Below are 115343 nucleotides of genomic sequence, written 5' to 3'. Positions count from 1 at the left end.
TTCTCCTTCTCGAGCGCGCACTGCCCGACGAGCCCCTCGCCGAGCTTGAACTGGTTGTCGACGTGCTTGCGCTCCTTGAACGCGTAGCTCGCGAGCAGCTTGAGGACGGGCTCCTCCCGGGAGGAGTCCATGATGTAGAAGACGCCCTGCTGCGCCGTGACCACCGGGGCGAGCTCGGACAGGATGAGGCGGCCGACGGTGAGGAGATCCTTCTGCCCCTGGAGCATGCGCGAGAACTTGGCGAGGTTGGTCTTGAGCCAGTCCTGCTCGCTGTTCTTCAGCGTCGTGTCCTTGAGGTTCCGGATCATCTCATTGATGTTGTCCTTCAGCGCCGCGACCTCGCCCTGCGCCTCGACCTTGATCGACCGGGTGAGGTCGCCCTTGGTGACGGCGGTGGCCACCTCGGCGATGGCGCGGACCTGCGTCGTGAGGTTCGCCGCGAGCTGGTTCACGTTGTCGGTGAGGTCCTTCCACGTGCCGGCCGCGCCGGGCACGCTCGCCTGGCCGCCGAGCTTGCCCTCGACCCCGACCTCGCGCGCCACCGTGGTCACCTGATCCGCGAACGTCGCGAGCGTCTCGATCATGCCGTTGATCGTGTCCGCGAGCGCGGCGATCTCCCCCTTCGCGTCGACGATCAGCTTGCGCTTGAGATCGCCGTTGGCGACCGCCGTCACGACCTTCGCGATGCCGCGCACCTGGTTCGTCAGGTTGCCGGCCATCGAGTTCACGTTGTCGGTGAGGTCCTTCCAGGTGCCCGCGACGCCGCGGACGTCGGCCTGTCCGCCGAGCTTGCCCTCGGTGCCGACCTCGCGGGCGACGCGCGTGACCTCGGAGGCGAAGGAGTTGAGCTGATCGACCATCGTGTTGATGGTGTTCTTGAGCTCGAGGATCTCGCCCTTGACGTCGACGGTGATCTTCTTCGAGAGATCGCCGTTGGCGACGGCGGTGGTGACGGCGGCGATGTTGCGCACCTGGGCGGTGAGGTTGCCGGCCATCGAGTTGACGGAGTCGGTGAGGTCCTTCCAGGTGCCCGCGACGCCGCGGACGTCGGCCTGGCCGCCGAGCTTTCCCTCGGTGCCGACCTCGCGGGCGACGCGCGTCACCTCGGACGCGAACGAGCGGAGCTGATCGACCATCGTGTTGATGGTGTCCTTGAGCTCGAGGATCTCGCCGCGGACGTCGACCGTGATCTTCTTCGAGAGATCGCCGTTGGCGACGGCGGTGGTGACGGCGGCGATGTTGCGCACCTGGGCGGTGAGGTTGCCAGCCATCGAGTTGACGGAGTCGGTGAGGTCCTTCCAGGTGCCCGCGACGCCGGTCACCTCGGCCTGCCCGCCGAGCTTTCCCTCGGTGCCGACCTCGCGCGCCACGCGCGTCACCTGCGCCGCGAACGCGCTCAGCTGGTCGACCATCGTGTTGATGGTGTTCTTGAGCTCGAGGATCTCGCCCTTGACGTCGACGGTGATCTTCTTCGAGAGATCGCCCGTGGCGACGGCGGTGGTGACGGCGGCGATGTTGCGCACCTGGGCGGTGAGGTTGCCGGCCATCGAGTTGACGGAGTCGGTGAGGTCCTTCCAGGTGCCCGCGACGCCGCGGACGTCGGCCTGGCCGCCGAGCTTGCCCTCGGTGCCGACCTCGCGCGCGACGCGCGTGACCTCGGAGGCGAAGGAGTTGAGCTGATCGACCATCGTGTTGATGGTGTTCTTGAGCTCGAGGATCTCGCCCTTGACGTCGACCGTGATCTTCTTCGAGAGATCGCCGTTGGCGACGGCGGTGGTGACGGTCGCGATGTTGCGCACCTGGGCGGTGAGGTTGCCGGCCATCGAGTTGACGGAGTCGGTGAGGTCCTTCCAGGTGCCCGCGACGCCGCGGACGTCGGCCTGGCCGCCGAGCTTGCCCTCGGTGCCGACCTCGCGGGCGACGCGCGTCACCTCGGCCGCGAGGGAGCTCAGCTGATCGACCATCGTGTTGATGGTGTCCTTGAGCTCGAGGATCTCGCCCTTGACGTCGACGGTGATCTTCTTCGAGAGATCCCCCTTCGCGACGGCGGTGGTGACGGCGGCGATGTTGCGCACCTGGGCGGTGAGGTTGCCGGCCATCGAGTTGACGGAGTCGGTGAGGTCCTTCCAGGTGCCCGCGACGCCGCGGACGTCGGCCTGGCCGCCGAGCTTGCCCTCGGTGCCGACCTCGCGGGCGACGCGCGTGACCTCGGAGGCGAAGGAGTTGAGCTGATCGACCATCGTGTTGATGGTGTTCTTGAGCTCGAGGATCTCGCCCTTGACGTCGACGGTGATCTTCTTCGAGAGATCGCCGTTGGCGACGGCGGTGGTGACGGCGGCGATGTTGCGCACCTGTGAGGTGAGGTTGCCGGCCATCGAGTTGACGGAGTCGGTGAGGTCCTTCCAGGTGCCTGCGACGCCGCGGACGTCGGCCTGGCCGCCGAGCTTTCCCTCGGTGCCGACCTCGCGGGCGACGCGCGTCACCTCGGACGCGAACGAGCGGAGCTGATCGACCATCGTGTTGATGGTGTCCTTGAGCTCGAGGATCTCGCCCTTGACGTCGACGGTGATCTTCTTGGACAGGTCGCCGTTGGCGACGGCGGTGGTGACGGTCGCGATGTTGCGCACCTGGGCCGTGAGGTTCGACGCCATCGAGTTGACGGAGTCGGTGAGGTCCTTCCAGGTGCCTGCGACGCCGCGGACGTCGGCCTGCCCGCCGAGCTTGCCCTCGGTGCCGACCTCGCGGGCGACGCGCGTGACCTCGGACGCGAAGGAGCCCAGCTGCTCGACCATGGTGTTGACGGTCTTGGCCGTCCGGAGGAACTCGCCGTCGAGCGGCCTGCCGTCGACCTCGAGGGCCATCGTCTGCGAGAGATCGCCCTTGGCGACGGCGCCGATGACGCGCGCCGTCTCGGCGGTGGGGTGGACGAGATCGCCGATCAGGGCGTTGATGCACGCGACCTCGTCGGCCCACGCGCCGTTCACCTCGCCGATGAAGGCGCGCTGCGAGAGCTGGCCTTCCTTGCCGACCACGCGGCTCAGGCGGTAGAGCTCCTTCGCCATCTTCTCGTTGAGCTCGACGACCTCGTTGAAGGTGTCCGCGATCTTCCCGTCGAGCCCCAGCCAGTCGACGGGCAGCCGCACCGAGAAATCGCCCTTCTTGAGGCTCAGAAGCGACGTCAGCAGCGTCCGCCGGTCGAGCCCGTCGCGCTCGATGGGCGCCGCGGCACGGGGGGGCTCCGCCGCGGGGGCCTTCCTCGCGCGCGCGGCGCCGTGCGACCCCCCGCCCGACGCGCCCTTCTTGCTCTTGCCATTGCCAGCCTTCGCTCTGCGGGCCTTGTCGAGGTCGCTACGCTGCTCCATGCCGCTGTTCTCCTGGCCCTGCATCGCAGTCAGGGCCGATCGGTGAAGGGAAACGAGGGCGCGCCCCGGGCGCGGAGGGAACCCGGGGCGCCGAGAGCGGTGGGATCAGGCGCCCCGGCGCGCCGCTCGGGCGCCGGGGCGCCGCCGCGAGGCGGCGAGAGGGCGAGAGGAGGACTGGCCCTCTCGTCCGAGGGGCGGGATCGTCGGCCGCCTCGGGTTTCCGCCGGACGCCGCGCGCCGCCCGGGGGCGGGGTTGTCGCTGCCCGACCGCGCAGATTCCGTCGGGTCCCATCGGGTTCAGGCTTCGAGGAACGATGGCCATGCGCGTCTGCGCCCACCGCGCAGGAGCATGGGTTCGTATACTACGCAGGCGCGCAGCCGGGCAAGCATCGCGCCGCGCTGGCCGCGCGCTTCTCGGGTCGCTTCTCGTGGGATTCCGTGGCAGGGCGCGCGGTCGGGCGCGGGCGATGTGGCCAGGGCGAGGAGCGAGGCGGTGAGGTGCGTTCGCGCCGGCGCGGGCGTTGCGCGCGGGCGCGGCTGTTGCGCGCGGGCGCGGCTGTTGCGCGCCGGCGCGGACCCTGTGGGCTGGTGCGGGCTGCGGGTGTTGCGCGGCTGGTACGGCCCGCGGGGGTCGCGCGCGGGTGCGGGGGTCGGTCGAGGGGCTGCCTCAGGCCACGTCGGCCTTGGGGGGCCGGCGTCTCGGCAGGAGAGCGCCGCCGGACTGCTTCCGTGGCGTGACGATGCAGTAGCGCCCTGCCTCTCCCACCCGCTCGTGGATGCCCGATTCCGTGATCTCTCGCGCCGGCCTCAGCGGCGGCAGCCATCGGGACACGTTCGCGAGGCACGACGTGCGCTCGGGGAACGGGGAGTGACGGGGCCGCGGCCGCTCCGTGGCGGCGCCGTGCGGCCGCTCCGTGGCGGCGTCGTGCGGCCGCTCCGTCGCGTCATAGGCGCGCTCCGTTGCGTCGTGGGCTCGCTCCGGGGTGTCGTGGGCCCGCTCGGCAGCGAGGTCGTAGGCCCGCTCCGCGGCAGCGTCGTGGGCCCGCTCGGCGGCGTCGTACGGCCGGTCCGAGATCGATCGGTACACCCGCTCCGACAGAGAGCCGTAGGGCGGCCGCTCCGAGGGCGAGCCGTGGGGCGGCCGCTCCGAGGGCGAGCCGTGAGGCCCCTCGATGGCGGCAGCGCTCTGCGCAGGGAGCGTGCCGGACGATGCGCGCCGCTTCGCGGTCGTCGCCGCGATCCGGAGCCGGAGATCCTCGACGTGCCTCGCGAGCCGCTCCGTCTCCTCGGTGAGCCGCGCGAAATCATCGACCTGGCTTCTGCGCTCTGACATAAACGAGTCCTTTGCCGCGATTCTTCAGCCGATCTCGATTCTCTGGCCAGTTCAGCTGCACACCGCATGCCGAGCGCGCGCGGGTCCCTTGAACGGACGTCGAAGGGCGACGTAGAGCTGCGGTGTAGCGATTTGTCGCAGCGTGGCAACGCTGCCTCCACCGTGCAATCGCGATCTCGGCGGCTCGCGCGGAGCGTGCCGGACATCCCGCGGGAAATGCGGGAGCGGACTCGGCGGCATGCCCTGTGCCGTGCGACGCCGCGCACAAGATGGATGAGCCCGTCGCGCCTCGCTGCGTCACGGCCTGATGCCGCCGCGCCCGCGGGGTGCGGCGGGTGTTCCGTGCCCCAGGGGGCCTGGCCTGACGGCGCGCGGCGCTGGTTGAAGGAGCAGACCCATGCAGAACTCGAACTTTGAATCGCTCGGCGCCCGGCTGGGGCTCCCGGCGGACGGCGTATGGCAGTGGGTGATCGTCGCGGCGAGCGTTCCGGTCGGCTTCGCGCTCGCTCGGCTGGCAGTGGGCCTGTTCCGGCGCGCCGGCTCGATCGTCGTGCGGCGGACGGCGACGCCATGGGACGAAAAAACACTCGACGCGGCAATTGGCCCCGTGACGCTTTGTCTCGGGATCATCCTGACGGCCGGCCTCGCGAAGATGACGCGGCTCGGGCAGGAGCTCGTGGCCGATCTGCGATCGCTGCTCTCGGCGCTGTTCATCGGCGGCGTGGCGTGGCTGCTCATGCGCCTCGTCGGGATCCTCACCGAGGTGCTGGACGCGCGCGCCCTGCGGCACCTCGAGGAGGGGAGCGAGTCGTCCCGCGGGCTGCGCACGCAGGCCCGCGTGCTCGAGCGGGTCGCGCGGGTGATCATCGTGATCGTGGCGGGCGCGCTCGTGCTCCTGAATTTCGAGACGGTGAGGAACGTCGGCGTGTCGCTCCTGGCCTCCGCCGGCATCGCGGGCGTCGTGCTCGGCCTGGCGGCGCAGAAGCCGGTGGGCGCGATCCTGTCGGGCCTCCACATCCTGTTCACCCGGCCGATCGATCTCGGCGACAAGGTCGTGGTGGACGGTGAGTTCGGGACGATCGAGGAGATCCGGCTGACCCACGTGGTCATGAAGATCTGGGACGAGCGGCGGCTCATCGTCCCCACCGCGCGGCTCCTCGACCAGTCGTTTCAGAACTGGACGAAGCACGGATCGGAGAAGCTGGGCACCGTCGAGATCTACGTGGATTACCGCACGCCGGTGGACGCCGTGCGGCGGCGCTTCGAGTCCATCCTCCCGAACAGCGAGCTCTGGGACAAGCGGGTAAAGGCCGTCCAGGTCACGAACGTGACAGAGCGCACGATCGAGGTGCGTTTTCTCGTCTCTGCCCGCGACTCTGGGCAGCTGTTCGATCTGCGGTGCTGGGTTCGCGAGGAGATGCTCCGGTGGGTCCAGGAGCTCGAGGAGGGGATGTACCTGCCGCAGGAGCGCTTCTCGCGGGCGGCTCCGGCCGTCGAGGCGATCGAGCGGCGTGGTCCGGCCTCGGGTCGGGCGCGGCGGGCTGGAGCGGTCGACGGGGTGGCCGATGTGAAGTCGTGACGGTGCGCGCCCGCTACGTAGCGGAACGCCACACCGCGACGCCCAGGCTGGGGCGATGGACGTCGGCGCGCTCTTCCGGCGCGTCACCGTCGCGTGCGCTTCCCGCCTCGTACCTGTCGACTCGGTGACACCTTCGACGCGCGGAACAGGCCTCCACGCCTGTCCGCGCGCTCCGTCGCGCGCCGGGGCCCAACCGCTGTGCCCGGGATCGTTCCGCTCGCCGGCAGGCGCAGGAAAGCGGCATGTGCTTTGCAGCGAAAACAGAAAGATCCGGCACTTGGCCCGTCAGCCGTCGACCGCGCGACGAGGTTTCGCCACGCCCCTGGGGGGGAATGGGGGCGTGGCAGGTCGTAACTGCCCCGCCCGCTCTGTGCAGCTGCCTGCGCGGGAGTCCAGGAGCAACGCGCCATGAAATGGGTCATCAGGATCACGCGGGTTGGCGGAATCGATGTTGTCGCGCACGCGGCGTTCGGCCTGCTCATCCCGATCGGGGCGCTCCAGTGGGGGGCGCGGCACGGCGGGAGCGGCGCGCTCTTCGGATGCGCGCTGGGGGCGGCGTTGCTCGGGTGCGTGGCGCTGCAGGCGCTCGTCCACGGGCTCGTGGCGCGGCAGCTCGGCCTGCGGGTGAGCGAGGTGCTGCTCTCGCCGATCGGGGCGATCGCGAGGCGCTCGCGGCCGGACGCGGGGTGGGCGCAGAGCGGGGCGCTCGGCCTGGCGGCGAACTTCGCGCTGGCGGTGATCGTCTTCCTGGCCGCGGGGGCCCAGCACGGGGCGGGGGAGCTCCGGTGGGCGTCGGTGCTTCAGGCCGTCGAGGCGCCGTCGCGCGAGACGGCGGTCGTGTGGATCGCCAGCGCGAACCTGGGGATCGCGATGCTCGGCCTGTTGCCCGCGCTGCCGCTCGAGGGGGGGCGGGTGCTGCGCGAGGCGCTGTCGCCGCTCACCGGCACCTGGCTCGCGACGTCGCTGGCGGCGACGCTCGGGCAGGCGATGGCGGCCGTGCTGTTCTTCATCGCCCTGATCGGCGGTCAGCTCTTCATCGCGCTGCTGTCGGCGCTGCTGTTCCTCGGGGCGCGGCGGGAGTGGAGCGCGGCGCAGGTGGTGAGGGCGCCTGTCGCGTCGTCCGAGGCGCGTCGGCTCGAGGGTCGGGCGGTCCAGCTGTGGCCCGGCGAGCTCGTGGGCGATGCCGCGCGGCGCATCCTGGCGAGCCATGAGCCCGATTTCCCGGTGGTGTACGAGGACCGCGTGATCGGGATCGTGACGCGCACGGACGTGATGCGCGCGCTGGCGGCTGGCGAGGAGGGGGCGTTCATCGCGTGGATCATGCGCTGCGACGTGCCGCGGGTGGCGGCGGACGTGTCGCTCGACGAGGTGGGGCGGAAGATGGTCGAGAAGAACACGCCGGTGGTCGCGGTGTTCGACGGGGAGAGCTACCTGGGGCTCGTGAAGCACTCGGATATCGCGGGGGCGCTCACGCGGGGGCGCGGGGGGAGGCTCGGGAGGATCCGGCTGGCGGCGGCGCAGGCGGGGTAGGTTAGAGGCTTTGCCGGGCTGAACGGCCCCCGGAGGGGTGATGGTGGGGCGGCCCGGCGCGGGGGCCCCGCCGAACTCGCCCTGGATGTTACCCCTCCGGCGCAAGCGCCGGAGAGGTAACATCCAGGGCTCAGACATCGGCCCATCCCCCGCGCCGGGCCGCCCCACCATCACCCCTCCGGGGGCCTGGGGGTGAGCCGCGGAGTCAATCGGGATAGGGGACTGGGGTTGAGCTGCTAGCTAGCCGCGTCCCGAGTCACGCGAACGAAAACGCCCCGCCCACCGGGGACGGGGGGCGGGGCGTCGGGGATTGTCCCTGAGAGGCGGAGCCTCAATCGTTTCGCACGAAATTGAGCTTGAAGGAGACCACGAGCACCAGCGCGTCCTGACTGATACGCCGCTTGCCCCAGGCGACCCCGATGTGCAGCCCCTCGATCGGCTCGAGGTTGGAGGGGAGACCTACGGTGTGCGTGAGCGTCTTCGTGAAATTCCACTCAGGCTTCTTGTTCGCAAGCGCTGAGTTGACGGCCCTCATGATGGTATGGTCGATGATCGAGGGGATGCCGCGGATGTCGGCCTCCTCGAGCTCGACGTTGAACGCGAGGACGTTACCCTTGTTCCTCTCGATGATCTCCGGGGTGATCATCACCCTGAGCTCGTCGAGCTTGATGGTGGGGTTCACGCCAACGATGGACCACTTCAGCTCCGCGGGACAGGTGACGCGCAAGCCCATGTCCTCGACCAAGGTGATCTCGGTCGCCTTGCCGAGGTAGAGCCAGCGGTCGGTCTTGTCATCGTCGTCCAGGTGAATTTTCACAGGGAGGAACTCGCCCAAGACCTGGGCGAGATCCTCCCGCGTGATGATGGCTTCGAGCCACACGGCTGGCGCCTCAGCTCAGGTGGTGACCGCTCTCGCCGCCCTGGGCTCGCCCGCCCTCGATGCCGTAATGCGAGTTCCCGGTCTCGGAGGAGACCGCGCCCTTCACCGCGTCGACCGCGCCGCCGACCTTGTCGTGGACCGTGCGCTCGGCCTGCTCGACCCCGCGCGTCGCCTGGCGCTTCAGGCCGTCGAGGCGGTTCAGGATGTCACGGCGCAGCGCCTCGCCGGACGTCGGCGAGAGCAGCATGGCCACGCCCGCGCCCACCGCGACGCCGGCGCCGAAGAACGCGAGCGTCGTGAGCGGGCTCCGCTTGCGCGCGAGGCCGACCCAGCCGAGCACGTCGTCGAAGCCGAGCGCCCCGATGGTCGCGGCGATCCCGGCGACCGCCTTCGCGACGTCGAACGCCGTCGTCTTGGCCGTCGTCGCCGCGACGCCCGCCCCGGCGGCCGCCGACTCGTACACACCCTTCGCAGTCCCCACCGCGTCATTCAGTCTCGTCATGGCTCTTGTCTCCTTGTGACGGACATGACGTCCGCCGGTTCGTGAGGGGATGCATTGCAGGCCCCGGACCAACCAGCAGACCGCGCTGTACGGCCCGCTTGTCCCCGCGGCCGCACCCACCTCACCGTGACGCCTCCGTGACGAAATGCCACATCTGTCGTGCCGCGCCTCGCGCGCACGCCCACCCCTGCCCGCGCGCCACCGGCGGGCCCCCAGGCCGCGCGCGCCACCCGCCGCGCCGCCGCGGCACCCCGCCGCGCCGTCGCAAACGGAAGATGGTCTATCGGGAAATAGGATGGGGAAGGTAGAAGCGCCCCCTGCTCCACGCCCGCCGAGCGGGGCGCGCCCGCACAGGAGACGGGCCCAGATCGGCGTTTTCGGCGCGCAGGCGCACTCCAGTGCGCTGAGCACCGAAAACGTCGAGATGGGCCCGTATCCGCAGCGGGCGAGCCCCGCTCAACGGGGGGAGTGGGTGAGGCCGGTGAGCACGACGTCGACCCGGCGGTCGTAGCCGTAGGAGTACATCGGCTGGTTGCCGACCGCCTCGGACGCGCCCGTCGCGCGCACCGAGACGCGGTCCGCAGGGATGCCCTCCTTCACGAGGATCTCCTTCACCCGCGTGGCGCGGCGAAGCGAGAGATCCTGATTGTAGGCCTGCGTACCTCGCGGATCGGCCCGGCCGACGAGCTCTATCCTGACGTCCTTGAGGTTGGAGGTGAGCAGGCAGTCGACGATCGCGCGGAGCTCCAGGTGGTCCTGGGGCAGCGGCTCGGACGAGTCGAAGGCGAAGTTCGTCTTGGGCAGCCGGCAGACATCGGCGATGTCGTCGCCGAGGGTGAGCCGGATGAACCGATCTTCGCCCTCCCGGAGATCGGGCCACTCGACCTTGTAGACCCCATCGGGGCCCGGGTTGGGCAACCTGGGTTCGGCCCGCGCCTGCTCCACGGGCGGGGCCGCTGCGCACGCGGAGAGCAGCGAGATCGCAAGCGCGCCCAGGCAGAGCCTGGGCAGATGGACTACCGACGGCATGGGGACCCTCCTTTCGAGGTCGCGGCCCGAGAGACACCGACACGACGCCGAAGAAGAAGCGGTGCCTTCCTCGTCCCGCCGTCCCCGGCGCGCATCGTCTCGAGCCGCCTGTTGTACCGCGGTGGGTAGTTCAAACTCCGTGCCGAGCCGGAAGCCGCGGCGCGCGCGTGACGCAGCGCCGCGCGCGGCGCTGCGTCACGCGCGCGCCGCGGGGCCCGGCCGGATCAGCCGGGCGAGGAGGGCTCCCTGGCCTCGAGCTTCGGCCAGGTGAACCGGAAGGTGGCGCCGGCGCCGACGGCGGACTCGACCCACGCGCGCGCGCCCTTGCTCTGGACGATCTTCTGCACGACCGACAGGCCGATGCCCGTGCCCTCGACCTTGTCGCGCGCCTTCAGCGTCTGGAAGATGCCCCAGATCCGGTCGTGGTACTCGGGCGCGATGCCCGACCCGTTGTCCGAGACCGAGAACTCCCAGAACGGGCCGGCGTCCCGCGCGCCGATCCGGACCTCCGGATCGGCGCGCCCCGCGTGCTTCAGCGCGTTGCTGATGAGGTTCAGGAACGTCTGCTGGAGCGGCGCGCGCTCGGTGACCAGGACGGGCATGTCGGGGGCGATCTCCACCCGCGTCTCGGGCGGGGGCGCGAGCAGCTCGACGATCTCCCGGAGGAGCTTGCCGACGTCGATCGCCTCGGGCTTCTCCCGGACGCGGCCCGCCCGCGAGTAGCTCAGGATGCCGTCGATGAGGTTCTCGAGCCGGTGGACGCGCCCGCGGAGCAGATCGAGCTGCTTCCGGCTCTCCGCCGTCATCTTGTCGTTCAGGTCCTCCTCGATCCACTGCGAGAGGTTGGCGATGCCGCGGAGCGGCGCCTTGAGGTCGTGGCTCGTGACGTACGCGAACTGATCGAGCTCCTTGTTGCTGCGCTCCAGCGCCTGCACGAGCCGCTGCCGCTCCTCCTCGGCGCGCTTCTGATCGTCGATGTCCGTGTACGTGCCGAACCACCGGACGATGCGGCCCGACCCGTCGCGCGCCGCGACCGCCCGGCCGATGAACCAGCGGTAGGCCCCGTCGGCGCGCCGGAGCCGGCACTGGCTCTCGTACGGCTCGCCCGTGCGCAGCACCTGCCGCCACGTCTCGATCGCCCGCTCGTGCTCCTCGGGGTGGATGATCCGGCTCCAGCCCTCGCCCCCCGTGTCCTCGGCGGTCAGCCCGGTGTAGTCGTACCAGCGCTGGTTGAAGTACTCGTGGTGGCCGTCCGGGCGGTTGGTCCACACGAGCTGCGGCATCGTCTCGGCGAGCAGCCGGAACTGCGCCTCGCTGTGCTTCAGCTCCTCCGCGAGCGTCTCGACCTCCTTGCGCACCGTGACCTCGCGCTCGAAGAGCAGCGCGTTGTCGACGCTGAGGGCGGCGCGCCGGGCGAGCTCCTCGGCGAACTGCACGTCGGCCTTCGTGTACCGCCGGCCCGACTCCGCGTGCGCGAGCGTGATCGCGCCGAGGACGCGCCCGCGCGCCGCGAGCGGCACGACCAGGTACGACCGGAGGCCGAGCTCGCGCGCCATCCGGAGGTGCTCCTCGTCCCGCGCGTTCTCGACGAGCAGCGAGTCCGGGATGTCGGACGACCACTCGGTCTCGCCGGTCCGGAGCACCCTCGGCACCCCGCGGCTCGCCGCGGGATCGACGGGGTACTTCTCCTCGATCTGCCGGACGAGCGTCACCTTCTCGGGGTCGGTGTGCTGGACGGCGACGCGCTGGATGGCCCCGTCCTGCGCCTGGATGTCCACCGCGCACCAGTCGGCGAGGAGCGGGACGACGAGCCGGGCGAGCTGCCCGAGCGTCTCGCGGAAATCGAGCGAGGACGAGAGGATCTCCCCCGCGCCCGCGAGGAGGCTGACGTTGGCCTCGGCGCGCTTGCGCTCGCTGATGTCGAGCACGTAGGTGAGGTTGCGCTTCTGCGTCTCGATGCGGGCGGAGCCGACGAGGACCGCCACGCGCTTGCCGTCCTTGCGGATGTACTCCTTCTCGAACTGCTTCGTGGCCCCACGGAGGCTCAGCTCGTTCACCGCGTCGTGGTGCACGTGCTCGTACTCCGGCGGGGAGAGCTGCTGCCAGGTGAGCAAGCCGGCCTTGATGTCCTCGCGGGTGTAGCCGACCATCGAGAGGAAGCAGTCGTTCGCCTCGAGCACGCGCCCTTCGTAGTCGCTGAAGAGCAGGCCCATCATGCTGGTGTCCATGATGCGCCGGAACACCTCGTCGCTCGCCTGGCGCTCGAGCTCGCGGAGCGCCGCCTCCTGCCGCTTGATCTGCTCGGCCCTGCGGTGCAGCTCGACGAAGACGGCCACCTTGGCGCGGAGGATGTCGGGATTGAACGGCTTGACGACATAATCGACCGCGCCCTCGCGGTAGCCGCGATACAGTCGATCCTCGTCCTCCGGCAGCCCCGAGATGAAGATAATCGGCGTGTGCCTCGCGCGATCGAGCCCCCTCACGCGCGCGGCCGTCTCGAAGCCGTCGATACCGCGCATCTTCACGTCCATGAGGATGAGCGCGAACTCCTCGCGGCTCAGGTGCTCGAGCGCCTCCTCGCCGGATTGCGCGGTGACGAGCCGCTGGCGCAGCGGATCGAGCACGGCCTCGAGGGCGAGGAGGTTGGGGCGGTGATCGTCGACGAGCAGAATGCTCGCGACGGGCTCGGACGGCGTCGTGGGAAGGGGGGCGCCAGGCTGGTGTGGGGCCTTCATCTCGTAAGGGCTCAGCCCTGGCCTTCGGTCGGGCATAACGATGACGGTTAACGGCGCGCGGACCGTCTGGCAAGCGAAAGCGGCGCTCGCACGGCCGCGGCGGACGGTCGAACGTTGGTTCACCGCCGCGCGCTCACTCGCCGCGGCGCTGCGCTGCACGGGACCGGGCGCCTCGGGGCCTCGTGCCTTGTTCCTTGGACCTTGTACGACTTGCACCACGCTGTGGCGATCCGTCACGCGCGGCGAGCGGAGCGGACAGCGCCGAGGGGCGTCGCGCCGCGGCGGCGGGCCGCGCGCGGCTGGCATGGGGCCTGCTGGATGCCTCGCCGAGGGAGCACCTATGCGATTCGGACTCAAGCTGGCTTCGTTCGCCTTCGCGCTCGCGGGCGCGCTCGCGAGCGCGCCGTCGCCGGCGAACGCGGCCGATGGGGCGGGGCTCTTCGCGCTCCCGCCGAGCCGGCCCGACGCGTCGGCGCGCGCCGCGATGCCGGCGCCGGAGCCGCCCGCGACGTCTCGAGGGACGTTCGTGGCGCTGCTCGAGCGAACGATGCTGGCCGCCTTCGCGCCGCCGCCGGCGGAGGTGCGCGTCGCGCCGCTCGTGAGCCAGGGCGGCGGCGGCGGGCTCCGCCTCGTGCTGCCCGTGTGCGAGGACGGCTGTTCGCGCTACGCGACCCGCGGGGTCCTCCTCGTCACCTCGAGGACGCCCGACTCGCCGATGGCCTGGCTCGCCGCGGTGAGCAACCGCAGCGCGCGCTCGCCCGAGGGGCCGCCCGGCCTCGCGGCCCTGCGGGAAGAGGCCCGCAGCGCCCGCGCGAAGGTGCCTCAGGAAGAGGAGAGCGCGCTGCCCGAGTAGGCGCGAATGCGCGCGAGGCGGCGAGCGCGCGCCGGCGGGAAGCCCGCCTGTCGCCCGCGAGCGCCGAGCTGGCCTGAGCGCGAGGGGCCGAGTCGGCCGAGCACGGATGTCGCGCGACGGCGGCAGACGGGGCACCACCTTTCGGGAGAACGGAGTCGGCGCGCGCGGCGGCTCACGGCGGGACGGGGGCAGACGTGACCGCGTCGTGCAAGGCGCGGAACATCGCTGCGAGCTTGTCCGGCTGATAGCTGGCGTTGAGCCCGCTCGGGTTCGGCAGCACCCAGATCCTCGTCGCGTCGAGCGTCTCCGGCTGCGGGCCGGGCGCGGCGTGGGGCCTGCCGAAGGCGCTCCGGTAGGCGCCGATCCCGAGCACGGCGAGGATGCGCGGGCGGTAGCGCCGCACCTTGGCCGCGAGCCGCTCTCCGCCGGCGGCGAGCTCGTCGACGGAGAGCTCATCGGCCGATGCGGTCGCTCGCTCGACCACGTTGGTGATCCCGTAACCGAGCTTCAGGAGCTCGCGCTCCTCGAACGGCGAGAGCACGCGATCGGTGAACCCGCCGGCGTGCAGCGCCGGCCAGAACCGGTTGCCCGGGCGGGCGAAGTTGTGCCCGACGGCGGCCGTGTAGAGGCCCGGGTTGATGCCGCAGAAGAGGACGCGGAGGTCGGGGGCGATGACGTCCGGCACCGTCTTGCCGGCGGCGGCGAGGATCTCTTCGCGGGTGGGCCTTCGGGGTCGGCGAGGGGTGGGCACGGGCTTTCGGGGGCGAGCGCGGGGCGCGGCGGGGCGCAGCTTACGACGGCGGCGCGAGGGGAGAGCGCGGCTGTCGGCGGAAGGAGGTGAATCGGCTCTGGACGGGGGCGGTACAGCGGATACCGTCGTGCGTTCCCCGATGCTGGCGCGCTCGCTCGGTCTGCTCACGGCGCTGCTCGCGGCCGCCTGCGCGCGCGCGCCCGAGCCGGCCCCCGCGCGCGGCGCCGCGGCGGCCGCTCGGTCGGCGCGCGGGGGGCGCGCCGCGGACGCGGGTGTGTCGCGCGTGCCGGGCACGCCGGGCGCGTGGGGCGCCTTGGTCGCGGCCGGCGCCGCGCCGGCGGGGGTCCGCTACGTCCACGGGCTCGCGGACGTGTTCCGCGTGACGCACGGCGGGCCGGACGAGGCCGTCGTGGATCGCGTCGTCGCGGCGGGCGCCCGGCTCGAGCTCGGCGGGGGCGGGCGCGTGGTCGCGGCGGCGTGGGAGCCCGATCTGTGGGCGTCCGGCGATCCGGTCGTCGGGTCGCTCGCGATCGCGCCCCACCTCGGCGGGGGCTTCCTCCACTGGACCCGGCGCAGGGCGTTCCGGTCGCGCGGCTTCACGGGGCCGCTCGCGGAGGTGGCGCTCGGCGGCGGCGCCCGCGCGGTGCGGGGCGCCAGGAATGGCCTGGGCGGCGTCGTGATCTTCACGGAGCAGGGGCCGCGCGCGCTCCCGCCGGGCGAGGACCGCGGCCGGGCGCTCGAGGCGCCGGCGATCCACGATCTCGCCGCGCTCGACGCGGAGCGCGCGGTGCGCCTCGACGTCTTCGGCCGCGCGGCGACGACCGCGGACGGCGGTCGGACGTGGATCGACGCGGGCCGGCGGATCGGGCTCGGCGCGCGCGGCCTCGGCGCCGCGCCGGACGCGCTCTGGCTCGCCACGCCGCTCGGGCGCGTCGCCGTGCTGCCGGACGGCTCGCTCGGCCGCCCCGACGGCGATCTCCGCGCGACGCCGGCGGCCGGCGCGTTCCAGCTGCTCTTCGCGGGCGGTCGGGCCGCCGAGCGCGAGGCGCTGGCCCTCGAGGAGCGCGCGCCGCTCGCGCCGCTCGAGGCGGCCGTCGCGGCCGGCGCGCTCCTGCCCGACGGGACCGCGCTCGGGGTGTTCGAGGGCGGGGTCGCGCGGATCGACGCGCGCACGGGCGCGACGCGCGAGCGGCTCGCCGGCTGGCTCCCGGACGGGCTGGACTGCGCGCCGATGCGCGCGGACGACGGGCTGCTCTTCCTGTGCGCGTGGGACGACTACGAGGGCCACGGCAGCTACGTGCTGCGCTCGGAGCGCGGCGAGGCGCCGCTGGTCGAGCGCGCCTTCAGCGACGAGGGGTTCTTCGTGGCCGACGACGGCGGCGCGGTCGGCTACGTCGGCGGCTGCGCGGCGTCGCCGCGGCTCGTGAGCGACGAGGAGCGCGATCGCCGCTACGGCGAGGTCGTGGTCCACCCGCGGATCTGCGTGCGGCGCGGCCCGGGCGCCTGGGTGGAGCGCGCGATCGAGCTCGGCGAGGCGGAGTCGCTGGTCGGCTGGGCGCCGCGCCGGGACGGGAGCGCGGTCGCGCTGCTGCAGGGCGAGGGCGGCGCGCTGCCGGCGCCGGTCGGCGCGCGGCTCTGGCGCGACGAGGGGGGCGCGCGGGTCGTGCAGCTCGGGGCGCGCCCGGCCGGCTGGTACTGGACGCCGCCCCCGCGCGACGGGGCGCGGGTGCTCGTCGACCGGCGCTTCCGCGCGCGCGAGGACGGCGGGGTCGACGGCTGGCTGTCGTCGATCGAGTGGCCCGATCCCGTGGGGCAGGCGAACCTCGGCGTCACGATCGCGGCGGACGGGGCGATCTCGCCGCACGCCTTGCCGCCGGAGCCGGCGGGGATGGTGGTGACCGGCGATCACGGCGTGCTCGTCACGCGCGGCGCGGAGCTCCACGAGACGCTCGATCACGGCCGGACGTGGCGCGCCGCGGGGCGCTCGCCGGTGACGCCGTCGTCGTTCCAGGGCGCCTGCTCCGCGCTCGGCTGCGCGCTGGTCGGCGTGGTGCGGCTCGGCTGGGGCGCGGGCGAGCCGTCGCCGGCCGTCGCCGCCGCGCCGGGGCCCGGATGCGGGGGAGCGGAGGCGGGCGGGGCGGGCGCGGCGGCGTGTCCGGGCGGCGGCCGATCGCAGGAGGCGGCGGGGCTGCCGGTGCTGTCGTGCGCGCCGGTCGGCCTGCCGGCGCCGCTGCCGGGCGCGGCGCCCGCGGCGGGGTCGGAGCGATGGACCGTGGCGACGCCGTACGGCGACACGCTGGAGATCGTCGCCGACGCGCCGGAGCCCGAGCGCGCCGCGCGGCCGGAAGACGGCGCGCCGCCGCCGCTGTCCGAGGAGGCGCCGCCGGAGGGCGCGGCGCCGGGGAAGGGCGGCGCCACGCCGGGGCGAGGCGGCCCGAGGGCCGCGGCGGTCCGGACGCACAGCGTGGTGGTTCGCCTGCCGTTCGATCTGCGCGGCGAGGCGCTGCGGCTGAACGCGACCGAGCTCGCGCCGAGCGGCAGGCGCGGCGCGCAGCGGGCCGCCGCGGTGCCGCTGCTCGCGCCGGGCGGCGAGGCCGCGCTGCTCGTCGTCGCCGAGGCGGGCGAGCTGCTGCTCGGCCCCGAGGGCGCGCGGGCGCTCCCCGCGCTCGAGCCGCGCCGGAGCCCCGTGGACGGGTCCGCGGGGCGGGCGCCCGGCCTCCTGCTCGGCCCGGGCCGCGCCCTCGTGCTCGGCGAGCACCGGCGCCGCGCGGCCCTCGAGGAGCACGGGCCGGAGCCCCGGCAGCCCGCGCGCGTCGTGGGGCTCGATCGCGAGGAGCTGCGGGGCCGGCCGATGGCGCTCGCCCGGCGCGACGACGGGGAGGCCGGCGTGCTGGTGCTGGACGGCCCCGCGGCCGAGACCGCGGGGGCCGCGGCGCTCGATCGCCTGGCCGGGACGGCGGGCGAGGTGGTCGCGCTGGCGCCCTGGTCGACGCTGACCGCCGCGAGCGACGCGCGCTGCCGCGCCATGCGGGGCGCGTGGCGCGCGCTCGTGGCGCTCGATCCGGAGCGCGCGCTGCGCCTCGACCGGCGGGCGCTGCCCGCGATCGCGCTCGGCGACCAGGGCATCGCGGCGGTGCGCTGGGGGCGCGAACGCGTGTGCCTGGAGGCGCTGCACCTCGCGGTCGCCGACTCGAGGCGGCGGGGCGAGGCGGCGGCGGACGCGGCGCTGATCGCGCGGTGGACGGCGCCGCGGGGGCAGGGGGGCGGGGCGGGGGGCGAAGGGGTGCTGCGGACCGCGTCGACGATGCAGCGGCTCTCGTGCGCCGCGGGCGCCAGGTCGGGCGACGAGTGACGCCGCGCGCCCTCGGCCGGCTCTCGCTCCTCGCCGCGCCGGCGCTCGCGGCCTGCGCGGCGGCCGAGCCGGCGCCCGCGCCGCCCGGCGCGCCGGAGCCGCCGCGCCGCGCCCCCGCCGTCGTGGCGCTCGGCCCTGCCCGGTACGTCGCGCAGGCGGCGCAGGGGCTCGTCGAGCGCGCGGTCGTCGACGGCGAGGAGATCGAGAGGGCCGTGGTGAGCGGCCTGCGCGTCGAGCTGCACGGCCTCGCGCGGCTCGAGCCGCTCGGCGCCGGCGGCCCGGAGCTCGCCGGCGGCGCGGCGTTCCCGGCCTGGGCGCAGGCCGGGCCGCGCTACGTGTTCTGGAGCGGCGGCGACGTCTACACGGCGACCACCTTCGCCGGGGAGCTCCAGAAGCGCGCGACCTTGCCGGGCAACGTCGCCGGCGTGTTCCCGTGGCTCGACGGCGTCGGCCTGATCACGTCGGCCGGGAGCTTCGCCGTCGAGGGCGCGACCGGCGCGCTGCGGCCGCTCGGCATGCCGTCCCTCGTCGCGGCCGTGGCGGCCAGCGACCGCCGCGCGCTCGGCCTGACCGTCTTCGGGCGCGCGCTCCTCACGGTGGACGCGGGCGCCTCCTACCGCGACGTCACCGCGGAGGTCGGCGGCGCGATCGCGCTCGAGGTCCGCGGCGAGGAGATCGTCGCCTCGCTCCGCGGCGGCCTCGAGCGCGCCGTCGACGCGGGCGGGCGCCTCGGCGCGCCCCGCGCCCCGCGGGCGCGGCCGCCGGCCGGCGCCGGCTCCTACGCCGCGTGGCTCCCCGGCGCCCCCTTCGAAAAGCTCGCGGACGCCGTCGCCTCGGGCCTGCCGCTCGACGACGGCGGCGCCGTGATCGCCGCGGACGGCGCCGCCGGCCGCATCGACCTCGCGACCGGCCGCGCCTCGTCGGTCGCGCCGCTCCCGCCCGGCAGCGGCGCGTGCGCGCCGTTCCGCGCGAGCGACGCGCTGCTCGCCGTCTGCGCCGGCCCGGATCGCGCGAGCGTCGTGGACCTCGCGAGCGACGCGCGCGGGCCGGGCGCGCTCCGGCTGGAGCGCGCGTTCGAGCTCCGGCCCGAGCCGGAGCGGGAGGGCGGCCGCTTCGTCGGCGTCGACGGCGAGGCGCTCGGTTACCTCGGGCCGTGCGAGGGGCTGCCGAGGCCGCGGTTCGATCTGAGCGCGATCGCGCGCGCGTCGTTCGCCGGCGGCGCGGCGCCCGAGAGCGCGGTGCTCTGCGTGCGGCGCGGGCCGGGCGTCTGGGTCGAGCACCGCCTCGACCCGGCGGACGCGACCGACGTGATCGCCTGGATCCCGCGCGCCGGCGGGGGCGCGGTCGCCCTGGTCGCGCGCCCCGGCGCGTTCCTGCCGGACCGCGAGCGCGTCGAGGTGCGCGGCGCGCTGCGCGTCGTGCGGCTCGCGCGCGGCGAGCCGCCGCTCCACCTGCCCTCGTACGGCGAAGGGCGGCCCGGGCTGCTCTCGCGCGCGCTCGCCGCGCACGCGGACGGCGCCGTCGAGGGCTGGCTCCCCGCGCAGGGCGCGGTCGGCCTCGCGCCGATCGCGATCGACGCCGCCGGCCGGCTGCGCCGCCTCCCGCTGCCGGCGCGCGCGCGCTCGCTCGAGCCGTCGGGCCCGTTCGCGCTCGTCGAGACGGAGGACGGCAGGCTCTTCGAGACGATCGATCGGGGGAGGCGGTGGACGCCGGTCGCGCCGCCGCCGGGCGGCGCGGCGGCGCGGCTCTCGGGCTGCTCCGCGGTGGGGTGCCGCCTCGGCCCGTTCCTCCGGATCGGGTGGGCGTCGGCCGCGCGCGGCGGCGGGGCGCGCGCGGCGTCGCCGCCCGACGCGGCCGCGGCCGAGCCGCCCCCGCGGCGCGAGCGCGATGGGCCGTTGCGGCCGCCGGCGCCGTCGCCCGTCGCGCGGCTCGCGTGCCGCTTCGCGGGGCCGATCGCGGCCGCGCGCGTGCCGGAGTCGCAGGGGTTCGGCGCGGTCGCCGCGCCGCCCCTGCGCACGGCGAGCCCGCTGCGGCTCGGCACCCTCGGGGTGCTGACGCTGCCGCCCGTCGGCGGCGCGCTGCCGGCGGCCCTCGCCGACGCGGAGCTCGCCTGGATCGCCCCGCTCGATCTGCGCGCCGAGATCCGCCGCGCGAGCGTGCCGGTCGCGGGCGCCGAGCTCTCTCGGCTCGCGTACCGGCCCTACGAGGCGCAGGTCGGGCTCGCGATCGATCGCGACGGCCGCGTGGCGCCGGTCGCGGTCGGCCCGAAGGAGGCGTGCCTCGCCGGCCTGCTGGACGCCGCGCGCGTGACGCGGCCGATCGGCGGCTGCGCCCCCCAGCCCTCGGTCGGCGTCGATCTCGGCGATCGCGCGGTGTTCCTGAGCCCCCGGTACGACGGCCTCGCGGTGAGCGCGGTCGACCTGCGCGGGGAGGCGGCGCGCGGCGCGCCGGCGAGCCCGCGGCCGTCCGGCGGCGGGGCGCTGCGGGAGCTTTACGTGCAGCGCGCCGCGCCGATGGCGGGGCCGCAGGCGCGCTTCGCCTTCGGCGCGGGCGCGCGCGGCGGCGCGCCGGTCGTGGTGGCGGTCGCCGGCGACGGCGGCGCGGTGCTCTCGCCGGTCGATCCCGAGCTCGGCGAGCTCGGCCCCGAGGAGGCGCTCGCGCCGCTCGGCGAGCTCGCCGCGGGCAGCGCGCCGTCGTGCGCCCCGCGCCGCGAGGACGCGCGCGTGGTCCTGCCGTTCGACACGGAGATCGGCCTCGCGCCCGGCGCGCTGCCGGGGATCGCCGAGGCCGGGACGGCCGGCGTCGCGGTGATCCGGTGGTCGCGCGATCGCGCGTGCCTCGACGCCGTGGAGCTCAACGTGCGGGACGAGCGCTACGAGGCCGACCTCGGCTTCTACGAGCCGCCCGGCGTCGTGAAGAAGCTCGTCGCGCGCTTCGCGGGGCCGCCGCCCGCGGCCCGCCTCGGCGGGCGCGGCGAGCCAGCGCGGGAAGCTGGCGGCGGCACGCTCGTGCTCGTCCAGCCCGGCCAGGAGGTGCGGCAGCCGGTGCGGTGCACGGCGGTCGTGAGGGGGCGCTGAGGCGGCCTCCGCGCGATCCGCTCGGTCGGGGCGCGCCGCAGCGGCGCGGGCCGCCTCGCGCCGGTCCAGGCGGCGTTCGCTGGCGCCCGGGCGGTCCGACCAGGAGAGTGCGCTGCGGTGCGCGCTCGGATCGTTTACAGTCGTCGCCGCCGCGATGCCCTCCCGCGCAGGCGTCCTCCTCGGGCTCGCCCTCGCCGCTGCCTGCAGCGCCGCCCCCGAGCGCCCTCCGCCGCCCGCCAAACCCCAGGCCGCCGCGCCCTCGGACGTGCCGCCGCTCTCTCCGGCGCGCTACGCGCTCACCGAGGGCGTCGGCGTCCTCTTCGACGCCGCCGCGCCCGGCGATGGCGCGCCGACGCCCGGCCCGCAGCCGGCGCTCCACGAAGGGATCCGCGTGCGCCTCGACGGCGGCGTCGTGCTCGCCGCCGCGCCCGCGTCCGAGCCGCTCCGCGGGTTCCGGTCGATCCCGGCGCGCCTCGGGGGCGGGTTCGTCCTGTGGTCCGAGGCCCGCGTCTACCGCGCCAGCGACTTCCTCGGCGCGCTCGCGCCCATCGCCGACGTCGGCGCCCCCGGCGGCGCGCGGCCGTACCTCGACGCCATCGTCCTGCGCAGCGACCGCGGCCTCCTCGAGGTCGACCCGTCCTCGCTCGCCGTCCGGCGCTTCGGCGCCGCGGGCGTGGTCGACGCGGTGGCCGTCGACGCGCGGCGCGCGGCGCGCCTCGACCTGTTCGGCCGCGCCTCGGTCACGCTCGACGGGGGCGCCACCTGGGTCGACGTGCTCGAGGCCCACGGGCTCGCCACGACGCTCCTCCAGGAGGGCGGCGGGGAGGTCGCGCTGCTCGGCCCCTCGGGCAGCCCCGCGCTCCGCGTGACCGCCGACGGCCTCGTTCGCGCCGCGCCCGCGCCGCCGCGCGACGGCCCGAGCCCCTCGCTCCACCTCCCGCCGGCGCGGGACCCGCTGCCCGGCGCGTCCTCGAGCCGCGGGCTCGCCCCGGAGGCGCTCGCGCTGGCCGCGGCGGCCGGCGCCCTCCTCCCCGGCGGCAGGCTGCTCGTCGCCCGCGACGGCGGCCTCGCCGTGCTCGCCGCGGCGACGGCCCAGCCCATCGCCGACGCGGAGATCGAGGGCCTCGACCCGCGCTACGCGCGCTGCCAGCCGTTCCGGGCGGGCGAGGACGTCCTGCTCGCGTGCGCGCACGACGCCGCCCACGTGCTCCGGCTCGAGACGACGCTGTCCGCGCCACGCCTGGAGGCCACGTTTCCGCCCCGCGGCCGCGACCCCGATCCGATCGCGACCTCGCGGGGGGCGTTCCTCGGCGACGATCGCGGCCGCCTCGCCTTCGCCGGCCGGTGCGGCAGCGCGCCTCCCGGGCTCCACGACTTCCAGGAGAGCCCGGACGGCGCCGCCTCGCCGGACGGCGAGCGGTCGCCCTGGCCTCCCGCGCTGTCGGGCGAGCCGCCCTCCGAGACGGCGCGCCCCTCGCGCGGCGCGCCCGCCGAGGACCGCGCCGCGCGCGTCTGCGTGCGCACCGGCGGCGGCCGCTGGGTCGAGCGCCGGATCGAGGGGGAGGACGCCGCGCGCCTCTACCGCTGGATCGCCGGCGAGCGCGGGACCGTGACCGCGCTCGTGCTGGAGGCGCCTCCCGTCGCGCGCGACCGCGCGCGACCGCCCGAGGGCGTCCGCGTGATCCGCGTGCGCGAGCGCGACCCGGCGCTCGCCGGCGGCGTCTTCCCGGCGCTCGCCGACCGCGCCTCGCCGCGCCTCGTCGACACCGACTTCTGGGAGGACGACGACGGCGCCGTGCGCGGCTGGCTCCACCTGGCCGACGCCACCTCGCCGGCCGACGGCGCCTCGCCGGACCGCGCGGCGCCGCCGGACGTGGACGCGCCCGCCGCGCGCCTGCTCTCGACCCGCCGCGGCGGACGCCTCGCCGGCCTGCGCATCGACGCGCGCGGCGGCATCACCGTCTACCCCCTCCCGGCCGCCGTCGCGCACGTCGTCGCCGGCGGCCGGTTCGCGCTCGCCGCCACGGGCGACGACCCGCCGGCCTACTTCGAGTCGACCGACGGCGGCCGCTCGTGGCGCCCCGTGGAGGGCCCGCCCGCTCGCCAGATCGAGCCTCCGCTCGACGAGGGCGCCCCCTTCGCCTGCTCGCCGATCGGCTGCGCCATGGGCGAGCACGGCCTCGTCCGTCTCGGCTGGGGCGGCCCCCCGCCGCCGCCGCGCGGCGCGCCGCCGCCCTACGCCCCCGCGGCGAGCCCCGCGCCGCGGACCGCGCCTCCGCCGCTCGTCTCCTGCCGCCTCGACGACGACCCCCCCACGCCCCCGCCCCCCGCCGCCCTCCCGGCGCCGCGCCCCCCTGCGGGCCGCGCCGGCCGGATCGCGCTCGCAGCGCCGGGCGCCCCCGCGGCGGCCCGGCTCCTCGGCGGCGCGCCCCCGGTCGTCTCGCTGTGGACCGCCGCGTCCTCCCCCCTGGGCGCGCTCCGCGACGGCGTCTTCATGGTCAGCGTGCTCCCGCCGTTCGCGGGCACGGCCGCGCCCCGCCGCGTCTCCCTCCGCGACCGCTCGCTCGCCATGGCGACCGGCGAGGCCGTCCCCGTGCTGCTCGCGCCGGGCGCCAAGGCGCCCGCGGATCTCTTGCTGCTCCTCGACGCGGACGAGCCGCACGGGCGGCGCGCCCTCCGCGTGCCCGCGGGCGCCGCGCCGCCCGCGCTGCTGCCGTTCGATCACGCCGGCGCGATCGCCGTCGCGGCCGAGCTGCCGGGCGGCGACCTGCTCGCCTTCGACGCCGGCAAGCGGAGCCTCGTCCTGGCCACGCGGCAGGCCACCCTCGCCGTCGCCGGGCTCGCGCCCGTCCCCGACGTCGCCGGCGCCCGGCTCACCCTCGGCCGGCGGCTCGACGCCCCGGGCTTCGCGCTCGTCGGCTACGCCGTCGCCTCGGGGGAGGTCGTCGCCGCGCCGCTCGACGCCGCCCGGGGTGAGGTCGGCCCCGTCGAGCCGCTCGGGTCCCTCGCGTCCCTCGCCGAGATCGGCGCCGGCGGCTGTGGCGGCGCTCGGCCGTCGCACCGGTTCATCGCCGAGCTGCCGGTCACCCTGCGGCTTTCGTCGAGGGGCGGCGCGCCGCTCCTCGACGAGGACGCCCCCGCGGCCGCGCTGCTCGCCGGCGGCCGCGGCGCGCTGTGCGTCGAGGCGATCGAGATCCGCGCCGCGGCCCGGGGCGCGCAGGATCTCGGCGCGGTCTTCGGCCCCGGCGGGGCCGCGGCGCTCCGCGGGGGCGCGCGGCTCCGCTGCGAGCTCCTGTCAAACCGGCCCTGACGACCGGCGCGTCCCGGAAACTGCGCCCCGCCGTGCCTACGTGCTAGGGTCGGCCCCATGCCCGCCCTTCGATCCTTGGCCCTGCCGATCGCGGTGGCTGCGTCGATGCTCGGCCAGCTGGCCTCTTGCTCCGAGCGGCCCACCAACTTCCCGGACCGCGACGGCGTCATCGCCGCCCAGGCCGAGTGGTGCGCCGCGCTCGCCAAGCTCCAGCGCGCCGGCGCGTCCTGGGAGCACCTCAACGCGTGCAAGGCCGCCTACCCGACCTCCTCGCCCACCTATCTCCGCGCCATGACGAGCTGCTTCTCGCGGCGCATGGAAGCCGCCACCGAGAGCTCGCCCGACCGGAGCCAGATCATCCTCGAGTGCAACGACGAGATCGCCGTCAAGATCAACCCGGACGAGCCCACGGCGAAGCCCGTCATCGACGCCCGCTGCGCGCGCATGTCCCGGTGCGAGAAGATCCCGGTCCCCGACTGCCAGGCCGCGTTCACCAAGCTCGAGGCGGCCCAGCGCGCGATGTTCACCACGATCTACAACGCCTCCGGCCGCTACGAGATCATCGACTGCCTCGAGAACGCGAGCTGCACCGACAACGAGGAGGCGGGCCGCCAGGCCTGTTACAAGCCCACCTCCGACGCGCTGCTCTGGTTCCCGGACTGAGCCCGCGCTCCCCGGCGGGCGCCGCGCCCCCTCGGACGCCGCGCGTCGGCGCGGCGCCTCGCCCGCCGTGAGGCCCCGCGCCGCCTGCCCCCTCGTCCGCGCCTCGTCTCCACGAAATCCCTGGTAGCGTGCTGCGCATGCGAACCGCCCGACCTCGAACCGGTCCCCTGTCTCAGCTCGGCGCGCGACGTCAGCGCGCCGAGCGTCCTCACGCTCGCCCTGCCCACGCGCGCCCCGGAGCGGCGTCCCGCCTCGCCGGAGGCGGCCGCCGGCTCCTGCTCGCGCGCGTCGTCGCCGCCGCGCTCGCCCTGATCGGCGCGTGGCTGCCCGCGACCGCGGCGCACGCGGCGGGCACCGTCACCATCGCCGATCGCTCGCCCAAGGAGGACGACGGCCGCTGGAAGCTCAAGATGACGATCAACTACGGAGGGACGCCGCACCTCTCGCACATCCCGATGCTGTTCTCGTTCACGCCGACGGTGCACTACGAGCGCGCGCTCACCGACCAGTCGCCCGAGAAGCCGATCCTGAACCGCATCCCGCTCCAGAACCAGCAGTCGATCAACGAGAGCATGGACGTCGGCTTCTCCGACGGCAGCGGCAAGGTCTTCTCCATCACCAAGTTCGACTTCGTCCTCCGGCGCGATCGCGGCTTCGAGGCCGGCGAGTACGAGCTCGTGATCAAGCGCGCGAGCGACGGCGTGCAGATGGGGCAGAAGCAGAAGATCACCCTGCAGGGCGAGAACGAGATCATCGATCGCCGCGCGATCGTCTTCACCGGCGAGAAGAAAAAGAAGGACAAGGCGGCGGACAAGCCCGACGCCGAGAAGAGCGGCGAGACCGAGAAGGCGCAGGGATCCGAGGGCGAGCCCGCGTCCGAGCCCACGGAGGCCGAGGCGCCCTCCGCCGCCGAGCTCCCGCCCGACGAGGCGCCGCCGCCGGTGGAGCCGAAGCAGGGCGGCTGCGGCTGCCGGCTGTCCCCCGAGGAGGCCGCGACGCCCCTCGCCTTGCCGCTCGTCGCCCTGGGCGCGGCGGCCGCCGTCGCTCGACGGAACCGCGCGCGCCGCGCGCGCCGCGGCTAGCGCCGCCCGCCGCGCCGGCGCACGCCGCAATCAGGCGTGGCGCGCGTGGCGCGCGCGCGTGCGCCGGTCGCTCGCGCCCGTGCCCGCAGCCAGGGCGGACGGGTCTTCTTCGACGCGACCTCTGTGCTGGACGGCGCGCGCAGCCTCGGCGCGGCGCCCGCCTCGCGTGATCGCGCTTGCAGGGACCACCCGAGCCCGCCGACAATCGCCCGCCGACGCCGACTGCCCGCGACTCCCTCGCGGGCCCGCCGTCCCCAACCCAATCGATGAGCTCCCTAGTCCCTGCCCACCAGCACCCTCTGCTGTACGCGATCTTCGTGCGCGTCTGGCTCCATGAGCTCTCGCGCGCCGCCAAGGCCAGGGTGACGCTCGCCAGCGTGCCCGACGCGGCGCTCGACCGGCTCGCCGCGCTCGGCGTCGACTACGTGTACCTGATGGGCGTCTGGACGCTCGGCCAGGAGGGCCAGCGCCTCTCGCTCGCGCACCCCGACCTGCGCGCCGAGTACGACCGCGTGCTGCCGGACTGGACCGACGCCGACGTGGTCGGCTCCCCGTTCGCCGTCGCGCGGTACGAGGTGAACCCCGCGTTCGGCGGCGACGCCGCGCTCGCGGATCTGCGCCGGCGCCTCGCGGCGCGCGGCATCGGGCTCATCCTCGACTACGTCCCGAACCACGTCGCGCGCGACCACCACTGGGTGAAGGAGAAGCCCGAGTGCTTCATCGTCGGCGACGACGGCGCCCCGCTCAGCGGGCGCGACCCCTACATCCCGCCGTGGCCCGACACGGCCCAGCTCGACTACCGCCTCGCGGCGACGCGCGCCGCGTCCACCGAGGCGCTCCGCAGCGTCGCGTCGCGCTGCGACGGCGTCCGCTGCGACATGGCCATGCTCGTGCTCGACGACGTCTTCCGGCACACGTGGTCCAAGCGGCCGCCCAAGGAGCGAAAGGCCGAGGCCACGGGCGAGTTCTGGGCCGAGGCCATCGACGCCGTGCGCCGCGACCACCCGAGCTTCGTCTTCATCGGCGAGGCGTTCTGGGACCTCGAGTGGCGCCTGCAGATGCTCGGGTTCGACTACACCTTCGACAAGAGCCTTTACGATCGGCTGAGCCACGCCTCGGCGTCCTCGGTCCGCGGCCACCTCGCGGCCACGTCCGACTACCAGCGCCGGAGCGTGCGCTTCATCGAGCACCACGACGAGCCGCGCATCGCGGCCGTGCTCCCGCCGGACCGGCGCCGGGCCGCGGAGTTCATCGCGGCGACGGTGCCCGGCATGCGGTTCATCCACCACGGCCAGCTCGAGGGGCGGACGGTGCGCGCCTCGCTGCACCTCGCCCGCGCCCCCGAGGAGCCGGTCGACCAGGCGTGCCTCGCCTTCCACGAGCGGCTGCTCGGCGCGGTGCGCCGCCCCATCCTGCGCACCGGCAGCTTCGCCACGCTCACCCCGCGCGGCCCGGGCGCCGACGCGTTCGTCGCCTACCGGTGGGAGCCGCTCCCGGCCTGCGGCGCGCCCCGCAGCGCGGCGCCGCTCGTGGCGGTGGTCAACTTCGCCCCGTCGCGCGGCGGCTGCCGCATCCCGCTCGACGTCGCGGGCGTCGCCGGCCGCAAGGTCCTGCTGGTCGACCTCATGACCGGCAACGAGCACCCGCGCGACGGCGACGAGCTCGTCGATCTGTCGCGCGGCCTCGGCGTCGAGCTCCCCGCCTACGGCGTCCACCTCTTCGAGATCCGGCGCTGATCGGCCGGCGCCCGGTCGTCCCGCGCCTGGAGGTCCCCATGTCGAACACCGGCGCCGGCGCGCCCTTCCGCCTCGTCACCATCCCCTTCAGCCACTACTGCGAGAAGGCGCGGTGGGCGCTCGACCGCGCCGGCGTCCCGTACCGCGAGGACCCCTACCTCCCGCTCGCCCACGCGCTCCCGTCGCTGCGCGCCGGCGGGCGCCGCACCGTGCCGGTGCTCGTCACGCGGGCGGGCGCGGTCTCCGACTCCACCGACATCCTGCGCTACGCCGACGCGTTCGTCCCGTCGGAGCACGCGCTGTTCTCCGGCGAGCCCGGCGCGCGCCGCGACGACATCGAGGCGCTCGAGGCGCGCTTCGATCGCGAGCTCGGCCCCGCCGTGCGCCGCGTCGCGTACTTTCACGCCCTGCCCGACGAGGAGGCGATGTTCTCCGTGATGAGCGGGGCGTTCCGCGCGCTCGAGGGGGCCGGCGCGGCGCCGCCCTCGTGGTTCGGGCGCGCCGCCTTCCGCGCCTACTTCCCGGTCGCGCGGGCGGTCATGAGGCGCGCGATGCGGATCGACGCCGCCGGCGCCGAGCGCTCGCGGGGCAAGCTCCGCGCGGTCTTCGACGCGGTGAACGAGCGCCTGCGCGACGGGCGCCCGTTCCTCGTCGGCGATCGGTTCTCGGCCGCCGATCTCACGTTCGCCGCGCTCGCCGCGCCGCTGATCGTGCCCGAGCGCCACCCGGTGCCCTTCCCGTTCGCCGGGCTGCCGGCCGTCCTCCGCGAGCTCATCGAGGCGCTCCGCGCCGAGCCGGCCGGCGCCTTCGTCCAGCGCCTCTACCGCGAGCAGCGGCACCGGAAGGCCGGCCTCCCCGCCGGCGGGTGACGCTCGGCGCGCGCTGACGGCCGCCGCGCGCTCAGCCGCGCGCCGGCACGCTCGCGAGCAGGTCCCGCACCGCCGGCCCTGCCTTCAGCGGCTCGCGGCGCGCGCCGAAGTGCCGCGCGTGATCCCGGATCGCCCCGATCGCCGCGTCCGGGGCGAGGCCGTGCCGGGCGCGCAGCCACGCCGCCAGCACGACGGCCGCGCGGCCCGCGCCGGACGCGCAGTGCACGACGATGGGCGCGCCGCCGGCCTCCGCGCGCCGCAGCGCGGCGAGCGCGCGCTCCAGGGCGTCGGGCGAGGGGATCGCCCCGCCCTCGAGCGGCACGTGCGTCACCCGGAGGAACTCGCGCTGGTAGCGGCCGAGGAGCGGGACCCGATGGAGCGCCAGCTCCCCCTCGTCGAGCAGGCAGAGCACCTCGCGCATGCCCTGCCGCGCCATGAAGCCGAGCCACGCCTCGACGGGGGCGTCGCTCGGATCGGGGTGCTGCGCGGCGCCCGGCGGCGCGACCACGGACGAGCGGATCCCGGAGGCCGACCAGAGCGCCATCCCGAAGCCGGGGCGCTCCGCGCCGTGCACGACCCGGTCGAGCGGCGACGCGGGCGCGAAGTTGAAGGGGGCCGACGTCGACGGCTCGCGCCCGCTCCGGTAGAAGAGCTCGAACTCCTCGACGGACGCCTCGAGCTCGGGGTCGTCGATCGAGCCGGGCCGCGCGCGCCGCACCTCGTGGATGGCCTCGGTCGACGACCGGCCCAGCGCCACGAGGCGGCAGGCGAGCACCACGCCGGTGCGCCCGATGCCGCCCTCGCCGTGCACGACGGCGGGCCGCGGCGCCCGTTCGAGGAACGCCACGGCGCGCAGGAGGTCGACGCTCGGGATGCGCGTGAAGTCCGCGAGCGGGCAGTGCAGGTGGACGAGCGAGCCGAGCGCGTGCGGCGAAGGCGCCCGCCGCGAGAGCGACACCATGCTGCGGAAGCCGAGCTCCACGAGCTCCTCGACCGCCCGCGGCGCGTGGGGGTACGCCATGCCGGCGAGCTCGCCGGGCAGGACGAACGAGAAATTCTCGAGCTCACTCATGGCCGCCGCCCGGTGCGCACACGGTCGTGAGCTGCGCCGCGCGGTGGGGCACCCGCCCGCACCGGCCCGGGAGGTCGCAGCGCGCCGCGCCCCCCGCCGCGTCGCGGATCGGCGCGGCGGGGCGCTGCGCCGGGCCGCCGCCCCTCGGTTGCGCGCCGGGTCCGCGGGCGGGCGGGGCGGCGGGGGCGGCGAGGCCGAGGACTGCCGGGAGCGGGGGCCTGGGCGCGAGCGCATTCCTCATGGTGGGTCCGCATTGTAACGGCAGTTCACGGCCGCTTGGCAGCCGTCACGGCGAGCGCGGTTCGTCCTGGTCGCGGGGGCCGAGCCGCGGGGCCGAGCCGCGACGATGGCACGTCGCTCCTGGTTCCCTCGGCACGGTTCGGCGTGTATGAAGGGCGCGTGGTCCGCTACGCCCTTGCCCGGACACCGATCCTGCGCCCCCTGATGCTCGTCGCGCTCGGGCTCGGGTCGGCCTGCAGCGGCGCCGCCTCGCCGGCGCCCGCGCCGCCGGCCCCCGGCGGGGAGGCGCCCGCGCCCCCGGCGGCGCCCGCGGCCCCCCGGCCCCAGGCCGCCCTCCCGGCGGAGGCGCCGCCCAGCGTGGCCGAGGCGCAGGCCTTCCTGGCCGGCGTCGACCGGGACCTGCGCCGGCTGCGGCTCCAGTCCGCGCGCGCGGGGTGGGTGAACCAGACCTTCCTCACGGACGACACCGACGCGCTCGCCGCCTCCGCCGACGAGGCGAGCATGGAGTACCTCAACCGCACGATGAAGGCGGCGAGGCGCTTCGACGGCCTCGCGCTGCCCGCGGATCTCGCCCGTCAGCTGACGCTCCTCAAGATCTCGACCACCCTGCCGGCCCCGAGCGACCCGGCGGAGCGCGCGGAGCTCGCCGCGCTCTCGGTCGAGATGACGAGCCTCTATGGCAAGGGCAAGTACTGCCCGAAGGGCAAGGCGGCGCGGCCTGCCCCGGCCGGCGCCGCTGCGGCGGCGGGGGCTCCGCCGGCGCAGAAATGTCTCGCGCTGGACGATCTCTCCGAGATCATGAAGACCAGCCGCAAATGGGATGAGCTGCTCGACGCGTGGACGGGCTGGCACGCGATCGCGCCGCCGCTCCGGCCGAAGTTCGAGCGGTTCGTCACCCTCGGCAACAAGGGGGCCGCGGAGGTCGGCTTCGCGGACCTCGGCGCGCTCTGGCGGGCCGGCTACGACATGCCGCCGGAGGCGTTCGAGGCCGACACCGAGCGGCTCTGGGGCCAGCTGAAGCCGCTCTACGACGAGCTGCACTGCTACGTGCGCGCCCGGCTGCGCGCGACGTACGGCAAGGACAGGATCGGCGACAAGGCCCCGATCCCTGCACACCTGCTCGGCAACATGTGGGCCCAGGCGTGGTCGAACGTCTACGGCCTCATGGAGCCGTACAAGGGCCAGCCGTCGCTCGACGTGACGCGCAAGATCAAGGCGAAGAAGCTCGACGAGAAGCAGATGGTCGCGCTCGGCGAGCGGTTCTTCACCTCGCTCGGGCTCGACCCGCTGCCGGCCACGTTCTGGGAGCGGTCGCTCTTCAAGAAGCCCACCGACCGCGAGGTCGTCTGCCACGCGAGCGCCTGGGACGTCGGCTACAGGAACGACCTCCGCATCAAGATGTGCATCCGGCCGAACGAGGAGGATCTCATCACGATCCACCACGAGCTCGGGCACATCTATTACTATAGCCAGTACTATAAGCTGCCGATCCTGTTCCAGGAGGGCGCCAACGACGGCTTCCACGAGGGGATCGGGGACACGCTGGCCCTCTCCGTGACGCCGACCTATCTGAAGACGCTGGGGCTCGTCGACAGGGTGCCGGAGGACGAGAAGGGGCTCATCAACTTCCTCTTGAAGACGGCGCTCGACAAGGTCGCGTTCCTCCCGTTCGGCAAGCTCATCGATCAGTGGCGGTGGGACGTCTTCTCGGGCAAGACGAAGCCAGCCGACTACAACAAGGCGTGGTGGGCGCTCCGGCTCAAGTACCAGGGCGTCGCGCCGCCCGTGCCGCGCAGCGAGGCCGACTTCGACCCGGGGGCGAAGTTCCACGTCCCGGCGAATGTCCCGTACACGCGGTATTTCCTCGCGCACATCTATCAGTTCCAGTTCCACCGCGCGCTCTGCAAGGCGGCCGGGCACACGGGGCCGCTCCACGCGTGCTCGATCTACGGCAGCGCGGCCGCGGGCGAGAAGCTGCGCGCCATGCTGTCGCTCGGCGCGAGCCGGCCGTGGCAGGAGGCGATGAAGGCGATGACGGGGGAGACCGAGGCCGATCCGAGCGCGATGCTCGAGTACTTCGAGCCGCTCCGGAGGTGGCTCAAGGAGCAGAACAAGGGTGAAGTCTGTGGGTGGTAATCGAGCGTAGGTGAGCTGTGCGCGTCTTCGTCGCTGTTGATCCGGGAGCCGAGCTCCTCGCCAAGGTCGGAGAGCTCCTCAGGGAGATCTCGCCCCGGGCTCCGTCCGCCAAGTGGGTGGAGCCTGCCGGGCTGCATATCACGCTCGCCTTCATGGGCGAGATCGGAGAGGAGCGCCTGCCGCTCGTCATCGCGGCGGCCGGGAGCGTCGCCGCCTTCCACAGGCCGCTGACGCTGCGGATCGAGAAGGGCGGCGCGTTCGGCACGCGGCGCCGCCCGCGCGTGCTCTGGCTCGGGGTGGGCGGCGCGGTCGGCGCCCTCACCGCGATCCACCGCGATCTCGAGCAGACGCTCTCGCTCTCGACGGGCTACGTGCCGGAGGATCGGCCGTTCGAGCCGCACCTCACCCTCGCCCGCTCGCGCGACCCGCGCGGCGATCCGGCGCTCGACGCCTGCGCTCAGGCGATCGGCAACGTCGACTTCGGCGAGACGCGCGTCGAGGAGATCGTCGTCTACCAGAGCGAGATGACCCCGAAGGGCGCGCGCTACACCGCGCTTGCGCGGGTGCCGCTCGAGGGGATCGGCGCCCCGGAGCAGGGGCGCTGAGCGCCGCCCGGGCGTCGGCGTCGCGTCGCGGCGCCCCGACGCCCGCGCGGCCCGGGATGGAGAACGGGCCAGCGGCGCGCTGCCCCCGCGAGCGCTTCAGCGCTTGCGCGGGACGGGCGCGGGGATGAGCCCGAGGCGCACCGCCTCCTTGTAGGCGAACGATCGGCTCAGCCCGAGCAGCCGGCCCGCCGTCGCCGCGTTGCCGCCCGCGGCCCGGAAGGCGCGCGCGAACGCCTCGCGGCGCGCGCGCTCCAGCGTCTCGGCCAGCGCCTCGACGGGCTCCTCGCCCGGCGCGCCTCCGAGCAGCAGCCGCTCTCCGGCGGCCTCGACCAGCGGCGCGCCGGAGCGCTCCAGCGCGCCGGAGGCGGTCGTCTCGGCGGGATCGACGTCCTCGCGCCGCAGCACGAGCCGCCGGCCTGTGGCGCCCTTGCCCTCCGCGAGCGTCCGGCGCAGCACGGCGCGCTCGACGGTGTTCTTCAGCTCGCGGACGTTGCCCGGAAAGGCGCCCTGCGCGAGCGCGCGCAGCGCCGACTCGGTGAAGTCCACGCGCTCGGCGCCGAGCTCGGCCGCGACCTCCGCGGCGAAGCGCTCGCAGAGCGCCGGGATGTCCTCGCGCCGCTCGCGCAGGGGCGGCACGCAGATCGGGTAGACCCAGAGCCGGTGGAACAGGTCGGCGCGGAAGCGCCCCTCCGCGACCTCGCGCCGGAGATCGCGGTTCGTGGCGGCGACGACCCGCGCCTCGACGCGGCGCGGCCGATCCTCGCCCACGGGCTGGATCTCCCCCTCCTGCAGCGCGCGCAGGAGCTGCGCCTGGGCCGAGAGCGGGAGCTCGCCGATCTCGTCGAGGAAGATCGTCCCGCCGCGCGCCGCCTCGAACCTGCCGGCGCGCGCCGCGGTGGCGCCGGTGAACGCGCCCTTCCTGTGGCCGAAGAGCTCCGACTCGACGAGCTGCGCCGGGATCGCCGCGCAGTTGACGATCACGAGCGGCCGGCTCGCCCGCGGCGACCGCTCGTGGAGCGCGCGGGCGACGCGCTCCTTGCCCACGCCCGTCTCGCCCGTGACGAGCACCGGCACGGACAGCGGGGCGAGCATCGCGATCTCGCGCTCGATCCGCTGCATCGCGGCCGACCGGTCGGGCAGCGCCGGGCCGCCGGGCGCCTCGCGCGCCCCGGGGGCGAGGGCCGGCGCGAGGCCGGCGTCGAGCCGCAGCGCGCCGGCGCAGAGCGCCGCGAACACGCGCGCGTCCTCGTCGCGCAGATCGCCGAGCCCGTGGGGATCGAGGGCGTCGAGCGTGAGCAGCCCGGCGAGGCGGCCCTGCACGCGGAGCGGGACGGCCATGCAGGCGTGGATCGGGTGGATCTCGCCGGCGTTGCCGAGCAGCCAGCCGCTGTAGGGGTCGGGCTCGCTCGGGTCGAGGAACCGGATCGGCCCGGCCGCGAGCGTCGCCCTGCGGAGCCGCGGGTGCTCCGCGGGCCGGAAGCTGAGCCCCATGGCGGCCGGCGACAGCCCGATCTGCGCGGCGACGCCGACCGACCCGTCCTCGGCGGCCGCGAGCACCGAGAGCGCGTCGGCCGCCGTCACCTGCGCCAGGGCGCGCAGGATCCGCTGCAGCGCCTCGCCGCTTTCGGGCGCTTCGGACAGGCTGAGCACGGCGTCGAGCAGCGTCACGCGGGTTCCTCGAGGAGACGGATGCGGCGGCGGTTTCCTTCCGGAAACCACCGCAGGAAACACCGAGGGGACCGGCGGGGCAAGCGGCGACGGGCCTCTCGCGGCCGGCGCCGCTGCGCGCGATCGGGGACCCGGGTTTCCTGGAGGAAACCGCCGCGGCTCGCGGCGCGCGCCGAGCCGGCGGGATCGGCGCGCTCGGCCGGAGAAACGCGCCTGGCACAGCCCGTGCGATTCCCTGGGCGCCGGCGGGGGAGCTCGACGGCGAAGGCGATGGGCGCGCGGGCACGGCGCGCGGGCACGGAGGTTTGTCATGGGATTGAACGTGGGTCTGCTGCGGGAGAGCTTCGAGCTGGTGATCGGGAGGGAGCCCAACCTCACTCACCGTTTCTACGGCATCCTGTTCTCGCGATATCCGCAGGTGAAGCCGCTCTTCGGCCGCAACAGCCGGGATCACCAGGAGAAGATGCTCGCCGAGGCGCTCGTCGCGGTCATCGACCGGCTGGAAGACGCGCCGTGGCTCGAGGAGAAGCTCATGGCGATGGGGGCCAAGCACGTCGACTACGGCGTCACGGACGCGATGTATCCCTGGGTCGCCGACGCCCTGATCACCGCGATGGCCGAGGTCGCCGCCGACGATTGGACCCCCGAGCACAAGCAGGCCTGGACGGACGCGCTCGGCGCCATCGCCTCGCTCATGCAGCGCGGAGCGCGGGCGTATTGCGCCGGCCGGCCCGAGGCGCTGGCGCCCGCGGCGCAGGCCGGCGGCTAGAGCGCCGGGCGCGTCACTCGCCCATCGCCTTGACGACGACGCGCTTGCGCCGCTTGCCGTCGAACTCGGCGTAGAAGATCTGCTGCCAGGGCCCGAGATCGAGCTTCCCCGCGGTGATGGGCACGATCACCTGGTGGTGCACGAGGATCGACTTGAGGTGGGCGTCGCCGTTGTCCTCGCCGGTCCGGTGGTGGTGGTAGTCGGGCCCGTCGGGGGCGAGCTGCTGGAGCCAGGCCCAGATGTCCTCCCAGAGGCCCGGCTCGTGGTCGTTCACGAACACGCCGGCGGTGATGTGCATGGCGCTCACGAGGACCATGCCCTCCCGGATGCCGCTCGCGGCGACGACGGCCGCGACGCGGTCGGTGACGTTGATGAGCTCGCGCTTGGCCTTCGTCTCGAAGTAGAAATACTCGGTCTTCGACTTCATGGCTCCTCCCGCGCGCGCGTCACGGGGCGTGACGGAGCGCGCAATCAACGACCCTACGACCGCGCGGCCGCGCCGCCTGTCGCCGCGGGCGCGCGCCGGCTCCGGCGCTCCATAGCCCACCTGCCGGCCCGGCGCGAACCGCGTGCGGGCCCCGCGCCGAGGGGCTACGCTCGAGCGCCGTGAAGGCCGCGCGGCGACGGTTGATCCTCGACATCGTGGCCACCGACGCCACGTTCGAGCGCACGGAGATCCGCGGTCAACCGGCGTGGGTGGGCAAGTGCATCCATTGCCTGTCGCACGTCGTCGTCGGCCTCGACGGCGAGCCGATCCAGCGCGCGACGATCGAGCACATCGTCCCGCGCACGCACGGCGGGACGGACGCGCTCGACAACCTGGCGCTCGCGTGCGGCCGGTGCAATGCGCTGAAGGGAATGCGGCTCGACGTGCGGCGCCGCGACGACCCGAAGCTCGTCGCGATCATCGAGCGGCTCCGGGAGCGCAAGGCGAGCCGCCTCCGCGGCGCCGGGACGTAGCGCCGCCATCCCGCGGCGGGGGGCAGGGCGCTCGGCGCGCTGCGCTCAGGGGTAGAGGCGCTCGACGCGCCAGCCGTCGCCGTCGCGGAGGTAGACCACGCGGTCGTGCAGGCGGCTCTCCTGGCCGCGCCAGAACTCGATCCGCTCCGGCACCACGCGGAAGCCGCCCCAGAACGGCGGCCGGGGCACGGGCCCTCCCTCGAAGCGGGCCTCGATCTCGCGCACCCGCTCGAGGAGCGCCTCGCGCGAGGGCAGCAGCGCGCTCTGCCGAGACGCCCAGGCGCCGATCTGGCTGCCCCGCGGGCGGGTCTCGAAGTAGGCGTCCGACTCCGCGTCGCTGACCCGCTCGATGCGGCCCTCGACGCGGACCTGCTCGGCCGCCTTGGCCCAGTGGATGCACAGCGCGGCGAACGGGTTCGCCGCGATCTCCATCGACTTGCGGCTCTCGTAGTTGGTGAAGAACACGAACCCGCGATCGTCGATGCCCTTCAGCAGCACCATCCGCGCCGACGGGCGCCCCGACGCGTCCGCCGTGGCCAGCGTCATGGCCGTCGCGTCGGTCGGTTCGGTGGTTTGCCGCTGCTCGAGGAGCTCGCGCGCGAGGACGAAGGGATCGGTCGGCTCGTTCGTCATGTGAAATTGCGGCATTCATATACAGGCAGCGAGCGCGCGTGGCGAACCCGAACGGCCAATATCGGCCGCGCCGCTTCGGGTTGAGCGCCGCGCGCGGCGGCGGCGCCGCTGCCGGCGCGGCGAGGCAACGAGCCGCGCGTGGGGTGAGGACGCGCGGGGGAGGGCGCGGCGGCTTTCCTTTCCGGGAAAGCCCGCGTTGTCGCGCACTCGTCGTTTTGATACTAGCGGAGATCCAGAGCGAGGGCGTGCATGGTCGCACCGGTCAACGTGGGGGACGTCCTCGCGGACAAATACGAGGTCGAGCGCGTCCTCGGCGAGGGCGGGATGGGCGTGGTGGTCGCCGCCCGCCATCGCCTGCTCGGCGAGCGGGTGGCCATCAAGTTCCTGCTGCCCCAGGCCCGCGAGCGCGCCGATCTGGTGGCCCGCTTCCTGCGCGAGGGGCAGGCCGCGGCGCGCATCCGGAGCGAGCACGTGACGCGCGTGTTCGACGTCGGCACGCTCGCGCGGGGCGAGCCCTACCTCGTGATGGAGTACCTCGAGGGGACCGACCTCAAGGCCCTCCTGCGCGATCGCGGCCCGCTCTCGGTCGAGCTCGCGTGCGATTACCTGCTGCAGGCGTGCGAGGCGCTCGCGGAGGCGCACGCGCTCGGCATCATCCATCGGGATCTGAAGCCGGGCAACCTGTTCCTCAGCCAGCGGGCCGACGGCAGCCCGCTCATCAAGGTCATCGACTTCGGCATCTCCAAGATGGCGCTCGCCTCCGAGCCCGCCGCGCCCAGGGCGCACGACATGACCGAGAGCTCGGCGATGCTGGGCTCGCCGCTCTACATGGCGCCCGAGCAGATGGTCTCCTCGAAGAGCGTCGACGCGCGCGCCGACGTCTGGTCGATGGGCGCGATCCTCTACCAGCTGCTCACGGGCGCCATCCCCTTCCAGGGCGACTCCGTGATGCAGATCTACGACCGCATCCTGGAGGGGCCGCCGCGGCTCCGCGGGCTGCGCGCCGACGTGCCCGAGCGCCTCGAGCGCGCGGCGCAGCGCTGCCTCCAGCGGAACCCCGCCGATCGGTTCGGCAACATCGCCGAGCTCGCCGCCGAGCTGGCCCCGTTCGCGCCGCCCCACGCGCAGCACCTCGCCGAGCGCGCCGCGCGCGTGCTGCGGGTCCGCCTCGACGCGATCGGGGAGGGGAGCGCCGAGGGGGGCCGCGAGCCCGGGCGGCGCCCGCTCTCCACGGCGCCCGGGCCCGGCAGCGCGCCGCCGCCGCCCGGCGGCAGCTCCGGCGGCCGGGGCGTGCCGGCCGGCTCGGCGTGGGGCGCGCCCACGGCGCTCCTGACGGACGGCGCGGCCACGGATCGCTCCTGGGGCGGTACGCGCGCCTCGTCGGGCAGCGGCCGCGCCGGGGCGCGCGCCCTCGGGATCGCGGCGGCCATCGCCGCGGCGCTCCTGGGCGGCGCGGGGCTCGCGTGGGTGTTCGCGCTCCGCGCTCCCGCGCCGGACGCCGCGCCCGGCGCGCCGACGGCCTCGTCGGCGCCGGAGGCATCGTCGCCGCGCGACACGGCGGAGCCCGCGACGGAGCCCGTGGCCGGCGGGCTCGCCGAGCTCCCCGACGGCGGCGCCACGCTGCAGCCGGGGGCGAGCGCGACCGTGACCGTCAGCGCCATCGGGACGGCGCGGCCGGCGGCGAGCGCGGCCGCTGCGCCGAAGCCGAGCGCATCGGCGAGGGCGGCGCGGCCGCCCGGGCGGCCTTCGCCGCCGCCTCGGCCGACGCCGTCCCGCCCGGACGATCTTTTTTCCGATCCGCGATGACATCGCGTGCGCCCAGGAGAGGTCCCGTCTTGCTCTGCCATCGTCGTCCCCCGAGCACCTGTCCCGAGGCCGGCTGCCGTGCGGCGGCCTCCAGCGCGCTGCGGACCGGGGGCGCGCGCCTCCGCGCGCTCGCGCTCCTGTCGGCGCTCTCTGCGCTCGCGGCGCTCGCGCCGGCCGCGCGCGCCGCGGAGCCCACCCGGGAGGAGCGCGCCGCCGCGGTCGCGCTGTTCGACGAGGGGCGCGCGCTGATGGCGGCGGGCAAGCACGCCGAGGCCTGTCCGAAGTTCGCCGAGAGCCACCAGATCGATCCGGGCATCGGCACCCTGTTCAACCTCTCCGATTGCTACGAGCGCATCGGCCGGATCGCGACGGCGTGGATCGGCTTCCGCGACGTCGCGGCCGCCGCGCTGTCGGCGGGCCAGACGGAGCGCGAGCGGGTGGCGCGCGGCCGGGCCGCCGCGCTCGAGCCGCGCCTCTCGCGCCTGCAGATCGTGGTCTCGAACGAGGCGGCGATCTCCGGGCTCTCGCTCACGCGGGACGGCATCGCCGTGGGGCGGGCGCTCTGGGGGACGGCGGTGCCGCTCGACCCTGGCGAGCATCGGGTCGCCGCCGCGGCGCCCGGGCACACGCCGTGGGAGACGAAGGTCGTGATCGACAAGCCGGGCGTGGTGAGCGTCGCCGTGCCCGCGCTCGAGCGCGCGCCGGAGCCGGAGCCCGCCGCGCGCTCGAGCGCCGCGCCCGGCGCGACCGTCGCGCCGCCGCCGGCCCGTCCGCCGGCGGACACGCCGCCTCCGCCGCAGGGCGGGAGCCTCCGCAGGCCGATCGGCATGGTGGGGGTCGGGCTCGGCGTGGTCGGGCTCGGCGTCGGCACGGCGCTCGGCTTCGTGGCCAAGTCGACCTTTGACGAGTCCATCGAGGGCGGCCACTGCGACGAGGAGGGCCGCTGCGTCGACCAGACGGGGCTCGATCTCCGCGACGATGCGGTCAGGATGGGCAACATCGGGACGGTGGTGTTCATCGCGGGGGCGGTGATCGCGGCCGGCGGGGCGGTCCTCTGGATCACCGCGCCCTCCGCGCCCGACGCCGCGACGGCGTCCGGCGGCGGGCGCGGGCGGGCGGGCGGCGCACCCCTTCGCGCGCGCGTCGGCCTGGGCCCGGGCAGCGCGTGGATCGCCGGATCGTTCTGAGCGGCGCGCGGGACGAGCAAAGATGGCAGATTCGTAATCGTCTGTCTCCACGCTGAGCTCCGACGTACGGAGAGCCGTAGTGGCCACGACGGCCGGTGAGCCCGGGCAGCGGCCCTCGCCGGCGGGATCCGTGCATGCGGTGATCAGAAGGGTGGTGGGCGGGAATATAGCCCTGGTTTCGACCAAAAACGGATTCACGCGTACCGCTCTGCTTCAAATGTCTGCCTCGGAGAGATGGCTGTCGCGCCGCGGAGCGCCGCGGCCTGTCAGGCGCGTTCCGCCTGAACGGCGGATTGACTTCATGAGCCGCGCCATGCCGTTCGATACCGATCGATCGGAGCGAGGCTCCTTCACTTCATCCCGGCGGCGACCGCCGAGCGGGCTTATCGGCGGTCCTCGGTCCTGCGGGCGATGACCGCTGGGACTCCATGCCACGCTCTTTCGCCCTGGCAGTAGATCATGAGTGCGCCACGGCGCCTCTCATGTAGAATGCGCCTCATGAAAAAACAGCGTACGACCTTGGCTTTGTGGATGGCTTTGACGCTGGGTGGCGGCGCGTGTCTCGCGCTGGGCACCGGCGCATGCAGCGATGACGGGGAGACGGGCTCCAGCGGCGCGACCTCCGGCCCGGGGGGGAGCCAGGGCTCCACCGGGACGACGGGAACGGGGGCTGGGAGCGGGACGGGGGCCGGAACGGCGACGGGGACGTCGAGCGGCTCCGGCGGCGCCGGAGGCGGCACATCGGCGAGCGGGGCCACCACCACGGGAACGGGCGGGTCGGGCGCCGGCGAGCCGACGGCGTGCGACGCCAGCGCGGCTCCCGATGTCGGGAAGCTGGCGCTCGCTCCCGTCGTCACCGGCGTGGACAAGCTGACGTATGCCGCGCAGCCGAAGGGCTCGGACGACTGGTATCTCGTGCAGCAGACCGGTCAGATCCGCGTGTTCTCGGGCGGCGCGCTGCGCCCGGGGGTCTTCCTCGACGTGAGCAGCGAGATCCGGCTCCAAAGCGGTGCCTTCGACGACGAGCGCGGGCTCATCAGCATCGCGTTCCCGCCCGACTACGAGGTGAGCGGCAAATTCTACATCATGCTGACGCCGACCACGGGCACGAACATGAACCGCGATACGGTGCTCGAGTTCAAGCGCTCCGCCAGCGATCCTTACGTGGCCGATCCGACGCCCACGAAGACGATCCTGCGGCTCGACAGCTCGCAGGTGAACCACAACGGCGGCCATGTCGTGTTCGGGCCTGACGGCATGCTCTACGTCGGCACGGGCGACGGAGGCGGGTCTTGCAACAACGACAAGCAAGGGGCACCGCAGGATCCGAGCTCGCCGTTCGGCAAGATCCTGCGCCTCGACCCGAACGCTCCCGAGCCGTACGCCGCGGCCGGCAATCCCTTCACGGGCGACGGCGCGCGGACCTGGCATTATGGCCTGCGCAATCCGTATCGCTTCGGCTTCGATCGCGCGACGGGCGACCTCTACATCGGCGACGTCGGCCAGGACTCGTACGAGGAGGTCGACTACGTCCCCGCGGGCGTGTCGGGGCTGAACTTCGGCTGGGCGAAGTTCGAGGGCGACCACGAGGATACCTGCCGCGGGCGCACCCTGCGCGAGGGCTCGACGCACACGCGGCCCATCGTCGACATGGACCGGAGGGCGAGCGCGACGGGGCCGTTCCGCGATTACAAGTCGGTCATCGGCGGCTTCGTGTACCGGGGCGCCGAGGTGCCTCAGCTCAAGGGCGTATACCTGTTCGGCGACTACACCGGAGGGCGCATGGGCGCGCTCGTCCAGTGCGGCGACAAGACGTCGCCCCTCACGCTGATCCTCAAGAACCCCGATCCGAACACGCCCAACGCTCCGGCGTTCACGCGTCAGGGCGGGCTGCCGACCTTCGAGGGGCTCACCGCGATCGTCGAGGACAACGCCGGCGAGCTCTACTTCGTGGCGAACCGCAACAGCCTGGTGAAGATCGTCCCCGGGACGTGAGCGAGCCCGAGCACGGCGCGGGCGCCGGATCACCGGCGCCTCGCGTCGTGCCCTGCCCCTGGCGCGCGCCCGCCTCCGGGCGCGCGTCCCCGCCTCCGCGCGCGCGCCCATGCGCGCCCGCTGCGCCACCCTCACGGCAATCCGCCATCGTTGCAGCCGTCGTGCCGCGTCCGATCGCTGCCGGCGGAGCGCCCCCTACCGAGCGCTCAGCGGATGTGCTTCGCTTGCGCCGCTCATTCAGGAGGCTCCCCATGAAGAATGTCTTGACCGTGCTTGTGGCGCTCGGCGCCGTGTGTCTCGTCGGCTGCGAGGACAAGCCCCAGCAGGTGACGCCCGAGCCGCCGAAGGGCGCGACCACGACCGAGGCGGCGAAGCCCGCGCCCAAGCCGGCCGAGCCCGCGAAGGCGGCGCCGGTCGAGAGCGCCAAGCCGGCGAGCACCGGCGGCTGGTGATCGGCGCGGGGGCTCGGCCCGCTGCCCCGTGGCGCCGACCCATGGCCGCGCGCCCCCTCGCGCTCGCGCTCTCGCTCGGCCTCGCCGTCGCGGCCTGCGACGGCCGCCCCGCGCCGCCGGCCCCCGGCGGCGGCCCCGATCCGCTCGAGCCGCTGCGGCGCTTCGAGGCGGCCCGTCGCGCCGCGACCGACTTCTCCCGCCTGCCCAGCTCCGACCGGCTGCTCGGGCCCGATCCGATCGCGCTCCGCCCCGTGGATCCGCTGGGCCGCCCCGCCGCGCCGGGCGCGCCCGCGCTGCTCTCGCCGCTCCGCGGCCGCGACGCGCTCGTCTTGCTCGACGCGTCGCTGCGCGAGCTCTCCCGCGCCCCCGCGCCGGCCTCGCCGACGGGGGTCGCGGTCATGCCCTCCGGCGAGGTCTTCGCGAGCGGCGAGGCGTCGCCCGCGCTCTTCCGCTACGTCGTGCGCGGCGCCTCGCTCGAGCCCGCGGGGCGCATCGAGCTCGCGGGCGTCCGCGGCGTCCGCGACGTCGCCGCCGGCCCCGAGGGGGTCCTCTACGCGCTCGACGAGCGCGCGGGCGCGCTCCTCACGCTGCGCCCCGGCCCTGTCCGCGCGGACGGGCGCCTCGAGGTCGAGCGCTGGGACGAGCCGATCGGCGCCGGCCCGTTCCGCGTCGTCCGGCTCGCGCGCCACCTCATCGTCGACTGCCTCCTCGACCACACGCTCGTCGTGCTCCCGGTCGGCGCGGACGGCCGCCCGCTCCCGGGCGGCGCGGCGCGCATCCGCCACGACGGCCCGATCTGGAGCTTCGACGCGATCGAGACGGACGACGCCGGAGGCGGGCTCCTGCTCGCCGCGGGCGGGGTCGAAGATCGCCCGCTCGACCGGACCGGCGGCTCGTTCGGCTACATCGACTCGTTCGTCTTCCTCTACCGCGTCGCCACCGGCGCCCGGCCCGAGGCGGCGCTGCTCTCGGCCGTGAACGTCTCGGAGCACGGCGTCCTCACCCCGAAGGCGATCGCGCTCTCGGCGCTCCCGTCCGGCGTGCGCGTGGTCGCGACCGGCTACGGCGGCGACCGCCGGGCCGAGCTCCTCTTCCGCGCCACGGACGCCGGCCTCTCGGCCGCGCCGGAGGTCTCCACGCGCCCGCTCGCCCCCGGCGTCGCCGCCATGGCCGCGCTCGACGGCGGCGCCTTCGCCTACGCGAACCCCCTGCTCGACGCGTGGCTGCTCGATGCGGGCGGCGAGGGCGCCGCGGTCGTGAAGCGGCCGGTCCAGGACGGCGGCGCGGACGCCCGCGCCGAGGAGCTCCGCCTCGGGGAGGCGCTCTTCTTCACGTCGCTGATGGCGCCGTGGAACAGGACCGACGGCCCGCTCAGCCGGTTCACCTGCGAGACGTGCCACTTCGAGGGCTACGTCGACGGCCGCACGCACCACACGGGCCGCGGCGACGTGCGCGCCACGACCAAGCCGCTGCTCGGCCTGTTCAACAACCGCCCCCACTTCTCCCGGGCCCTCGATCCGGACCTCACCACGATGGCGGACAACGAGTTCCGCGTCGCCGGCGCGCTGAGCGGCCACGACCCGTGGTTCTCCCTCTCCGCCGCCGACGCCCCGTGGCTCGCCGAGCTCGGGCTGTCCGACGCGGCGCGCGCCGGGTTGCCCCCCGAGGCGCTCCGCCGCGCGCTCATGAGCTTCCTCATGGCGTTCTCGCACCGCGCGAACCCCGCGGCCCTCGGCCGCTCGAGCTTCACCCCGCTCGAGCGCAACGGCGCCCGGGTGTTCCGGGACCGCTGCGCGCGCTGCCACGCGCCCGTGCTCCGCAGCGACGATCCCGGCTCCGCGGTGCCGTTCGAGCGCTGGGAGGAGCTCGTGCTCGCGCCCGAGGGAGCGATCGTGTGGGGCCGCGCCGGGTACGAGAGGACCGGCGTCGTGCCGTACGTGCACGAGGACGGCGCGCGGGTGCCGTCGCTGCGGCGGCTCTACAAGAAGCGGCCGTACTTCACGAACGGCTCCGCGAAGAGCCTGCGGCAGGTGCTCGAGCGGGCGCGCTTCCACGACGGGAGCGGCCGCGCCGACGCGCCGGTCGGCGCCGCGCCGGTGGGCGCCGCGCCGGGCGCCTTCTTCCACGACGGCGCCCCCGCGGGCGAGGGCCTCGCCGCGCTGGACGCCGGATCGATCGAGGCGCTGCTCGCCTTCCTCGATCTGCTCTGACCCGCGCGCGCTCGGCGCTGCGCAGAGGCGCGTCTGTCCCCCTTTTTCGCGGCCGGCCGAGCCCCGGGCCCGCCCGCGCGGATCCCGCAGCATCGCCGCGCGATCCGCGGTAAATAGGCGAGATGCGACTTCACCCCACGTTCCCCCGCCCGTCGGCGGCGGCCATCGACAAGGCGCGCCGGCTCCTCGAGCGCGCGCTCGGCCCCTCCAAGGTCATCACGTCGGCCGAGGGATGCGCCGCGTACGCGGGGGACGAGTCGGATCAGCCGCCGGTGAGCCCGGACGCGGTCGTGCTCGCCTCCTCGCCGGCCGACATCGAGAAGGCGGTGCGGGCGGCGAGCGAGGCCGAGGTGCCAGTCGTGCCGCGCGCCGCCGGCAGCGGCAAGTCGGGCGGCGCGGTCCCCGTGGCGGGCGGCATCGTCATCGCCACGATCGGCATGAGCTCCATCAAGGAGATCAGCCGGGAGGAGCAGGTCGCGGTCGTCGAGCCGGGCGTCATCCTCGCCGACCTGCACGCGGCCGTCGAGGCCGAGGGGCTCTTCTACCCGCCCGATCCGAACTCGCTCAAGATGTGCGCCCTCGGCGGCAACATCGCCGAGAACGCCGGCGGCCCGCGCGCCTTCAAGTACGGCGTCACGCGCGAGTACGTGCTCGGGCTCGAGGCGATCCTCGTCGACGGCACGCGCCTCCGCACCGGCCGGCGCACGGTGAAGGGCGTGACGGGCTACGACGTCACGGCGCTGCTCGTCGGCAGCGAGGGCACGCTGGCGATCACGACGGAGGCGACGCTCCGGCTCATCGCGAAGCCCCCGTCGGTCATGACCCTGCTCTGCCTGTTCCCGGACGTGCGCGCGAGCGGGCGCGCCGTGAGCGCCCTCGTCGCCGCCGGCGTCGTGCCGCGCTGCCTCGAGCTGCTCGACCGCCCGACGCTCGACGCGGTCCGGGCGCGCGGCGTCGGGGTCGACGAGCGCGCGGGCGCGATGCTGATCATCGAGGTCGACGGCGAGCCCGCGGACTGCGAGGTCCAGACCGAGCGGGTGGGGCAGGTCTGCATGGACGCCGGGGCGCTCGACGTGCTCGTCGCGCAGGACAAGGCGCAGCGCGACCGGCTCTGGGAGGCGCGCCGCCAGCTCTCGCCCACGACGCGCGCCATGGCGCGCCACAAGATCTCGGAGGACGTCGTGGTCCCGCGCGACAAGATCCCGGCGCTGCTCGACGAGGTCGCGGAGATCTCGGCGGCGACCGGCGTCCGCATGCTCACGTACGGCCACGCCGGCGACGGCAACCTCCACGTCAACCTGCTCTGGAACGAGCCGGAGCTCGTCCCCCAGGTCGAGGCGGCGCTGTCGCGCCTGTTCCGCGCGGTGATCGGCATGCGCGGCACGCTGAGCGGCGAGCACGGCATCGGGACCTCGAAGGCCGAGTTCCTCGCGCTCGAGCAGTCGCCGGAGCTCATCGCCATCGAGCGCAGGATCAAGGCGGTGTTCGACCCGAAGGGCCTGCTCAACCCGCACAAGATCTTCCCGCGGCGCGCGCTCACCGCCGCCGAGCGGGGCGAGCGCGACGGCGGGGCCGAGCGCCCCCCGGGCTTCCCGACCCACGTCGCGGCGCCGTCGCACGGGGCGTGCTGAGCCGTGCGGGTCCTCGGCATCGATCCCGGGTCGCGCCACCTCGGCTGGGGCCTGCTCGTCCGGCAGGGCACGCGCGTCGAGCACGTCGCGCACGGCGTCATCGACATCGACACGAGCGGGACGTTCGCCGGCCGGCTGGTGGAGATCGACGACGAGCTCGGGAAGGTGATCGCCGCGCACGCGCCCGACGCGGCGGCGGTGGAGAGCCTGTTCTTCGCGAAGGACGCGCAGAGCGCGGCGAAGCTCGGCCACGCGCGCGGGGTCGTGCTGCTCCGGCTGGCGCGCGCCGGCGTGCCGATCTCGGAGTACCCGCCGGCGCTGGTGAAGCGGACCATCGTCGGCCGCGGCGCGGCCGAGAAGGCGCAGGTGGCGCAGGTGATGACCGCGGTCCTGCGGCTCGCCGCGCCCCCGCGGCCGGACGCGGCCGACGCGCTCGCCATCGCGATGACCCACCTCAGCGCCGCGGGCTTCGCGGCCGCGCTGGCGGCGTCCGGCGCGCCCGCCCCGTCCCGGGCCCGGCCGCGGCGGGCGCGCCTCGGTTGAGCGCGGCCCGGCCGCGCGCGGCGGCTCGGCGCGACGTGGCCCCGCCAGGCGCGACCGAGGCGGTCCGGGCGCACACACCGTGTGCTATGGAGCCTGCATCGGACGCGCCCGCGCCGCGTCCAAAGTGAAAAGTTGCGGCGCGCCCCGGCTTCAGCGAGGGCGGCGGTCGCCGGGGGGACCGGCGGTGAACACCGGTGCCCCTGTCTCACGAAGCGCGGAGGCGACACGCCTCTGGACATCAAAGGAGATCGGGAAGGATGACGCGAACCTCACTTTACCGCCTGGTCGCCGCGTGCCTCATCGGGCTGGCGGCGCCTGTCACGGCCGTGCTCGCGACGCCCGGCGAGTCCCAGGCCGCGGGCCCCACCGCCGAAGAGCTCGGCAGGCGCGTCCAGCAGTTCTACGACTCCACGAAGACCTTCAAGGCGAGCTTCACGCAGACCTACACGATCAAGGTCCAGGACGTGAAGAAGGTCTCCACCGGCAAGGTGATCTTCGAGAAGCCCGGCAAGATGAGCTGGGTCTACGACGCGCCGAACGGCAACCGCGTCGTCTCCGACGGCGAGACGATCAAGGTCTACGAGAAGGACAACGAGCAGATGTTCGAGACGCCGGTGAAGGGCTCCCAGTACCCGGCGGCGCTCGCGTTCCTGATGGGCAAGGGCCAGCTCACGAAGGATTTCTCGCTCCGCCTGCTCGACCCGGCGCAGATGAAGTTCGAGGGCGGCTATGTCCTCGAGGGGACGCCGAAGGAGGCGACCCCGGCCTATCAGAAGATGCTCCTCTACGTGGACGGGCAGACCAACCAGGTGCGCCGCGTGCTGATCCTCGACGCGCAGGGCAACCGGAACCGGTTCGACTTCGCGTCGCCGGTCGTCAACCAGCCTGTCGCCAAGAACGAGTTCAATTTCACGCCGCCTCCTGGCACGCGCGTCGTCCGCCCCTGACGCCACCCCGGCGCGCGGCGGCCGCCGCGCGTCACCTCCGCCGACAGCTCGAGGAAGCGGAGCGTCACGGCGCCCGCGCTCCTCGCCGAGCGCGCCGCGCCGGATGCCGCAGGGAGGTATGCCCGGCGCGTCCCGGCGTGGTAGAAATATCGTGTGATGCTTCGATCCGGCGGGTGTGAACGACAGCTCCGAGACTGCCGTTGCCCGCCGCGGATCGTCGCCGCTTCTGGCGGCTCCATGCGTGCGGTGGGGGTCCGTCTCGGCTGAGCGGTCACCCGCTGTCACGAGGATTTCGCGAGAGCGCTCGAGCCATGGACAACGCCCACGGACACCGTCCCGATCTCCGCGGCCTGCCGCAGCAACCCCGGCCGTCGGAGCGCCCGAGCGAGCACGCCCAGCCCGGCGGCGGGCAGGCTCGCCCGGGGTATCCGGCGCACGGCGCGGGGCCGCACTCCCCGGGACAGCCGCCGCACTGGCCGCAGGGGCATGGGCAGGCGCCGCAGGGCTACGGACAGGCGCCGCAGGGCTACGGTCAGGCGCCGCAGGGCTACGGACAGGCGCCGCAGGGCTACGGTCAGGCGCCGCAGGGTTACGGACAGGCGCCGCAGGGCTACGGTCAGGCGCCGCAGGGCTACGGTCAGGCGCCGCAGGGCTACGGTCAGGCGCCGCAGGGGCACGGGGCGGCGCCGCAGGGGCACGGGGCGGCGCCGCAGGGCTACGGTCAGGCGTCGCAGGGCTACGGTCAGGCGTCGCAGGGCTACTGGCCCCCGGCCCGTGCGCCGATGCCCGCGCACGGCCCTGGCCCGCAGCACGGCGCTCCCTCGCCGCACGGCGCCGCGCAGCCTGCGCCCGCGCATCCCCACGCTGGCTACCCTGCGGTCATGCGGGCGGCGCGACGGCCCGACCCGGACCGGCGGCGGCGCATCGCCGGGCTGTGGCTGTGGGCCAACGGCATCGTCGCGGGCGCGGTCCTCAACGTGATCTTCACGCTCTTCGGCGTGATCGAGTCCGGGGGGAGCATGCTCGGCGCCATGGTCGTCGGCGCGCTCTTCGCGTTCCCGCCGCTCGCCCTCTACCTCTTCGTCCCGATGGTCATCGATCGGTACGATCCGGAGCCGTGGTGGTGCTTGCTGATGGCGTTCCTGTGGGGCGCGCTCGCGGCGACCGGCTTCTCGATCCTGATCAACACCGGCGTGCACGTCGGCGTCTCCAGCAGCTTCGGCGAGCCGATGGGCGAGCTCGTTAGCGCGTCGGTCAGCGCCCCGTTCGCGGAGGAGCTCTTCAAGGGGCTCGGCGTGTTCGGCTTCTTCTACTTCTTGCGCCGCGAGTTCGACGGCATCGTCGACGGCATCATCTACGCCACGTTCTGCGCGCTCGGCTTCGCCGCGGTGGAGAACGTGCTGTACTACGCGCGCGCCTCGATGCAGGGCAGCGACGTGCTCGCCGGCACCTTCGTCCTGCGCGGCGTGTTCACGCCCTGGCTCCACCCGCTGTTCACGTCGATGACCGGGATCGGCTTCGGCCTCGCCCGGGAATCGTCGAAGACCTGGGTGCGCGTCGCGGCCCCGATCGGCGGCTACCTGCTCGGCGTCGCGCTGCACGCGGTGTGGAACTTCCTCCCGACCGCGCTGGGCCGCGCGATGGGGGATCTCTTCATGCCGTGGCTGCTGCTCTGGCTGTGCTTCGTCGCGTCGTTCTTCGGGATCATCGTGGCGCTCGTCATCCGCAAGGGCTGGGTGATCCGGGATCATCTGCGCGACGAGGTCGCGCTCGGCATGCTCACCCAGGACGAGCTCGAGCTCGTCTGCTCGCCGATCGGGCGGCTCCGGTGCACCCTCGGCTGGCGCGGGGCCACCGGGCGGAGCTTCATCCGCGCCGGCGCGCGGCTCGCGCTCAGCAAGTGGCACACGGCGCGCGCGCTGGAGGGCCGCAACCGGACGCTCAGCGCCGACTTCATCGGCCCGCTCCGGCACGAGATCGCGCAGCTCCGGCAAGAGCTCCTAGCCCGCGCCCCCCGCTGAGCGGCGAGCGGCGGCCACCCGCTTCGGATACGGGCCCACCTCGACGTTTTCGGTGCTCAGCGCACTGGAGTGCGCCTCCGCGCCGAAAACGCCGATCTGGGCCCGTCTCCTGTGCGGGTGGCCGCCGCTCGGGAGCCCCGGCTTTGGAGTGCGCCTCCGCGCCGAAAACGCCGATCTGGGCCCGTCTCCTGTGCGGGGGACCGCCGCTCTGGATCGCCGGCTTGCGGTCAGCTCTGGGAGCCGTTGGTCTCGTCTGCGCTCGGCCGCGAGGCGGCCTGGGCGGCGCGGTCCTCGCGCCGCTGCACGGGCTTCGCGGGGATGCCGACGACCGTCGTGTTCGGCGCGACGTCGTGCACGACCACGGCGTTGGCGCCGATCCGGGCGCCGTCGCCCACCGTGACGCCGCCGACGATCTTCGCCCCGGCGCCGATGAAGAGATCGCTCCCGAGCACCGGCGTCTGCCGCCGATCGGCGCCGATCGTCACCTGGTGCTCGATGAGCACGTTCGAGCCGCCGCGGACGTTGCCGTTGATGACGACGCCGTTCGAGTGGATCAGCACGAACCCCGGCCCGAAGTCCGCGCCGCGTCCGATGACGCAGCCGCCAGCGAGGTTGGTCGCCTTGTTCAGCAGCATCTCGACCACGGGCATCCGGTGGGTCCGCGCGGCCTGCGTGAACCGGTAGAGGACCATCGCCGCCGTGCCGTCCGTCGCCAGCGTCTTCAGGATCGTCGGCCATGGATCGCTGCCGTAGCACCATGTCGCCTTCTTGCGCACGTCGGCAGCGATGAGTCGCAAAGTCCGCAGCATCCCCGCGAGACTAGCGCATCTCGCCCCGCCGGTGCGACCTTTCGCCGCGCGCCCGGCGCATGGCCGGCTGGCCCCTTCACGACGAACCGCGGCGCATTCTCTCCGGAGAAAGAGACGCACCGCGCTGTTGCCATCCGGTCATCTGCCCGTCACATCGCTCGGGTACACGCGCTCTTCAGCATGGCGCGTATTTTGGTCATCGAGGACGAGCCGGCGCTCCAGAAGGTGCTCGATTACAACCTCAGGCAAGCCGGGCATGAGGTGCTCCTCGCGGGACAGGGCGGTGAGGGGGTCCGGCTGGCCTTGGACCAGCGGCCCGATCTCGTCTTGCTCGATCTCATGTTGCCCGACCTCTCGGGCATCGAGGTGTGCCGCGCTCTCCAGCAGAGCGAGGCCACCCAGCGGATCCCCGTGATGATCGTCTCGGCGCGCGGAGACGAGGTCGACCGCATCGTCGGCTTCGAGCTCGGCGCCGTCGATTACGTCGTCAAGCCGTTCAGCGTGCGAGAGCTCGTGCTGCGCGTGCAAGCCGTGCTCCGCCGCGCGAAGTCCTCCGGGGACGGGGAGCGGAGCATCGAGTTCGGCTGCCTCCGCATCGACGAGGGCGCTCATCGCGTGTGGGTCGATCGCGAGGAGGTCGAGCTGACGCTCCTCGAGTTCAAGCTCCTCGTCGCGCTGTACGAGGCGCGCGAGCGCGTGCAGACGCGCACCGCGCTCCTCGACGGCGTCTGGGGCATCGACGTGAGCATCACGACGAGGACCGTGGACACCCACGTCAAGCGGCTGCGCGACAAGCTGCGCCGCGCCGGCGATTACATCCAGACCGTCCGCGGCATCGGCTATCGATTCGCTTCCTCGCCCGACGTGCCCGAGAGCCGCAGCGCCTGATCGCCAACTCGGGAAATTCCCGGCAATCGTTGCCACCACGTCATTCTGGCGTAACGAAAACTGCGTACCGTGTGCGTGTTGGTTCACAGCATGGGCCAACCTATTGAAGCCGGTGGCGCTCGCCTGAGCTCAGGTGGAGCTCTGGCTTTTTCGCCAGCTGGCACCTGGAGCCTCGATGCACCTGGAGACGTGGAATGCGGGGGAGGTCGATCCTGACCGAGCGAGGCGGCTCGCGATCGGGTATGCGGCTGGGCTCCTGCTCTTCGCGGGCATTGCGCTCCTCGCCGCCCGCCTGAGCGGCGCGATTCAACCTCCTCCGCCCGAGGAGGAGGTCGTCGACGTCAAGCTCGCCACCCGGGTCCCCGAGGCGCCGCCCCCCGCGCCGGCGCCGGCGCCCCCACCACCGGCTGCGGAGGCCCCGGCGCCTCGCCCCGCGGCGCCCCGGCGCCCGGCGCTCGTCGCGCCGACCGCGGTGCCGAAGGAGGCGCCGCCCGAGGCCGACCCGAGCGAGGCCAAGGCGAGCGACGAAGACGCCTACGGAGAGCCGGGCGGCGCGCCGGGCGGCGTGCCGGGCGGGGTCCCCGGTGGCACGGGGACGGCCGCCGTGACGGCAGCGCCGCCACCGCCGCCGCCGCCACCGCCGCCTCCGCCGCCGCAGAGGGGGCCGATTCACCTGCCCGAGAACGCGACGCCGCCGGTCGCGCTCTCCTGTCCGCCGCCCGTCCCCCCTGAAGCTGCGCTGAGCGCGGGGGTGGAGGCGACCGTGGCCGTCCGGTTCGTGGTCACCGAGACGGGCGAGGTCACGAATGTCTCCATCGTCCGCGGCCACCCCCTCTTCAATGACGCGGTCCTCGCGGCGATGAAGACGTGTCGCTACAAGCCGGCGATCTCCGAAGGGAAGCCGGTGTCCGTCTGGAGGACGATTCCATTCCGCTTCAAGGCGAAGCGGTGATTTCCAGCGTACGGCCGCGGAGGCGGCCTCTCGCGAGAGGAACGAAGGAGTAGAGTCATGATGCAGTTCGATCTCGGGCACATCTGGGCGAGCATGGGCCTCCTGAGCAAGCTCGTCGCGTTCGCCCTCGTGCTCATGGCGCTGGCGAGCGTCGCCGTCGTGGTCGAGCGGCTCATCGCCCTCGCCCGTCAGGCGTCCGAGACCCGACGCTTCGCGACCGAGGCGCGGCCGGTGATGGAGGCGTGGGACACCGCGCGGCTCGTGCAGATCGCCGGCCAGTACGAGCGATCGGCGCTCGCCCGGATCGTCGCGGCGGCGGTGCGCCGGTTCCAGCGCGCCCTCGACGCCGGGGAGGGCGGCGTGCCCCCGGTGGAGCTCGCGCGCCGCGAGGTGTCGCGGCGCCGCGAGGCGATCTCGGCCGATCTGCGCCGCGGCCTCTCGGTGCTCGCCACGGTCGGCTCGGTGGCCCCCTTCGTCGGGCTGCTCGGCACGGTCATCGGCATCATCACCGCCTTCCAGACCATCGCGTCGACCGGCTCGGGCGGCCTCGGCGCCGTGAGCGCCGGCATCGCCGAGGCGCTCATCGTCACCGCCCTCGGCCTCGGCGTCGCCATCCCGGCGGTGCTTTGCTTCAACTACCTCACCACCCGCATCGCCGCGGTGGAGCTCGCGCTCGAGCGCAGCGCGGGTGAGCTCATCGACGAGATGGAGAACGAGCATGGGCGTTCAAGCGGAGAGCAAGCGCTCCAGTCGGCAGCAGCCTGAGCCGGAGATCAACGTCACGCCGCTCGTCGACGTGGTGCTCGTGCTCCTCATCATCTTCATGGTCATCGCCCCCCAGATGGAGCACGGCGAGCGGGTCGAGCTCCCGGCGGTCTTCCAGCCGGATCCGAGGTCGAAATCGAAGCTCGACCCCATCTACGTGACGATCACCGGCGCCGGCACCGTGTTCCTGGAGAAGGAGGCCGTCGCCGATCTGCCTGCGCTCGGCGAGCGGCTGCGGGCCATCCGCGCCGCGGAGCCGGAGCGCCGGGTGGTCATCAAGGGCGACTCCTCGGCGAAGTACGGCCGCGTGCGGGAGACCTTCGCGCTGTGCCAGGAGGTCGGCTTCGCCGGCATCTCGCTGCAGGTGAGCCAGCGCGGCGGCGGGGCCTCCCCGGCGCCGGAGGAGGGATAGCGCCGTGGGGATGAGCGTTCCGCAGGGCGGCGCCAGGAAGGGCGGCGTTGCGCCGAGCATGAACGTGACGCCGCTCGTCGACGTGGTGCTCGTGCTCCTCATCATCTTCATGGTCGTCACGCCGCTGCTCGCGAAGCAGCTCTGGCTGAACCTGCCCAAGAAGGACGACACAGCGAAGCTCTCGCCGCCCCCCGACGACGCCACGAGGCCCGTGGTGCTCACGGTGGATGAGCGCGGCGTCATCCGCATCAACCAGGCCGAGGTGCAGCGCGACGAGCTGAAGGAGCGGCTCGCCCGCATCTTCGCGGCGCGCTCGGACGACGTGCTGTACTTCGACGCAGAGGACGAGGCCGCCTACGCGGTCGCGGTGGAGGCCATGGACGCCGCGCGCATGGGCGGGGCGAAGACGATCGCCGTCCTGACAGAGAAGACCGGGCGCTGAGCCAGCGCGGCGCGCGGCCCGGATGAAGCGCCGAGAGGGCGCGCGGGGGCAGACGCCCCACGGCGCGCTCGCGGCGCTGTGCACAGGAGAGGGTGGCGGGGAGCTGGCTCTCCGCCGTCCTCATCGGCGGGCGCAGGTGCGCCCAGACATCGGATCGGAAGGCGCGCCCGAGCTCGGGGCGCGAAGGGACAGGTGCATGATTCGCAGGAGGATCTCGGGGGTAGTCGCAGCGCTCGTGGCACCGCTTTGCTGGGGGGCAACGGCGCTCGCCCAAGGCGACCCCGGCGCCGCCGCGCCGCCGCCGGACGCCGCGCCGCCGCCGGCAGGCGCGGGGACCCCGGCCGGCGCCGCTCCGGCCGAGGACGCCGCAGGGCTCGACGAGCCGAGCCCGTCGCGCCCGCCGCCGGCAGGGAAGGGCGTCGTGTGGGGCGTCGTCACGGACGCCGCCACGAAGGAGCCGGTCTTCGACGCCCAGGTGTCGGTCGTCGGGACGAAGCTCAAGGTCATCGCGGATCTCGACGGCCGCTACCGCCTGGAGCTCCCGCCGGGGAGCTACCAGCTGCGGGTCTGGTACGAGGCGTACAAGCCCCAGCGCGTGCAGGACGTCCGCGTGGCCGCCGGGCAGGTGAGCCAGGTCGACGTCGGCCTGGAGCCGGATCAGCAGGTCGAGGACGTCGTCGAGGTCGAGTTCGAGCCGGAGCGGGCGAGCGTCGCGGCGCAGCTGCTCCTCCGGAAGAACGCGGCCCACGTGGGCGACGCCGTCGGCGCGAAGGAGATCGCGAAGACGCCCGATCGCAACGCCGCCGAGGCCGCGAAGCGCATCGTCGGCGCGACCGTGGTGGACGGCAGGTACGTGTACGTGCGCGGCCTGGGCGAGCGCTACACGAACGCGCTCTTGAACGGCGCCCCGCTGCCGAGCCCCGAGCCCGACCGGCAGGCCGTCCCGCTGGATCTCTTCCCGTCGCTGGTCCTCAGCGACATCACCGTCGTCAAGACGTTCACCCCCGACATCCCCGGCGATTTCGCGGGCGGCTCGGTCCAGATCAACACGCGGGAGCTCCCGACAAAGTTCCTCTTCCAGGCCTCGCTGTCGCTCGGGCTGAACTCCCGGGCGACGTTCCGGGATCGCCAGAGCTACGACGGATCCGGGACCGACTGGCTCGGGATCGACGGCGGCGCCCGCGCCCTGCCGGACGAGATCCCCGATTACAAGGTGGTGCGCCTCGGCCCCAAGCCGGGCGGCGGCACCATCTCCAGGGACGAGATGACGGCCTACGGCAGGGCGATCAACTCGTCCATGGCGACGACGCGGTCGTTCACCCCGCCGAACGGCAGCGGCAGCGTGGTCGTCGGCGACACCCTGAAGCTCGGCGGCGAGCGGCGCCTCGGCTACATCGCCACCCTGAGCTACGGCCGGAAGTTCTCTCCGCGCGCGAGCGAGGTCGGCGCCATCTTCGATCCCGACCCTCGAACCGGCGAGCCCGAGCGCATCGCCGGCATCGCGACGGGGAACATCCGTGATCAGGTGTCCTGGGGCAGCTTCGGCAGCGTCACCTACAACCCGGATCAGGACCACAAGGTGACGCTCACCGGGCTCCACAGCCGTTCATCGGATGACCAGGTCAGCGTGGCCGACGTGGACCCGAGCAACGGGGACAGCGCGATTCGCGACACGATGCTGCGGTTCATCTCGCGATCGCTCACCCTGGGCCAGCTCCAGGGCGAGCACCGCTTCGAGGCGCTCGACGGCGGGACCGTCGACTGGAAAGCGTCGCTCTCCCTCGCGACCTCGGACGAGCCCGACACCAGGGAGACCGTCTACGTCCGTGACGACGCGAGCGGCGCCTTCTCGTGGGACGAGGGCACGCTGAGCGGCGCGCACTTCTTCAGCGACATGAGCGACGTGAGCTACGGCGGGCAGCTCTCCTACACCCAGCCCCTCGTCCGCGGCGACACCCCGACCCGGCTGAAGGCGGGCGGTCTGCTCAACTTCCGAGCGCGCGAGTTCAACGCGCGCCGGTTCCGGTTCAAGCAGCGCCCGGGCGCGGATCCGGCGCTCCTGCGCCAGGGGCCCGGGCAGCTGTTCTCGGACGAGAACATCGGCTCGGTGCTCGAGCTCGAGGAGATCACGCGCGAGACCGACTCCTATACGGCGAACGACGATCTCTACGCGGGTTACGTGATGACCGACGCCGCCCTGACGCGATGGCTCCGCGCGGTGCTCGGCGCCCGGGTCGAGGCCTCCTCGCTGTCGCTGAGGGCGTTCGACCGGTACTCCGCGGCGAACCCCGAGATCGACGTCGAGAGCGACAAGGTCGATCTCCTGCCAGCCCTCAACGTCATCGTCAAGACGACCGCGAGCTCGAATGTCAGGCTCGGCGTGGCCAAGACGCTGGCGCGGCCCCAGCTCCGCGAGCTCAGCCCGACGCTGTATCAGGAAGGCTATAGCGGCAGGGAGGTGCAGGGCAATCCCGAGCTCCGGCGGACGAGCGTCGTGAGCGGCGATCTCCGCTTCGAGATCTTCCCGACGGCCGGAGAGGTGGCCGCGGTCAGCGTCTTTTACAAGCACTTCCAGGAGCCGATCGAGGAGGTCATCCTCCCGAACGGCGGCAGGGGCAGGCTCACCTACGTCAACGGAGACGCCGGCTACCTCGCCGGCGTCGAGCTCGAGCTGAGGAAGGGCCTCGGCTTCATCTCCCCGCTCCTGCGGGAGGTCACCGCGCTCGGCAACCTCACCTTCGTGACGTCGGAGGTGACGATCGATCCCGAGGTCAGCGCCGGCGGGATCACCATCACGAGCAGCCCGAAGCACCCTCTCCAGGGGCAATCCCCCTTCGTCGTGAACCTGGGGCTCGACTACGCCGGAGCGTCGACCGGCACGAGCGCTCGGCTCCTCTACAACCTGTTCGGCGTCCGGCTAAGGCGGGTGGGGAGCAGGCTGCCGGACGAGTACGAGCAGCCGCGGCACCAGCTCGATCTGACCGTCGCCCAGCGCCTCGGCGAGCACGTCGAGCTGAAGCTGGCCGGCGAGAACCTCATCGACGCTCCGGTGCGCATCACGCAGGGGAGGGAGAGCGACGAGGACAACATCGCCAGTCAATACAGCATCGGTACGACGGTGACATTGGGCGCCTCGTATACCTATTGAGCGTATGCCATTGAATCGTCACGCGTCGATCGTCGCGATTTCGCGCGCATGATTCATGGTGGCTCGCCAGGAGGTAAATAACATGCGTGCATTCGGAATTGCCTTGGCTTGCGTCTCGGCGCTCTCCGTCGCGGCGCTCGCCGCTTGCGGCGACGACGACTCGGTCTCCCCGGCCCCGACCCCGACCGGCACCTCGGCCACGAGCGGCTCCGGCGGCGGCGACGGCGGTGGCGGCGACGGCGGCCGCGGCGGCGACGATGAGGTCGGCGGCGCCGATTGCTCCGACCCGGTGGAGGTCTCCGAGGCGATCGACGCCGACGCGACGTGGACCGCCGACGAGTGCTACTTGATGAAGGGCATCGTCTTCGTCGAGCCGGGCGCCACCCTGACCATCGAGCCCGGCACGACGATCATGGGCGAGAAGGTCAGCCTCGCGACGCTCGTCGTGAAGCCCGGCGCGAAGATCAACGCCAAGGGCACCGCCGACGAGCCGATCGTGTTCACGAGCCAGGGCGAGAAGGGGGACCGCGCCGCGGGCGACTGGGGCGGCGTCATCCTGCTCGGCGAGGCGCCGATCAACGTCGAGGGCGGCAAGGCCACGGTCGAGGGCATCACCGGCGAAGGCACCGAGTACGGCGGCGACGAGCCGGAGGACGACAGCGGCGTCCTCGAGTACGTGCGCATCGAGTTCAGCGGGATCCTGCTCTCTCAGGACAACGAGGTGAACGGCCTCACCCTCGCCGGCGTGGGCTCCAAGACGACGATCGATCACGTGATGGTCCACCACACGCTCGACGACTGCTTCGAGTTCTTCGGCGGCACCGTCAACGCGAAGCACCTCATCTGCGCGCAGAACGGCGACGACGGCATCGACTGGGACCTCGGCTACGTCGGCAAGCTCCAGTTCATCGCCGTCCAGCAGGACCCCTCGGTGGCCGACGACACGAACGGCTTCGAGGGCGACAACGACGCCGACGCGTCGGCGAGCACGCCGGTCAGCGAGCCGACGATCTACAACGCGACCCTGTGCGGCAAGAACAAGGACGTCGACAAGCAGCAGTACGGCATGCTGCTCCGCCGCTCGACGAAGGCCCATATCTTCAACACGATCGTGACCGGCTTCGAGGCGGGGGTGGACCTCCGCGACGAGCTCACCGAGGTCGAGCTCGCGAGCTCGATCTTCTTCGGCAACGTCGCGGCGAACATCGCCTACGAGGAGACCGACGCGAACGAGACCACCGACTCGAAGCTGGACGACGACGACGACGACGGGGCGGACGAGATCGCGTGGTTCGAGGGCGAGGCGTCCAACAGCGCCGAGGATCCGGGGCTCGCCGGCTGCTTCGCCGCGAAGCCCGACTTCCGGCCGGCGGCCACGCTCGCCGAGGGCGCGGCCACGCCGCCCGACGACGGCTTCTTCGACGCCGAGGCGAAATACATCGGCGCCTTCAAGGCGGATGACACCTGGGCGACGGGCGCCTGGGTCTCGTTCGACGCGAACTGACGCCGCGCCGTCCGCGTCGGCTCCTCGTCGCGTGAGGGGCGGACCGGATCCGTGGCGAGAGAAATGACGAAGGCCGGCTCATCCGCCGGCCTTTATCGTCTCCAGCGTCGCGGCTCCGCCGCAGGCGCTCAGCGCACGCGCGGCGTGAACCCGGACACATGGCTCCGGTGCTCGCTGCATACGCCTCGCGCGTCCGGGTTGTCCTTGAATGACACCCTCCCGCACACCTCGCAGATGCAGAGGTGTGCGCGATAGAACTCGCGATCGAGCAGGATGTCGGCAGCGAGCAAACTGAGCACAATGTCGCCGAGGAAGTCGATCTCGCGCGGCGAGGCGACCCAGACGGGACGGCCGCCCACCGCGGCCCGGCGGACCCTGCCCCCGTAGATCGCCGCGTTCAGGAACCGATCGTCGGTGACGGGCGCGATGAGGCCCCGCAGCGCCGTGATGACGCGCCCGCGGGCCTTGTGGATCAGCTCCTCCAGGTTGCTGCCGCCGTCGGCGCGCGGGTCGAGCATGACGGGCGTCGCGCCGGGCTCGCGCACGATCTGGGGGCGCTTCATCAGGCCCGGGGCCACGAGGTGGTCCACGAACCAGTCCTGGAGGTCCTTGAGCGTCCACTCGGAGGCCGGCCACTCCAGGAACTCGAGCGCGCCGCGGAGGCCGCTGATGCTGTGGAGGCCGGGATGGGTCGGGAAGCTCGGCAGGGTGCGGGCGGTGTGCAGACGCCGGGGTGAGCGGCGGCCCGCTTCGTCGATGGTGCGGCCGGAACCCATGTTCACCTCGAGGGCGGTCCCCCGGTCCCGATGGATGCGAGCTCTTGCAGAGGCCACCATACCGACCAGACAAGCACAACTCGTGCCGAGCCTGGCGAACGGGACGACGTTGATTTCCCAGGAGTTCTGCCCAGCTAGCTCGAAGGCGATCGATGGGATGGCCGGCCACTGGCCGGCCAGGTTCTTGAACAGGTAAGATAGATCCTGATGGACCACTCCACCGTCCGCGTCTCGGTCCCGCCTGAGCCCTCGGTCGCCGAGCCCGTTCCCGGCATCGTCCTGATTTTCTCGGGGGATCAGCCGCGATGCGCGCCGATCCCGCTCGACCGCGGCGCCGTGGTGCTGGGTCGCGGGGGCGTGGCCGGCGTGCCCCTCGTGGACGACTCGCTCATGTCGCGGCGACACGCGCGCATCGCGTACGACGGGGCCGCGTGGACCGTGGAGGACCTCGGCAGCACCAACGGGACGTCGGTGAACGGCGAGCCCATCCGCGGCGAGGTGCGGAGGGACGCGATCCAGGTCGTCGGCGCGGGGACGTCGGTGTTCCTCGCGCTCGCGGACATCCGGAGCTTCGCGCGCGGCGCGGTGCGCATCGAGAAGGAGAGCGTCCTCGGGCCCAGGCTGCAGCTGGTCTACGACACCATCATCCGCGCCGCGGCCGCGGGCGACAGCCTGCTCGTGACGGGCGAGAGCGGCACCGGCAAGGAGCTCGCGGCGCGCGCCTACCACGAGGCGGGGCCGCAGGCGCGCGGCCCGTTCGTGGCCGTCAACTGCGCGGCCATCCCGGAGGGCCTGGCCGAGCGGCTCCTCTTCGGCGCCCGGCGCGGCGCCTACTCCGGCGCGACGCACGACACCGAGGGCTACGTGCAGGCCGCTCACGGGGGCACGCTCTTCCTCGATGAGGTCGCCGAGCTCGACGCGGCGGTCCAGGCGAAGCTGCTCCGGACGATCGACACCCGGCAGGTGCTCGAGCTCGGCGCGGTCGCGCCTCGGCCGGTGCAGATCCGCATCTGCGCCGCGACGCACGACCTGCGCGCGCGGGTCGCCCAGGGCCGCTTCCGGGACGATCTCTACTACCGCATCGGTCGGCCCGAGGTCCGGCTCCCGCCGCTGCGGGAGCGCCTCGAGGAGATTCCCTGGCTGCTCACGCAATGCATGAAGGCGGTCGGCGCGGCTTATGGCAAGGCGCCGCCGGCGATTCACCATTCGATGATCATCGCGTGCGCGATGCGCCGCTGGCCAGGGAACCTGCGCGAGTTCGTCGGGGAGGCGCGGCGCGCCGTGACGCGCGCGCTCGACGAGGGGCGGCGCACGGTCGAGGCCAAGGATCTCGATCCGCTCGCGGGCGTCGGCCTGGGCCCGGAGTCGACGGATTCGCATGCCCGTCAGACAGGGAGCGACGTCCGGCCGGGCCCCTCGCGCCCGAGCCAGGCGCCGCCCGAAGATGAGATCGCCGAGGCGCTTCGCCTCGAGCGAGGCAATGTGTCTCGCGCCGCCAACAGGCTCGGCGTGCACAGGAATCGAATTCGACGGTGGCTCGAGAAGAATGGCGTGGATCGCTCCCACTTCGCCGAGGGGAGCGAGCTGTCCGATAACGACTGATCCGCTCGCCGGGCGCTGTATGCACAAGTACAGGAGTACGTCAACGGCGGCATTTCATCGCGGGGGAGCGCTTGCCCGCCGCGCTCCCGCGTCGCTGCCGGCGTCGCTCCGGGCGTAGGCGGCTGAGGCCGATAGGGCGGTCGTTCCATACATTGCCTCCACCAAGCGCTCTGGCCTTCAGGGCGATTGCGGGCCGAAGCGCCGCTCTGCACCGGAAGCAGGCCCGGCCGGTCGCCGAGCACGGTCGTCGCAGGGTTGCCTCCATCCGGCGACGGAGCGCGGGCTCGATCGACCGAAGACCCATGTATAGGGACTTTACAGACCTGGTTATGCAGGTTGTAATGTAGTGTGTAAGCCCCGTCTCCCAGCGAGGTGCTGTCACGACCACGGTCAAGTCAACGAGTCCGGCGCGCGCGGCGCGCCAGGTCGGAGGGCGCGATGCGCTCTAAAGAGAGCAGCGGTGAGGTGCGCCGAGCCCTGCGCCCGCGCCCGGCGGCGACGCCGCGGCGCGCGCGCCGCGCGTCCTGCGCCGACGGCGCTGCGCGGCTCGCGGTCCGCTCGCGGCCTGCGGCGGGTGGGGACTCCCCCTGCGGGGCGGCGGCGGTCGCCTCGTACGGTGCCTACGAAAGCCTACGTCTGCCGCCGGAAGGTGGGTTCGGACGTCCCGAGGCGCGCGGGGGAGGGGGCGCGATGCACAATCATGATCTTGCACTTGACCGGACGAGCGGCTTCATCGATGTACAGAGAGTTGTCTGTCGGGCCCTCGTGCGAGCTCAGGTCCCGTCGCGTCATGGGCGGGCGCTGCGCTTCGCGGCGTCGCCGCGGGCGCGCGGCTGCCGAGCGCCTGTCCCCGGCTCGCCGTCGGGCCCTCCCGCAGCGACATCAGCAAACATTGAACCCCCCGGCTCCTGCGAGGTAGTCGACGTCATGCGTTCGCGCTTGAAATCGTCCCATCGTGGAGAGCCCAGCCAGGACGGCGGGCTGCCTGGTTGAACAGCCCAGGACACCATGAACGCGATCCGTAGACACGCATCGGCCGAAGAGGCGTCTGTCAGCCTACGAGCGCACGTCGAGGGGCCCACCAGCTCGGCCGCCTCAGGCCCGGGGCTCGGACAGCAGCCGAGCTCGGGCACCCGGCAGACCCACTCGCGCCGCCGCCCGTTCCTGAGCCGCCTCCTCTCGGCGGGCGAGGCGATCGACGCAGGGGACCTCGAGCGCGCGCGGGCCCTCGTGGAGGGCATCCTGCGGGCGGAGCCCGATACCGGTGACGCCTCGGAGCGCATTTCAGGCGTGTTCGGCCGGGCGTTGCTCGCCCGCCTGGACGGAGATCGCTCCGGCGACGGCAACCTCTACCTGCGCAGCGCTGGGCCGCGGGACATGCTCGCGGCGTTTCAGCTCCTCGTGCACGCGACGCCGCTCATCCGTTTCGGATACCTCAGCGCGAACGCGGCGATCGTCGAGGCGTTCCAGCACGAGGAGGAGATCCACGTCATCGACATCGGCGTCGGGGGCGGTACGCAGTGGCCGTTCCTGCTACACCGGCTCGCGACGCGGCCCGGCGGCCCGCCGCACGTCCGGCTGACCGGCATCGACCTGCCTTGTCGGGGCCCCGACCCCGAGCAGCGGCTGCGGTGGGCGGGCGCGTTCATCGGGGGATGGGCGGAGCGGCTGAAGGTGCCCTTCGAGTTCCACGGGGTCGCGTCCTCGGTGGAGCGCGTCGACTGGAGCCGTATTGCGTCCCGCTCGACGGCGCCCATCGCCGTCAATGCGGCGTTCGCATTGCACCACGTACCCGACGCCTCGGTGCACGCCACCGCGAACCGCGACACCATTCTCACGAGGATCCGCGCGCTGTCGCCGCGCGTGCTGACGCTCGTCGAGCCGGACGTGGAGCACAACGCGCTCCCGTTCCTCCCGCGCCTGTCCGAGGCGATCGGCCATTATTATGCGGTCTTCCAGGCGCTCGAGGCGCTGCTCCCGCCGCACATCGCCGCGCGCGAGACGATCGAACAGGTCTTCTTCGGGCAGGAGGTGATGAACGTGGTGGTGGGGGAGGGGGCCGCGCGGGTCGAGCGGCACGAGCGCCGCGGCGCCTGGCAGCGCCGACTCCGCATGAACGGCTTCGAGCCGCTGCGCGTCTCGCCGCACGAGTCGATGGTCCGCGGAGGGCTCCGCCTGAACACGGGGTTCGACGTGCGGGCGGACGAGCCGGCGCTCCTGCTCATGCGCAACGGGGTGTCGATCGTGGCCGCGTCGGCGTGGCGGCCGCGGCAGGTGCCGCCGCCGTCGCGGTTCATCTCCGGGCTGTTCCGCCGGACCGGCTGACCGCTGCCTCGCCAGGGACGCCCGCGACGCGGGCGGCCCGTCGCGTCAACGCCTCAGGCTGGCGAGCGCCGCCCAGAGCGCCAGCGCGCCGATCGCGAGGGTTGCGAGGACGAGCCACAGCGCGCGGCGGCCGCGCGGCGCGAGGGCCCGGAGCTCGCTCGCGAGCTCCGAGAAGAAGCCGAGGCAGCGCCAGGTCCTGGGCCGTACGCCGCGAGGGGGCAGGGGGCTCAGCCCATGACGTCGGACCATATCGAACAGCACGGAGCCGCGCTCCTGGGCGCGCGCGAGGCGCTCCAGCATCTCGCGACGGCAATGAGGGCAGAACGCCGACGCATCCTCCTCGATGCCGTCGAGGCCGAGCTCCCGCAGCTGCTGCTGCTCCCAGCTCTCCCTGGCTTGACGGGCCTCGTCCGAATCGTCCGTCGGGCGGTCGTGATGGTGTGGGCTGTCCTTGGCGCTCATCGATGCTCCTGATCCCTGCCGCAACCTGCGACTCCTACGAGGATCTATTCCAGTCAGCCGGGGGGATTTCTCACGCGTCGTGCTCGGGGGAGCATCCGCAGCCCGGCCGACGGCGCCGAGCTGGCGCCGTTCACGCGAGGGGCGCTCGCGCTCGCGTTCGCGATCCCCTCTTTACGGATGCTCTGAGAATTTCGTTTCGAAATATCGAGGATCTCCGAGCCTGATCCTGGGGTGTGCCGGGGCGCGTCGCTGCACAGCGATCTGCGGCCGCAGCCGCGCACCTCGGGCGTTGGGATGCCGTCGAATCGAAGCAGCGCCCGCCTGGACGCGCGCGGCGCACGGCGCGGTCGGGCCCGCGCTGGAGGCATTGACGCCGATCGAGCGGATCCCGAGTCGCCCGCGCTCGCAGACGAGCACCCCCGGCGCGGGCGCCCCCTGGGCGGACGGACCGCGGCTTCACGGGCAGGGGATGCAGGCGGACGTCGTACCGGTTGAAGGTGGGCGCCCTACCCGGTCGAGGTGGACCGAAGGAGGCCCTACGAGGTGTGTAAATGTTGCGCGATGTGTGTGTTGTCGGGCTCGGGACCGAGCTCAGCGGGTCACGAGCACCTTGAGGGCGCCTGGCGCGGCCGCGGCCCGCAGCGCCTCCTCGGCGCGCTCCAGCGGGAGGCGAGCCGACACGAGCGAGCGCACGTCGACGGTCCGGGCCGCCAGGGCGCGCAGCGCGGGCTCGAACAGCCCGCAGCGCGAGCCGACCACGGTGATCTCGTGGATGACGAGCTCCGCCAGGTGGACGCTGGAGAGCCCGGCGACGGTGCTCTTCAGCACGAGCGTTCCGCGCGGCCGGGTCGCGCGGACCGCCCTCATGAACCCCTCGGCGGTGCCCGTGGCCTCGACCACGAGCTCGGCCGGCTCGCCGGCCCAGGCGCCCTGAGGAGGCGCGGCGCCTCCGACGGCATCGGCGGAGGCCAGCGCGGCCGGGCGCACGAGCTCGGTCGCGATGCCCCGCGCGCGCAGCAGGGCGAGCTTCTCCTCGTGCTTGCCGACCGCGAGGACGCGGGCGCCGGCCTGGTGCAGCACCTGGGCGATGAGCAGGCCGAGCTTCCCGTCGCCGAACACGAGCGCCGAGGTGCCCGGCGCCACGCGCACCTGCTCCAGGATCTCGAACGCCGCCGCGAGCGGCTCGGTGAACACCGCCTCCTCGTCGTCCACCCGGTCGTCCACGGCGTGGAGGTTCGCCACCGGCACCGCGACGCGCTCCGCCAGCGCGCCGTCGGCGCCGGCGATGCCCATCACCGTGCGCGCCGGGCAGTGCCGCCCCAGCCCGCGCGCGCACGCGTCGCAGCGGCCGCACGCGAAGTTGATCTCCCCGACCACGCGACGGCCGCGCCATTCGGCGGGCCCCTCCGCGACCTCCCCGACGAACTCGTGGCCGAGCGTGCCGCGGAAGTCCATGTAACCTTTGGTAATTTCGAGATCCGTGTTGCAGATCCCCGCGCACCGCACCTCGACCACGGCCATGCCGGCCGCGATCGAGGGCGGGGCGCGGTCGGTGACGCGCGCCGCCGTGCCGTCCCAGACCAGCGCTCGCACGGACGAGCCTAGCCCGCCGCGAGCGCCAGCCGGCGCTTCGCCGGCTGCATCAGGTACGCGTCGACCGCCTCGGCGGCCTTGCGCCCCTCCGCGATCGCCCACACGACGAGGCTCTGGCCGCGCGACATGTCGCCGGCGGCGAAGACGCCCTCCACGCTCGTGCGCCCGCCCGGGGCCTTCACGTTGCCGCGCTGGTCCATCGCGACGCCGAGCTGCTCGAGCAACCCCTCGCGCTCGGAGCCGACGAAGCCCATCGCGAGCAGGACGAGCTCGCACTGGATCTCGAACTCGCTCCCGGGGACGGGCACGAACCTCCCGCCTTCCAGGCTCACCCGCGTCGCCTTGAGGGCGCGGACGTTCCCGTGCTCGTCCCCGGCGAACCCGGTGGTCGACACCGACCAGTCGCGCTCGCCGCCCTCCTCGTGCGAGGACGACGTGCGGAGGATGAGCGGCCACGCGGGCCACGGGTTCGTGAGCGAGCGCTGCTCGGGCGGGCGGGGGAGGAGCTCGAGCTGCGTCACGTGCGCCGCGCGGTGGCGGTGGCTCGTGCCGAGGCAGTCCGAGCCGGTGTCGCCGCCGCCGATGACGACCACGCGCTTGCCCGTCGCGAGGATCGCCTCGCTGTCGGGGACCACGTCGCCGGCGACCCGCTTGTTCTGCTGCGTCAGGAAATCCATGGCGAAGTGGATGCCCTTGAGCTCCCGGCCCGGGACCGGCAGGTCGCGCGGCCGGCGCGCCCCGCCGCAGAGCACGATGGCGTCGTACTGCTCGCGCAGCGCGTCGCCGGTGACGTCGACGCCGCAGTGGACGCCCGTGCGGAAGGTCACCCCCTCGGCCTGCATCTGCTCCATGCGGCGGTCGATGAGGTGCTTCTCCATCTTGAAGTCGGGGATGCCGTAACGGAGCAGGCCGCCGATGCGATCGTCGCGCTCGAAGACCGTCACGTCGTGCCCCTTGCGCGCGAGCTGCTGCGCGGCCGCGAGGCCGGCCGGGCCCGACCCGATCACCGCGACCTTCCTGCCCGTGCGCTGCTTCGCGATGACCGGCGCGACCAGACCCCGCTCGAAGGCGCGGTCGGCGACGCCGCGCTCGACGTTCTTGATCGTGACCGGCTTGCCCTCGATGTTCAGCACGCACGCCGCCTCGCAGGGCGCCGGGCACACGCGCCCGGTGAACTCGGGGAAATTGTTCGTCGCGTCGAGCGCCGCGATCGCCTCGGGGAGGCGCTCGCGGAACATGTGATCGTTCCAGTCGGGGATCAGGTTCCCGAGCGGACACCCGTCGTGGCAGAACGGGATGCCGCAGTCCATGCACCGCGCCGCCTGATCGCGCAGCTCGGCGTCGGGGATCGGGAGCTCGAACTCCTGCCAGTCGTTCAATCGCTCGGAGACGGGCCGCTTCTTGATGTCGACCCGCTGGATCTCGAGGAAGCCTCGTACCTTACCCATGGGCGGCCGACCTCTCTCCCGTGCTCGCGGGACCCGCGTTGGCGGGGATGTAACGTCCAGTGGAAACGTAGGGGGTGGAGGGTGAAAGGAGGGACACGATCCCGCTCGACGCGTCGGCCCCGTTCGTCGCGGGCGACGCCGCGGCCTCGAGGGCCCGCCGGTACTCGCTCGGGACGACCTTGACGAACTTCGGCAGGACCGCCTGCCAGGAGTCGAGCAGCTCGGTCGCCTTCCGGCTGCCCGTGCGCCGCACGTGCTCCTCGAGCAGCGCCCGCACCGACTCGGCGTCGGCCGCGGTCATCGTCTCGAGCTGCACCATCTCCTTGTTGCAGCGCGCCTCGAAGAGCGCGTCCTCGTCGAACACGTAGGCGAGCCCGCCGCTCATGCCGGCGCCGAAGTTACGGCCGGTCGTGCCGAGGATGATCACGGTGCCGCCCGTCATGTACTCGCAGCCGTGGTCGCCCACGCCCTCGACGACGGTGGTGGCCCCGCTGTTCCTGACCGCGAAGCGCTCGCCCGCGCGGCCGTTGAAGAACGCGCGGCCGCTCGTGGCGCCGTAGAGCACGACGTTGCCGACGATGACCTGATCGTCCGGCTTGAACGGCGCCACGCTCGGCGGGCGCACCGCCACGACGCCGCCCGACAGGCCCTTGCCGACGTAGTCGTTCGCGTCGCCCTCGAGCTCGAGCGTCATGCCTTGCGAGGCGAAGGCGCCGAAGCTCTGGCCGGCGCTGCCGGCGCACTTCACGACGATGCTGTCCTCGGGCAGCCCGGCGCTGCCGTGGCGGCGCGCGATCTCGCCGCTCAGCATGGCGCCGATCGTCCGGTCCGAGTTCCGCACGCGCGTCTCGATGACGACGGGCGGCCCGCCGTCGATCGCGGCGCGCGCCTGCTCGATGAGCTTGAGGTCGAGCACCCGGTCGAGCTTGTGGTCCTGCGGCTCGACGCAGTGGTTCGGGCTCGTGAGGGCCTCCTTCGGGCGGTAGAGCACCTCGGAGCAGTCGATCTTCCTCGCCTTCGCGTGGAGCCCGGTGCGCCGCTGCACGATGCAGTCCGAGCGCCCGACCATCTCGGTCAGGGTGCGGAAGCCCAGGCTCGCCATGATCTGCCGGAGCTCCTCCGCCACGTAGAAGAAGAAGTTGATGACGTGCTCCGGCGCGCCCGTGAACTTCTTCCGGAGCTCCGGGTCCTGCGTGGCGATGCCCACCGGGCAGGTGTTGAGGTGGCACTTGCGCATCATGATGCAGCCCGTCGCGACGAGCGGCGCCGTGGAGAAGCCGAACTCCTCGGCGCCGAGCAAGGCGGCGAACGCCACGTCCCGGCCGGTCATCAGCTTGCCGTCGGTCTGCACGATGGCGCGGCCGCGGAGCCCGTTCATCACGAGCACCTGGTGCGCCTCGGCGAGCCCGAGCTCCCACGGCACGCCCGCGTGGTGGATCGACGTGAGCGGGGAGGCGCCGGTGCCGCCCGAGTCGCCGCTGATCAGCACCACGTCGGCGTGCGCCTTCACCACGCCCGCGGCGATGGTGCCGACGCCCGCCTCGGCGACGAGCTTCACGCTGATGCGCGCCTTCGAGTTGATGTTCTTCAGGTCGAAGATGAGCTGCGCGAGATCCTCGATCGAGTAGATGTCGTGGTGCGGCGGCGGCGAGATCAGCGTCACGCCGGGCGTCGAGTGGCGCACCTTCGCGATCACCGCGTCGACCTTGTGGCCCGGGAGCTGGCCGCCCTCGCCGGGCTTGGCCCCCTGCGCCATCTTGATCTGCAGCTCGTCGGCGTTGACGAGGTACTCGGCCGTGACGCCGAACCGCCCCGACGCGACCTGCTTCACCGAGCTCCGCTTCGAGTCGCCGTTCGCCAGCCGGAGGAAGCGCGCCGGGTCCTCGCCGCCCTCGCCGGTGTTCGACCGCGCGCCGATGCGGTTCATCGCGACGGCGAGGGTCTCGTGCGCCTCCTTCGAGATGCTCCCGAAGGACATGGCGCCCGTGGCGAAGCGCTTGACGAGCGAGGCGGCGGGCTCGACCTCCTCGATCGGCACCGGCGGGCCCGCGGGCCTCAGGTCCCACAGCCCGCGGAGCGACATCGGGTGCTCCTGCTGCTCGTTGATGATCGCCGCGTACTCGGCGTAGCTCTTCGCGTCGTCGAGGCGGACCGCCCGCTGGAGCGATGAGATCGACTGCGGCGTCCAGAGGTGCCGCTCGCCGAACACGCGGAAGTGGTGGTGGCCGCCGACGTCGAGGTGCGCGCGCGCCCGCTCGCCGTACGCCGCCTGGTGGCGCGCCAGCGCCTCCTCCGCGATCTCGCGCAGCCCGACGCCGCGGACGCGCGACGCCGTGCCGGTGAAGTACGCGTCGATGACGATCTGGTCGATGCCGATCGCCTCGAAGATCTGCGCGCCCTGGTAGCTGGACAGCGCGCTGATCCCCATCTTCGACATGATCTTCAGGATGCCCTTCTTGAGCCCCTTCACGTACCGCGAGCTCGCCGCGGACGGCGACAGGTCGGGGCCGAGGGTCTTGTCGCGGCACATCGCCGCGATCGACTCGAACGCGAGGTACGGGTTCACCGCGCCGGCGCCGTAGCCGATGAGCAGCGCCATGTGGCCGACCTCGCGCGCCTCGCCGGTCTCCACGATGATGCCGGCGCGCGTGCGCGTCCCCTCGTTGATGAGGTGGTGGTGCACGGCGCCCACGGCGAGCAGGCTCGGGATGGGGGCGAGCGTCTCGTCGATGCCGCGGTCGCTGAGGATGAGGATGCTCGCGCCGTCGGCGATCGCGCGGCTCGCGTCCTTGCAGAGCTTCGCGAGCGCGCTGCGCAGGTTGTCCTCCGGGTCGCCGTCGACCGAGAAGTACATGGGCAGCGTGGCCGCGCGGAAGTCGGGGAAGACGTTCTTGCGCAGCTTCGAGAGGTCGTCCTGCGTGAGGATCGGGTGCGGCAGCTCGAGCATCCGACACTGGCGGGGCGTCTCCTCGAGGAGGTTGCCCTCGCCGCCGACGCAGCTCACGAGCGACATCACGATCTCCTCGCGGAGCGGGTCGACCGGCGGGTTCGTGACCTGCGCGAACAGCTGCTTGAAGTAGCGGAAGAGCAGCTGGGGCTTCTCGGAGAGGACGGCGAGCGGGATGTCGATGCCCATCGAGCCCACCGGCTCCTCGCCGAGGGTCGCCATCGAGGCGAGGATCATCCGCAGGTCCTCGTCGGTGTAGCCGAACGCCTGCTGCAGGGTCCGGAGATCCGAGTGCGGGATGGTGTAGAGGCTCGGCACGTCCTCGAGGGCGCGCAGGTCGATCTTGTTCTCGGCGACCCACGCCGCGTACGGCTTCTGGGTCGCGACGCGGCGCTTGATCTCGTCGTCGCTGACGACGCGGCCCTCGCTCGTGTCGACGAGGAACATCTTGCCCGGCTGGAGGCGCCCCTTCTGGATCACGCGCGCCGGCTCGATGTCGAGCACGCCGAACTCGCTCGCGAGCACGACGAGGCCGTCGCTCGTCACGACGTACTTCGCCGGGCGCAGCCCGTTGCGGTCGAGCGTCGCGCCGATCAGCCGTCCGTCCGTGAAGCACAGCGCCGCGGGGCCGTCCCAGGGCTCGATGAGGCAGCCGTGGTACTCGTAGAACGCCTTCTTCTCGGCCGACATGTCCGGGTCGAGCGCCCAGGCCTCGGGGACGAGCATCATCATCACGTGCGGCAGCGACCGGCCGCTCGCGAGCAGGAAGTCGACCACGTTGTCGAGCGCGGCCGAGTCGGACCCGCCCGCGCGGATGATCGGCTTGAAGTCCTCGATCGCGTTCGCGAACACATCGCTCTTGAGGAGCGCCTCGCGCGCCGACATCCACGCGGTGTTGCCGCGGAGCGTGTTGATCTCGCCGTTGTGCGCGATGACCCGGTACGGGTGCGCGCGCTCCCACGTGGGGAAGGTGTTCGTCGAGAAGCGCGAGTGCACCATCGCGAGCCGCGACACGGTGCGCTTGTCGGACAGATCGGGGTAGAACGCCGCGACCTGCTCCGCGAGCATCAGGCCCTTGTAGACGACCGTCCGCGACGAGCAGGAGGCGAGGTAGAAGTCGTCCGAGTGGGCGGTGCGGCCGGCGCGCTTGCGGATCGCATAGAGGACCTGCTCGAAGGACTGGCGGGGCGCGACCCTGCCGATGAACAGCTGGCGGATCGCCGGGCGCGAGTCGCGCGCGACCGGGCCGATCGCCCCGTCGTCGATGGGGACGTCGCGCCAGCCGAGGACGCGCTGGCCGTGGTGCACGACCGCCGCCTCGAGGATCGCCTCGCACTGGCGGCGCCGGGACGGGCTCTGCGAGAAGAACGCCGTCGCGACCGCGTAGTCGCCGGGAGGAGGCAGCGCGATGCCCAGGGAAGCTAGGGAGGCGGCGTACAGCTCGTGCGGGATCTGGAGGAGGATGCCCGCGCCGTCGCCGGTGCAGGGGTCGCAGCCCGCGGCGCCGCGATGGGTTAGATTTTCGAGGATCTCGAGCGCTTGGCAAACGACCTCGTGCGTCGCTTCACGGCGGAGCGTGGCGACGAATCCGAGACCGCATGCGTCGTGTTCGAAAGCCGGATCGTAAAGACCTTGTCGTTGGGGCAGAGGCATGGTGCTGACTTCACACGCGCGTAGCACATGTTGCACAAGGATTGGAGCCCTAGTTAATGCGGCGCGCCAGCTCACCCGGAACCGGGCGCAAAACCCGGGGGGAGCGGCCCCCCTCTCCCCGGGCCGGATGGGCCGCTCCCCGGGCCGGATGGGCCGCGGCGCGCGGGCGCGCGGCAGTGGACGCCCGTCGCCGCCCGTGGTGAAGGTGGGCATGGCCGGCCTGCTGGCCCGGCCGCCGGCGATGTGTCATTAGCATGAAGCTCTTCGCACTCAGTGATCTCCACGTCGGCTATGCGGAGAACCGCTGGGCCCTCGAGCGCGTGACGCCGCGCCCGAACGACTGGCTGATCCTCGCCGGCGACCTCGGGGAGACGGAGCAGCACCTGCTCTACGTGCTCGACACGCTGGGCCCCCGGTTCAAGCAGCTCGTGTGGGCGCCGGGCAACCACGAGCTCTATACGATGCCGAGTGAGCGGGGCGGGCCGCGCGGCCCGGCCCGCTACGATCGGCTGGTCGAGCTATGCCGGAGCCGCGGGGTGATTACGCCCGAGGACCCGTACGTGCTTTGGGAGGGTGAGGGCGGGCCCCACGTGCTGGCGCCGATGTTCCTGCTCTACGACTACAGCTTCCGGCCGGCCGGCGTGGCCGAGCTCGACGCGGTGGCGTGGGCGATGGAGAGCGGCGTCCTCTGCAGCGACGAGGAGCTGCTCGACCCGGCCCCGTACGCGAGCCGGCCTGAGTGGTGCCGGGCCCGCCTCGCCGAGACCGAGGCCCGACTCGCCGCGATCGAGGCGCACCCCACGGTGCTCATCAACCACTTCCCGCTGCGGGAAGAGCTCGTGCGCCTGCGGCACATCCCGCGCTTCTCGATCTGGTGCGGGACGCGGCGCACGCACGACTGGCACACGCGCTTCCGCGCGCGGGTGGTCGTCTCAGGCCACCTCCACATCCCCCGCACCGACTGGATCGATGGTGTTCGTTTCGAGGAGGTTTCGTTCGGCTACCCGCGCCAGCGGCCCATCGGCCTCACCGCCGACAGCTGCCTTCGGGAGATCCTGCCGGGGCCCGCGGCCGCGGCGCCGCTGCCGGGGACGACGTAGATGCTCGAGATCGACCCCGGCGCCGCGCACCTCTGGTACGTCTTCTGCGAGCCGGTCCGCGACCAGGCGCTGCTCGCGGCGTACCACCGGCTGATGGCGCCGGACGAGGCGGCGCAGCAGGCGCGCTTCCTGTTCGCCGAGAACCGGCACGAGTACCTGCTCACGCGCGCGCTCGTGCGCACGACCCTCTCGAAGTACGTGGACGTCGCGCCCGAGGCGTGGACGTTCGTCCGGAACGAATTTGGCCGGCCGCAGATCGCGGGGCCGCCGGGGGTGCCGCCGCTGCGGTTCAACCTGTCGAACACGCGGGGGCTCATCGCCTGCCTGGTCGCGCTGGACCGCGACGTGGGGGTCGACGTCGAGGACACCGAGCGCTCGAGCAGCGCGGTGGACATCGCCGACCGCTTCTTCTCGCCCGCCGAGGTGCGCGCGCTGCGCGCGCTGCCGCCCGAGAGGCAGCGCGCGCGCTTCTTCGAGTACTGGACGCTCAAGGAGTCGTACATCAAGGCGCGCGGGATGGGGCTCGCGATCCCGCTCGACCAGTTCTCGTTCCACCTCGACGACGGGCCGTCGATCGGCATCTCGTTCGATCCGCGGCTCGGCGACGATCGCTCGGCCTGGCAGTTCGCGCTCTACCAGCCCTCGGCGCGGCATACGATGGCCGCCGCCATCCGCACGGGCGGCGCGCCTCCGCTGACGATCGAGCTCCGGGAGACGGTGCCGCTCCGCGACGGATGAGCGGCGGCCGACGGATGAGCGGCGGCCGAGGCCGCCCGCGCGGTGCCGTCAGTCCGGCCGCGCGATCGAGAGCTCGACGTTGCGCCACGAGGGCTCGCCGCTGCCGTCGCTGCCGAAGCCGGAGGTGACGTCGACGACGGCGCGGCGGCGCCCCTCGGCGGCGACCGGATCGCCGTCGACGGCGTAGTCGAGGGCGACCCCGCGGATGGCGACGGCGCCGTTGTCCTCGTCCCAGATCTCGATGACGCGGACCTGGTGGGGGTAGTCGGCGAGCGCGGAGGTCTCGAGCTCCCAGTAGGCGTGCCCGCCGCTCGGCGTCACCGGGGTCACCCGGTGCACGTGCGTGTGGCCCGCGAGGTGGAGGAGCACGTTGTCGTAGCCGCCGACGAGCGACTGCCACGCCTCGACGGTGAGCGCGCCGGGCACGGCGGGGGTGCCCGTCGCGGCGAAGGAGCCGTCCCCGAGCAGGCGCGACGCGTGGTGGGACGCGAGGACGACCCACCTGCGATCGCGCCGCGCGCGGTCGAGGGCCGGGCGGATGAACCGGTCGACGTCGTCCTGGAGGATCACGCCGCCCGGGCCGCCGGTCTCGGCGGCGGTGTCGAGCACGATGACGCGCACGGGCGTGTCCTTCACGTCGAACTCGTAGAACGCCTTCCCGTACGCCTGCGCGTCGGGTCCGATCCCGTGCCCGTCGCCCGCCGCCGCCAGCTGATCGAGCAGCGCGGGGCGGCTCAGGAGCGCCCTCCGCGGATCGGGGACGACCTCGCCGGTGACCACCGGACCGCCGGGGAGCGCCCAGTTGCGCGTCCCGCCGTCCGCGATGTTCCCCGTCGCGATCGCGGCGCGGGTGTCCACCGGGAAGTTCCCCTGGTGCAGGACGTCGTGGTTGCCGGTCACCCAGCGCCACGGCACGAGCAGCCCCTCGGCGACGAACGGATCCTTGGGATCGTTGTCCGGCCCCTGGACGGGATCGTCGTCGTCGCCCGAGTCGCACTCGACGCGCTCGGCGCCGTCGAGGATGGCCGTGAACCACGCGATCTCGTTGGTCTGCGCGCTGTCGGCGTTGTCGCCGCCGAGCAGCACGAAGTCGAGCGGCGTGCTCCGGTGGAACGCGTTGATCGTGCGGACGGCGGCGTTCAGGATCCGGCACTCGTGCCCTTCCTGCGGGCGGAAGGCCGAGCCGATCGCGGGCGAGTCGAAGATCGCGAGCCGCGCGGGCGACTCGTCGTCGGCGAGCTGGGTGTCGGCGAGGTGCACGAACCGCGTGAGCAGCCTCGGCCGCGGGCCGCGCGGCGGCGGCGGCGCGCCGTCGAGCGTCGCCGGCGCGAGCGGCAGCCCCGGCCCGATCTCGAGCTCGCCGTAGCCCTCCGCGAGCATCTGCTCGATCTCCGCCGGCACCGCGGGGTTCCTGTCCGGCGGATCGACGACCGCGGCGCGCGGCACGAGGGTGCGCTCGGTCGTCAGCGGCGGCGCGTCGGCGAGCGCCGGCAGCGGCGTCGGCGCGGGCGCGACGGGCTCCTCCGCCGCGCAGGCCGCCACGAGCGCGAGGGACAGGACCGCCGCTGGGCCACCTCGGCGCGCGCGCGCGCCGAGCGATCGGACGAGCTCCACCGTTACCGTGCTCCCTGCTCGTGTCTGGCTCATCGCTTCCTTACATGACAAGACAGCAGCGCCTGATCAAGAAATGTTCATTCGAGCGGTAGCGCTCGTGATTTCGGTCGCCATCAGGCAATGAAAATAGACTTTCCGGAATGCGGGTTAACCAACCCACGTGACACGGCTGGCGCCGCGCGGCGTCACGTTGATGCGCACGGGCGGGCTGAACCATGGTAGGGCGGAGCCGCGGCCAGCGCGCCGGCGGCTGCTAGGATGCGGCGCGTCCGGGCGCCGGGCGCTCCTCTCGAGGTCATCACATGGTCCTTTCGCGATTTGTGGGCTTCGTGCTCGCGGCGGTGGCGCTGGCGGGCTGCGGCGAGCCCGATCCCATCATCGAGACCCATTACGGTGCTTACGAGGGGGACGCCTATCCGGATCGGCGCCCGAAGATCACGGTTCCGGAGGGGGGCATGGGCGTGGTGACCGATAGCCGCTCCGACACGCTCTCCCTCATCTCGCTCGCGACGGGGGAGCGGTTCGGCGTTTACCCGGTGGGCCGCGATCCGGTGACGGTCGACGGGCCTCACCATGTCGCCGTGGACGCCCCGGGAAACGCGGTCTATGTCGCGCTGTCGTACCCTGTCCTCGCCGGCACGATCGGCCCCCACGCGAGCCACGGATCGAGCGCGATGGCCGGCTATGTCCAGAAGCTCGCGCTCGACGACATGCGCGTCCTCGGGCAGGTGCGCATCGAGCCCAACCCGGGCGACATCGTGATCTCCGAGGATGGCGGCCGCGTGGTCGCCTCTCATTACGATCTCAAGCGCGCGATCGACAACCCCCAGGACATCGAGGCGGCGCGCTCGTCCCTCGCCGTGATCGATCCCGACGAGATCTCGCGCTCGGGCTCGGCCCAGCCGGTGCTCATCCCGACCTGCATCGCCGCCCACGGGATCGCCCTCTCGCGCCCGGACGGCGCCCGCGCCTACGTCGCCTGCGAGGGGGAGGACGCCCTCGCGGTCGTCGACCTGACCGACCCCGGCGCCGAGGTGAAGCGCGTGCCCGTGGGGCCGAGCCCGGCCGTGTGGGTCCCCTCCTACGGCCCGTATGCCGCGGTCATGTCCCCGGATCAGAAGACCATCGCGGTGAGCAACACCCGCAGCCGGGATGTGCGCTTCTTCGATGTCGCGTCGGAGTCGTTCAGGGAGCCCCAGTCCATCCTGACGCTGCAGGGCGCGCCGTACTTCGTCGCGTGGACCCCCGACGGGAGCCGCCTCTACGTGCCGACCCAGGCGCCCGACGCGATCGCGCTCATCGATGTGGCGAACGGCAACGCCGAGGTCGCCTACCGCGATCTCTCCGGGGACTGCGAGAAGCCGCACGTCGTCGATTACGACGGGGGAGACGGGCTCTTCCTCGTCTGCGAGGGCGATCAGACCGAGACCCCCGGCAAGGTGCTCCGGCTCGATCCCGAGACGCTGGAGACGCGCAGCGAAGCCGAGGTGGGCCTCTTTCCCGACGCGTTCGCGCGCGTCGCCGCGGAGGCGCCGTGAGGCCGCGCTCCCTCGCCCTCGCCGCGCTCGCCTGCGCGGCGCTCGCCTCTGGCTGCACGAGCGATCCGGAGACGAAGATCGTCGACGCGACGGCCGTGGACCACGGCGCGGCGCTCTTCCGGGACCCCTCGATCGCGGAGACGCGCTTCAATCGTTATTCATGCTCGACGTGCCATGAAGCGATCGCCGGGGAGGCGGGGGACGCCATGCTCCCCGGCGCCCCGCTCGCCGGCGCCGTGGATCGCCCGCATTACTGGGGTGGTCAGGAGGTCGATCTCCTCGGCGCGATCAACCATTGCCTCTATTACTTCATGACCAAGGACCTGCCCTGGGCCGCGGACGACCCCGCTGCCCAGGCCATGTACGCCTACCTGGAATCGCTGCCCAGCGACGGCGACGCGGCCGAGGCCGTCCCGTTCACGCCGGTCTACGGGCTGAGGGAGCCGCCGCCCGGCGATCCGGGGAAGGGCGCGCTTATCCACGATCGCGCCTGCGCCTCGTGCCACGGGCGCGCTCGTTCCGGGGAAGGGCGGCTCGTCGAGCGGGCGCCGGCGCTGCCCGATCAGACGCTCGAGGAGCACCCGCTCGGCGAGTACACCGAGCGCGAGCGGCGGCTGGTCTTCGTCGAGAAGGTCCGCCACGGCGGCTTCATCGGCTACGGCGGGCAGATGCCGCCCTTCTCCCTCGAGGTCCTCTCCGACGAGCAGTTCGGCGATCTCCTCTCGTTCTACGAGCTGCCCTGACACCGCCCGTGAAGCGCGCCGAGAAAGCCGCGAGGATCGCCGAGATCCTCGATCGATTGTACCCGCAGCCGGCCATTCCGCTGATCCACGAGGGCCCGTATTCGCTGCTCGTCGCGGTGATGCTCAGCGCGCAGACCACGGACAAGATGGTCAACGCGGTGATGCCGGCGCTCCTCGCGCGCGCCCGGACGCCCGCCGAGATGGCGGCCGTGCCGACCGAGGAGATCGCCGAGCTCATCCGGAGGATCGGGTTCGCGCCCACGAAGGCGAGGCACCTGAAGGCGCTGAGCGAGCGGCTCGCGGTCGAGCACGGCGGCGTCGTCCCCGCCTCGTTCGAGGCCCTGGAGGCCCTGCCGGGGGTCGGTCACAAGACCGCCTCGGTGGTCATGGCGCAGGCCTTCGGCCACCCCGCCTTCCCGGTCGACACCCACATTCACCGGCTCGCGTCGCGCTGGGGGCTGTCGTCCGGGAAGAACGTCGTCGAGACGGAGCGCGACCTGAAGCGCACGTTCCCGCCCGAGCAGTGGAACAAGCTCCACCTGCAGCTCATCTACTTCGGCCGCGAGCGCTGCCCGGCGCTGCGCCACGACACGGCCGGCTGCCCGATATGCAGCTGGGCCGCGCGCCGGCGTTGAGGCGCGGCGCTCGCCGGCTGGTGACCGGCGGCCGGCGACCGGCGCCGTCTGACCACCACCGCCGTCCGGCCCGGCTCGGCGGCGGCCCAGCGCCCCCAGGAAGGCGGCAGGCTATCCGGAGCGCCGGCGGCCGTCAAGCTGGGCGCACCGCTCCGGCGGCGGCCTGAATGCGGCGGCGGGGGCGTGCGGCTCGCCGCGTCGCGCCGCTCGGTTTCGGGCGCGGCCTCGTGCGGTTCCCGGTCGCCGCGGGCGTGCGGTTCGAGTAAGGCAGCTCTGTGGCAAAGATGGGATTTGAGATCATCGGGACCGGGCACTACGTGCCCGGCGAACCTGTCACCAACGACGACCTCGCGCGGGTGATCACGACCTCCGACGAGTGGGTTTACCAGCGCTCCGGCATCCACCAGCGACATTACGCGCCGGACGGAGTCGGCGTGAGCGATCTGGCGTGCGAGGCGGCGAAGCGCGCTATCGAGTCCGCGCGGATTTCACCGTCGGAAATCGATTACATCCTTTTTGCCACGATGACGCCGGACTACATCTTTCCCGGCTCCGGGGCGCTGCTCGGCGCGAAGCTGGGCATCCCGGGCGTCCCTGCGCTCGATATCCGGCAGCAGTGCGCCGCGATGCTGTTCGGCCTCCAGACGATCGATGGGCTCATCCAGACCGGGGCCGCCAAGACCATCCTGTTCGTGGGCGCCGAGGCGCACGCCGGCTTCATGCCCTGGGAGGACTGGGGAGCGCTCGACCCGAAGAACGGCCGGTCCGCCACGCCGGAGGCGCGGGCGCGCGCCGACCGCCACCGGAACCTCGCGGTCCTGTTCGGGGACGGATCGGGCGCGCTCGTCCTTCGCGCGACCGACCGCGACGCGGGCCTGCGCGGCAACAAGATCTGTTCTGACGGGCGCTTCGCCGAGCTCCTCTACGTGCCCGGGGGCGGCTTCCGCTCGCGGCCGTACTGGAAGCAGAGCTCGTTCGAGGACGACGCCCACATCCCCCGCATGGACGGCCGCGAGCTCTTCAAGTTCGCGGTGACCAAGCTCCCGGCGACCGCGCGGGAGCTCTGCGCCTCGCAGGGCGTCACGCTCGAGCAGATCGACGTGTTCCTGGCGCACCAGGCGAACGGCCGCATCAACGAGCACATCCGCAAGGACCTCGGCGTGCCGGTCGAGAAGCTCCCGAGCAACATCGACCGATTCGGCAACACGAGCGGGGCCACCGTGCCCATCCTCATCGACGAGGAGATGCGCGCCGGCAGGGTGAAGAAGGGCCAGCTCGCCATGGTGCTCGCGCTCGGGACCGGCGTCCACTGGGGCTGCGCGCTCTGGAAGCTCTGAGCTGAGCGGCTGTACATAAATCGCCGGCCCGGCGCCCTGCTGGGCCTGGCACCGTTCTCGCTTCGCCTCCGGGCCGGCGGAGGGGTGCGCCGGTCTGAACCGTCAGATCCCGCCGGATCCTCTGGATCCCGCGCGCCTCGGCCGCCTGAGCAGGGAAGGAGCGCGGCGGGGGTGCACAGCGCGAATCAGCTGGTGCGGTCCGTGTACGACCGGATCGCGGAGCGGTACGACGACCGATGGGGGCGCCACATGAGGGAGCCTCAGGATCGGCTCACGGCGGGGCTCGGGCTCGTCCCCGGCGCGCGGTGCGCCGACCTCGGGTGCGGCACGGGGATCGAGACCGTGGAGATGCTCCGGCGGGTCGCGCCCGGCGAGGTCGTGGGCGTCGACTGCTCCGAGGAGATGCTCCGGGCCGCCCGGGCCCGCGCCCGGGCCGCTGGGCTCGCGCTCTCGACGAGGCGCGCCGAGGCCGAGCTCTTCATCCGCCGCGCGGAGGCGTCGAGCTTCGATGTCGTCACGCTGCGCTTCTGCCTCGCCTACCTGGACTGGCGGTCGGCGCTGCCGTGCCTCGGGCGGATGGTCCGGCCCGGCGGTCGCGCGGGGGTCCTGACGAACCTCTCGAGCAGCACGCCGCAGGCCTACGCGGTCTATTGCCGGATGGTCGACGAGCTCAACCTGGGACGGGTGGAGCTGCCGGTCCCGGACAGCCCCGGGCAGGTCAGCGAGGCGCTCCAGCGCGGCGGGCTCCGCACCGTCGAGGCGTGGACCCACCGGTTCCGGCTGTGGTTCGGCGCCGGGGCGCAGGTGGCGAGCTGGCTGCAGGAGAGCGGGTTCGTGACCCACGCCGCGCTGCGGGAGTTCCCTCCGGAGGTGCTCCAGCCGCTCTGCGACGAGTTCGCGGCCCGGCTGGAGGCCTACCGGGAGCCCGACGGCATCCCGCTCGACTTCGAGCTCGCCGGCGTCGTCGCCGCCCGGCGATAGCGCCGCAGCGCGGCCAGCGCGCTGTCGCGCTCGGCAAGGAGCGCTGTCAAATTTTCGACCGAACGCGCCGTGGCGCGTTGCACGCGGCGTTGTCTTTGTTACGTTTGAATCACCGCCTGCGGCGAGCCCCGCGTCGGCAGTGCGGTCCACCTGGCGCCGTCGCCGGCAGGGGAGCCGCATCACGGCTCGGCTGCACCGGCTCCCCTCCGGCGAGCGTCCGTCGAAAGAAGCGCGAAGGGGTCGCACGAAAGCGACCCACGAGCAGCGATCAACGGGGAAAACGCGGCGGCCGCGCGGAATGCGCGACCATCGAGCAGCACAGGTGCGTGACACGCGCGACGCGCGCGACACGCGACACGCGCTGCTCGAGGGCCCCGCGCGCGTGAGCCCGCGCGCGTGAGTACGTGTGTTCGGATGTCGTTTTGCATCTCTCTCGACCACACGGTTCCAGGTTTTTCACTTCACCGGGCGCTGGTGCGCCTGTTGGCCCCGATGACGACAACGCAAACTCTTCGTATTGACTCGGACGCACAATTAATGAATTTTGCATACTGAGGTGGGTGTGATCGGAGAACACGGAGCGTCGATCCTCAGAGACACGCCGACCCAGCTTGGGCTCGGCCGATATCGTCCGATTGCGAAGCTCGGCCGCGGGGGGATGGCGGACGTCTTCCTCGCCATGGCTCACGGTCCGGCCTCCGTGAACAAGCTGGTCGTCGTCAAGCGCCTCCGCAGCTTCGCGGACGAGGAGGATCGTCAGGTCCTCATGTTCATGGACGAGGCCAAGCTCTCGGCGCGCATGAACCACCCGAACGTCGTCCAGACCTACGAGGTCGGCAGCGACCAGGAAGGGTACTTCATCATCATGGAGTACCTCGAGGGCCAGCCGCTGAAGCGGGTCATGAAGGCGGCCATGGATCGGGCGTCCGGCACCGGCGGGCTGGTGCGCGGCACGTGGATCCGGATCGTCGCCGAGGTGCTGCGCGGCCTTCATTACGCGCACGAGCTCTGCGATTTCGATGGCAAGCCGCTCGGGATCGTGCATCGCGACGTCTCCCCGCACAACATCTTCATCACGTACGACGGCGCGGTGAAGCTCGTCGATTTCGGCGTGGCCAAGGCCGCCGTCAACTCCTCCAACACGGAGAGCGGGACCTTCAAGGGCAAGCTCACCTATATGGCGCCCGAGCAGGTCACGGCGGGCAAGACGGTGGATCGCCGGGCGGACGTCTTCGCGGTGGGCGTCGTGTTCTGGGAGCTCCTCGCCGGGCGGCGGCTGTTCGAGGGCGACCAGATCACCGTGATGCATCAGCTCCTCTTGGGGAAGATTCCGCGCCTCTCGACCGTCGTGCCGGGGATCCCGATCGCGCTCGACCAGATCGCCGCGAAGGCCCTGGAGCGCGATCCGTCGAAGCGCTTCGCGACGGCGCAGGAGATGTGCGACGTGCTCGAGAGCTACCTGCAGTGGTCGGGCGAGGACGTGCGCGGGGAGTTCCTCGGCGCCTGCATGCGGGGCATCTTCGCGGAGAGCAGGGCCAGCATCCGCCAGCAGGTCAAGGCGCAGATCGAGCGGGTGACGAGCTCGATGATGATGAGCGAGGGCTCGGGCCAGGTGACGTTGAGCGGAATCGGCCTCTCGGCGGGTCCCACGAGCTCTCGCTCGGGCAGCAGGCTCCCCTACGTCGGCGAGCCCAGCAACTCGGGCGTCGAGCGGGGCTCGGGCGTCGAGCGGGGCTCGGGCATCGAGCGGGGCTCGGGCATCGAGCGGGGCTCGGGCGTCGAGCGGCCCAGGACGCCGGTGAGCGACTCGGTCAGCCTGCGCGCGACCACGTCGGTGCCCTCGACGCCCTCGAGGCGCGGCTACCTGCTCGGGGCCTCCGGGCTCGCCGTGCTGGCCGCGGTGGCCGGGGGCGCGTTGCTCGTCGCGAGCAAGCACGCGCCCGCGGTCGAGCCTCCGGTGGCCGCCGCCGCTGCGCGCGGCGCGGAGGCCGTGGAGGCCGTCGAGAAGAAGCCGCAGGAGGCCCCCAAGGTGAGCGTGGTGATCGCGAGCGACCCGCCCGACGCCACGGTGAGCTGGAAGGGGACGACGCTCGGCAAGACGCCGCTCAAGACCGAGCTGCCCGTGGGCACGCAGGTCGTGGTCGTGTCCCGGTCCGGCAGCTTCGATGAGACGATCATGCTGACGCTCACCCCGGACGAGTCGGTCGAGCGCTCCGTCAAGCTGCGGCCCACGAACTGAACGGCCGAGTCCAGGCGGCGCTCCACGGCCGAGAGCACCCCTGGGGGCGAAGGCGGGTAGGGCACCGCCGAGCCAAGGAGAAGAGAGAAGCGAAAGGGAACCACCGAGGCACAGAGGGCACAGAGGAAGGAGAGAGAAAGGCCAATTTCTCTCTCCTCTGTGCCTCTGCGACTCTGTGGTTCAAACTCTTCCCCTCTCGGCGTGCCCGGCGCTCACGGCAGCTGGAGAGGCGAGGTCACGGCGATGATCCGTAGCGGATCTGGGAGATCACCTTGGTGACGCCCTTGGCTTCCAGGGCCTCCTTCACCGCCTCGGTCGCCTCCTTCACGCTGGCGACGTTGCCTTGCAGCGTGACCACCCCGTTGTGCACCGTCACGCTCAGCTTCTTCACCGTTTCGTGGTCGCTGTCCGCGAGCTTGCCGCCCACCTCGTTGCGGAGCGCCTCGTCGGCCAGCCGCTCGCCCGAGCCCTTCGCCTCCTTGGTGGCGACGACCGAGCCGTCGCGGTTGAAGCTGACCTGGTAATCGTTGTCCTTCGCCTCCTGCGTCCACGCATCGCGCGTGCTCGCGGCGGCGCCTCCAGCCTGATCCTTGTCCCTGGCACCGCCGGTCTGTCCCTGCGCCTCGCGGCCTTGCGTGTGGCCCTGCGCCTCGCGGCCTTGCGCCTGCCCCTGCGCCGCTCGGCCTTGCGTCTGCCCCTGCGCCTCGCGGCCTTGCGTGTGGCCCTGCGCCTCGCGGCCTTGCGTCTGTCCCTGCGCCGCGCCCTGGTCCCTGGGGGTCGGCGTCGGCGCCGCCTGCTCGCGCGCGCCCGAGCCCCGATCGCCCTTGAGCGCGCCGGTCTGCTCGCCGACCCGGTTCATCTGCTCGTTCGCCTCGCGGCCCACCTCACGCCCTCGCTCGGCCAGCTGCTCGGCCTTCTCGCCCACGCGCTCGGCCTGCTCGCGCGCTTCCCGGCCGAGCTCCTGGCCCTCCCGGGCGAGCTGCTCGGCCTTGTCGCCCACGCGCTCGGCCTGCCCGCGCGGCTCCTGGCCGGGCTTCTGGTTCTGGCCTTCGGGCGGCGCGATCTTGTCGCCCGTGGCCCGGTCCCCCGGCTCGCGGACCGCTCCCTCCGCTCTCTCGCTCTCGCTCCTGCACGCGGTGCCGACGAGGGCGATCGCAAGGACGGTTGCGCCGGAGAACCAGCGTATTCTGCTCATCGTGCAGCGATAGCTCATGGTGCCTCTCCGGCCGCACACCCAGGCAGGCGCCGTGCCATGAGCGCGGTCGATCCCGGCCGCTCGGGAACAACCGCGCGGCGCGCGTGTCGGGACCGCCATGCCGAGACCTTCCCTGGCCACCGCAGAGCGGCGGCGCCGGACGCCGGACGAGCGCTCCGGCCCGACCCATCGTAGGCTCGAGATCGTGAGCGCGGCGCCGCCGGAACCCGTCCTGCAAGACGCCTCGCCCGGTCAGCGCGCCGCGCCCGACCTCCTCTGCCACCGGCCGGCGCTCCGGGTCGACGCGCGGGCCGTCAAGGAGTCGATGACGTTCGCCTTCGCGGGCGGCGCGCCCGCGGGGGCGCTCGACCGGCACGTCGAGTCGGCGTCGCTGCCCGCGTCGACCTGGGACCCTGCCCGCTTCGCGCAGCACGTCTTCCTCCAGGAGCTCATCGTGGGCTGCCTGCACTTCACGACCGAGGGGCGCACGCGCATCCCGAGCCCGGCGCTGCTCGGCCGCGCCCTCTCCCAGCCGCCGAGCGACCGCGACACGGTCGAGCTCCGGCGCGAGATCTTCCGGGAGCTCAGCGGCTCGGAGGCGCTGCGCCGCGATCTCGCGCGCGCCTACGCGGCGCTGCGCCGCTGGGTGGGCCAGCTGGAGACGATCTCCATCTCCCGCCGGGAGGGCAGCCGCCGCCGGCTGGACATCCTCGTCGCCGCGAAGGAGGCGTTCGACGCGCTCGCCGACGGGTTCGCGGGCGCCCGCTCCGGCCTCGCGCGGCTCCCCGCGTTCGGCGCGGCCGTGCGCGAGACCGAGGCGTACCACCGCCTCGCCGACCTGCTCGCGTACGACGAGGAGCTCGCGACGCTCGAGGTCCGGATCCGCGTCGGCTCCGACGGCCACGTCCGCGATCTCCGCGCCCTGTCGATCCGCGAGAACAGCGAGAACCGCTTCTACCAGTCGCCGATCGGGCGCGTGGTCACGAAGCTCGTGATGCTGTGGCGGGGATACCGGTTCAGCGACGAAGAGCTGCTCACCCGCTACGTCAACGGCGTGTTCGAGGGCATCGAGGACGATCTCGTCGCGCTCGTGCAGCTGCTCGGAGATCTCGAGTTCTACCTCGCCGGCCTCGCGCTGCGCGAGCGCGCCCGCGCGGCCGGGCTCGCCGTCTGCCTGCCCGAGCTCGCCTGGCCCGGCGCCGCGCGCGACGAGGCCCCCGGGCGCGCGCTCAAGGGGCTCTTCAACCCGCTCCTGCTCGCGACCTCGGCGAGCATCGTCGCGTGCGACATCGCGACCGAGCGCCACGACGCCACCGTCATCGTGACCGGGCCGAACTCGGGGGGAAAGACGCGGCTGCTCGAGGCGCTCTCGCTCGCCCAGATGCTCGGGCAGGCGGGCTTCTTCGTGCCGGCCGCGGAGGCCCGCCTGTCGTCGTGCCACGGGCTCTTCGTGTCGCTGATCGAGCAGGCGCAGGCCGACCAGAGCGAGGGCCGCCTCGGGATGGAGCTCCTGCGCATCCGGTCGCTCTTCGAGGCGATGCAGGTCGGCGACATGGTGGTGCTCGACGAGCTCTGCTCCGGCACGAACCCGTCGGAGGGCGAGGAGATCTTCCAGCTCGTGATCTCGCTGCTCGCGGAGCTCCGCCCCCAGGCCTTCATCACGACGCACTTCCTCGAGCTCGCGGCGCGGCTCGAGCGGGAGCGGCCCGTCGATCGGCTCGTGTTCCTGCAGGTCGAGCTCGACGCGCAGCAGTGGCCGACGTACCAGTTCGTGGACGGGGTCGCCCGGACGTCGCTCGCGCACCGGACCGCGGCGCGGCTCGGCGTCACGCGCGAGGAGCTCGTCGCGCTCGTCGAGCGGAGCAAGCGCGCGCACCGCCGCCGCGGGGTCGAGCCCGCCTGAGCGCGCGCGGGCCGGCGGAAAGGCGCGCTCGCCGGGGGCGGAAAAATCTGGTTGTATGCGCCGCCATGGAATATCGACCTCTTGGCAGAACGGGTCTCCGCGTCTCCTCGGTGAGCTTCGGCGCCTGGGCGATCGGGGGCACCTGGGGCGACGTCGATGACAAGGAGTCGCTCGCGGCGCTGCACCGGGCCGCCGATCGCGGCGTGAACTTCTTCGACACCGCGGACGTGTACGGCGACGGCCGGAGCGAGCGGCTGCTCGCGCGTCTGCGGCGGGAGCGGCGCGAGGAGATCGTCATCGCGACGAAGGCGGGCCGGCGGCTGAGCCCGCACACGGCGGACAGCTACAGCGAGGGGAACCTCACGGCGTTCATCGAGCGCAGCCTGAAGAACCTCGAGACGGACGCGCTCGACCTCGTCCAGCTGCACTGCCCGCCGACGGACGTCTACTATCGGCCCGAGGTGTTCGACACCCTCGATCGGCTGGTGAAGGCGGGCAAGGTCCGCTTCTACGGGGTCAGCGTCGAGCGGGTGGAAGAGGCGCTCAAGGCGATCGAGTATCCCGGCGTCCAGTCGGTGCAGATCATCTACAACGTGCTCCGGCAGCGCCCGGCCGATCTCTTCTTCCCCGAGGCGAAGCGCCGTCAGGTCGGGATCCTCGCGCGGCTGCCGCTCTCCTCGGGGCTGCTCACCGGCAAGATGAGCGCCGCGACGACGTTCGCGACCGACGATCACCGCAACTTCAACCGCGAGGGCGCCGCGTTCGACAAGGGCGAGACGTTCTCCGGGGTCGACTTCAACCTCGGCCTCGAGGTGGTCGAGGAGCTCCGCCCGCTCGTGCCCGCCGGCGTGAGCATGGCCGCGTGGACGATGCGCTGGATCCTCATGCAGGACGCGGTGACGTGCGTGATCCCCGGGGCGAAGCGGCCCGATCAGGTCGACCAGAACGCGAGCGCGGCGGACCTGCCGGCCCTGCCGCCGGAGACGATGGCGAAGATCCGCGCGATCTACGATCGCCGGCTGCGGGCGGCGGTTCACCACCGCTGGTAGGCCCTCGACGAGGAGCGCCGCGGCCGACCGGCGCCGCGGCTCCGCCCGCTGTCCTTGCGGTCCGTGTCGGCCGGGAGGTCGGGGCCGATCAGAGGATGCGCGGCAGGAGCCACCCGGCGAAGGAGACCAGGGCGGCCGTGCCGAAGAGCGAGCCGAAGCCCCGGATCTCGAAGTCGTCGATGAGCTTGTCCGTCGCCCAGAGCAGCACGGAGTTCACGACGAGGCCGAAGAAGAGGTAGGCCAGGCCGAGCGTGAGGATGGCGGCGGGCAGGAGCGCCACGGCGACCAGGAACTTCACGAGCCATCCGAGGAGGAGGTTCAGCAGCGTGAACACGGCGGCGACGACGAGCGCCGTCTGGGTCCTGCGAATCCGCACGCCGGGCATGAGCTTCGCGCCGATGAGGACCGCGATGCCCGCGGCGAGCGCCTGGATGATGAGCGTCTTCATGACCACCTCCCTGGGCCGGCACCGCTCGTGGCGGGCCGGTGTTCGCCCGTTCTTGGTGACCCAGGTGCGGGCCGAGCGCAACCCCGCGCGGCACGGGAGGGGATCGCCCGGACGCTTGTTCCGGTTCCGGTGAACAGCTTCAGGTGAACAGCTTCAGGTGAGCAGCTACGGGTGAGCAGCCGGGCAGCTCCGGTGGAGAGGCGGCGCGCGCGCTGGTGAACACGCACGCGCCCGGCGACGAGAGAGGCGGCGCGCCGCCTCGCCCGATCACTCTTTCGGCTTGTCGCCGCCGAGCAGCTCGCCGATGGCGGGGGCGCCGCCCGGGCCGAGGGCCTGGGTGCTCTCGATGAGGTGGATCAGGAGCTGACGGTTGTCCGTCACCGACAGGTTCTGGAGCTCGAGCGCGCCGATGCGGTCCTCCGGGGTGAAGTAGGCCTCTTCGACCTTCTCCATCGAGAGCTTGTGCGGCGCATAGGCCATGTAGTCGGCGCGCGTGTTCAGGATGCTGTAGTCGTCGCCGCGGCGCAGCTCGAGCGTCACCTCGCCGGTGACGCCGGGCGCGATCCAGCGCGAGAGCGCGTCCTTCAGCATCATGGCCTCGGGGTCGTACCACTTGCCCTCGTAGAGCAGGCGCCCGAGGCGACGGCCCTGGGTGAAGTACACGTCGAGGGTGTTCTCGTTGTGGATGGCGGACAGGAGCCGCTCGTAGACGGCGTGGAGCAGGGCCATGCCGGGCGCCTCGTAGATGCCGCGGCTCTTCGCGTCGATCACCCGGTTCTCGATCTGATCGCTCATGCCGAGCCCGTGGCGCCCGCCGATCCGGTTGCACTCGACGAACAGCTCGAACAGCGAGCCGTAGCGCTTGCCGTTGATCGTCGTCGGGACGCCGCGCTCGAACCCGAGGGTGACCGTCTCGGCCTCGATGGCGACCTCCGGCCGGAAGGAGGCGACGCCCATGATGGGCTGGACGATCTTGATCCCGGTGTTCAGGTGCTCGAGATCCTTCGCCTCGTGGGTCGCGCCGAGCACGTTGGCGTCGGTGCTGTACGCCTTCTCCGTCCCCATGCGGTAGGGCAGGCTGTGGCGCTCGAGGTACTCGCTCATCTCCTTGCGCCCGCCGAGCTCTCCCACGAACTTCGGGTCGAGCCAGGGCTTGTAGATCTTGAGCGAGGGGTCGACGAAGATGCCGTAGCGATAGAACCGCTGGATGTCGTTGCCCTTGTGCGTGCTGCCGTCGCCGAAGACGTGGACGTCGTCGTCGCGCATGGCGCGCACGATCGCGGTCGTGGTCACCGCGCGGCCGAGCGGCGTGGTGTTGAAGTATTTCTTGCCGCCCGTCGAGAGGTGGAAGGCGCCGCACTGGATGGCCAGGATGCCCTCGCGGACGAGCGCGTCGCGACAGTCCACCAGCTTGGCGGAGACGGCGCCGTGCTGCAGGGCGATCGGCGGGATGTCGCCGGGGGAGTCCTCGTCCGGCTGCGCCAGATCGGCGGTGTACGCGTGCACCTTGAGCCCGTTGCGCGAGAGCCACGCCACCGCGCACCGCGTGTCGAGCCCGCCCGAGAACGCGATGCCGAGGTGGGTGCCGGCCGGGGGAAGTGAACGGAAGATCCTACTCATGACGGCGCAGCATAGTCGCAACGCCCGCGGAGGCGCGAGCGGAGATCGCCGGGCGGCGGCGCGCTCGGCCGCTGCCGGGCGGCGCGCCGTCGGCGGCCGAGCGCGCGGCGCGGGAGGCCGCGCCGCGCGGCCCGGCGCGCTCCGGAGCCGGGGGAAACTCGGGCGGCGAGGTACTAGGATGGTGGGCGCCGTGTCACGCGAGCTCTTCTCTTCTCCTCTTCTCCTTCTCCGATTCCGATTCCGATTCCGATGAGGTACACGCCCATGCCGAAGCTTTCGTACGTCGAGATCGCGCGGATCGAGGAGCGCCGGCTGGCGCTCGGCACCTCCTCCGTGGTCGCCTGCGCCGAGCCCATCGCGGGCGGGTGGATGGCCTTCGATGGAGACGGCTCCTGGGGCAACTTCGCCGCGGGGCTCGGGCTCGATGGGCCCGTCTCCAACGAGGACCTCGATCGCCTCGTGGCGTTCTACGCGGCGCGGGACATGGAGCCGCAGATCCAGGTCTGTCCCTTCGCGCACGAGTCGCTGGTGCGCGGCCTCGCCGAGCGCGGGTTCGTGCTGCGCGAGTTCGAGAACGTGCTCGCGCGCGAGATCGCGCCGGACGAGGATCTCCGCGCGCTGGTGCCGCACGACGGCCCCGCGGGGCTCGAGATCGTGCGCGTCGATCCGGGCGACGAGGCGCAGGTCCGCGTGTTCATCGAGGTGTCGACGAGCGGCTTCCGGGCCGAGGACGAGCCGATCACGCCGGCGCTCTTCGAGATCACCCGCCGCGTGGTCGCGCAGCCCGGCTGCGACTCGTACCTGGCGCTCGTGAACGGCGAGCCCGCCGGCGGCGGCAGCGTGGAGATCGCCGGCGACGGCGCCGCGCTCTTCGGCGCCTCGGTGCTCCCCCGGTTCCGCGAGCGCGGCATTCAGCAGCTGCTCATCGTCCGCCGCCTCGAGCGGGTGCGCGAGCGGGGTCGCCGCCTGGCGTGCATCAGCGCGAGCCCGGGTATCCCCACGGAGCGCAACGCCCTGCGGCTCGGGTTCTTCATGGCCTACAGCAAGGGTGTCTTTGTACAGCGAAAGGGGAACCAGCGATTGCCGACCTGAGCTTTCCCCGGCGCCGCAAGGCGGTCCTCGCGGCGCCCCGTGTTTGCAGGCGTGCAGCGCTGCAATTGCAGAAGCGAAACGACCGCCCCGGACAACCCTGCGAAATGCCCGATTACGACGGAATCACGCCATGGCACGCTCGGTGCTCTAAGGCAGCCCAGCGTCGCTGGCGTGGCCTTTCCCCCCCCGAGGCCCCGGCGGCGCTTTTTCATTTTGTGGTTTGAATCGGTTCAGCCGACCCGCGAGAGGGGGTGCGCCGCGCGGCTCACTCCCTCTCGCGGTGCCGGGCGATCGAGGCGCCCGGCCCGGCGCCGCTTTACCGCTTCACCGCTTCACCGCGGCGCAGCTCGGCCACCGCGTTGCGCACGAGCCGCAGCCCCACGTCGTCGTCCTGCGAGAGGATCGACTCGGGGTGGAACTGCACCGCGGCCATCGGCAGCTCCGCGTGCTCGATCGCCATGACGACCCCGTCCTCGGTCTCCGCCGTGACCTTCAGGGACGCGGGGAGCGCGTCGCGCAGCGCGTAGAGCGAATGGTAGCGCCCCGCGTGGAACTCGCGCGGCAGCCCCTCGAAGATGCGCCCGCCCAGCACGCGCACCTTCGAGGCCTTGCCGTGCATCGGGTAGTCGAGCACGCCGAGCTTGCCGCCGAAGTGCTCGACCATCCCCTGCAGGCCCAGGCAGACGCCGAACACCGGCAGCCGCCGCTCGAGCAGCGCCGAGAGCGTCCCCGAGAGATCGAAATCGCTCGGCGTCCCAGGGCCCGGCGAGAGCACCACGAGATCGGGCGCGTAGGCGTCGAGCTCCGTGTGCGGGAAGCCGGCGCGCAGCGTCACCACCTCGGCGCCCGTCTGCCGGAGGTAGTTGGCCAGCGTGTGCACGAACGAGTCCTGGTGATCGACGAGCAGCACCTTGAGGCCGCCCCCCGGCACCGGGTTGATCGCCGCCGGCGCGGTCGTGGGCACCCCGCGCGGCCTCCGGATCGCGTCGATGAGCGCCGACGCCTTGACGTGGGTCTCGCGCTCCTCCTCGTCGGGATCCGAGTCGTAGAGCAGCGTCGCGCCCGCCCGGACCTGCGCCACGCCGTCCTTGATCCGGATCGTGCGCAGCGTCAGCCCCGTGTTCATGCCGCCGTCGAAGCCGATGAGCCCGACCGCGGCCCCGTACCACGCGCGCGGGGAGCGCTCGTGATCCTCGATGAACTGCATGGCCCAGGCCTTCGGCGCCCCCGTGACCGTGACCGCCCACGTGTGCGCCAGGAACGCGTCGAGCCCGTCGAACCCGTCGCGCAGCCGCCCCTCGACGTGATCGACCGTGTGGATCAGCCGCGAGTACATCTCGATCTGCCGGCGGCCGATCACGCGCACGCTCCCCGGCACGCAGATGCGGGACTTGTCGTTGCGATCGACGTCCGTGCACATCGTGAGCTCCGACTCGTCCTTCGCGGACGCGAGCAGGCGCGCGATCTGCGCCGCGTCGGCGATCGGGTCGCTGCCGCGCGGGATGGTGCCCGAGATGGGGCACGTCTCGATGCGGTTGCCCTCGACGCGGACGTACATCTCCGGCGAGGCGCCGACCAGGTACTCGGCCTCGCCGAGGTTCATCAGGAAGCCGTAAGGCGCCGGGTTGCGCTCGCGCAGGCGCTGGAACAGCTCGGTGGGCGCGACGGGACACGGCTCGTAGAACGTCTGGCCCGGGACCACCTCGAAGAGATCGCCCCGCTTGAACGACTCCCGCGCGACCCGCACCAGCGCGGCGTACTCGCCCGGCGCGTACTCGTTCGGCGGAGCGCTGTGGGCGCCCACGTAGGGCCGCGTCGCGCCGTCGCGCGGCAGCCCGTCGGTCGAGCGATCGCCGAACGTGAGCTCGTAGCGCGTGCGCGTCGCCCGCTCGCGGCGGTGGTCGACGGCGACGATCTCGTCGGGGAGGTAGAGGACGAGATCCCGCTGGTCCGCCGGGCGCTCGAGGCGCAGCCGGATGGGCTCGAACTGGAAGGCGAGATCGTACGCGAACGCGCCGTAGAGCCCGAAGAGCGGATCGCCCGGGACCCCGAAGAGCTCGATCATCCGCCGCAGCACCGAGAAGATGGACGGCTGCCGGCTCCGCAGCTCCTCCGGCACCCGCTCGCCCGCCGGCCGGACCGCGCCGACCACCTCGTCCGCGCGGCGCTCGACAGCCTCGATCGGCTCGTAGCCCCGGAGGGCCTCCTCGATGGCCGGCAGGAGCACGCGCCCGCGCTCGTTCAGCGCGGTGAACCGGAAGTCTCGGCCGCGCGAGACGAGCACGAGCGGAGGATCGACGAAGCCGATGTCCCAGCGCGTGTACCGGCCCGGAACCTCGTAGCTCGACGCCAGGACCACGCCGAGGTGGCTGTCGAGCGCCTCGACGATCGGCTGGATCGCGCCGTCGACGGCGAGGTCCTCGACCTCCCGCCGGACCGCGACGCCCCTCCGCGTAATGTTGCTCTCTCGTTTCACGACCACGTCTCCTTCTGCGCGGCGAGTATACGCGGCGCGGCATACGCGCCGCACCCGCTTCTTCGCCGCGCGCACGGGTTCGTCGGGCACGTCATCAGCGCGCCGCGCGCGCCACGCCCGTCGCGCGCGCGCACGGCCCGGGCGCTCGGCCAGCGTCCGCGACGCGCTCCGCGAGGTAGACGGCGCGGAGCAGAGGGAAGCTCTTGACGAGGACCTCCTCGTACTCGGCCTCCGGGCTCGACTCCGCGACCACCGCGCCGCCGCTGCCGAAGCTGACCCCCTCGCCGTCGGCGACGAGGGTGCGGATGGCGATGTTCATGTCCATCGGGCCCTCGTACGCGAGGTACCCGATCGAGCCCGTGTACACGCCGCGCGCGCGCCGCTCCAGGGCGTCGATGATCGCGATCGTCCGGTGCTTCGGCGCCCCGGTGATCGAGCCGCCCGGGAAGCACGCCTCGAGCGCGTCGAGGGCGCAGCGGCCCTCGCGCAGCGCGCCGGTGATCACCGAGGAGAGCTGGAGCAGGGTCGCGTGCTCCGTGATCCGCAGGAGCTCCTCGACCTCGATCGAGCCCATGGCGCAGACCCGACCGAGGTCGTTGCGGACCAGGTCGATGATCATGAGGAGCTCGGAGCGGTCCTTGTCGCTGGTCGCGAGATCGCGGCGCAGGGCCAGCGTCTCCTCCTCGGTGGCGCCCTTCGGCCGCGTCCCCTTGATCGGCTCGCTGCGCACGCGCCGCTCCCGGTCCACCGACAGGAACCGCTCCGGCGAGGACGACAGCACCGCGCCGTCCGGCAGCCGGAGGTAGGCCGAGAACGGCGCGGGGTTCGTGCGGCGCAAGACGCGGTAGAGGGCGAACGGGTCCACCGAGGTCCGCACGCGAAACTCGTTCGTGAGGCACACCTCGTACGTCTCGCCTTCCCGGATCTCGCCGAGGATCGCCTCGACGGCGTCGAGGTGCTCCCTGCGCGAGAGGCGCGGCGCGTGCGCGACGCGATCGGCGAAGCCCTCCGGCACGGGCGGGAGGGCGAGCTCCGGGAGGGCCGGGAGGCCCTGGAGGCGCGCCGCGATCTCGTCGAGCCATGCTTCCGGCGGGGGCGGCGAGGGCGGCGAGGGCGGCGGCGGCTCGTCCGCGACGAGCGCGCACGCGTACACCGCGCGCTCGACGTGGTCGAAGGCGAGGAGCCGCCGCGCGATCATCATCGCGCTGTCCGGGAGCGCGCGGCGCGGGTGGGCGGACGCGCCGAAGCCGAGGTGCTCCTTGAGCTCGTAGCCGAGGTAGCCCACGAGGCCGCCGGTGAAGTGGAAGGGCAGGCCGCTCGGCTCGAGCGACACGGACGCGAGCTCCCGCCGGAGCGCCGCGAACGGGCTCCCCTCGGACATGGCCGGGGTGAGGAGGCCCCCGGGGCCGCCGGCGCTCCAGCGCGTCGCGGCGGCGCCGCGGCTCTCGATGGCCTCGGTCGCGCTCCCCATGAACGAGAAGCGCCCGTCGCGGCCCGCCGCGCTCGAGTCGAGCCAGAACGCGTACGGCGCCGCGGCGAAGAGGCCGGCGAAGGCCCGCTCGGGGTCGACCCAGGGGAGCCGGACGTGCCGCACGCGGCCGCGCGGCTGCGCGCCCCCCAGCGCGGAAGGCGCGCGCGCGCCGGCGCGCGGAGCCCGCCGGCCGCGGGCTTCTTCCATGGCGATGTCACGGAAATTGGCGAGGATCTTCTTGCCGTGCTCCGTGCCGATCGACTCGGGGTGGAACTGCACGCCGTAGAGCGGCCGATCCTTGATCTTGAGGGCCATGATGAGCCCGTCGCCGCGCGTCCGGGCGGTCACCTCGATCTCGGGCGGGAGCGCGTCGTGGCCGACGATCAGCGAGTGGTAGCGCACCACCTGGAACGGGCTGGGCACGCCCTCAAACAGCCCGGTGCCGTCGTGCTCGACCTCCGAGATCTTGCCGTGCATCGCCCGCGGCGCGTGCTGGACGCGCCCGCCGAAGCGCGCCGCGAGCCCCTGGTGGCCGAGGCAGACGCCGAGGATCGGCGTGTCGGCGAGCGCCTCGATCACGTCCATGCAGACGCCGAAATCGGTGCGCCGCTCAGGGCGGCCGGGGCCGGGCGAGAGGACGATGCCGTCCACCTCCAGGTCCCTGATCTCGGCGAGCGAGAGGCTGTCGTTCCTGACGACGAGCGGCTCCTCGCCGTTCACCTCCCAGAGGTACTGCCCGAGGATGTGGGTGTACGAGTCGTAGTTGTCGATGAGGAGTGTCTTCACGGCGAAGCTCCCCTCCGGGCCCGCGCGGCGGCCGAAAGCGCGGCCCCGCCGGCGCGGCGCGGGGCGCGGGTGAGGCGCCCGGGCGGCGGCCTTGGGGTCACGGGCGGATGATGGCGGCGAGCATGGCCTGGAGCTTGAGCTGCGTCTCGACCAGCTCGGCCTCCGGGCTCGATCCGGCGACGACCCCGACGCCCGCGACCATGCGGGCGCGCGCGCCGTCGACGGTCGCGCTCCGGATGCCGATGAACCAGTCGCCGTCGCCGCGGGCGTCGACCCAGCCCACGAGCCCCGCGTAGAGCCCGCGGCGGATGCCCTCGTGCGCGCTGAGCCAGGCCTCCGCCGCGGCGCGCGGGGTGCCGCACACGGCGGGCGTCGGGTGCAGCCGCGCGGCGAGCGTGAGCGCGTCCGGCGCCGCCTCCTTGAGGTGGCCGTGGATCGAGGTGCCGAGGTGCATCACGTTGCGGAGGCTCAGGATCGACGGCTCGCTCGGGACGTCGAGCGACGCGCACTCCGGGGCGAGCGCCGCGGCGACGGCCTCCACCACGAAGCGGTGCTCGCGCTGGTCCTTGGCCGAGTTCCGGAGGACCTCGGAGAACCGGCGATCGGCGTCGACGTCGGCCGAGACGGCGTACGTGCCGGCGAGCGGGTGCGAGGAGACGGCGCGGCCGCGCCGCGAGAGCAGGAGCTCCGGGCTCGCGCCGAGGAAGCCGTCGACGTGGAAGATCGCGCACGAGGGGTAGAGCGCGGTGAGGCGGCGCAGGACCTCCTCGACGACGATGGGCCGGTTCGCCTCGACGTCGACCGCGCGCGCCACCACGACCTTGGAGAGGTCCCCGTGCTGGATGTCGGCCACCGCGCGCGCGATGCGCCCGCACCACTCTTCGTGCGGGAGCGCCGATTTGAGGGTGAAGCTGTCGGGCGAGCGCCGGTGGCTCTCGGCCCGCTCCAGGTGCGGCGCGGGGGCGGCGCCCTCGCCGACGGTGGTGACCCACGCGGTCCCGTCGGGCGCCACGCCGACGACCTGGGCCGGCACGACGAGCGCCGCCGGCTCGGTCCGGTCGAACGGCAGGGCGCCGAGCGCCACCGGGCCGCACCCCGGGCGGCCCACGGCGTCGGAGGCGGCGATCGACGAGAGCGCCTCCTGGATCCACGCGACGCCGCCCTCGATGCCGTGCGGCAGCTCCAGGCGGGCGGCGACCCCGTGGGCGATCAGCTGCGCGCTGGGGTGCATCCAGACGCGCGCGCCGTCCCCCGCGAGCGACGAGATGCCGCCGGGCATCCTCGCGAGCGTGTCAGCGTCGAGCCGGATGGTGCGGGCGACGAGCCGTGCCGCGAGGCGGGGGGCGTCGGCCGGAGAGGAGAGCGTGAGGGGGGTCATGCACAGCGGTGCGCAGGTCGGTTCGGGCTCGTCCTGCCCGGCAGGACCAGCCTGGGACCGGCAGGCCGAGAGCCCGCGGCTCCATGCCGGATCGCGAGCGCCGGCCGCGCAGCATCGGCTCTACCGCCTCCGGAAAGGCTCCGCAAGCGCAAAGCAGCCCGCGCCGAGGGCCCGAGGGCGCGGCGTTCGGCCGCTGAAATGGCGCTCTCGGACGCGCGTCCCGCTTCGCGCAAACGATGCGCGCTCGCCGCGCGAAGCCCTGCGCACCTCGCCCCGCGTCTCCTCTCCGACTGTCGCGCTCGCCAAACGCCTTGTCGCGGCCGCGCCACCCGCCGTCAGCACAGAGAGCGGTGCTCCGTCCTCTGTGTGATCCGAGGGCGCTCGCTCTCGGCGCCTGCGGAGCGACGCATGAGATCCCTTGCCCCGGAGCGCGCAATTGTTCGATGCTTCCGCGAGCTTCACCTTCGCGGCGCTCGGGAGCGGCGTGTCTCGATAGCTCCGAGGCCCCGGGCATGTCGAAATTCTTCAGGACTGAGCTCAGAAAGGATCCTGCGATGGACCCCACTCGGCAACATGACCCCCGCGCGTGGCGAGCCACAGCGCTCCTCCTCTTCGTCGTCGGGCTGTGCGCCTGTCGCGGCGACAAGAGCCCGCCTGCCGGCGAGAGCCGCCCTCCCGCCGCCGCCACGACCGCGGCCGCCACGACCGCGGTCGCCGAGGCGCCGGGCGACACGGCGATCAAGGCGCAGCCCCCCGCGGTGCCGAACGCCGCCGAGGCGAAGAAGCACGCCGGAAGCAAGCTCAAATATTACAGCGAGCCGCTGGGGGTGGGCGCCGAGCTCGACAAGGTGATGGTCAAGCAGTTCCAGCAGGACACCGGCATCGAGGTGACCATCATCCCGAGGCCCAAGGACGCGACGGAGACGTACGCTGTCTACCAGCGCCTCTTCCAGGCGCAGTCCGGCGACGTCGACGTCATGATGCTCGACGTCATCTGGCCCGGCGCCTTCGCGCAGAACCTCGTCGACCTGAACGAGAAGCTCGGCGAGGCCGCCAAGCAGCACATCGAGAGCATCGTGCGGAACAACACGGTGGGCGGCAAGCTCGTGGCGATGCCGTGGTTCACCGACTTCGGGCTGCTCTACTACCGCACCGATCTGCTGGAGAAATACGGCTACAAGAAGCCGCCGGAGACGTGGGACGAGCTCGAGCAGATGGCGAAGAAGATCCAGGACGGCGAGCGCGCGAGCAATCCGAACTTCCTCGGCTTCGTCTGGCAGGGCAAGGCCTACGAGGGGCTGACCTGCAACGCGCTGGAGTGGATCGCCTCGCACGGCGGCGGCGCGATCATCGAGGACGGCAAGATCACCGTGAACAACCCGGGCGCCCAGAAGGCGCTCGCGCGGGCCAAGGGCTGGGTGGGCTCGATCTCCTCCGCCGGCGTGACGAGCTACGAGGAGGAGGACGCCCGCAACACGTTCCAGGGCGGCCACGCCGCCTTCATGCGCAACTGGCCTTATGCCTACGCGGCCGGCAACGCCGACAAGTCGCCGATCAAGGGCAAGTTCGGGGCGGGCCCGCTGCCGCACGAGCCCGGCCAGAAGAGCTCGGGCACGGTCGGCGGGTGGCAGCTCGCCGTCTCGAAGTTCTCGCCGAACAAGGACGCGGCCATCGAGTTCGTCCGCTACATGACGAGCCCCGAGGCGCAGAAGTTCCGCGCGACCGCGGGCTCGTTCATCCCGACCATCCCGTCGGTGCAGCAGGACCCGGACGTGGTGAAGTCGCTGCCCTTCCTGGCGAACGCGAAGGACATCGCGCTCGTGCCGCGCCCCTCGAACAGCACCGGCGCCCGGTACAACGAGGCGTCGATCGCGTTCTTCCAGGGGGTGAGCCAGGTCCTCCAGGGCAAGGAGCCGAAGGCGGTGCTCGGGCAGGTGGAGCAGCGCCTCACGCGCGCGCTCCGCTGACCCGGCGCCGTCGCGTCGCCCGGGTTTCGACGCCGCACGCCGCACGCCGCACGCCGCACGCCGCGGCGACGGAGCCCGAGATCTCCCGGCCACACCACCTCGCGAGAACGGATCGTCCCATGAGCACGCCGGAGAACAGAGAGGCCACGAGCGCGGCGCCCCGCGCGGACAGCGCGTCGTTCGAGAGGCGGCGCCAGCGGCGCGCCTGGTTGTTCCTGCTGCCGACGCTCGTGGTCGTCGCCTTCGTCGCCCTCTACCCCCTGGCCCAGACGTTCTACCTGAGCTTCACGAACGCGCGCCTCGGCACGGGGGAGCCGGCGACGCTCGTCGGGGCGCAGAACTACGTCGACCTCGTGCAGGACAGCTACTTCCACGACGCGGTCCTGCTCACGGTCTTCTTCACGGTCGTCACCGTGCTGAGCGAGCTCGCCCTCGGGCTCGGCGTCGCGCTCCTCGTCAACTCCCAGTTCAAGGGGCGCTCGGCGGTGCGCGCGGCCATGCTCATCCCCTGGGCCATACCGACCGTCATCTCCGCCCAGATGTGGAAGTGGATGTACAACGACGTCTACGGCGTCTTCAACGATCTCCTCGTCAACCGGCTCGGCGTCCTGCCGCGCAACGTCGCCTTCGTCGCCGATCCCGACGTGTCCTTCTGGGCGGTCGCCATCATCGATATCTGGAAGACGACGCCGTTCATGGCGCTCCTCCTGCTCGCCGGGCTGCAGCTCATCCCGAGCGATCTCTACGAGGCCGCGCGGGTCGACGGCGCGACGCCGCTCCAGCAGTTCACCCGGATCACCCTGCCGCTCCTCAAGCCCTCGATGCTGGTCGCGCTCATCTTCCGCACGCTCGACGCGCTCCGGGTGTTCGACGTCTTCTTCGTCATGTTCGGCAACCGGCCGGACATGCAGACCATGGCGACGTACGCCCAGCAGACGCTGGTCAGCGTCTCGAACATCGGCTACGGCTCGGCGATCTCGGTCGCCCTCTTCCTGATCATCGCCGTGTTCATCCTGATCTATCTCGCGGTGTTCCGCACCGAGGAGGCGTGAGATGAACGGTCCTTCAGGTTCTTCGCCGGGCTCGGGGGTGCAGCGCTCGCCGGCGCAGCGCGTGTTGCGGGCGCTGTTCTACCTGCTCGTCGCCGCGGTCGTCGTGTTCACCGTCTTCCCGTTCGTCTGGGCGTTCGTCTCCTCCATCAAGCCCGACGACGAGCTCTTCACGACCCCGGTCCGCTACTGGCCCGGGCGCCCGACGCTCGAGAACTACCGCCTCGTGCTGGACAACGGCGAGTTCCAGACGGCGCTCTTGAACAGCGTGATCGTCGCCGTCTCGGTCACGGCCCTCTCGCTCGCCGTCGGCTCGCTGGCCGCCTACGCGCTCGGGAGGTTCCGGTTCCGCGGGCGCAGCGCCGTGCTCTACGTCGTCCTGGCGATGACCATCTTCCCGCAGATCGCCGTCCTCGGCGCCCTGTTCGAGATGATCAATTTCTTCAAGCTCTACAACCAGCTGCCGGCGCTGGTCCTGACGTACCTCATCTTCACGCTCCCCTTCACGGTCTGGGTGCTCACCGGCTTCCTGAAGGCGATCCCGCGCGAGATCGAGGAGGCCGCCTACGTCGACGGCGCGACGCCGTGGCAGGTGTTCACCAGGATCATGCTGCCGCTGTCGGTCCCCGGGATGGCGACGACCGGCATCCTCGCCTTCATCGCCGCCTGGAACGAGTTCCTGTTCGCGCTCTCGTTCACCCAGACGCCGGACAAGCGCACGGTGACCTACGCCATCCAGGCGTTCTCGACGACGACCAGCGGGCTCTACGAGATCCCCTGGGGGCAGACCATGGCGGCGTCGATCGTCGTGACCGTGCCGCTGGTCGTGCTGACGCTGGTCTTCCAGCGCCGGATCCTCGCGGGGCTCACGGCGGGCGCGGTGAAGGGCTGACGGGGCGGCGCGCGGCGCGGGCGCCGGATCACGCGCGCCCCCAGGGGAAGCGGAGCCAGCGAGGCCCGTAGACGGCGCCGAGGTCGCGCAGCCCCGAGAGCAGCACGCCGGCGGCCATGAGCGGCAGGATCACGCGGAGGGCGAGCGGCGCGTCCCAGCGGGAAAAGCCGGTGGGCGCGAGCGACCAGCGCCGGAGCTCGGGGAGCAGGTGCGCGAGGGCGGCGCCGTAGACGATGCCCATCACGGCGTGCATCGCCCGCTCGCCCGGGTAGACGCCGCCGAGCGGCCTCCGGACCTCGTCCTCGACGATGAAGTCGCGGAGCGTGATCGCGATCTCCGCGAGGAGGAGCGCCGCGAGCGCCCACGCGGCGAGCCCCTCCCAGCGCACGAAGGGCAGCGACGCGAAGAGCACCGCGTACACGAGATCGCGGGCGCCGTGCAGCACGAGCTCGGGCGCGGTGCCGGGCACGCCGCCGGGCAGGCGGGCGCGCCACTCGTGGTAGTAGAGCGTGTCGAACGCGCCGAGCGCGCCCTGCACGGCGAGGAGCACGAGCGCCGTGATCACGCGGCGCCCTCTGGCGGCGGCGGCGCGACGGCGCGCGCGGAGGGCGCCGCGCCTCGCTCCTCGCCCGCCACGCGGCCCTCGTACGCGACGAGCAGCCCGGCGATCGGCGCGGAGATCCGCACGTCGACGCGGACCTCGTCGCGCGAGGGCTCGGCCCGCCCCTCGACCCGCGGGGCGAGCCAGCGGGGCAGCGGCAGCCCGAAGCCGCGGAGCCCGAAGGTCGACCGCGCCTGCTCGAACACGAGCGCGCCGCCCTCGGCCCGGAGCCGGAACCAGCACTGGATCGGGCCGAGCGCCTCCACCAGCAGATCCCCCGAGCGCCACTGCGACGAGCAGAGCAGTCGGCCGCCGAAGGCGCGGATCCACCGCTCGCCGTCGCCCGAGGGCTCGACCGCGAGCGTCACGACGACGTCCTCCGCCGCCGCGGGCATGCGCAGCAGGGCGGCGAGCAGGCGCGCCGCGAGCCCGCGGCCGCGGCGCACGCGGAAGCGGCCGCGGGCGCGCGCGCCGCCCGCGTGGAGCGCCCGGACCGGCGGCGCGAGCGCGGCCCACGCGGAGCCGAGGAGGGCAGGGTAGAGGGCAGGCATCGGGGCACCGCGCGTCGCGATCGAGCAGGAGCGCGAGGGCGCCTCGCGCGAGCGATCGCCCGTCCGGTGGGACCTCTCGTCAGCCGTCCTCGGGGAGCATCTCGCGCGGCAGCGCCGGGCTCCTCGGGGCGACGACCGCGTCGGCCAGGTCGCGGATCTTGACGAGGATCGCGCTCTCCGCGTCGCCCTCCGTCTCCTCGCAGAGCGACCGGATCTGCCAGAGCAGCTTGCGCGTGCGCCGCAGCTCGAACACGAGCCACCGTGTCTCCGGCCGCGCCTCCAGCGGGTGGCGCTCCAGGTCGACCTCGATCTCGCGGATGCGCTCCTCGATCTGCTCGCCGGTCGGATAGATGCGGCCGTTCCCGTGACAGTCCTTGCACAGAAAGGGGCCGGCGTCGGTGTTGATCTCGCCTTCGCCGTAGCAGCTCGTGCACGTAACCAGATCGTAGGAGTTCATGGGGCGCCACTCTATCCGATCCTGCGCGCGCGGTGCTCGCGGCCCGCGTCGCCGGTCCCCGCGATCGCGCGGCGTGTCGTCGCGCGCGGGAGCGGCGGCGCCCTCCTCGGACGCGCGCGGCGCCGCGAGCGCCGCTGCATTCCTGCTTCGTCACGCCAGCCTGGCCGGGGCGGATCGGCGGCCGTGGCCGTTCGAGATCGCGATGCGTCGGCCCAAGGCCGTCGCGGCCGGCGCGTCCTAATTCCGCTTACGCCGTTCCTTGCGGTAATGGGAGCCCCCGTGACCTGCCCTCATCCCTCGCGCCGGGGTGCGCTGTGCGCCGTCCTGGCCCTGTGCGCCGTCTCCCTCGGCTCGTCGCGCGTCGCCCTGGGCGCCCCGCCGCTCCCTCGGCTCGCCGTCCACCGGGCGCCTTCGGCGGCCGACTGCCCCGATGCGGCGTCGCTCGCCGCCGCGATCGAGCGCGTGATGAACCGGCGCGCGGTCGAGCCGGCGAGCGCGGGCGGACCGGCAGGCTCGGGCGGCGCTCCCGCGGGGGTCGACGACGCCGCCGCAGGTCCGGGCAGCGCGCCGGCGGGCCCGGGCAGCGCGCCGGCAGGCCCGGGCAGCGCGCCGACAGGCCCGGGCAGCGCGCCGGCAGGCCCGGGCAGCGCGCCGGCAGCCGCCGGCGGCGCCCCCGCGGGCGCCGGAGTGCCCAGCAGCGCCGGCGCCGCCGCCGTTCCGGCGATCGCCGACGCTGCGCCCGAGTTCGAGGTGCACTTCCTCCGCACCGATGCCACCTACACCGCCGTCCTCCAGGCGGGGGGACGAGCCCGGCAGCTCTCGTCCGAGGCGGGCGCGACCTGCGACGAGCTCGTCGAGGCGGTGGCGCTGACCGTCGCCATCCTGCTCGACAGCCAGCCGGCGCCTCCTCCCGCCCCGCCCCCGGCCGCGCCCGCCCCCCCGCCAGCCCCCATCGCCGTCCCGCCGCCGCGCCCGCCGCCCCAGGCGCCGCGCGGGGACGTCGCGCTGGAGCTCGGCGCCGCGGGGACCGTCGGCATGCTCGATCTGTTCCGGCCGGCCGCGGTCGCCGACGTCTCCCTGCGGCGCAGCGCCTGGTCCGCCGGGCTCGGCGCGGTGTGGCTGCCGCGTCAGGACATCGAGATCGCCCCGGGCGCCGTCTCCGTCGGGCTCGTCGCCGCGACCGCGCGCGGCTGCGCGACGCTCCTCGGCGAGCTCGACGGTTTCCGGCTCTCCGCCTGCGCCGTGTCGCTGCTCGGCGCCGTCCACGGCGCAGGCAAGGGGTTCGACCCCGACCGCGAGGCCGCCGCACCCTGGTTCGCCGTCGGCGCCTCGGCCCTCGCGGAAGGCCCCCTCTTCGGCACGCGCGCGCTCGGGTGGGCCGCGCGCGCCACGCTCCTCGCGCCGGTCGTGCGGGCGCGCGTCACGATCGAGCGTCGCGCCGGCGCCGCCGTCACCGAGGACCCCGCGCTCGACCCGTCGCCGGTCGGGTTGCTCGTCGGCCTGAGCGCCCGCGTGTCGATTTTCTGATGGCGAGGCAGGAGACCCTCCACAGACGGGGTGAGCATGGCGAAGAGCGGCAGGACAGAATGACCTTCGGAGAGGTCTATGCGCAGCATTTCCGGTTCGTCTGGCGCTCGCTGCGACGCCTCGGCGTGCCCGAGAGCGACGCCGCCGACGCGGTTCAGGACGTCTTTCTGGTCGTCCATCGGCGGTTGCCGGAATTCGAGAACCGCTCAAAAGTTACAACTTGGCTTTACAGTATTTGCTTCCACGTCGCCCGTGACCGGCGGAAGCTGGCGCACATGAGGCGGCGCGCTCACGATGACGAGCCGTTGCTCGACTGCGCGGACGACCGGGCCGACGTGGGCGCCGAGGCCGAGCGGCGCCAGGCGATCGAGCTCCTGGAGGCCATCCTCGACGAGCTGCCCCTCGAGCAACGCGCCGTGTTCACGCTCTTCGAGCTCGACGGCATGGGCGGCGAAGAGGTCGCCGAGCTGCTCGACGTCCCGCTGGGGACCGTCTACTCGCGCCTGCGCCTCGCGCGCGACGCGTTCCGCCGCGCGGTCGTGCGCCTGAACGCGCGCGACCAATTCCGCGTGGGCGGGGCCACACCCACGAAATCGCAGCCTGTGCTGAAGGCGGCGGCCGTCGACGCCGGGCTCCCGGCCCTCGAGCGGGGCCCGGCGCCGCCAGGGCCTTCCTCGATCGTCCTCCCCCTGCCGGGGGTCGAACGGCGCTCCCTCTGGAAGCGCGCGGGAGGGGAGCGATGAGCGATCCCGTGCGCTGGCTCGATGCCGAGGTGAGCGCGCTCGACACGGAGCGCGATCTCCTCCGTGCAGCTCCGCCCGTGGACCCGCCCGACGGCGCGCAGGAGCGGGTGTGGGCCGCGATGGCCGCGCAGCTCGGCCTCGCCGGAGCCGCCTCGCTCGGCGGGATCCAGGGCGCCGGAGGAGGGGCGCTCTCCGCGAACGCGGGGGGCGCGGCGAGCGCTGCCGCGAACGCGGGGGGCGCGGCGAGCGCTGCGGCGAACGCGGGGGGCGCGGCGAGCGCTGCGGCGAACGCGGGGGGCGCGGCGAGCGCTGCGGCGAGCGGCGCGGGCAAGGTCGCCGCCGCCACGTCGGCGGGCAAGGTCGCCGCCGCGTCCGCGGGCAAGATCGCCGCCGCCGCGTCCGCGGGCAAGGTGGCGTCGGCCGCAGGGGTCGGCGCTGCGGGCGCGGTGGGCGCTGCGGGCGGCCTCGGCGCTGCCGGCACCGCCGGCGCGGCGGCAGCGGTCGCCGCCGCGGGCGCGGCGGGCGCTGCGGGCATCGTGAAGTCGATGCTCCTCGGCGCCGCCTGCGGGGGCCTGTTCCTCGCCGGCTATGCCGTCGTGGCCCCGCCGAGCGCGGCGCCGCCGGCTCAGGTCGTCGAGGTCGCGCCCCCGGCGGCGCAGCTGGCGCAAGAGCCGGCGGCGTACGCCGAGGCGGCGCGGCCGGCCGAAGCGCCTGCGCCGGCCGAGGCGGCGCGGCCGGCCGAAGCGCCTGCGCCGGCCGAGGCGGCGCGGCCGGTGGCGGACCGGTCGCTCGCGCCGGCCAGGCCCCGCACGGCCGCGGCTCCCGCGAGGCCGGACGCACCGCGGCGGGAGCGCGTCGCGAGCGCGCCGCCCGCGGACGGGGCCGAGGTCGCCGAGGCAGCGCCCGCGGAGGCGGAAGGGACGCCCGCGCCCGAGGCGGAAGCGACGCCCGCGCCGGAAGCCGCAGGCGCCGCCCTCGCGGACGGGGCCGCCAGCCCGGCGGCCTCGCGAGAGAGCCGGCTGCGCGAGGAGCTGACGCTCCTCGCCGACGCGCGCGCGGCGCTCCGGCGCGGCGACGCCGCCGGAGCGCTGGTCATCGCCGAGCAGGCGCGGCTCCGCTTCCCGGGCGGCGCGCTGGCCCAGGAGCGAGAGGCGCTCACCATCGAAGCGCTCTGGCACAGCGGCCAGCGCGCGGCCGCGGCGCAGCGCGCATCGGCGTTCCTCCGCGCCTACCCCTCCAGCCCCCACGTCTCCCGCCTCCACTCCTTCACCCACTAGAGGGGGGCGATTCCGCTTCGGATACGGGCCCATATCGACGTTTTCGGTGCTCGGCGTACAGGAGTACGCCTGCGCGCCGAAAACGCCGATATGGGCCCGTCTCCTGTGCGGAATCGCCCCCCTCTGGATGCGCTGGTTGGAAGGAGGGGAGGGGGGCGCGATGCGCGGCAGAGCGTTGGGGGGAGCAATGCGCAAAGGCATGGAGAGCGCGGGGGGCTGCGTGCTTAGTGTCTGCGCGATTTGAATCCTTGGATCGGGGGGCTCGATTTTTGCGGAGGGGGCGTCTTGGGTACGGGTGGGGGAGGGGAGGGCGTGGGACGTTTGTTGAGGGGGAGATGCTTTTTTGAAATGGGGAGCGGGGCGAGCGCCCCTTCACGCTCTGTCACAGCAGGCTTTCGGCGGCGGCGCTCGGGGCCGCTCATGGAGGAGCCATGTCATCGAGGCTTTTGAGGACCGTATCGCCCTTTGTCGTCGTGAGCGCCATGTCGCTCGCCGCATGTCAAGTGGAGATCTCGCTCGGAGGGGCGAACACCAGCTCGTCGTCGAGCTCGGGAGTCGGCGGGAGCGGCGGAGGCGGCGTCGGCGGGAGCGACGTCGCCACCAGCTCCAGCAGCGTCGTCACCAGCAGCGCCTCGGGGGTGGTGAACGTGGATTGGCCGGAGTTCACGCCGGACAAGGTCGACGTCCTCTTCGTGATCGACAACTCCGGATCGATGGCGGACAAACAGCAGATCTTGCGCCTGGCGACCGCCGACCTCGTGTCCAACATCGTCAACCCGATCTGCGTGAACCCGAGCGGCGTGCCGGTGAGCGACGCCGAGCAGCCCGCGACCGGGTTCGAGGCGTGCCCGGCGGGCACCGCGCGCGTGCGCAACCCGGTGCACGACATGCACATCGGCGTCATCAGCAGCAGCCTCGGCGGCCACGGGTCGGGCGCCTGCCCCGCGATGACGTCCCCCTCGAACGTCGACATGGCCCACCTCCTCGCGCGCTCCAACGAGTCGAGCTCAACGAACGATCTGCCGACCTACCAGGACAAGGGCTTCCTCGTGTGGGATCCGGCCGGAGCCCACGATCCGGCAGGGGACTCCGATGTCACGACGCTCCACAGCAAGCTCAGCGCCATCGTGGCCGGGGTCGGGCAGGCGGGGTGCGGCTTCGAGGCGCCGCTGGAGAGCATGTACCGCTTCCTCGCCGATCCCGAGCCCTACGAGCGGATCGAGCTCCGAGGCGACGTCGCCACGCCGATGGGGGTCGATGAGACGCTCCTGACCCAGCGGCGGAACTTCCTGCGGCCGGACTCGCTCCTGCTCATCGTGATGCTCTCCGACGAGAACGACTGCTCGATCCGGGACGAAGGCAGGAACTACCTCGTCGCCGAGACCAGAAATGGCTTCAGGCTCTGGCGGCCGCGGAGCGAGTGCTCCATCGACCCGAACCACGCGTGCTGCAGGTCCTGCAGCCAGAATCAGGACGGCTGCCCCGTGGACCCGGCCTGCACGGGCTCCGACGGCTTCCCCGCCAGGCTCTCCGTGGCCGAGGACCCGGTGAACTCCCGGTGCTGGGACCAGAAGCGCCGCTTCGGGTTCGACTTCCTCTACCCGCTCGAGCGGTACACCAACGCGCTCTCGTCGCCGTACGTGGCCACGCGGGCCGGAGACCTCGTGCCGAACCCGATCTTCACCCACCCCGACGACGGCAACACCCTGACCCGCGGGCCGCAGCACGTCATCTTCACCGGCATCGTCGGGGTGCCGTGGCAGGACCTCGCGCGCCAGAACGCCCTCGGCGTCCCCGACCTCGATGCGGGCCTCGACGAGCAAGGCAATCCGGTCGGCGGGCTCAAGAGCGCCGCCGAGCTCGGCGTCCCGTTGCCCGGCAGCTCCAACAACGTTTGGGACCTCGTCGTCGGCGACCCGACGAACAACGTCCCGCCCGCGGACCCGTTCATGATCGAGTCGATGGCGCCGCGCTCGGGCGCGAACCCGATCACCGGCGACGCGATGGTCCCGCCGAACGCCACGGGGTGGAACGCGATCAACGGCCGCGAGTACACGATCCCGGTGGGGAGCACCGGCGACCTCCAGTACGCTTGCATCTTCGACGTCGAGGAGCGCGAATGCGCCGGGAACAGTCAGAGCTGCGATTGCAGGGAGATAATCGTGGGCCAGGCCAACGACAACCCGCTGTGCGAGCCGCAGGAGGGGAACGACCCGGCGGAGGCCAGCGCGCGGACGACGACGCAGGTCAAGGCCAAGGCCTACCCCGGCATCCGCGAGCTGCGGGTGCTCAAGAGCCTCGGGGATCAGGCGATCGCGGGCTCGATCTGCCCGGCGCAGACGAACGATCCTGACAGCCAGCAGGGCGACTTCGGCTACACGCCGGTCATCCGGGCGGTGCTCGAGCGGCTCGACGCGTCGCTCTGACCGCGGCAGCGGCCGCGCCCCGCGACCGCGTCTCGTGACCCGCGCCCGGTCGGCGCGCCTCCTGCGCGCCGACCGGGCGCGCCCTCCACGCCCCCCATGGGAAGGGCCTCCGCCCTCGAGGCCCCGAGATCCTCCCGTCAAGCCGTTGGCACAACTGCCACACAGCAAGACATCCCGATCGCGGTGATCGCGCTCGACGTCGAGAGCTCCGCGCGAAATTCAGCGATTTCCAGTGGCACCGAAGCTGCCTCTGGGCGGGCGCATGGTGGGACGCGGCCCTCGAACGACGCGCTGCTCGAGGGCGCAGACCGCAGCAGCGCTGCAGGTGGCGCGGACGATCACACCGGGGGCGTCCTCGTCGGCAGCGCCCGCGCGATAGGCTCGCGGCGCGGCCGCCGCGCTGGTGGCCGCGCCGGATTTCGGACAAGCACAATGCGGAGGTTCTGATGCGCCACAAAGGACTAGGGCTCTTGCTGATCGTGATCGGGCTCGCGGGCTGCGACCCAGGGGGGGGCGGCGGCGACACCGGAGGAACGACGGACCCGCCCGGCGGTCAGGCGTGCGGCGGGTTCCTCGGGACGGGCTGTCCCGACGGGCTCGAGTGCGTCGACGACCCGGCCGACGACTGCGACCCGGAGCACGGCGGGGCGGACTGCCCCGGCGTGTGCGTCGAGCCGAAGCCGCCGTCGCCGGCGTGCGGCGGCTTCGCGGGCCTGCCGTGCCCCGACGGGCTCGAGTGCATCGACGACCCGAGCGACGACTGCGACCCGGAGCACGGCGGGGCCGACTGCGGCGGCATCTGCGTGGAGCCGAAGCCCGGGCCGGCGTGCGGCGGCATCGCGGGCCTACCGTGCCCCGAGGGGCTGGTGTGCATCGACGACCCGAGCGACGACTGCGACCCGGAGCGCGGCGGGGCCGACTGCGGCGGCATCTGCGTGGAGCCGAAGCCCGGGCCGGCGTGCGGCGGCTTCGCGGGGCTGGACTGCCCCGACGGGCAGCTGTGCATCGACGACCCGTCGGACGGCTGCGACCCGGAGCACGGCGGGGCGGACTGCGGCGGCATCTGCGTGACGCCCGAGCCCGCGCCGGTGGCGTGCGGCGGCATCACGGCGCGCCCGTGCCCCGAGGGGCTGGTGTGCATCGACGACCCGGGCGACGACTGCGATCCGGCGATCGGCGCGGACTGCGGCGGCATCTGCGTGAAGCGGTGAGCCGACCCGCGCGGGGCGCGCCGCCGTCGCGAGGCGCGCGCCTCGCGCCGGATCGCGCTCAGTACCGGTGCTTCCAGAGCAGGTCGAGCGTCGTCGCCGGGCTCTCGCCCGTCGCCATCCCGGCCCGCACCGACCAGTCCCGGCGGAAACGCCACTCGAGGCTCACCTCGGTGCGGGCTTGCGCGGCGGCGGGGCTGCTCGGGGCGCCGGCCCCCTGCCCCTCCCCCCCCGTGGGCCCCGCCTCGTAGCTCGCGCTCGCGGTCACCCGCTGCCCGAGCTGATAGCCCACCGTGGTCTTCAGCGCGCCCTGGTCCGTCGTGTCCAGCTGCGTCTCGAAATTCTGGAGCGGGCCGATGCTCCGCAGGATCATGTTGATCTGCGCCGACGCGAGCCCCGTGCCCACGCCGGCCGCGACCCCGCCGGCCGCGTTGCTGCCGCCGCCCGAGCCGGGCTCCTCGGTGGACGTGCCGCCCGCCAGCGTCCCTTCCGCATACTGCTTGCCGAGCAGGAGCTCCGCGATCACCTCGTTCTCCGGGCGCGCGGGCTCCGAACGGAAGGTGACCTTCTCCTCGGTGATCGGGTTCAGCTTCCCCTCGTAGTCGATGTAGATGCGGGTCCCCTCCGGCGTGTCGTGAAACGCCGTCACGTTCAGGTACGGGTTCGAGGGATCCCCCTGCAGCGCGACGACGCCGGGCTCGATCTCGAACTCCTTGCCGATCACCTCGAGCTTGCCCGAGAGGATCTTCACGTTGCCCTCGATCTGGGTCTCCCCCGCGACCTTGATCCGGATCGGGTGCTCCGGATCGCCGGACAGCGAGGCCTGCACCATGTCGCCCTCGACGCCGATCCTGCCGAGGCGCACGTCCATGAGCAGCGGCGTGCCGCCCTCGCGCTTCTTCGCCTCCTCGGTCGGCTCGGCCGGCGACCGCCGCGCTTCGTACTCTTCCCGGCTGAGCGGCGCCGACGTGACGATGTCCTCGTTCTCGTCGAGCGGCTGCACGCTCCGCCCGATCGTGGGCGGCAGCGTCAGGTTGAGCGTGGGCACGTCGACGCGGACGACGATCTGCTCGTCCCGGCTCTCCGCCGCGAGCACCACCCGGCCGCGCGCGTCGCCCATGGGGACGCCCTCCAGCGCGATCGGGAGATCCCGGCCCTCCGGGATCTCGAGCTCGGCGCGGGCGCTCCGGAACGCGAACCCCTCCATCTGGAGCGTCGCCTTGCCGCGGACCTGGCCGCTGCCGGCCTCGGCGCGGATGTCGTCGATGCGAAGCTCGCCGGAGGGGCTCGCCGTGACGCGGAACGAGGCGTTCTCGAACGGCTGGCCGATCGTCGCCACGTGAACCAGGCCGTCGGTGAGCCGCATCTGGCCGGAGAAGCCCGCCTGCGCGCCGAGCCCGAGCCGCACCTCGCCGTCGAGCGTGCCGTCGAGCCGGTTCACCGAGCCCTGGACGAACGGCTCCAGCGCCGCCAGGCGGAAGCGATCGACCGCGAGCGACACCTTGGCGTTCTCGTCGTCCGTGAGCGTCGGGATCGCGTTCGCCTCCCACCTCATGGGCGCCTCCGCCTTGGCCTCGAGCCGGCCGCCGTCGCGCCCCACGAGGCGCACGTTCGCCACCGCCGCGGTGCGCCCGGCGCCGCCCGGCGGCGCGATGTCGAGCGACACCTCGGCGGTCTCGTACCGCACGTCGGGGCCGAGCGAGAGACCCGGGAACTGGAGGCGCGCCTCGACCTCGGGGGCGGCCTCGAACAGGCCCCGCACGGCGACCTCGCCGCGCGCCTGACCGCCGATCTGCATGTCGGCGAGGACGGGGATCTCCGAGAGCGGCAGGTCCGCGATCTTCGCCTCGAGGCTGCCCTTGCTGAGGAGCGGACCGCCCCCCGCGCCGCCCAGGAAGGCGGCGGCGTTCGCGCCGACCTTCGCCTTCGCCGTCATGTACGTGCGCGAGCCGCGGAACGCGAACGCGTCGAGCGCGGCGTCGCGCCCGTCGTAGACGAGCAGCGTGTCGAGCCGGAGCTTGCCGAGCGGCGAGCGGCCCCCGTTGCCGCCCACGTTCGTCGCGGTCGCGCGGGCCACGAGCCGGGGATCGGCCATCGTCCCCGCGAAGTACACGTCGAGGCCCGCGGAGCCGGAGAGCACCGGGGTCCTCTTCCCGAGGGCGGCCAGCTCGGCGAGATCGTTGAGCCGGCGGCGCGGCACGCTGAGGTGCGCCGCGACCGGCATCCGCGGGAGCGCCGCGGCCGGATCCGCCATGAGCGCCGGGAGATCGGCGTCGACCGCGGCCGAGAGCTCCGCCACGAGCTGGCGGTCGAACACCGACAGCGTGACGTGCGCGTCGCCCGTCTTCGCGTCGAGATCGCCGGCGATCCGCGCGTCGAGCTTCCTCGACACCCACGCCGGCGCGCCCGTCGCCTCGTCGATGGGCCCCGCCGCGCGCAGGCCCTCGGTGCGGATCAAGAGGCTCCGCACCGACGGGAGCCGCTCTCCCGCCTCGCGCGCCACCGCGAGGCGCGCGGTGAGCCGGCCCGCGAGCTCGCTCAGGGCGAGCTGGACCGGCGACGCCTGGGCCAGGCACCCGAGCTGCCACGCGTCGGCGTCCATGCGCGCCGAGCCGGTGACCGTCTCCCAGGTGCGCCCCGAGAGCAGCGGCCCGCGCAGCGCCTTCGCGTCCCCGTCGATCAGCACCCGCGCGATCGCGCCCTGGCACACCGGGGGCGGCGGCGTCCTCGGCCGCCGCGCCAGGTCGCCGACCGTGGCCGACGGCTCGCCCGGCGTCGCGCCCTGGCGCAGGGCCTCCCGCGAGCGGGCCTGAGGGGGCTCGGGCGGCGCGATCAGCCGGACCAGCCCGTCGGCCTTCAGCGCCTCGCCCTCGACGCGCGCGGTCATGTTCATCGACAGCCGCGGCGCCACGCCCGGGAGGGAGCCGTCCTCGAGCTCGATGAGCGCGTGCCCCGCGCGGCGCTTGCCCCGGCCGTGCATCGACACGTCGATGTTGGCGAGGCCCCCGACCCCGAGCGGCACCCCGGCGATCTCGGCGATGCGCTCGAGGTGGATCGCGGTGCCGCGGAGGTCGCCCTCGACCTCGTCCCCGACGAGCGACAGGTTCCCCTCGAGCTCGCCCACGCCGTCGCCGCGCAGCTCGAGCCCGCGGAGGGCGATCCCGCGGTCCCACGCGACGCGCGCCGCCTGCGCGGTCATCTCGTCCTCGCCGCGCGCCACCTCCACGCGGATCCGCCGCGCCTCGCTCCGCTCGATGTCGAGATCGGCCGAGGCCGAGATCCGGCGCTCCGCGCTGGCCAGCGACGCGCGCACGCGCGGCGCGGTGACGGGCCCCGCGACGCTCGCCGCGACGCTGCTGAACGCGTACTGCTGCGCGCGGAGATCCGCGCCCCGGAACGTGCCCTCGACCGTGAGCTTGTCGAGGGGACCTCTGGCCTTGGCCCGGACCTCGCCGCGCCCGAGCCGCAGATCCGACCCGACGCGGAGCCCGGCGACGCGCACGGTCGCCTTGGCGTCGAGCTCGTCGTTCTTGAGCGCGCCCTCGACGTGCAGCGCGGCGCTGCCGTGGATGCCGCTCGGGACGTGCTGCACGGCGCCGAGGGACGGGATCTCGCTCTGCGCCTCGAACTGGATCTCCCCTTCCTTGGAGAGGGCGACGGTGGCCTCGATGGGCGCGCCGGGCTCGTGGATCGTCGCGGCGGCGCGCAGCGCGCCGCGCTCGAAGGTCGCGCGCGCCTCGGTCGCCGGCACGCGCTGCCCCACGACGAGGAACGGCTCCGTCTTCGCCTCGGCGACGACGCGCGGGCCGCCCTCGTCGTCGAGGTGGATCTCCCCGCGGGCCTCCGCGCTCACCCGCGCGGCAGGGGCCGCCCCGGCGAAGGCGCGCGGGTCGAGCTCGGCGATCCGGATCTCGGCCGTGATGCGCTTCGGATCGAGCGCGTCCAGCCGGGCGCGGGCGGTGATCTCGCCGGTCACCGCGTCGTCGGTGACGAGCGGATCGAGGACCGCGACGCGCGCCGTCACGGCGAGGTCCGAGAGCGCCCCGTCCGCCGTGACCAGGACCGAGATCGGCCGCGCGAGCGGCGCGCTCGGGTCGATCGCGAGGACCGCCTCGGGGGTCACGCGCGGCGACGCGACCCGCGCCGAGAGGCGCTCGTCCTTCAGCGTCCCCTCGGCCGTGAGCGGGATCGCGCCGACGCTCCCCTCGAGCTTCGCGGTGAGCGCCATGGGCGCGTCCGTGGGGACGTCGACGTCCCCGGAGACGCGGGTCACCTCGATGGGGACCGGCAGGAGGCGCCGCTCGGCGATGCGCACGCGCTCGAGCGCGTACCGGCTCCGGTCCGCGACGACGATGCCGCCGGCGAGGTCCTCGATCGTCGCGTCGATCGGGCTCCCGGGGGCGACCGTGCCGTGGACCGCGGCGCGATCGAGGACGACGCGCGAGAGCTCGAGGCGGAGCGGGCGCCCCTCCTCGGCGGGCGGCTCCTCGGACGGCTTCGGCGTGAACGCCTCGGCGAGGGTGAGCGCGCCCTGCTCGTCCTGCTCGAGCAGGACGTCCGCGTCGGCGACCCGGACGAGCGGGATCGTGATGGCGAGGTCGCCGTCGCCGAGCAGGAGCTCTCTCACGATCGAGAGCGCGTTGAACTCGGCGTGGACGCCGCTCACGCGCAGGAGCTCCGTCCCGCTGGGGTGGCGCACCGTCACCGTGGAGACATCGGTCGCGAAGATGCCGAGGCGGTCGATCCGCGCGATCTCGATCTGCCCTTCCAGGCTCGATCGCAGGACGTCGTTGACGAGCTGCCGTGTCAGGTTGCGGGTCGCGGCGGTGTTCAGGTGGACGACCGCGCCGACCCCGACCGCCGCGACGAAGACGCCCCCCAGGCCGATCACGCTGGCCGCCACGGAGGCCGCGCGGGCGAGCGCCCGGCGGAAGCGCCCCTGCCGGTGCGGGACGGCTGCGCTGGGCACGGGAGGATGGGTGGGCGGGTCGGGCATAGGGATCAGCTAGGGATGGCGCGCGGGACCGCAGCTCTGGGAGGCCGACGAACCGACAAATCCGGGGAGGCCCGACGGCCTCATGCAGATCTCCCCGAGAGCGCGACGGACGTCCAGCCGGCGGCGGGCGAGGCGCGTCCTCCGGCATGCGCGCGCGCCCGCCGTCGGCTGGACGGCGGGCGCTCGCGGCCTGCTGCGGCCCGGTCCTACGCGCGCGGGAAGTCGTGGCGCGGGACCTCGTAGGGGGACGGGTCGGGGACCTCGGGCGTGTGCGTGGGCGCCGGCACCTCGGGCTGGTGCGTCCTCGGCGCCGGATCCCCGCCGGGCCGCTCCGTCCCGGGGAGCTGGATCTCACGGTCCGGTGAGGTGCGGCCAGGCGAGCCTGGGTTCTCCGGCTTCTCGCCGGGAGGGCTCACCTGCGGCGCGCCGGGCCGGGCGGGCTCACCGCTTGATTGCTGCGAAGCGTTCTTCATGGCTCCACCTTTCCTTGGATCACGCCGGGGCGCGGCGGATCACGACGGGACGCGGCGCCCCAGCGCGAGCGAGATGACGGCGAGCACCAGGAACGCGACGAACAGGATCTTCGCGATGGACGCGGCGCTCGCGGCGATACCGCCGAACCCGAAGATGGCAGCGATGATCGCGATGATGAAGAAGGTGACAGTCCAGCCGAGCATGATGTCCTCCAAGGGGTCTCAGGGGTCGACCCGTTGTGTTCGTGGGGACGACCTCAACGTGATTCTGTTTGAGGTTGATTGCAGCCCCCGTGCCGATGGGCGGCAGCGACCGGTCCGAGGCGTGTTTCCCGGGGTTCTGTGCGGGCGCGGCGGCGCGGCGCCGAGCTCGGCGCCGCCGCTTCCGTCCTGGGGCCCGCGCGGCTGCCTCTGCCGTGGGGCATGATGCCCCGACCGTGACACCTGTGCGGGCGCAGATCCGGGGCGCGCGCCGCGCCGCGCCGCGCTGCTCGCGCCCCGCGCTGCTCGGCGCCGGCCGCGCTGCACGGAGGCTCCACGGGGACGCCCCACAACTTCCCGGATCGGGCGACTCGGGACGAGCTATAACGACCCGGCCATGCCGAAATCCAAGGTTGCTGTGATCCGCACGTCCCCTGCGACGGTGCTCTCGGACTACCACCGGCTGATGAACCTGGCCGGTTACCAGGATGTGGTCGCCAAGGACGCCGACACGGCGCTCAAGGTGAACATTTCCTGGCACTTCTTCTACCCGAGCTCGTCCACGACGCCCTGGCAGCTGGAGGGCGTCATCCGGGCGATGACGAAGGACGGGTACTCGAAGGACCTGATCCACGCGTGCCACAACCGCACGGTCGTGATCGACGCCCACCTCGGCGAGCGCGAGAACAAGCAGATCGACGTGGTGCAGGCGCAAGGCCTGCGCAACGTCCACCTCTACGAGGGGGAGGAGTGGATCCCGATCGGGGACGCGGTCGGGGATCTCCGGAAGAAGTTCCTCTGTCTGAACGACGTGTACCCGAAGGGGTTCTCGATCCCGAAGCGCTTCATCGGGGAGAACATCATCCACCTGCCCACGGTGAAGACGCACATCTTCACGACGACCACGGGCGCGATGAAGAACGCGTTCGGCGGCCTGCTGAACGAGCACCGGCACTGGACGCACCCGGTGATCCACGAGACGCTCGTGGACCTCCTGATGATCCAGAAGAAGATCCACCGCGGGGTCTTCGCGGTGATGGACGGCACCTTCGCGGGCGACGGCCCCGGGCCGCGCTGTATGGTGCCGCACGTGAAGAACGTGCTGCTCGCGTCGGCGGACCAGGTGGCGATCGACGCGGTGGCGGCGAAGCTGATGGGGTTCGACCCGATGCGCGACTGCAAGTTCGTGCGCCTCGCGCACGATCTCGGCCTCGGGACGGGCGACGTGCGCGACATCGAGCTCGTGGGCGACCTGGACGCGGCGAACGAGAACTGGAACTTCGACGGGCCGTTCAAGGAGATGACGTTCGCCTCGCGCAACCAGCACCGCATCTACTGGGGGCCGCTGAAGAAGCCGGTGGAGTGGTCGCTCAAGACCTGGCTCGCGC

The 115343-nt window shown here is 73.2% G+C and carries 83 protein-coding genes (2 of these 83 running past the window's edge); 52 read left to right on the top strand and 31 right to left on the bottom strand.

Features of this window, described 5'->3' with window-relative positions:
- Together WMF33_RS30935 and WMF33_RS30930 are read right to left on the bottom strand one after the other, a co-directional pair.
- A protein-coding gene (locus WMF33_RS30935; protein ID WP_437331987.1) for a HAMP domain-containing protein crosses the window boundary here: on the bottom strand, positions 1 to 3362 show its 5' portion. The gene continues 2491 nt to the left of window position 1, outside the view; 3362 of the gene's 5853 nt are visible here — the first part of the coding sequence; its start codon is at positions 3360 to 3362; the stop codon falls past the left edge of the window.
- Positions 3363 to 4029: 667 nt separating this feature from the next.
- Complete coding sequence (locus WMF33_RS30930; protein ID WP_437331986.1) at positions 4030 to 4695, bottom strand: hypothetical protein; 666 nt, start codon at positions 4693 to 4695, stop codon at positions 4030 to 4032.
- A gap of 397 nt (positions 4696 to 5092) precedes the next feature.
- Between WMF33_RS30930 and WMF33_RS30925 the strand changes: the two genes are divergently transcribed.
- Together WMF33_RS30925 and WMF33_RS30920 are read left to right on the top strand one after the other, a co-directional pair.
- The gene (locus WMF33_RS30925) at positions 5093 to 6274 is read left to right on the top strand and encodes a mechanosensitive ion channel family protein (RefSeq protein ID WP_437331985.1); all 1182 of its coding nucleotides are present in this window, start codon (positions 5093 to 5095) and stop codon (positions 6272 to 6274) included.
- A 408-nt stretch (positions 6275 to 6682) separates the two neighbouring features.
- Complete coding sequence (locus WMF33_RS30920; protein ID WP_061627733.1) at positions 6683 to 7804, top strand: CBS domain-containing protein; 1122 nt, start codon at positions 6683 to 6685, stop codon at positions 7802 to 7804.
- Positions 7805 to 8135: 331 nt separating this feature from the next.
- Here WMF33_RS30920 and WMF33_RS30915 read toward each other — a convergent pair whose 3' ends face one another.
- The 4 genes from WMF33_RS30915 to WMF33_RS30900 form a co-directional block, all read right to left on the bottom strand.
- A complete protein-coding gene (locus tag WMF33_RS30915; protein ID WP_020738099.1) occupies positions 8136 to 8684 on the bottom strand; it encodes a hypothetical protein in 549 nt (182 codons plus the stop codon).
- A gap of 10 nt (positions 8685 to 8694) precedes the next feature.
- Positions 8695 to 9186: a YtxH domain-containing protein gene (locus tag WMF33_RS30910; protein WP_061627732.1), complete on the bottom strand. Its 492-nt coding sequence runs from the start codon at positions 9184 to 9186 to the stop codon at positions 8695 to 8697.
- Between the two features lie 456 nt (positions 9187 to 9642).
- Positions 9643 to 10215, bottom strand: a complete 573-nt coding sequence (locus WMF33_RS30905; protein ID WP_437331984.1) for an OmpA family protein — start codon at positions 10213 to 10215, stop codon at positions 9643 to 9645.
- A 224-nt stretch (positions 10216 to 10439) separates the two neighbouring features.
- Entirely contained in the window at positions 10440 to 12950 is a 2511-nt protein-coding gene (locus WMF33_RS30900) for a PAS domain S-box protein (RefSeq protein ID WP_437331983.1), read from the bottom strand.
- A gap of 340 nt (positions 12951 to 13290) precedes the next feature.
- Here WMF33_RS30900 and WMF33_RS30895 point away from each other — a divergent pair, with 340 nt between their 5' ends.
- Entirely contained in the window at positions 13291 to 13803 is a 513-nt protein-coding gene (locus WMF33_RS30895; RefSeq protein ID WP_437331982.1) for a hypothetical protein, read from the top strand.
- Between the two features lie 172 nt (positions 13804 to 13975).
- On the opposite strand, the gene mug is transcribed toward WMF33_RS30895, so the two are convergent.
- The gene (gene mug, locus WMF33_RS30890) at positions 13976 to 14488 is read right to left on the bottom strand and encodes a G/U mismatch-specific DNA glycosylase (RefSeq protein ID WP_437339541.1); all 513 of its coding nucleotides are present in this window, start codon (positions 14486 to 14488) and stop codon (positions 13976 to 13978) included.
- A 193-nt stretch (positions 14489 to 14681) separates the two neighbouring features.
- On the opposite strand from mug, the gene WMF33_RS30885 reads away from it, so the two are divergent.
- The 7 genes from WMF33_RS30885 (at position 14682) to WMF33_RS30855 (ending at position 28643) form a co-directional block, all read left to right on the top strand.
- A complete protein-coding gene (locus WMF33_RS30885) occupies positions 14682 to 17906 on the top strand; it encodes a hypothetical protein (RefSeq protein WP_437331981.1) in 3225 nt (1074 codons plus the stop codon).
- Complete coding sequence (locus tag WMF33_RS30880) at positions 17903 to 20983, top strand: hypothetical protein (RefSeq protein WP_437331980.1); 3081 nt, start codon at positions 17903 to 17905, stop codon at positions 20981 to 20983. Before WMF33_RS30885 ends, WMF33_RS30880 begins: the two co-directional genes overlap by 4 nt.
- A gap of 154 nt (positions 20984 to 21137) precedes the next feature.
- Positions 21138 to 24293: a hypothetical protein gene (locus WMF33_RS30875; RefSeq protein WP_437331979.1), complete on the top strand. Its 3156-nt coding sequence runs from the start codon at positions 21138 to 21140 to the stop codon at positions 24291 to 24293.
- Positions 24294 to 24350: 57 nt separating this feature from the next.
- A complete protein-coding gene (locus WMF33_RS30870; RefSeq protein ID WP_437313360.1) occupies positions 24351 to 24956 on the top strand; it encodes a hypothetical protein in 606 nt (201 codons plus the stop codon).
- A gap of 137 nt (positions 24957 to 25093) precedes the next feature.
- Positions 25094 to 26038, top strand: coding sequence for a hypothetical protein (locus WMF33_RS30865; RefSeq protein ID WP_437331978.1), 945 nt, complete (start codon positions 25094 to 25096; stop codon positions 26036 to 26038).
- Between the two features lie 266 nt (positions 26039 to 26304).
- Entirely contained in the window at positions 26305 to 27774 is a 1470-nt protein-coding gene (locus WMF33_RS30860) for an alpha-amylase family glycosyl hydrolase (protein WP_437331977.1), read from the top strand.
- Between the two features lie 38 nt (positions 27775 to 27812).
- Positions 27813 to 28643: a glutathione S-transferase family protein gene (locus WMF33_RS30855; RefSeq protein WP_437331976.1), complete on the top strand. Its 831-nt coding sequence runs from the start codon at positions 27813 to 27815 to the stop codon at positions 28641 to 28643.
- Positions 28644 to 28674: 31 nt separating this feature from the next.
- On the opposite strand, the gene WMF33_RS30850 is transcribed toward WMF33_RS30855, so the two are convergent.
- Entirely contained in the window at positions 28675 to 29715 is a 1041-nt protein-coding gene (locus tag WMF33_RS30850) for a phosphatase domain-containing protein (RefSeq protein ID WP_437331975.1), read from the bottom strand.
- Positions 29708 to 29956 carry a hypothetical protein gene (locus tag WMF33_RS30845; protein WP_437331974.1) on the bottom strand — a complete coding sequence of 83 codons (249 nt, stop codon included), beginning with the start codon at positions 29954 to 29956 and terminating at the stop codon, positions 29708 to 29710. The genes WMF33_RS30850 and WMF33_RS30845 overlap by 8 nt, the downstream gene beginning before the upstream one ends.
- 203 nt (positions 29957 to 30159) lie before the next feature.
- On the opposite strand from WMF33_RS30845, the gene WMF33_RS30840 reads away from it, so the two are divergent.
- Both WMF33_RS30840 and thpR read left to right on the top strand, forming a co-directional pair.
- Positions 30160 to 32091, top strand: coding sequence for a M2 family metallopeptidase (locus WMF33_RS30840; RefSeq protein ID WP_437339540.1), 1932 nt, complete (start codon positions 30160 to 30162; stop codon positions 32089 to 32091).
- A 17-nt stretch (positions 32092 to 32108) separates the two neighbouring features.
- Positions 32109 to 32696: an RNA 2',3'-cyclic phosphodiesterase gene (thpR, locus tag WMF33_RS30835; protein WP_437313354.1), complete on the top strand. Its 588-nt coding sequence runs from the start codon at positions 32109 to 32111 to the stop codon at positions 32694 to 32696.
- Between the two features lie 96 nt (positions 32697 to 32792).
- Here thpR and WMF33_RS30830 read toward each other — a convergent pair whose 3' ends face one another.
- The gene (locus tag WMF33_RS30830; RefSeq protein ID WP_437331973.1) at positions 32793 to 34364 is read right to left on the bottom strand and encodes a sigma 54-interacting transcriptional regulator; all 1572 of its coding nucleotides are present in this window, start codon (positions 34362 to 34364) and stop codon (positions 32793 to 32795) included.
- A 310-nt stretch (positions 34365 to 34674) separates the two neighbouring features.
- Here WMF33_RS30830 and WMF33_RS30825 point away from each other — a divergent pair, with 310 nt between their 5' ends.
- Positions 34675 to 35133: a globin domain-containing protein gene (locus WMF33_RS30825; RefSeq protein WP_437331972.1), complete on the top strand. Its 459-nt coding sequence runs from the start codon at positions 34675 to 34677 to the stop codon at positions 35131 to 35133.
- Positions 35134 to 35146: 13 nt separating this feature from the next.
- On the opposite strand, the gene WMF33_RS30820 is transcribed toward WMF33_RS30825, so the two are convergent.
- Positions 35147 to 35560: a secondary thiamine-phosphate synthase enzyme YjbQ gene (locus WMF33_RS30820; RefSeq protein WP_061623112.1), complete on the bottom strand. Its 414-nt coding sequence runs from the start codon at positions 35558 to 35560 to the stop codon at positions 35147 to 35149.
- Positions 35561 to 35739: 179 nt separating this feature from the next.
- Between WMF33_RS30820 and WMF33_RS30815 the strand changes: the two genes are divergently transcribed.
- Entirely contained in the window at positions 35740 to 36093 is a 354-nt protein-coding gene (locus tag WMF33_RS30815; RefSeq protein WP_061623111.1) for an HNH endonuclease, read from the top strand.
- 45 nt (positions 36094 to 36138) lie between these two features.
- Here the strand turns inward: WMF33_RS30815 and pdxH are convergent, their stop codons facing one another.
- Positions 36139 to 36726 (bottom strand): pyridoxamine 5'-phosphate oxidase, encoded by a 588-nt coding sequence (gene pdxH, locus WMF33_RS30810; protein ID WP_437331971.1) that lies wholly within the window; start codon positions 36724 to 36726, stop codon positions 36139 to 36141.
- Positions 36727 to 36975: 249 nt separating this feature from the next.
- Between pdxH and WMF33_RS30805 the strand changes: the two genes are divergently transcribed.
- The 9 genes from WMF33_RS30805 (at position 36976) to WMF33_RS30765 (ending at position 49518) form a co-directional block, all read left to right on the top strand.
- Positions 36976 to 38532: a serine/threonine-protein kinase gene (locus WMF33_RS30805; protein ID WP_437331970.1), complete on the top strand. Its 1557-nt coding sequence runs from the start codon at positions 36976 to 36978 to the stop codon at positions 38530 to 38532.
- 29 nt (positions 38533 to 38561) lie between these two features.
- Positions 38562 to 39719 (top strand): hypothetical protein, encoded by a 1158-nt coding sequence (locus tag WMF33_RS30800; RefSeq protein WP_437331969.1) that lies wholly within the window; start codon positions 38562 to 38564, stop codon positions 39717 to 39719.
- Between the two features lie 531 nt (positions 39720 to 40250).
- Positions 40251 to 41714: a PQQ-dependent sugar dehydrogenase gene (locus tag WMF33_RS30795; protein ID WP_437331968.1), complete on the top strand. Its 1464-nt coding sequence runs from the start codon at positions 40251 to 40253 to the stop codon at positions 41712 to 41714.
- Positions 41715 to 41965: 251 nt separating this feature from the next.
- Positions 41966 to 42166, top strand: coding sequence for a hypothetical protein (locus tag WMF33_RS30790; RefSeq protein ID WP_061621546.1), 201 nt, complete (start codon positions 41966 to 41968; stop codon positions 42164 to 42166).
- A gap of 41 nt (positions 42167 to 42207) precedes the next feature.
- Positions 42208 to 44376: a hypothetical protein gene (locus tag WMF33_RS30785; RefSeq protein ID WP_437331967.1), complete on the top strand. Its 2169-nt coding sequence runs from the start codon at positions 42208 to 42210 to the stop codon at positions 44374 to 44376.
- A 122-nt stretch (positions 44377 to 44498) separates the two neighbouring features.
- Positions 44499 to 46007 (top strand): FAD-binding oxidoreductase, encoded by a 1509-nt coding sequence (locus WMF33_RS30780; RefSeq protein WP_437331966.1) that lies wholly within the window; start codon positions 44499 to 44501, stop codon positions 46005 to 46007.
- A 3-nt stretch (positions 46008 to 46010) separates the two neighbouring features.
- Positions 46011 to 46550, top strand: coding sequence for a crossover junction endodeoxyribonuclease RuvC (gene ruvC, locus WMF33_RS30775; RefSeq protein ID WP_020738074.1), 540 nt, complete (start codon positions 46011 to 46013; stop codon positions 46548 to 46550).
- Between the two features lie 257 nt (positions 46551 to 46807).
- The gene (locus WMF33_RS30770) at positions 46808 to 47497 is read left to right on the top strand and encodes a LolA family protein (RefSeq protein ID WP_437331965.1); all 690 of its coding nucleotides are present in this window, start codon (positions 46808 to 46810) and stop codon (positions 47495 to 47497) included.
- 311 nt (positions 47498 to 47808) lie between these two features.
- Complete coding sequence (locus WMF33_RS30765; RefSeq protein WP_437331964.1) at positions 47809 to 49518, top strand: PrsW family glutamic-type intramembrane protease; 1710 nt, start codon at positions 47809 to 47811, stop codon at positions 49516 to 49518.
- A gap of 227 nt (positions 49519 to 49745) precedes the next feature.
- Here the strand turns inward: WMF33_RS30765 and WMF33_RS30760 are convergent, their stop codons facing one another.
- Positions 49746 to 50327 (bottom strand): serine O-acetyltransferase, encoded by a 582-nt coding sequence (locus tag WMF33_RS30760; RefSeq protein ID WP_437331963.1) that lies wholly within the window; start codon positions 50325 to 50327, stop codon positions 49746 to 49748.
- Positions 50328 to 50507: 180 nt separating this feature from the next.
- Between WMF33_RS30760 and WMF33_RS30755 the strand changes: the two genes are divergently transcribed.
- The 7 genes from WMF33_RS30755 (at position 50508) to WMF33_RS30725 (ending at position 58438) form a co-directional block, all read left to right on the top strand.
- Positions 50508 to 51215: a response regulator gene (locus WMF33_RS30755; protein ID WP_437331962.1), complete on the top strand. Its 708-nt coding sequence runs from the start codon at positions 50508 to 50510 to the stop codon at positions 51213 to 51215.
- A 175-nt stretch (positions 51216 to 51390) separates the two neighbouring features.
- Positions 51391 to 52167, top strand: coding sequence for an energy transducer TonB (locus tag WMF33_RS30750; RefSeq protein ID WP_437331961.1), 777 nt, complete (start codon positions 51391 to 51393; stop codon positions 52165 to 52167).
- A 57-nt stretch (positions 52168 to 52224) separates the two neighbouring features.
- Complete coding sequence (locus tag WMF33_RS30745) at positions 52225 to 52932, top strand: MotA/TolQ/ExbB proton channel family protein (protein WP_437331960.1); 708 nt, start codon at positions 52225 to 52227, stop codon at positions 52930 to 52932.
- A complete protein-coding gene (locus WMF33_RS30740) occupies positions 52886 to 53344 on the top strand; it encodes an ExbD/TolR family protein (protein ID WP_437331959.1) in 459 nt (152 codons plus the stop codon). The genes WMF33_RS30745 and WMF33_RS30740 overlap by 47 nt, the downstream gene beginning before the upstream one ends.
- Before the next feature lie 4 nt (positions 53345 to 53348).
- Positions 53349 to 53786, top strand: a complete 438-nt coding sequence (locus WMF33_RS30735; RefSeq protein ID WP_437331958.1) for an ExbD/TolR family protein — start codon at positions 53349 to 53351, stop codon at positions 53784 to 53786.
- A 235-nt stretch (positions 53787 to 54021) separates the two neighbouring features.
- The gene (locus WMF33_RS30730; protein ID WP_437331957.1) at positions 54022 to 56934 is read left to right on the top strand and encodes a TonB-dependent receptor domain-containing protein; all 2913 of its coding nucleotides are present in this window, start codon (positions 54022 to 54024) and stop codon (positions 56932 to 56934) included.
- A 103-nt stretch (positions 56935 to 57037) separates the two neighbouring features.
- Positions 57038 to 58438, top strand: a complete 1401-nt coding sequence (locus WMF33_RS30725) for a hypothetical protein (RefSeq protein ID WP_437331956.1) — start codon at positions 57038 to 57040, stop codon at positions 58436 to 58438.
- 128 nt (positions 58439 to 58566) lie between these two features.
- Here the strand turns inward: WMF33_RS30725 and WMF33_RS30720 are convergent, their stop codons facing one another.
- A complete protein-coding gene (locus WMF33_RS30720) occupies positions 58567 to 59430 on the bottom strand; it encodes a hypothetical protein (protein ID WP_437331955.1) in 864 nt (287 codons plus the stop codon).
- On the opposite strand from WMF33_RS30720, the gene WMF33_RS30715 reads away from it, so the two are divergent.
- Both WMF33_RS30715 and WMF33_RS30710 read left to right on the top strand, forming a co-directional pair.
- Positions 59422 to 60816: a sigma 54-interacting transcriptional regulator gene (locus WMF33_RS30715; RefSeq protein WP_437331954.1), complete on the top strand. Its 1395-nt coding sequence runs from the start codon at positions 59422 to 59424 to the stop codon at positions 60814 to 60816. The two genes, WMF33_RS30720 and WMF33_RS30715, sit on opposite strands and share 9 nt — an antisense overlap.
- Positions 60817 to 61824: 1008 nt before the next feature.
- A complete protein-coding gene (locus WMF33_RS30710; RefSeq protein ID WP_437331953.1) occupies positions 61825 to 63141 on the top strand; it encodes a GRAS family protein in 1317 nt (438 codons plus the stop codon).
- Between the two features lie 45 nt (positions 63142 to 63186).
- Here WMF33_RS30710 and WMF33_RS30705 read toward each other — a convergent pair whose 3' ends face one another.
- The 4 genes from WMF33_RS30705 to gltB all read right to left on the bottom strand — a co-directional run bounded on the left by WMF33_RS30705 (position 63187) and on the right by gltB (position 71244).
- Positions 63187 to 63603 (bottom strand): hypothetical protein, encoded by a 417-nt coding sequence (locus WMF33_RS30705; RefSeq protein ID WP_061623306.1) that lies wholly within the window; start codon positions 63601 to 63603, stop codon positions 63187 to 63189.
- A 591-nt stretch (positions 63604 to 64194) separates the two neighbouring features.
- The gene (locus tag WMF33_RS30700) at positions 64195 to 65196 is read right to left on the bottom strand and encodes an MDR/zinc-dependent alcohol dehydrogenase-like family protein (RefSeq protein ID WP_437331952.1); all 1002 of its coding nucleotides are present in this window, start codon (positions 65194 to 65196) and stop codon (positions 64195 to 64197) included.
- An 8-nt stretch (positions 65197 to 65204) separates the two neighbouring features.
- Entirely contained in the window at positions 65205 to 66644 is a 1440-nt protein-coding gene (locus tag WMF33_RS30695) for a glutamate synthase subunit beta (RefSeq protein ID WP_437331951.1), read from the bottom strand.
- Complete coding sequence (gltB, locus tag WMF33_RS30690) at positions 66637 to 71244, bottom strand: glutamate synthase large subunit (RefSeq protein ID WP_437331950.1); 4608 nt, start codon at positions 71242 to 71244, stop codon at positions 66637 to 66639. The genes WMF33_RS30695 and gltB overlap by 8 nt, the downstream gene beginning before the upstream one ends.
- A gap of 254 nt (positions 71245 to 71498) precedes the next feature.
- Between gltB and WMF33_RS30685 the strand changes: the two genes are divergently transcribed.
- Together WMF33_RS30685 and WMF33_RS30680 are read left to right on the top strand one after the other, a co-directional pair.
- The gene (locus WMF33_RS30685) at positions 71499 to 72344 is read left to right on the top strand and encodes a metallophosphoesterase family protein (protein WP_437331949.1); all 846 of its coding nucleotides are present in this window, start codon (positions 71499 to 71501) and stop codon (positions 72342 to 72344) included.
- A complete protein-coding gene (locus tag WMF33_RS30680) occupies positions 72345 to 73082 on the top strand; it encodes a 4'-phosphopantetheinyl transferase family protein (RefSeq protein WP_437331948.1) in 738 nt (245 codons plus the stop codon).
- Positions 73083 to 73130: 48 nt separating this feature from the next.
- Here WMF33_RS30680 and WMF33_RS30675 read toward each other — a convergent pair whose 3' ends face one another.
- On the bottom strand, positions 73131 to 74729 hold the full coding sequence (locus WMF33_RS30675) for a metallophosphoesterase (protein WP_437331947.1): 1599 nt from the start codon (positions 74727 to 74729) through the stop codon (positions 73131 to 73133).
- Positions 74730 to 74998: 269 nt separating this feature from the next.
- Between WMF33_RS30675 and WMF33_RS30670 the strand changes: the two genes are divergently transcribed.
- The 6 genes from WMF33_RS30670 (at position 74999) to WMF33_RS30645 (ending at position 82169) form a co-directional block, all read left to right on the top strand.
- Positions 74999 to 76234 carry a YncE family protein gene (locus WMF33_RS30670; RefSeq protein WP_437331946.1) on the top strand — a complete coding sequence of 412 codons (1236 nt, stop codon included), beginning with the start codon at positions 74999 to 75001 and terminating at the stop codon, positions 76232 to 76234.
- Positions 76231 to 76977 carry a c-type cytochrome gene (locus WMF33_RS30665; RefSeq protein WP_437331945.1) on the top strand — a complete coding sequence of 249 codons (747 nt, stop codon included), beginning with the start codon at positions 76231 to 76233 and terminating at the stop codon, positions 76975 to 76977. The genes WMF33_RS30670 and WMF33_RS30665 overlap by 4 nt, the downstream gene beginning before the upstream one ends.
- 8 nt (positions 76978 to 76985) lie before the next feature.
- On the top strand, positions 76986 to 77612 hold the full coding sequence (locus WMF33_RS30660) for an endonuclease III domain-containing protein (RefSeq protein WP_437331944.1): 627 nt from the start codon (positions 76986 to 76988) through the stop codon (positions 77610 to 77612).
- Between the two features lie 284 nt (positions 77613 to 77896).
- Positions 77897 to 78949 (top strand): 3-oxoacyl-ACP synthase III family protein, encoded by a 1053-nt coding sequence (locus tag WMF33_RS30655; RefSeq protein WP_061626547.1) that lies wholly within the window; start codon positions 77897 to 77899, stop codon positions 78947 to 78949.
- Between the two features lie 171 nt (positions 78950 to 79120).
- Positions 79121 to 79930, top strand: a complete 810-nt coding sequence (locus WMF33_RS30650; RefSeq protein ID WP_437331943.1) for a class I SAM-dependent methyltransferase — start codon at positions 79121 to 79123, stop codon at positions 79928 to 79930.
- A 679-nt stretch (positions 79931 to 80609) separates the two neighbouring features.
- A complete protein-coding gene (locus tag WMF33_RS30645) occupies positions 80610 to 82169 on the top strand; it encodes a protein kinase domain-containing protein (protein WP_437331942.1) in 1560 nt (519 codons plus the stop codon).
- 235 nt (positions 82170 to 82404) lie between these two features.
- On the opposite strand, the gene WMF33_RS30640 is transcribed toward WMF33_RS30645, so the two are convergent.
- Positions 82405 to 83364: a BON domain-containing protein gene (locus WMF33_RS30640; protein WP_437331941.1), complete on the bottom strand. Its 960-nt coding sequence runs from the start codon at positions 83362 to 83364 to the stop codon at positions 82405 to 82407.
- A 118-nt stretch (positions 83365 to 83482) separates the two neighbouring features.
- Here WMF33_RS30640 and WMF33_RS30635 point away from each other — a divergent pair, with 118 nt between their 5' ends.
- Both WMF33_RS30635 and WMF33_RS30630 read left to right on the top strand, forming a co-directional pair.
- Complete coding sequence (locus tag WMF33_RS30635; protein ID WP_437331940.1) at positions 83483 to 85267, top strand: MutS-related protein; 1785 nt, start codon at positions 83483 to 83485, stop codon at positions 85265 to 85267.
- A 65-nt stretch (positions 85268 to 85332) separates the two neighbouring features.
- Positions 85333 to 86316, top strand: a complete 984-nt coding sequence (locus tag WMF33_RS30630; protein WP_437331939.1) for an aldo/keto reductase — start codon at positions 85333 to 85335, stop codon at positions 86314 to 86316.
- 88 nt (positions 86317 to 86404) lie between these two features.
- Here WMF33_RS30630 and WMF33_RS30625 read toward each other — a convergent pair whose 3' ends face one another.
- Entirely contained in the window at positions 86405 to 86764 is a 360-nt protein-coding gene (locus tag WMF33_RS30625; protein WP_061626556.1) for a phage holin family protein, read from the bottom strand.
- 267 nt (positions 86765 to 87031) lie between these two features.
- Positions 87032 to 88384: an argininosuccinate synthase gene (gene argG, locus WMF33_RS30620; protein WP_061626555.1), complete on the bottom strand. Its 1353-nt coding sequence runs from the start codon at positions 88382 to 88384 to the stop codon at positions 87032 to 87034.
- A 264-nt stretch (positions 88385 to 88648) separates the two neighbouring features.
- On the opposite strand from argG, the gene WMF33_RS30615 reads away from it, so the two are divergent.
- A complete protein-coding gene (locus WMF33_RS30615) occupies positions 88649 to 89476 on the top strand; it encodes a GNAT family N-acetyltransferase (protein WP_437331938.1) in 828 nt (275 codons plus the stop codon).
- Positions 89477 to 89792: 316 nt separating this feature from the next.
- On the opposite strand, the gene WMF33_RS30610 is transcribed toward WMF33_RS30615, so the two are convergent.
- From WMF33_RS30610 to WMF33_RS30600, 3 genes are all read right to left on the bottom strand, one after another.
- Positions 89793 to 91958 carry an anthranilate synthase component I gene (locus WMF33_RS30610; RefSeq protein ID WP_437331937.1) on the bottom strand — a complete coding sequence of 722 codons (2166 nt, stop codon included), beginning with the start codon at positions 91956 to 91958 and terminating at the stop codon, positions 89793 to 89795.
- Between the two features lie 88 nt (positions 91959 to 92046).
- The gene (gene pabB / locus WMF33_RS30605) at positions 92047 to 94209 is read right to left on the bottom strand and encodes an aminodeoxychorismate synthase component I (RefSeq protein ID WP_437331936.1); all 2163 of its coding nucleotides are present in this window, start codon (positions 94207 to 94209) and stop codon (positions 92047 to 92049) included.
- 97 nt (positions 94210 to 94306) lie between these two features.
- On the bottom strand, positions 94307 to 95587 hold the full coding sequence (locus tag WMF33_RS30600; RefSeq protein ID WP_437331935.1) for an isochorismate synthase: 1281 nt from the start codon (positions 95585 to 95587) through the stop codon (positions 94307 to 94309).
- 554 nt (positions 95588 to 96141) lie between these two features.
- On the opposite strand from WMF33_RS30600, the gene WMF33_RS30595 reads away from it, so the two are divergent.
- The 3 genes from WMF33_RS30595 (at position 96142) to WMF33_RS30585 (ending at position 99495) form a co-directional block, all read left to right on the top strand.
- A complete protein-coding gene (locus WMF33_RS30595) occupies positions 96142 to 97554 on the top strand; it encodes an ABC transporter substrate-binding protein (protein WP_061629827.1) in 1413 nt (470 codons plus the stop codon).
- A gap of 119 nt (positions 97555 to 97673) precedes the next feature.
- Positions 97674 to 98606: a carbohydrate ABC transporter permease gene (locus WMF33_RS30590; protein WP_437331934.1), complete on the top strand. Its 933-nt coding sequence runs from the start codon at positions 97674 to 97676 to the stop codon at positions 98604 to 98606.
- 1 nt (position 98607) lies between these two features.
- Positions 98608 to 99495 (top strand): carbohydrate ABC transporter permease, encoded by an 888-nt coding sequence (locus WMF33_RS30585; protein WP_437331933.1) that lies wholly within the window; start codon positions 98608 to 98610, stop codon positions 99493 to 99495.
- A 28-nt stretch (positions 99496 to 99523) separates the two neighbouring features.
- Here WMF33_RS30585 and WMF33_RS30580 read toward each other — a convergent pair whose 3' ends face one another.
- From WMF33_RS30580 to WMF33_RS30570, 3 genes are all read right to left on the bottom strand, one after another.
- Positions 99524 to 100060: a hypothetical protein gene (locus WMF33_RS30580; protein WP_437331932.1), complete on the bottom strand. Its 537-nt coding sequence runs from the start codon at positions 100058 to 100060 to the stop codon at positions 99524 to 99526.
- Positions 100057 to 100647, bottom strand: coding sequence for a DUF4166 domain-containing protein (locus WMF33_RS30575; protein ID WP_437331931.1), 591 nt, complete (start codon positions 100645 to 100647; stop codon positions 100057 to 100059). Before WMF33_RS30575 ends, WMF33_RS30580 begins: the two co-directional genes overlap by 4 nt.
- Before the next feature lie 79 nt (positions 100648 to 100726).
- Positions 100727 to 101104, bottom strand: coding sequence for a hypothetical protein (locus WMF33_RS30570; RefSeq protein WP_437331930.1), 378 nt, complete (start codon positions 101102 to 101104; stop codon positions 100727 to 100729).
- A gap of 279 nt (positions 101105 to 101383) precedes the next feature.
- Between WMF33_RS30570 and WMF33_RS30565 the strand changes: the two genes are divergently transcribed.
- The 5 genes from WMF33_RS30565 to WMF33_RS30545 all read left to right on the top strand — a co-directional run bounded on the left by WMF33_RS30565 (position 101384) and on the right by WMF33_RS30545 (position 108288).
- Positions 101384 to 102631 carry a hypothetical protein gene (locus tag WMF33_RS30565; RefSeq protein WP_437331929.1) on the top strand — a complete coding sequence of 416 codons (1248 nt, stop codon included), beginning with the start codon at positions 101384 to 101386 and terminating at the stop codon, positions 102629 to 102631.
- Positions 102632 to 102690: 59 nt separating this feature from the next.
- Positions 102691 to 103374, top strand: a complete 684-nt coding sequence (locus tag WMF33_RS30560; RefSeq protein WP_437331928.1) for an RNA polymerase sigma factor — start codon at positions 102691 to 102693, stop codon at positions 103372 to 103374.
- Complete coding sequence (locus WMF33_RS30555; RefSeq protein WP_437331927.1) at positions 103371 to 104651, top strand: hypothetical protein; 1281 nt, start codon at positions 103371 to 103373, stop codon at positions 104649 to 104651. Before WMF33_RS30560 ends, WMF33_RS30555 begins: the two co-directional genes overlap by 4 nt.
- A gap of 482 nt (positions 104652 to 105133) precedes the next feature.
- On the top strand, positions 105134 to 107077 hold the full coding sequence (locus WMF33_RS30550) for a hypothetical protein (protein WP_437339539.1): 1944 nt from the start codon (positions 105134 to 105136) through the stop codon (positions 107075 to 107077).
- A 446-nt stretch (positions 107078 to 107523) separates the two neighbouring features.
- Positions 107524 to 108288, top strand: coding sequence for a hypothetical protein (locus WMF33_RS30545; RefSeq protein WP_437331926.1), 765 nt, complete (start codon positions 107524 to 107526; stop codon positions 108286 to 108288).
- Between the two features lie 58 nt (positions 108289 to 108346).
- On the opposite strand, the gene WMF33_RS30540 is transcribed toward WMF33_RS30545, so the two are convergent.
- From WMF33_RS30540 to WMF33_RS30530, 3 genes are all read right to left on the bottom strand, one after another.
- Positions 108347 to 113281: a translocation/assembly module TamB domain-containing protein gene (locus WMF33_RS30540; protein WP_437331925.1), complete on the bottom strand. Its 4935-nt coding sequence runs from the start codon at positions 113279 to 113281 to the stop codon at positions 108347 to 108349.
- 206 nt (positions 113282 to 113487) lie between these two features.
- Positions 113488 to 113754 carry a hypothetical protein gene (locus WMF33_RS30535; protein WP_061626598.1) on the bottom strand — a complete coding sequence of 89 codons (267 nt, stop codon included), beginning with the start codon at positions 113752 to 113754 and terminating at the stop codon, positions 113488 to 113490.
- A gap of 39 nt (positions 113755 to 113793) precedes the next feature.
- Complete coding sequence (locus tag WMF33_RS30530) at positions 113794 to 113958, bottom strand: DUF1328 family protein (RefSeq protein ID WP_044988936.1); 165 nt, start codon at positions 113956 to 113958, stop codon at positions 113794 to 113796.
- 394 nt (positions 113959 to 114352) lie between these two features.
- Here WMF33_RS30530 and WMF33_RS30525 point away from each other — a divergent pair, with 394 nt between their 5' ends.
- Positions 114353 to 115343 carry the 5' portion of a DUF362 domain-containing protein gene (locus WMF33_RS30525; RefSeq protein ID WP_061626597.1) on the top strand. Its footprint extends 317 nt past the window's final position, so the window shows 991 of its 1308 coding nt (coding positions 1-991); the start codon lies at positions 114353 to 114355; its stop codon lies beyond the right edge, outside the window.

Origin of the sequence: Sorangium sp. So ce394 (genome assembly GCF_051474665.1) — a bacterium.
Taxonomy (GTDB): Bacteria; Myxococcota_A; Polyangia; order Polyangiales; family Polyangiaceae; genus Sorangium; species Sorangium cellulosum_D.
The sequence above is the reverse complement of the archived record's forward strand: the minus strand, read 5'-3'. Positions and strand labels throughout refer to the sequence as shown.

Coding starts and splice junctions, on each gene's coding strand:
- WMF33_RS30845 (WP_437331974.1), bottom strand. CDS start 29,956: ATGAGGAATGCGCTCGCGCCCAGGCCCCCGCTCCCGGCAGTCCTCGGC.
- WMF33_RS30875 (WP_437331979.1), top strand. CDS start 21,138: ATGCCCTCCCGCGCAGGCGTCCTCCTCGGGCTCGCCCTCGCCGCTGCC.
- WMF33_RS30860 (WP_437331977.1), top strand. CDS start 26,305: ATGAGCTCCCTAGTCCCTGCCCACCAGCACCCTCTGCTGTACGCGATC.
- WMF33_RS30795 (WP_437331968.1), top strand. CDS start 40,251: ATGGCTTTGACGCTGGGTGGCGGCGCGTGTCTCGCGCTGGGCACCGGC.
- WMF33_RS30560 (WP_437331928.1), top strand. CDS start 102,691: ATGACCTTCGGAGAGGTCTATGCGCAGCATTTCCGGTTCGTCTGGCGC.
- WMF33_RS30905 (WP_437331984.1), bottom strand. CDS start 10,215: ATGCCGTCGGTAGTCCATCTGCCCAGGCTCTGCCTGGGCGCGCTTGCG.
- WMF33_RS30645 (WP_437331942.1), top strand. CDS start 80,610: ATGGCTCACGGTCCGGCCTCCGTGAACAAGCTGGTCGTCGTCAAGCGC.
- WMF33_RS30750 (WP_437331961.1), top strand. CDS start 51,391: ATGCACCTGGAGACGTGGAATGCGGGGGAGGTCGATCCTGACCGAGCG.
- WMF33_RS30535 (WP_061626598.1), bottom strand. CDS start 113,754: ATGAAGAACGCTTCGCAGCAATCAAGCGGTGAGCCCGCCCGGCCCGGC.
- WMF33_RS30550 (WP_437339539.1), top strand. CDS start 105,134: ATGTCGCTCGCCGCATGTCAAGTGGAGATCTCGCTCGGAGGGGCGAAC.
- WMF33_RS30895 (WP_437331982.1), top strand. CDS start 13,291: ATGCGATTCGGACTCAAGCTGGCTTCGTTCGCCTTCGCGCTCGCGGGC.
- WMF33_RS30530 (WP_044988936.1), bottom strand. CDS start 113,958: ATGCTCGGCTGGACTGTCACCTTCTTCATCATCGCGATCATCGCTGCC.
- WMF33_RS30910 (WP_061627732.1), bottom strand. CDS start 9,186: ATGACGAGACTGAATGACGCGGTGGGGACTGCGAAGGGTGTGTACGAG.
- WMF33_RS30870 (WP_437313360.1), top strand. CDS start 24,351: ATGCCCGCCCTTCGATCCTTGGCCCTGCCGATCGCGGTGGCTGCGTCG.
- WMF33_RS30840 (WP_437339540.1), top strand. CDS start 30,160: ATGCTCGTCGCGCTCGGGCTCGGGTCGGCCTGCAGCGGCGCCGCCTCG.
- WMF33_RS30575 (WP_437331931.1), bottom strand. CDS start 100,647: ATGCCTGCCCTCTACCCTGCCCTCCTCGGCTCCGCGTGGGCCGCGCTC.
- WMF33_RS30820 (WP_061623112.1), bottom strand. CDS start 35,560: ATGAAGTCGAAGACCGAGTATTTCTACTTCGAGACGAAGGCCAAGCGC.
- WMF33_RS30770 (WP_437331965.1), top strand. CDS start 46,808: ATGACGCGAACCTCACTTTACCGCCTGGTCGCCGCGTGCCTCATCGGG.
- WMF33_RS30635 (WP_437331940.1), top strand. CDS start 83,483: ATGCCGAGACCTTCCCTGGCCACCGCAGAGCGGCGGCGCCGGACGCCG.
- WMF33_RS30765 (WP_437331964.1), top strand. CDS start 47,809: ATGGACAACGCCCACGGACACCGTCCCGATCTCCGCGGCCTGCCGCAG.
- WMF33_RS30900 (WP_437331983.1), bottom strand. CDS start 12,950: ATGAAGGCCCCACACCAGCCTGGCGCCCCCCTTCCCACGACGCCGTCC.
- WMF33_RS30585 (WP_437331933.1), top strand. CDS start 98,608: ATGAACGGTCCTTCAGGTTCTTCGCCGGGCTCGGGGGTGCAGCGCTCG.
- WMF33_RS30555 (WP_437331927.1), top strand. CDS start 103,371: ATGAGCGATCCCGTGCGCTGGCTCGATGCCGAGGTGAGCGCGCTCGAC.
- WMF33_RS30590 (WP_437331934.1), top strand. CDS start 97,674: ATGAGCACGCCGGAGAACAGAGAGGCCACGAGCGCGGCGCCCCGCGCG.
- argG (WP_061626555.1), bottom strand. CDS start 88,384: ATGAGTAGGATCTTCCGTTCACTTCCCCCGGCCGGCACCCACCTCGGC.
- WMF33_RS30705 (WP_061623306.1), bottom strand. CDS start 63,603: ATGAGCGCCAAGGACAGCCCACACCATCACGACCGCCCGACGGACGAT.
- WMF33_RS30930 (WP_437331986.1), bottom strand. CDS start 4,695: ATGTCAGAGCGCAGAAGCCAGGTCGATGATTTCGCGCGGCTCACCGAG.
- WMF33_RS30790 (WP_061621546.1), top strand. CDS start 41,966: ATGAAGAATGTCTTGACCGTGCTTGTGGCGCTCGGCGCCGTGTGTCTC.
- WMF33_RS30600 (WP_437331935.1), bottom strand. CDS start 95,587: ATGACCCCCCTCACGCTCTCCTCTCCGGCCGACGCCCCCCGCCTCGCG.
- WMF33_RS30685 (WP_437331949.1), top strand. CDS start 71,499: ATGAAGCTCTTCGCACTCAGTGATCTCCACGTCGGCTATGCGGAGAAC.
- WMF33_RS30740 (WP_437331959.1), top strand. CDS start 52,886: ATGGGCGTTCAAGCGGAGAGCAAGCGCTCCAGTCGGCAGCAGCCTGAG.
- WMF33_RS30675 (WP_437331947.1), bottom strand. CDS start 74,729: ATGAGCCAGACACGAGCAGGGAGCACGGTAACGGTGGAGCTCGTCCGA.
- WMF33_RS30825 (WP_437331972.1), top strand. CDS start 34,675: ATGGGATTGAACGTGGGTCTGCTGCGGGAGAGCTTCGAGCTGGTGATC.
- WMF33_RS30640 (WP_437331941.1), bottom strand. CDS start 83,364: ATGAGCAGAATACGCTGGTTCTCCGGCGCAACCGTCCTTGCGATCGCC.
- WMF33_RS30630 (WP_437331939.1), top strand. CDS start 85,333: ATGGAATATCGACCTCTTGGCAGAACGGGTCTCCGCGTCTCCTCGGTG.
- pdxH (WP_437331971.1), bottom strand. CDS start 36,726: ATGACGAACGAGCCGACCGATCCCTTCGTCCTCGCGCGCGAGCTCCTC.
- WMF33_RS30680 (WP_437331948.1), top strand. CDS start 72,345: ATGCTCGAGATCGACCCCGGCGCCGCGCACCTCTGGTACGTCTTCTGC.
- gltB (WP_437331950.1), bottom strand. CDS start 71,244: ATGCCTCTGCCCCAACGACAAGGTCTTTACGATCCGGCTTTCGAACAC.
- WMF33_RS30570 (WP_437331930.1), bottom strand. CDS start 101,104: ATGAACTCCTACGATCTGGTTACGTGCACGAGCTGCTACGGCGAAGGC.
- WMF33_RS30695 (WP_437331951.1), bottom strand. CDS start 66,644: ATGGGTAAGGTACGAGGCTTCCTCGAGATCCAGCGGGTCGACATCAAG.
- WMF33_RS30540 (WP_437331925.1), bottom strand. CDS start 113,281: ATGCCCGACCCGCCCACCCATCCTCCCGTGCCCAGCGCAGCCGTCCCG.
- WMF33_RS30850 (WP_437331975.1), bottom strand. CDS start 29,715: ATGAGTGAGCTCGAGAATTTCTCGTTCGTCCTGCCCGGCGAGCTCGCC.
- WMF33_RS30780 (WP_437331966.1), top strand. CDS start 44,499: ATGCGACTTCACCCCACGTTCCCCCGCCCGTCGGCGGCGGCCATCGAC.
- WMF33_RS30670 (WP_437331946.1), top strand. CDS start 74,999: ATGGTCCTTTCGCGATTTGTGGGCTTCGTGCTCGCGGCGGTGGCGCTG.
- WMF33_RS30920 (WP_061627733.1), top strand. CDS start 6,683: ATGAAATGGGTCATCAGGATCACGCGGGTTGGCGGAATCGATGTTGTC.
- WMF33_RS30625 (WP_061626556.1), bottom strand. CDS start 86,764: ATGAAGACGCTCATCATCCAGGCGCTCGCCGCGGGCATCGCGGTCCTC.
- WMF33_RS30925 (WP_437331985.1), top strand. CDS start 5,093: ATGCAGAACTCGAACTTTGAATCGCTCGGCGCCCGGCTGGGGCTCCCG.
- WMF33_RS30805 (WP_437331970.1), top strand. CDS start 36,976: ATGGTCGCACCGGTCAACGTGGGGGACGTCCTCGCGGACAAATACGAG.
- WMF33_RS30595 (WP_061629827.1), top strand. CDS start 96,142: ATGGACCCCACTCGGCAACATGACCCCCGCGCGTGGCGAGCCACAGCG.
- WMF33_RS30760 (WP_437331963.1), bottom strand. CDS start 50,327: ATGCTGCGGACTTTGCGACTCATCGCTGCCGACGTGCGCAAGAAGGCG.
- WMF33_RS30755 (WP_437331962.1), top strand. CDS start 50,508: ATGGCGCGTATTTTGGTCATCGAGGACGAGCCGGCGCTCCAGAAGGTG.
- WMF33_RS30745 (WP_437331960.1), top strand. CDS start 52,225: ATGATGCAGTTCGATCTCGGGCACATCTGGGCGAGCATGGGCCTCCTG.
- WMF33_RS30710 (WP_437331953.1), top strand. CDS start 61,825: ATGAACGCGATCCGTAGACACGCATCGGCCGAAGAGGCGTCTGTCAGC.
- WMF33_RS30655 (WP_061626547.1), top strand. CDS start 77,897: ATGGGATTTGAGATCATCGGGACCGGGCACTACGTGCCCGGCGAACCT.
- WMF33_RS30785 (WP_437331967.1), top strand. CDS start 42,208: ATGGCCGCGCGCCCCCTCGCGCTCGCGCTCTCGCTCGGCCTCGCCGTC.
- WMF33_RS30545 (WP_437331926.1), top strand. CDS start 107,524: ATGCGCCACAAAGGACTAGGGCTCTTGCTGATCGTGATCGGGCTCGCG.
- WMF33_RS30715 (WP_437331954.1), top strand. CDS start 59,422: ATGGACCACTCCACCGTCCGCGTCTCGGTCCCGCCTGAGCCCTCGGTC.
- WMF33_RS30865 (WP_437331978.1), top strand. CDS start 25,094: ATGCGAACCGCCCGACCTCGAACCGGTCCCCTGTCTCAGCTCGGCGCG.
- WMF33_RS30615 (WP_437331938.1), top strand. CDS start 88,649: ATGCCGAAGCTTTCGTACGTCGAGATCGCGCGGATCGAGGAGCGCCGG.
- WMF33_RS30855 (WP_437331976.1), top strand. CDS start 27,813: ATGTCGAACACCGGCGCCGGCGCGCCCTTCCGCCTCGTCACCATCCCC.